Origin of the sequence: Pseudoduganella violaceinigra DSM 15887, assembly GCF_000425385.1 — a bacterium.
GTDB classification, from domain to species: Bacteria; Pseudomonadota; Gammaproteobacteria; order Burkholderiales; family Burkholderiaceae_D; genus Rugamonas; species Rugamonas violaceinigra.
The window spans coordinates 392,229-507,571 of the sequence record NZ_AUDI01000004.1; the positions used below are offsets into that span (position 1 = coordinate 392,229).

71 protein-coding genes and 1 pseudogene (2 of these 72 cut by a window edge) are annotated in these 115,343 nt (G+C 61.5%); 63 read left to right on the forward strand and 9 right to left on the reverse strand.

All coding sequences use genetic code 11. The features are described from left to right. From rseP to H597_RS0105630, 10 genes are all read left to right on the forward strand, one after another. Positions 1 to 238, forward strand: the 3' portion of a protein-coding gene (rseP, locus tag H597_RS0105585; RefSeq protein ID WP_028101267.1) for an RIP metalloprotease RseP. 1,127 nt of this gene lie to the left of the window's left edge; 238 of the gene's 1,365 nt are visible here — the last part of the coding sequence; the start codon falls outside the window, past its left edge; its stop codon occupies positions 236 to 238. 17 nt (positions 239 to 255) lie between these two features. After that, positions 256 to 2,589 (forward strand): outer membrane protein assembly factor BamA, encoded by a 2,334-nt coding sequence (gene bamA / locus H597_RS0105590; protein ID WP_028101268.1) that lies wholly within the window; start codon positions 256 to 258, stop codon positions 2,587 to 2,589. Between the two features lie 43 nt (positions 2,590 to 2,632). Then, positions 2,633 to 3,145, forward strand: a complete 513-nt coding sequence (locus H597_RS0105595) for an OmpH/Skp family outer membrane protein (RefSeq protein ID WP_028101269.1) — start codon at positions 2,633 to 2,635, stop codon at positions 3,143 to 3,145. A gap of 20 nt (positions 3,146 to 3,165) precedes the next feature. After that, the gene (gene lpxD / locus H597_RS0105600; protein ID WP_028101270.1) at positions 3,166 to 4,221 is read left to right on the forward strand and encodes a UDP-3-O-(3-hydroxymyristoyl)glucosamine N-acyltransferase; all 1,056 of its coding nucleotides are present in this window, start codon (positions 3,166 to 3,168) and stop codon (positions 4,219 to 4,221) included. Then, positions 4,218 to 4,679 carry a 3-hydroxyacyl-ACP dehydratase FabZ gene (gene fabZ / locus H597_RS0105605; RefSeq protein ID WP_035373147.1) on the forward strand — a complete coding sequence of 154 codons (462 nt, stop codon included), beginning with the start codon at positions 4,218 to 4,220 and terminating at the stop codon, positions 4,677 to 4,679. The genes lpxD and fabZ overlap by 4 nt, the downstream gene beginning before the upstream one ends. 4 nt (positions 4,680 to 4,683) lie before the next feature. Then, the gene (gene lpxA / locus H597_RS0105610) at positions 4,684 to 5,475 is read left to right on the forward strand and encodes an acyl-ACP--UDP-N-acetylglucosamine O-acyltransferase (RefSeq protein ID WP_028101272.1); all 792 of its coding nucleotides are present in this window, start codon (positions 4,684 to 4,686) and stop codon (positions 5,473 to 5,475) included. Beyond that, positions 5,459 to 6,613, forward strand: a complete 1,155-nt coding sequence (gene lpxB / locus H597_RS0105615; protein WP_028101273.1) for a lipid-A-disaccharide synthase — start codon at positions 5,459 to 5,461, stop codon at positions 6,611 to 6,613. The genes lpxA and lpxB overlap by 17 nt, the downstream gene beginning before the upstream one ends. A gap of 65 nt (positions 6,614 to 6,678) precedes the next feature. Then, positions 6,679 to 7,296, forward strand: a complete 618-nt coding sequence (gene rnhB, locus H597_RS0105620) for a ribonuclease HII (protein ID WP_035373149.1) — start codon at positions 6,679 to 6,681, stop codon at positions 7,294 to 7,296. After that, positions 7,293 to 8,078 (forward strand): TrmH family RNA methyltransferase, encoded by a 786-nt coding sequence (locus tag H597_RS0105625; protein ID WP_028101275.1) that lies wholly within the window; start codon positions 7,293 to 7,295, stop codon positions 8,076 to 8,078. Before rnhB ends, H597_RS0105625 begins: the two co-directional genes overlap by 4 nt. A 28-nt stretch (positions 8,079 to 8,106) precedes the next feature. Further along, entirely contained in the window at positions 8,107 to 9,306 is a 1,200-nt protein-coding gene (locus H597_RS0105630; RefSeq protein ID WP_028101276.1) for an EAL domain-containing response regulator, read from the forward strand. A gap of 107 nt (positions 9,307 to 9,413) precedes the next feature. Here H597_RS0105630 and ppsR read toward each other — a convergent pair whose 3' ends face one another. Next, positions 9,414 to 10,259 (reverse strand): posphoenolpyruvate synthetase regulatory kinase/phosphorylase PpsR, encoded by an 846-nt coding sequence (gene ppsR, locus H597_RS0105635; protein ID WP_028101277.1) that lies wholly within the window; start codon positions 10,257 to 10,259, stop codon positions 9,414 to 9,416. A 153-nt stretch (positions 10,260 to 10,412) separates the two neighbouring features. Here ppsR and ppsA point away from each other — a divergent pair, with 153 nt between their 5' ends. The 7 genes from ppsA to H597_RS0105675 all read left to right on the forward strand — a co-directional run bounded on the left by ppsA (position 10,413) and on the right by H597_RS0105675 (position 16,985). Then, positions 10,413 to 12,839 (forward strand): phosphoenolpyruvate synthase, encoded by a 2,427-nt coding sequence (ppsA, locus tag H597_RS0105645; RefSeq protein WP_083940955.1) that lies wholly within the window; start codon positions 10,413 to 10,415, stop codon positions 12,837 to 12,839. A 75-nt stretch (positions 12,840 to 12,914) separates the two neighbouring features. Beyond that, on the forward strand, positions 12,915 to 13,334 hold the full coding sequence (locus H597_RS0105650; RefSeq protein WP_028101279.1) for an NfeD family protein: 420 nt from the start codon (positions 12,915 to 12,917) through the stop codon (positions 13,332 to 13,334). A 13-nt stretch (positions 13,335 to 13,347) separates the two neighbouring features. Next, positions 13,348 to 14,268 carry an SPFH domain-containing protein gene (locus tag H597_RS0105655; RefSeq protein ID WP_028101280.1) on the forward strand — a complete coding sequence of 307 codons (921 nt, stop codon included), beginning with the start codon at positions 13,348 to 13,350 and terminating at the stop codon, positions 14,266 to 14,268. Between the two features lie 136 nt (positions 14,269 to 14,404). Next, positions 14,405 to 14,827: a DUF4259 domain-containing protein gene (locus tag H597_RS0105660; RefSeq protein WP_028101281.1), complete on the forward strand. Its 423-nt coding sequence runs from the start codon at positions 14,405 to 14,407 to the stop codon at positions 14,825 to 14,827. Beyond that, positions 14,824 to 15,903: a hypothetical protein gene (locus H597_RS0105665; RefSeq protein WP_028101282.1), complete on the forward strand. Its 1,080-nt coding sequence runs from the start codon at positions 14,824 to 14,826 to the stop codon at positions 15,901 to 15,903. The genes H597_RS0105660 and H597_RS0105665 overlap by 4 nt, the downstream gene beginning before the upstream one ends. 10 nt (positions 15,904 to 15,913) lie before the next feature. Beyond that, positions 15,914 to 16,162: a DUF1272 domain-containing protein gene (locus H597_RS0105670; RefSeq protein WP_028101283.1), complete on the forward strand. Its 249-nt coding sequence runs from the start codon at positions 15,914 to 15,916 to the stop codon at positions 16,160 to 16,162. Then, complete coding sequence (locus H597_RS0105675; protein WP_028101284.1) at positions 16,140 to 16,985, forward strand: NAD-dependent protein deacetylase; 846 nt, start codon at positions 16,140 to 16,142, stop codon at positions 16,983 to 16,985. The genes H597_RS0105670 and H597_RS0105675 overlap by 23 nt, the downstream gene beginning before the upstream one ends. Here the strand turns inward: H597_RS0105675 and H597_RS0105680 are convergent. The 3 genes from H597_RS0105680 to smpB all read right to left on the reverse strand — a co-directional run bounded on the left by H597_RS0105680 (position 16,966) and on the right by smpB (position 18,725). Then, a complete protein-coding gene (locus tag H597_RS0105680; RefSeq protein WP_028101285.1) occupies positions 16,966 to 17,505 on the reverse strand; it encodes a FlgO family outer membrane protein in 540 nt (179 codons plus the stop codon). The two genes, H597_RS0105675 and H597_RS0105680, sit on opposite strands and share 20 nt — an antisense overlap. Further along, positions 17,505 to 18,173 (reverse strand): hypothetical protein, encoded by a 669-nt coding sequence (locus H597_RS33105; protein WP_028101286.1) that lies wholly within the window; start codon positions 18,171 to 18,173, stop codon positions 17,505 to 17,507. Before H597_RS33105 ends, H597_RS0105680 begins: the two co-directional genes overlap by 1 nt. Positions 18,174 to 18,275: 102 nt before the next feature. After that, a complete protein-coding gene (gene smpB / locus H597_RS0105690) occupies positions 18,276 to 18,725 on the reverse strand; it encodes an SsrA-binding protein SmpB (RefSeq protein ID WP_028101287.1) in 450 nt (149 codons plus the stop codon). A 67-nt stretch (positions 18,726 to 18,792) separates the two neighbouring features. Between smpB and H597_RS0105695 the strand changes: the two genes are divergently transcribed. After that, on the forward strand, positions 18,793 to 19,224 hold the full coding sequence (locus H597_RS0105695; RefSeq protein ID WP_028101288.1) for a type II toxin-antitoxin system RatA family toxin: 432 nt from the start codon (positions 18,793 to 18,795) through the stop codon (positions 19,222 to 19,224). Next, positions 19,217 to 19,498 (forward strand): RnfH family protein, encoded by a 282-nt coding sequence (locus tag H597_RS0105700; RefSeq protein ID WP_028101289.1) that lies wholly within the window; start codon positions 19,217 to 19,219, stop codon positions 19,496 to 19,498. Before H597_RS0105695 ends, H597_RS0105700 begins: the two co-directional genes overlap by 8 nt. Before the next feature lie 68 nt (positions 19,499 to 19,566). Here the strand turns inward: H597_RS0105700 and H597_RS0105705 are convergent, their stop codons facing one another. Further along, a complete protein-coding gene (locus H597_RS0105705; RefSeq protein ID WP_161630576.1) occupies positions 19,567 to 20,082 on the reverse strand; it encodes a DUF4124 domain-containing protein in 516 nt (171 codons plus the stop codon). A 175-nt stretch (positions 20,083 to 20,257) separates the two neighbouring features. Between H597_RS0105705 and guaB the strand changes: the two genes are divergently transcribed. The 7 genes from guaB (at position 20,258) to H597_RS0105740 (ending at position 29,479) form a co-directional block, all read left to right on the forward strand. Continuing rightward, positions 20,258 to 21,718, forward strand: a complete 1,461-nt coding sequence (gene guaB / locus H597_RS0105710) for an IMP dehydrogenase (RefSeq protein WP_028101291.1) — start codon at positions 20,258 to 20,260, stop codon at positions 21,716 to 21,718. A gap of 53 nt (positions 21,719 to 21,771) precedes the next feature. Then, on the forward strand, positions 21,772 to 23,373 hold the full coding sequence (gene guaA / locus H597_RS0105715) for a glutamine-hydrolyzing GMP synthase (RefSeq protein WP_028101292.1): 1,602 nt from the start codon (positions 21,772 to 21,774) through the stop codon (positions 23,371 to 23,373). 190 nt (positions 23,374 to 23,563) lie between these two features. After that, the gene (locus H597_RS0105720; protein WP_028101293.1) at positions 23,564 to 24,358 is read left to right on the forward strand and encodes an SMI1/KNR4 family protein; all 795 of its coding nucleotides are present in this window, start codon (positions 23,564 to 23,566) and stop codon (positions 24,356 to 24,358) included. 41 nt (positions 24,359 to 24,399) lie between these two features. Next, entirely contained in the window at positions 24,400 to 24,996 is a 597-nt protein-coding gene (locus H597_RS0105725; RefSeq protein WP_028101294.1) for a hypothetical protein, read from the forward strand. Positions 24,997 to 25,508: 512 nt separating this feature from the next. Further along, the gene (locus H597_RS0105730) at positions 25,509 to 26,402 is read left to right on the forward strand and encodes a c-type cytochrome (RefSeq protein WP_035373151.1); all 894 of its coding nucleotides are present in this window, start codon (positions 25,509 to 25,511) and stop codon (positions 26,400 to 26,402) included. Between the two features lie 64 nt (positions 26,403 to 26,466). Next, complete coding sequence (locus H597_RS33815; protein WP_083940956.1) at positions 26,467 to 28,590, forward strand: DNRLRE domain-containing protein; 2,124 nt, start codon at positions 26,467 to 26,469, stop codon at positions 28,588 to 28,590. Positions 28,591 to 28,654: 64 nt separating this feature from the next. Beyond that, the gene (locus H597_RS0105740; protein ID WP_028101296.1) at positions 28,655 to 29,479 is read left to right on the forward strand and encodes a tetratricopeptide repeat protein; all 825 of its coding nucleotides are present in this window, start codon (positions 28,655 to 28,657) and stop codon (positions 29,477 to 29,479) included. An 82-nt stretch (positions 29,480 to 29,561) separates the two neighbouring features. Here H597_RS0105740 and H597_RS33820 read toward each other — a convergent pair whose 3' ends face one another. Then, on the reverse strand, positions 29,562 to 30,713 hold the full coding sequence (locus tag H597_RS33820) for an extracellular catalytic domain type 1 short-chain-length polyhydroxyalkanoate depolymerase (protein ID WP_028101297.1): 1,152 nt from the start codon (positions 30,711 to 30,713) through the stop codon (positions 29,562 to 29,564). A 160-nt stretch (positions 30,714 to 30,873) separates the two neighbouring features. On the opposite strand from H597_RS33820, the gene H597_RS0105750 reads away from it, so the two are divergent. The 5 genes from H597_RS0105750 (at position 30,874) to H597_RS29850 (ending at position 34,347) form a co-directional block, all read left to right on the forward strand. Further along, positions 30,874 to 31,143 carry a hypothetical protein gene (locus H597_RS0105750; RefSeq protein ID WP_028101298.1) on the forward strand — a complete coding sequence of 90 codons (270 nt, stop codon included), beginning with the start codon at positions 30,874 to 30,876 and terminating at the stop codon, positions 31,141 to 31,143. Positions 31,144 to 31,161: 18 nt separating this feature from the next. Then, positions 31,162 to 31,791, forward strand: a complete 630-nt coding sequence (locus H597_RS0105755) for a hypothetical protein (RefSeq protein ID WP_028101299.1) — start codon at positions 31,162 to 31,164, stop codon at positions 31,789 to 31,791. Positions 31,792 to 31,937: 146 nt separating this feature from the next. Further along, positions 31,938 to 32,252, forward strand: a complete 315-nt coding sequence (groES, locus tag H597_RS0105760; RefSeq protein ID WP_028101300.1) for a co-chaperone GroES — start codon at positions 31,938 to 31,940, stop codon at positions 32,250 to 32,252. Between the two features lie 27 nt (positions 32,253 to 32,279). Then, on the forward strand, positions 32,280 to 33,884 hold the full coding sequence (gene groL / locus H597_RS0105765) for a chaperonin GroEL (RefSeq protein WP_028101301.1): 1,605 nt from the start codon (positions 32,280 to 32,282) through the stop codon (positions 33,882 to 33,884). A gap of 172 nt (positions 33,885 to 34,056) precedes the next feature. After that, on the forward strand, positions 34,057 to 34,347 hold the full coding sequence (locus tag H597_RS29850; protein ID WP_154667971.1) for a hypothetical protein: 291 nt from the start codon (positions 34,057 to 34,059) through the stop codon (positions 34,345 to 34,347). A 29-nt stretch (positions 34,348 to 34,376) separates the two neighbouring features. Here H597_RS29850 and H597_RS29855 read toward each other — a convergent pair whose 3' ends face one another. Continuing rightward, on the reverse strand, positions 34,377 to 34,814 hold the full coding sequence (locus H597_RS29855; protein ID WP_035373155.1) for a DUF3761 domain-containing protein: 438 nt from the start codon (positions 34,812 to 34,814) through the stop codon (positions 34,377 to 34,379). 319 nt (positions 34,815 to 35,133) lie between these two features. Here H597_RS29855 and H597_RS33110 point away from each other — a divergent pair, with 319 nt between their 5' ends. The 7 genes from H597_RS33110 (at position 35,134) to H597_RS29870 (ending at position 42,113) form a co-directional block, all read left to right on the forward strand. Further along, positions 35,134 to 36,573 (forward strand): ArnT family glycosyltransferase, encoded by a 1,440-nt coding sequence (locus H597_RS33110; protein WP_051293554.1) that lies wholly within the window; start codon positions 35,134 to 35,136, stop codon positions 36,571 to 36,573. Continuing rightward, entirely contained in the window at positions 36,570 to 37,553 is a 984-nt protein-coding gene (locus H597_RS29865; RefSeq protein ID WP_035373157.1) for a glycosyltransferase family 2 protein, read from the forward strand. Before H597_RS33110 ends, H597_RS29865 begins: the two co-directional genes overlap by 4 nt. Then, complete coding sequence (locus H597_RS0105795) at positions 37,550 to 37,936, forward strand: GtrA family protein (RefSeq protein ID WP_028101302.1); 387 nt, start codon at positions 37,550 to 37,552, stop codon at positions 37,934 to 37,936. The genes H597_RS29865 and H597_RS0105795 overlap by 4 nt, the downstream gene beginning before the upstream one ends. Continuing rightward, positions 37,933 to 38,763: a ChbG/HpnK family deacetylase gene (locus H597_RS0105800; protein WP_028101303.1), complete on the forward strand. Its 831-nt coding sequence runs from the start codon at positions 37,933 to 37,935 to the stop codon at positions 38,761 to 38,763. Before H597_RS0105795 ends, H597_RS0105800 begins: the two co-directional genes overlap by 4 nt. Then, entirely contained in the window at positions 38,756 to 39,379 is a 624-nt protein-coding gene (locus H597_RS0105805) for a VTT domain-containing protein (RefSeq protein WP_051293555.1), read from the forward strand. The genes H597_RS0105800 and H597_RS0105805 overlap by 8 nt, the downstream gene beginning before the upstream one ends. Before the next feature lie 345 nt (positions 39,380 to 39,724). After that, positions 39,725 to 41,359, forward strand: coding sequence for a phosphoethanolamine transferase (locus H597_RS0105810; protein ID WP_035373160.1), 1,635 nt, complete (start codon positions 39,725 to 39,727; stop codon positions 41,357 to 41,359). Beyond that, positions 41,337 to 42,113 (forward strand): phosphatase PAP2 family protein, encoded by a 777-nt coding sequence (locus H597_RS29870; protein WP_154667972.1) that lies wholly within the window; start codon positions 41,337 to 41,339, stop codon positions 42,111 to 42,113. The genes H597_RS0105810 and H597_RS29870 overlap by 23 nt, the downstream gene beginning before the upstream one ends. A gap of 224 nt (positions 42,114 to 42,337) precedes the next feature. On the opposite strand, the gene H597_RS0105820 is transcribed toward H597_RS29870, so the two are convergent. Then, positions 42,338 to 42,772, reverse strand: a complete 435-nt coding sequence (locus H597_RS0105820) for an EamA family transporter (protein WP_028101306.1) — start codon at positions 42,770 to 42,772, stop codon at positions 42,338 to 42,340. 204 nt (positions 42,773 to 42,976) lie between these two features. On the opposite strand from H597_RS0105820, the gene H597_RS0105825 reads away from it, so the two are divergent. From H597_RS0105825 to H597_RS36310, 22 genes and pseudogenes are all read left to right on the forward strand, one after another. Then, positions 42,977 to 43,156, forward strand: coding sequence for a hypothetical protein (locus H597_RS0105825; protein WP_028101307.1), 180 nt, complete (start codon positions 42,977 to 42,979; stop codon positions 43,154 to 43,156). Between the two features lie 70 nt (positions 43,157 to 43,226). Next, a complete protein-coding gene (locus H597_RS29875) occupies positions 43,227 to 43,676 on the forward strand; it encodes a DUF6328 family protein (RefSeq protein WP_035373162.1) in 450 nt (149 codons plus the stop codon). Positions 43,677 to 43,744: 68 nt separating this feature from the next. Further along, entirely contained in the window at positions 43,745 to 44,245 is a 501-nt protein-coding gene (locus H597_RS29880; RefSeq protein ID WP_035373164.1) for a hemerythrin domain-containing protein, read from the forward strand. A 410-nt stretch (positions 44,246 to 44,655) separates the two neighbouring features. Continuing rightward, positions 44,656 to 46,410, forward strand: a complete 1,755-nt coding sequence (locus H597_RS0105840; protein ID WP_028101308.1) for a glycoside hydrolase family 2 protein — start codon at positions 44,656 to 44,658, stop codon at positions 46,408 to 46,410. A 7-nt stretch (positions 46,411 to 46,417) separates the two neighbouring features. After that, the gene (locus tag H597_RS0105845) at positions 46,418 to 50,197 is read left to right on the forward strand and encodes an NAD(P)-binding protein (RefSeq protein ID WP_028101309.1); all 3,780 of its coding nucleotides are present in this window, start codon (positions 46,418 to 46,420) and stop codon (positions 50,195 to 50,197) included. 10 nt (positions 50,198 to 50,207) lie between these two features. After that, positions 50,208 to 50,978 carry an SDR family NAD(P)-dependent oxidoreductase gene (locus H597_RS0105850; RefSeq protein ID WP_028101310.1) on the forward strand — a complete coding sequence of 257 codons (771 nt, stop codon included), beginning with the start codon at positions 50,208 to 50,210 and terminating at the stop codon, positions 50,976 to 50,978. Next, positions 50,975 to 52,123, forward strand: coding sequence for a galactonate dehydratase (gene dgoD, locus H597_RS0105855; RefSeq protein WP_028101311.1), 1,149 nt, complete (start codon positions 50,975 to 50,977; stop codon positions 52,121 to 52,123). Before H597_RS0105850 ends, dgoD begins: the two co-directional genes overlap by 4 nt. Positions 52,124 to 52,134: 11 nt before the next feature. Further along, complete coding sequence (locus H597_RS0105860; protein ID WP_229632097.1) at positions 52,135 to 53,019, forward strand: 2-dehydro-3-deoxygalactonokinase; 885 nt, start codon at positions 52,135 to 52,137, stop codon at positions 53,017 to 53,019. After that, complete coding sequence (locus tag H597_RS0105865; RefSeq protein WP_035373165.1) at positions 53,010 to 53,630, forward strand: 2-dehydro-3-deoxy-6-phosphogalactonate aldolase; 621 nt, start codon at positions 53,010 to 53,012, stop codon at positions 53,628 to 53,630. Before H597_RS0105860 ends, H597_RS0105865 begins: the two co-directional genes overlap by 10 nt. After that, complete coding sequence (locus H597_RS33825; protein ID WP_083940957.1) at positions 53,627 to 54,664, forward strand: aldose epimerase family protein; 1,038 nt, start codon at positions 53,627 to 53,629, stop codon at positions 54,662 to 54,664. Before H597_RS0105865 ends, H597_RS33825 begins: the two co-directional genes overlap by 4 nt. Then, positions 54,648 to 55,502, forward strand: a complete 855-nt coding sequence (locus H597_RS0105875; protein ID WP_028101383.1) for an SMP-30/gluconolactonase/LRE family protein — start codon at positions 54,648 to 54,650, stop codon at positions 55,500 to 55,502. The genes H597_RS33825 and H597_RS0105875 overlap by 17 nt, the downstream gene beginning before the upstream one ends. A gap of 14 nt (positions 55,503 to 55,516) precedes the next feature. Next, positions 55,517 to 56,677 (forward strand): zinc-dependent alcohol dehydrogenase, encoded by a 1,161-nt coding sequence (locus tag H597_RS0105880; protein ID WP_028101314.1) that lies wholly within the window; start codon positions 55,517 to 55,519, stop codon positions 56,675 to 56,677. A gap of 630 nt (positions 56,678 to 57,307) precedes the next feature. Then, on the forward strand, positions 57,308 to 58,612 hold the full coding sequence (vioA, locus tag H597_RS0105885; RefSeq protein ID WP_028101315.1) for a flavin-dependent violacein biosynthesis tryptophan-2 monooxygenase VioA: 1,305 nt from the start codon (positions 57,308 to 57,310) through the stop codon (positions 58,610 to 58,612). Beyond that, positions 58,609 to 61,635 (forward strand): iminophenyl-pyruvate dimer synthase VioB, encoded by a 3,027-nt coding sequence (gene vioB, locus H597_RS0105890; protein ID WP_028101316.1) that lies wholly within the window; start codon positions 58,609 to 58,611, stop codon positions 61,633 to 61,635. The genes vioA and vioB overlap by 4 nt, the downstream gene beginning before the upstream one ends. Position 61,636: 1 nt before the next feature. Continuing rightward, the gene (vioC, locus tag H597_RS0105895; RefSeq protein ID WP_028101317.1) at positions 61,637 to 62,926 is read left to right on the forward strand and encodes an NADP-dependent violacein biosynthesis oxygenase VioC; all 1,290 of its coding nucleotides are present in this window, start codon (positions 61,637 to 61,639) and stop codon (positions 62,924 to 62,926) included. Continuing rightward, positions 62,926 to 64,044: a flavin-dependent violacein biosynthesis monooxygenase VioD gene (vioD, locus tag H597_RS0105900; protein WP_028101318.1), complete on the forward strand. Its 1,119-nt coding sequence runs from the start codon at positions 62,926 to 62,928 to the stop codon at positions 64,042 to 64,044. Before vioC ends, vioD begins: the two co-directional genes overlap by 1 nt. 10 nt (positions 64,045 to 64,054) lie before the next feature. Further along, positions 64,055 to 64,636 carry a violacein biosynthesis enzyme VioE gene (gene vioE / locus H597_RS0105905; protein WP_028101319.1) on the forward strand — a complete coding sequence of 194 codons (582 nt, stop codon included), beginning with the start codon at positions 64,055 to 64,057 and terminating at the stop codon, positions 64,634 to 64,636. Between the two features lie 133 nt (positions 64,637 to 64,769). Further along, a complete protein-coding gene (locus H597_RS0105910; RefSeq protein WP_028101320.1) occupies positions 64,770 to 65,948 on the forward strand; it encodes an MFS transporter in 1,179 nt (392 codons plus the stop codon). Positions 65,949 to 65,980: 32 nt separating this feature from the next. After that, the gene (locus tag H597_RS0105915; RefSeq protein ID WP_028101321.1) at positions 65,981 to 66,370 is read left to right on the forward strand and encodes a hypothetical protein; all 390 of its coding nucleotides are present in this window, start codon (positions 65,981 to 65,983) and stop codon (positions 66,368 to 66,370) included. Positions 66,371 to 66,713: 343 nt separating this feature from the next. Beyond that, complete coding sequence (locus H597_RS0105920; protein ID WP_028101322.1) at positions 66,714 to 66,932, forward strand: MbtH family protein; 219 nt, start codon at positions 66,714 to 66,716, stop codon at positions 66,930 to 66,932. 208 nt (positions 66,933 to 67,140) lie between these two features. Then, positions 67,141 to 70,416, forward strand: coding sequence for an ACP S-malonyltransferase (gene fabD / locus H597_RS0105925; RefSeq protein ID WP_035373287.1), 3,276 nt, complete (start codon positions 67,141 to 67,143; stop codon positions 70,414 to 70,416). Between the two features lie 72 nt (positions 70,417 to 70,488). Then, positions 70,489 to 73,116, forward strand: a pseudogene (locus H597_RS36310) (type I polyketide synthase); the annotation flags it as partial. Here H597_RS36310 and H597_RS36315 read toward each other — a convergent pair. Next, a complete protein-coding gene (locus H597_RS36315) occupies positions 73,105 to 73,446 on the reverse strand; it encodes a hypothetical protein (RefSeq protein WP_229632112.1) in 342 nt (113 codons plus the stop codon). The pseudogene H597_RS36310 and the gene H597_RS36315 overlap by 12 nt on opposite strands. Positions 73,447 to 73,506: 60 nt before the next feature. Here H597_RS36315 and H597_RS34700 point away from each other — a divergent pair, with 60 nt between their 5' ends. The 3 genes in view from H597_RS34700 to H597_RS0105940 are tightly spaced (at most 20 nt apart) and all read left to right on the forward strand, a layout consistent with a single transcriptional unit that may run on beyond the window. Next, positions 73,507 to 98,778, forward strand: coding sequence for an SDR family NAD(P)-dependent oxidoreductase (locus tag H597_RS34700; protein WP_229632108.1), 25,272 nt, complete (start codon positions 73,507 to 73,509; stop codon positions 98,776 to 98,778). 11 nt (positions 98,779 to 98,789) lie between these two features. Further along, positions 98,790 to 114,869, forward strand: a complete 16,080-nt coding sequence (locus tag H597_RS29900; protein ID WP_035373166.1) for a non-ribosomal peptide synthetase — start codon at positions 98,790 to 98,792, stop codon at positions 114,867 to 114,869. 20 nt (positions 114,870 to 114,889) lie between these two features. Further along, a protein-coding gene (locus H597_RS0105940; protein ID WP_211232011.1) for a cytochrome P450 crosses the window boundary here: on the forward strand, positions 114,890 to 115,343 show its 5' portion. 1,010 nt of this gene lie beyond the right edge of the window; the window shows 454 of its 1,464 coding nt (coding positions 1-454); it begins with the start codon at positions 114,890 to 114,892; its stop codon lies beyond the right edge, outside the window.

A 115,343-nucleotide genomic window follows, 5' to 3' on the forward strand; every position in this document is an offset into this window, starting at 1 on the left:
AATGGGCGCCGAGCAGTTTATCGGCTTCGTCGCCTTTATCAGCGTGAGCCTTGGCTTAATGAATTTGCTGCCAATTCCTGTTCTGGATGGGGGGCATTTGCTGTATTATTCGCTGGAAGTTTTGACAGGGCGCCCTATATCCGAACGCTTCGCCGAAATAGCGCAACGTATTGGACTGGGATTGCTGGCGTCGTTAATGGCGCTGGCAATATTCAATGACCTGGCCCGGAAGCTTTAATTTTTTTCGATTTGCCGATGAAATTACACACTGATCGTATCGCCCCTCAATTCCGCCGCACCCTGGTTGGCGCAGCTGTCCTGGCAATCTGCTCCGGCAGCGCACTGGCCGCCGAGTCGTTCGTCGTCAAGGATATCCGCGTCGAAGGCATCCAGCGTACCGAAGCAGGTACCGTATTCAGCTACCTCCCGGTGCGCGTTGGCGAAACCTTCAGTGACGACAAGAGCGTCGCCACCATCAAGGCCCTGTACGCGACCGGCATCTTCAAGGACGTCAAGCTCGAGCGCGACGGCAATGTGCTGGTGGTGATTGTCGAAGAACGCCCGGCCATCGCCAAGGTGGACTTCAAGGGCACCCACGAATTCGAGAAGGATATGCTGGTCAAGGCGCTGAAGGACATCGGCGTCGGCGAAGCCAAGACCTTCGACAAGGCGTCGGTCGACCGCGCCGAACAGGAATTGAAGCGCCAGTATCTGTCGCGCGGCCTGTATGGCGTGAAGATCACCACCACCGTGACGCCGATGGAGCGCAACCGCGTCAGCATCAACTTCGAGGTTGATGAAGGCGACGTGGCGCGCATCAAGCAGATCAACATCGTCGGCAACAAGGTGTTCAGCGACAAGGAACTCAAAGATCAGCTGGCCCTGAATACCGGCGGCTGGTTCAGCTGGTACACCAAGGCCGACCAGTACTCGAAGACCAAGCTGAATGGCGATATCGAAACCCTGAAGTCCTTCTATCTGGACCAGGGCTATATCGAGATGAATGTGGATTCCACCCAGGTGTCGATCACCCCGGACAAGAAGGACATCTACATCACCATCAACATCACCGAAGGCGAGAAATACACCGTCTCGGACATCAAGTTCGAAGGCGAGATGTTCGGCCGCGAGGACGAACTGCGCCAGCTGGTGCTGCTGGAGAAGGGCAAGCTGTACTCCGGCAAGAAGCTGACCGCGACCAATAAGCTGATCACCGACCGCCTGGGCACCTTCGGCTTTGCCTTCGCCAATGTGAACGCCAATCCGGAAATCGACCAGGCCAAGCGCGAAGTGGCGTTTACCTTCTTCATCGATCCGGGCAAGCGCGCCTATGTGCGCCACATCAATGTGCAGGGCAATACCTCCACGCGCGACGAGGTGATCCGCCGCGAGTTCCGCCAGTTCGAATCGAGCTGGTACGATGCTTCCAAGATCAAGGCCTCGCGCGACCGCGTCGACCGCACCGGCTACTTCAAGGAAGTGACGGTGGACACGCCGGAAGCGCAAGGCACCTCCGACCAGGTGGACATCAACCTGACCGTGGTGGAACGCCCGACCGGCAACTTCCAGATCGGCGGCGCCTTCTCGCAGGCCGAGAAATTCACCTTCAACGCGGCGATCCAGCAGGCCAACTTCGCCGGCTCCGGCAACACCGTGGGCCTGGAGCTGAACACCTCGAAGTACCAGCGCACCATCGCGTTCTCGCACTTGAATCCTTACTTCACGCCGGACGGCGTGTCGCGCAGCTACGAGCTTTACCTGCGGACTTTCCGCCCGCCGGCAGTGAACCAGGGCTTGTACACGATCAAGCAGACCGGCGGCCGCGTCAACTTCGGCGTGCCGTTCTCCGAGCTCGATACCGTATTCTTCGGCATCGGCCTCGAGAAGTCGAACGTCAAGACGGACGAGACCTCGCCGACCTTCTACAAACAGTATGTGACCGATCTGGGCGGCCCGGCGTCGGGCGTCGGTTCGGTCAACGCCTACTCGGTGCCGCTGACCGTGGCCTGGGCGCGCGACAGCCGCGACTCCGCCATGACGCCGACCATCGGCTTCATGCAGCGTATTAACCTGGAACTGGACGCGATCGGCGAATCGAAGTACTGGCGCACCGTCTATGAGACCCAGTGGTACAAGCCGGTCACCCACAAGATCACGCTGGCCCTGAAGGGCGAGTTCGACTACGGCCGCGGCTTCGGCGGCAAGAACTACCCGGTATTCAAGAACTTCTACGCCGGCGGCATCGGCTCCGTGCGTGGCTACCAGAGCTCGTCGCTGGGCTCGGTCGACCCGCGCTACGGCGACTCGCTGGGCGGCGCGTCGCGCCTGATCGGCAACGCCGAACTGCAGCTGCCGTTCCCTGGCCAGGGCCAGGACCGCTCGCTGCGCTGGTTCGGTTTCCTGGACGGCGGCCAGGTGTATGCCGAACGCCAGAAAATGCGCCTGTCCGAGCTGCGCTTCTCGGCCGGCCTGGGCCTGAGCTGGATTTCGCCGGTCGGTCCGCTGAAGTTGAGTTATGCTTTGCCTCTGAACGACAAGCTCGGCGACCGCCTGGAACGCTTCCAGTTCCAGATGGGTACCGGTTTCTAAGCCCTGTCATGCCGAAGAGCAACGTTTTGGACGGAGAATCAAGTTGAAGACTGCAACCGCTACGCTAAGCAAACTCGCTGCCGTACTGGCGCTGGGCATCATGGCCGCGGCGCCGGCACAGGCGCAGTCCTCGCGCATCGCCTGGCTGAGCGCCGAGCGCATCTACAATGAATCGAAGATGGCCAAGCTGGCCGACAGCAAGCTGCGCGACGAGTTTTCCAGCCGCGAAAAAGCGCTGCAGGAACTGGCCATGCGTTCCAAGGCCGCCGCCGAGAAGTGGGAAAAGGAGGGCGCGGCCAAACCGGAGCCCGAGCGCAGCAGGCTGCAGCGCGAAGCCTACGAGGCGGATTTGAACTTCCAGCGCCGCCAGCGCGAATTCCGTGAAGACCTGAACCAGCGCACCAACGAAGAGCGCGCAGCCATCGCGGAAAAGGCGACCAAGATCATCAAACAGCTGGCCACCACCGAGGGCTACGACATCGTGTTCCAGGACGCGGTGTGGGCCAGCCCGCGCATCGACATCACCAACAAGGTGCTGGAAGCGCTCGACAAATAAACAGACAGATTGGATTACAGATGGGCTTTCGACTAGCGGAATTGGTCGAACGCCTGGGCGGCCAACTGGTGGGAGACCCGGAACTTTTCGTTACCGGGATCGCGCCGTTGACCGATGCAGGCGCTTCGCATATCAGCTTCCTCAGTAACAGCAAATTCCGCGAGCAGGCGGGGCAAAGCCAGGCGGCGGCCCTGATTGTCAGCGCCAATGACGATGCCGCGGTGGCGGAAACCTATCGAGGCGCCCGCATCGTCGTCAAAAACCCGTACGCGTACTTTGCACGCGCCGCGCAGATGTTCGAGGCGCAGACGGCCTACGTGCGCCCGGCGGGCGTGCACCCGACGGCCTGGGTCGACCCGGCCGCCAAGGTGGACCCCAGCGCCCACATCGGCCCGAAAGTGGTGGTGGAAGCGGGAGCCGTGATCGGCCCGGGCGCCGTGATCGACGCCGGCTGCTACATCGGCCGCGAGGCGGAAATCGGCGAGGGCACGCACTTCTTCGCCAACGTGACCTTCCACGCCCGGTGCGTGATCGGCAAGCGCGGCATCATCCACTCCGGCGCGGTGATCGGCACCGACGGCTTCGGCTTTGCCAACGAGGGCGGCGTCTATGTGCGCATCCCCCAGGTGGGGCGCGTGGTGATGGGCGACGACGTCGATATCGGCTCCAATACCTGCGTGGACCGCGGCGCGCTGGCCGACACCATCATCGAAGACGGCGTGAAGCTCGACAACCTGATCCAGATCGCCCACAACATCCAGATCGGGGCGCACACCGCCATGGCAGCCTGCGTGGGCATTGCCGGCAGCACAAAGATCGGCAAGTACTGCACGTTCGGCGGCGCGGCGATGGTCGTGGGCCACATCAATATTGGCGACAAGGTGAATATTTCGGGCGGCGCCCTGGTGTCGCGTTCGATTTCCGAACCGGGGGTGTACTCGGGTTCCTACCCGATTGCCAAGCACAGCGACTGGGAGAAGTCGGCTGTCATTGTCCGCAACCTGCCGACCATGCGCGAGAAATTGCGGACGCTGGAAAAAACCATTAAAACTAAAACCGAAGACGAAGAATCATGACCACTACCGAAAACAAGACGATGGACATTTGCGAGATCAAGCAATACCTGCCGCACCGCTACCCGCTGCTGCTGGTTGATCGCGTCATCTCGTATGAAGAGAACAAGTCCATCACCGCGATCAAGAACGTGACCGTGAACGAAGAGTTTTTCAACGGCCACTTCCCGCACAAACCGGTCATGCCGGGCGTGCTGATGATCGAAGCAATGGCGCAGACCGCGGCCCTGCTGTCGTTCAAGTCCATCGGTCTGAAACCGGACGAAAATTCGGTGGTCTACTTCGTCGGCATCGACAACGCGCGCTTCAAGCGCCCGGTCGGTCCCGGCGACCAGCTGAAAATGGATGTGGAAATCCTGCGCAACGCGCGCGGCATCTGGAAATACAAGGCGGTCGGCTCGGTCGACGGCCAGATCGCCCTGGAAGCCGAACTCATGTGCACCATCCGCTCCGTGGAGTAATACCATGGCGATCATCCACCCAAGCGCGATCGTCGATCCCAAGGCGGAACTGGCCGCGGGCGTCGAGATCGGCCCCTACACGATCATTGGCCCGAACGTGGTGATTGGCGAGAACACCGTGGTGGGCCCGCACGTCGTGATCGAGGGCCATACCACGATCGGCAGGAACAACAAGTTCTTCCAGTTCTCCTCCATCGGCGCCGCGCCGCAGGACAAGAAATGGAACGGCGAACCGACCCGCCTGGAAATCGGCGACGACAACACCATCCGCGAATTCTGCACCTTCAACCTCGGTACGGTGCAGGACAAGGGCGTGACCAGACTTGGCAACAACAACTGGATCTCGGCCTACGTCCACCTGGCGCATGACTGCGTGGTCGGTAACAACACCATCTTTTCCAACAACGCCCAGATGGCGGGGCACGTGGAGATCGGCGACTGGGTGATCATGTCCGGCTTCGCCAACGTGCACCAGTTCTGCAAGATCGGCGCCCACGCCTTCGTCGGCATGAGCACCAGCCTGACCCAGGATGTGCCGCCCTATGTGCTCCTGAACGGCAACCCGGCAGCCGCGCACGGCGTCAACATCGAAGGCCTGAAACGGCGCGGCTTCAGCCGCGAACAGATCAACGCCATCCGCAACGCCTACAAGATCCTGTACCGTTCCGGCCTGACGCTGGACGAAGCGAAGGCCGCCATGCTGGCCGCCGAAGCCGAGGTGCCGGAAGACTGCGCAGCCGCGGCGCGCGCGATGCGCGAATTCCTCGATACGACCAGCCGTGGCATCGTCCGCTGAGGTATCGATCGCGGTAGTCGCCGGCGAACCGTCCGGCGACCTGCTGGCGGGCCGCCTGCTGGGCGGCCTGCGCCCGCACCTGCCGGCAGCGCGCTTCCATGGCATCGGCGGCCCCGCCATGCAGGAGCACGGCTTCGAGTCGCACTGGCCGCTGGAAAAGATGACGGTGCGCGGCCTGTTCGAAATCATTCCTCGCTACCGTGAGCTGAAAGGCATCCAGAACACCCTGCGCGACCAGCTGCTGGCCGAACGGCCGGCCTGTTACATCGGCGCCGACTACCCGGGCTTCAACCTGGGGCTGGAAGCGCAGCTGCGCGAAGCCGGCATCCCTACCGTACACTACATCGGCCCGCAGATCTGGGCCTGGCGCGGCGGACGGATCAAGAAAATCATCAAATCGGTCTCGCACATGCTGGTGATCTTCCCGTTCGAGGAAGCGATCTACCGGGCGGCCGGCGTGCCGGTGACCTATGTCGGCCACCCGCTGGCCGAAGTGATCCCGCTGCAGCCGGACGAAGCGGCGGCGCGCCGCCAGCTGGGCATCGCGGAAGACGCCAATGTCGTCACGGTGATGCCGGGCAGCCGCATGTCCGAACTGAAGTACAACACGGCCGCCTTCATCGGCGCCTGCAAGCTGCTGCTGCAGCGCGACCGCTCGCTGAAATTCGTGGTGCCGATGGCGGGGCCGAAGCAGCGCGAGTATTTCCAGGCGCTGGTGGCGCAAGCCGGGCTGCAGGACATCGAACTGCTGCTGCTGGACGGGCAGTCGCACACCGCCATCTGCGCCGCCGACGCCGTGCTGGTCGCCTCCGGCACCGCCTCGCTGGAAGTGGCGCTGTTCAAGAAGCCCATGGTGATCGCCTACAAGATCCTGGCGGCGTCCTACCATATCATGAAGCACATGGCCTACCAGCCGTGGATCGGCCTGCCGAACATCCTGGCGCGGGAAAGCCTGGTGCCGGAACTGATCCAGCACGCGGCCACCGCCGAAACGCTGGCCGACGCCATGTGGAAACAGCTGAGTGACGTGCCGCACCGCCTGCAACTGGTGCAGCGCTTCACCGACATGCATCACAGCTTGCTGCGAAACAGCGCCGAAGAAGGCGCTGCCGCCGTGCTGAAGGTCATCAACAGTTAAGCCCGCGGCAACCTTGGGGTCAGGCCCCGCGGTTGCCACGAGGTCAGCCATAGAAAGAAGAGGTTATGGCCCAACAATCCGGTCTGTTCGACGACCTGCCGTATTCGCTCGATGAAATTATTTGCGGCGTCGACGAGGCGGGCCGCGGCCCGCTGGCCGGCCCCGTCTACGCGGCCGCCGTGATCCTGGACCGCAACCGTCCGATTCCGGGCCTGCGCGACTCGAAAAAGCTCAATGAAGCGCGCCGCGACGAACTGGCGCCGCTGATCCGCGAACACGCCATCGCCTGGGCCGTGGCCAAGGCGTCCGAGGCCGAAATCGACAAGCTGAACATCCTGCAGGCCAGCCTGCTGGCGATGAAGCGCGCGGTCTACGCCCTGTCCACCGTGCCGACCCTGGCCCTCATCGACGGCAATAAATGCCCGGTGATGCGCGTCCAAAGCATCGCCATCGTGGAAGGCGACGACAAGATCGAATCGATTTCCGCCGCCTCCATCCTGGCCAAGACCGCGCGCGACGCGGCCCTGGTCCAGCTGCACAAGAAATACCCGCAATACGGATTCGACCAGCACAAGGGCTACGGCACGGCGCTGCACCTGGAACGCCTGCGCGAGCATGGCGCCTCGCCGGTGCACCGCCGCAGCTTCGCCCCGGTGCGCGCAGTCCTGGAGCGCGAACTATGAAAAACATCTCCTCGCGCGACAACGCGCAATACAAGGAGCTGGCCAAGCTGGCCACCAATTCCCAGGCGCGCCGCAAGGCCGGCCGCAGCCTGCTGGACGGCGTGCACCTGTGCGAAACCTGGCTGGAACTGCGCGGCCACCCCGAGCAGGCAGTGGTCGCCGAAAGCGCGCTGCGGAACCCGGAGGTGGCGGCCATCATCGCCCGCCTGGAAGCCGAACACGCCCACATCCTGTGCCTTGGCGACCAGCTGTACCACGCGGTCAGCCAGGTGGAAAACGGCGTCGGCCTGATGTTCCTGATCGCGACCCCTCACAAGGATGTGCCGCCCGCGCTGAACGCCAACGCCGTCCTGCTGGACAATGTGCAGGACCCGGGCAATGTCGGCTCCATCCTGCGCAGCGCCGCGGCGGCGGGCGTCAAGGAAGTGTATTGCGCCCCGGGCACCGCTTTTTGCTGGTCGCCCAAGGTGCTGCGCGCGGCGATGGGCGCCCATTTCGTGCTCGATATCTTTGAAAATGTCGATTTGCCGCAACTGGTGCAGGGTGCCCGCGTCGCCACCCTGGCCACCAGCGGCTACGCCGCCGAACCGCTGTACCAGCTGGACCTGAAACGCCCCGTGGCCTGGATTTTCGGGCACGAAGGGCAGGGCGTGTCCGATACGCTGCTCAACGCCGCTACCCATCGGGTGATGGTGCCGCACCTGGGCAAGGTCGAGTCGCTGAACGTCGCCGCCTGCGCGGCAGTATGCTTTTTCGAGCAAGTAAGGCAGAATCTGGCTTAACAATATTAACCGGAATGGATTGGGTCTTATGGAAATTGCAAGTATGCATTTCCTGGTCGCGGAAAGCGAACCTGTCCAGCGCGAGCTCCTGGCGGGCATGCTGCGCCACCTGGGCGCGCAACACCTGACCCTGGCCTCGGATGGCCTGAGCGCCCTGCGGCTGCTCGAAGCGGGCCTGAACCCGCCCGTCAACGTGGTGTTGATGGACATCCGCCTGGGCGGCATGGACGGCCTGGAAGTGATCCGCAGGCTGGCGGAAATCGACTGCCGGGCCGGCATCATCATCCTTGGCTCGCACGGGGCCGACGTGTTGTTCTCGGTCGAGACCATGGCCGAAGCCTACGGCGTCGAGATGCTGGGCAGCTCGGCCCTGCCGGTCACTTCGGCGCGCCTGCAGGAACTGATCGAACACTATATCGCGCCCGCGGCCGAACCGGAACCGGAGCCGCAGCAGCCGGAATTCACCTTTGCCGAAGTCGGGCGCGGCCTGCAGGGCCGCGAGTTCGACCCCTTCTTCCAGCCCAAGATCGAACTGGAAACCGGCGCCGTCAAGGGCCTGGAAATGTTTGCGCGCTGGCGCCATCCGGAATACGGGGTGCTGGGGCCGGCCGCCTTCATGCCGGTGCTGGAAGCCGAGCGGCGTATCGATTTCCTCGACTGGTGCATGATCGAAAGGTCGGTCGCCGCCTGCCGCACCCTGCACGACCAGGGCATCCCGATCTCGTTCTCGATCAACGTCGACCCGAACACCCTGTCGCACCCGCAATTCATCGCCCAGATCATGGCTTGCCTTGAGCGGCACCGTATTCTGGCCGATTACATCACGTTCGAAATCATCGAATCGACGGTGCTGAACACCAACCCGCACTTCCTCGAACGCCTGTTGCGCCTGCGAATGATGGGGTTCGGCCTGGCCATCGACCATTACGGCACCGGGCGCTCCAACCTGCAGCTGCTGGCCGCGATTCCGTTCTCGGAACTGAAGATCGACCCCAGCTTCGTCGACGGCGCATCGCGCAAGCGCGCCATCAGCACGGTGCTCAAGTCCTACCTGGGGCTGGCGCGCAGCCTGTCGCGCCACGCCTGCGCCGTCGGCGTCGAGAACAAGCGCGATTGGGACTTCCTGCAGAAACTTGGGTGCACCTACGCCCAGGGCTTCTATATCGCCAGCCCCATGCCGGTGGAGGACATCCCCGGCTGGCTGCACGACTGGAAAGACTTCTTCTGACGCTTAGAGGCCGTTTCAAAACGGCCATTGCGTTGTTGCAGCGCCTTGCCGTGCAGGCGCACTGCCTTCGTCGCTGCACCTAGCCACGCCCATTTTGAAACAACCTCTTAGTAAACCGAGCGGTTAGGCTTGATTTCCTGCAGGATGGTGGTGGAAATCTCTTCGATCGACTTGGTGGTGGAGGACAGCCAGCGGATGCCTTCGCGGCGCATCATGGCTTCGGCCTCGTTTACTTCATAGCGGCAGTTTTCCAGCGAAGCGTATTTGGAACCGGCGCGGCGCTCATTGCGGATTTCCGACAGGCGCTGCGGCTCGATGCTAAGGCCGAAGATCTTCGATTTGAAGGCGTACAGCGCCGACGGCAGCTTGCCGCGTTCGAAATCGTCGGGAATGAGCGGGTAGTTGGCCGCCTTCACGCCGTACTGCATGGCCAGGTACAGCGAAGTAGGGGTCTTGCCGGAGCGCGAAACGCCGACCAGGATCACGTCCGCCGAGGACAGGTTCTTGTTGGATTGACCATCATCATGGGCCAGCGAGAAATTGATCGCCTCGATGCGGTTCTTATATTCCTCGCTATCAACCACATTGTGCGAGCGGCCGATGGTATGGGTCGACTTCACGCCCAATTCCTGCTCGAGCGGCGCCACGAAGGTCTGGATCAAGTCCATGTGCATGGCGTTGGCGCGCTGAATCACGTCGGACAGCTCCGCCTTGACCAGGGTCGAGAAGACGATCGGCTTGGCGCCGTCCTCGCTCCCGATCTCGTTAATTTTGCGCACTGCATCATAAGCCTTGTCGCAGGTATCGATGAAGGGCAGGCGGATCTGGCGGAAGCGCAGGTCGAACTGCGTCAGCACCGAATGGCCGAAAGTTTCGGCGGTAATGCCCGTGCCGTCAGAGACAAAAAAGACGGTGCGGCTCGAAGCCGGCAATAAACGTTGATCTTGTGGCATCAAAAGAGCTTTTCAGATGGATGAATCGTCAATTTGCGTCGCAGGCTGTAAAATGCCTGCCAACGGTAAGATTGTGCTGCACGGCGCCAAGAATGACAAGAACGATGCCGCGCGCACCTGCGTAAAGATTTTTATCATCAAAAAGGTGTCTTTATGACTAACGCAGCATTGAAGGAGCAATCCGACGGGGTGTATGTCGCCTCGTTCGAGAATTTGCGCATGACGGATGTCGAATCCGTCGGCGGCAAGAACGCATCCCTGGGGGAGATGATCTCCCAATTGGCCGGCGCCGGCGTGCGCGTGCCGGGCGGTTTTGCCACCACTGCACAAGCCTTCCGCGACTTCCTGTCGCACAGCGTCGACGGCGGCCCATCCCTGGCCAAGCGCATCGCCGACCGCCTTGAAAACCTGGACGTCGACGACGTGCGCGCCCTGGCCGCATCGGGCGCCGAGATCCGTCAATGGATCGTCGCCACCCCGTTCCAGCCGCGCCTGGAAGCCGAAATCCGCGCCTTCTACGACAAGCTGGTCGCCGACTCGAGCACCGAAGTGTCCTTCGCCGTGCGCTCCTCCGCCACCGCGGAAGACCTGCCTGACGCATCCTTCGCGGGCCAGCAGGAATCCTTCCTGAACGTGGTCGGCATCGACAACGTGCTGGAAGCGATGAAGCACGTGTTCGCATCGCTGTACAACGACCGCGCGATTTCCTACCGCGTGCACAAGGGCTTCACCCATGCCGAAGTGGCGCTGTCGGCCGGTGTGCAGCGCATGGTGCGTTCCGACACGGGCGCGTCGGGCGTGATGTTTACCATCGATACCGAATCGGGCTTCAAGGACGTGGTCTTCATCACCTCCAGCTATGGCCTGGGCGAGACCGTGGTGCAGGGCGCCGTGAACCCGGACGAATTCTATGTCCACAAGCCGATGCTGGAGCAGGGCAAGTCCGCCGTGATCCGCCGCAATATCGGCTCCAAGCTGATCAAGATGGAATTCACCAACGAAGCCAAGGCTGGCCGTTCCGTGAAAACCGTCGATGTGCCGATCGAGATGCGCAACCGCTACTCGCTGGTCGACGCGGAAATCGTCGAACTGGCCAAGTACGCCATGATCATCGAGAAGCACTACGGCCGCCCGATGGATATCGAGTGGGGCAAGGACGGCCGCGACGGCAAGCTGTACATCCTGCAGGCGCGTCCTGAAACCGTGAAATCGCAGCAGAAAGCCACCGACTCGCAGCAGCGCTTCAAGCTGAAGTCGACCGGCACCGTGCTGACCTCCGGCCGCGCCATCGGCCAGAAGATCGGCGCCGGCCCGGTGCGCGTGATCCATGACCCGAGCGAAATGGAACGCGTGCAGCCGGGCGACGTGCTGGTCGCCGACATGACCGACCCGAACTGGGAACCGGTGATGAAGCGCGCCTCGGCCATCGTCACCAACCGCGGCGGCCGTACCTGCCACGCAGCGATCATCGCCCGTGAACTGGGCGTGCCGGCGGTGGTCGGCTGCGGCGACGCCACCGACGTGCTGAAGGACGGTAACTTCGTGACCGTGTCTTGCGCCGAAGGCGACGAAGGCAAGATCTACGACGGCCTGCTGGAAACCGAGGTATCCGAAGTCCAGCGCGGCGAACTGCCGCCGTTGAAGACCAAGATCATGCTCAACGTGGGCAACCCGCAATTGGCCTTCGACTTCCAGTCGGTGCCGAACAACGGCGTGGGCCTGGCCCGCCTGGAGTTCATCATCAATAACAATATTGGTGTGCACCCGAAAGCGATCCTGGAATACCCGAACATCGACGCCGACCTGAAAAAGGCGGTGGAATCGGTGGCCCGCGGCCACGCTTCGCCGAAGCAGTTCTACATCGACAAGCTGGCCGAAGGCATCGCCACCATCGCCGCCGCCTTCTGGCCGAAGAAGGTGATCGTACGCCTGTCGGACTTCAAGTCCAACGAGTACAAGAAGCTGATCGGCGGTTCGCGCTACGAGCCGGACGAGGAAAATCCGATGCTGGGCTTCCGCGGCGCCGCGCGCTACCTGTCCGAAGACTTCGCCGCCGCCTTCGAAATGGAATGCGTGGCAATGAAGCGCGTGCGCGAAGAAATGGGCCTGACCAACGTCGAAATCATGGTGCCGTTCGTGCGCACCCTGGGCCAGGCGGAAAAGGTGGTCGGCCTGCTGGCCAAGAACGGCCTGAAACGCGGCGAGAACGGCCTGCGCGTCATCATGATGTGCGAAGTGCCTTCCAACGCCGTGCTGGCCGAGCAGTTCCTGCAGCACTTCGACGGCTTCTCGATCGGCTCCAACGACCTGACCCAGCTGACCCTGGGCCTGGACCGCGACTCCGGCATGGAACTGCTGGCGGCCGACTTCGACGAACGCGATCCTGCGGTACAGGCGCTGCTGGGCATGGCCATCTCCGCCTGCATCAAGCTGAACAAGTACATCGGCATCTGCGGCCAGGGTCCTTCCGATCACCCCGAGCTGGCCGTATGGTTGATGCAGCAGGGGATTGAGACCATGTCCCTGAATCCGGACTCGGTCATCGACACTTGGCAGAAACTGGCAGAAATGCAACAATAAAGCAACGATAAGCCTCGTTGCACGGACCCTCGCGGCCTTGTCGGCGGCGGGGGTTTTTTACTTTTGGAGGTTGCGATGTCTGACTGGATGTTGTGGGCGACCGGCGCTGGCCTGCTGGTCATCCTGGAACTGTTTAGCGGTACCTTTTACCTGCTGATGATCGCCATCGGCATGGGCGCGGGAGCGCTGACATCGTTTGCGCGCGTCGACATGCCGGGCCAGATGCTGGTGGCCGCCCTCGTCGCCGCGATTGCGACGCTGCTGCTGCGGCGCAGCCGCTTCGGCAAGACGGCCCAGCCGCCGGCATCGGCTAACCCCGACGTCAACCTGGACATCGGCCAGACCGTCAACGTGCCCGCCTGGCAGGGCGGTGCGGCGCGCGTGATGTACCGGGGCGCATTGTGGGATGTGGAACTGGCGCCGGGCGAAGCGGCCGCGCCGGGGGTATTCAGGATTCGCGAAATTCGCGGCAGCCGGCTGATCGTCGGCGCATAACAAGGAGAAGTGCATGGAAATCAGTTTCGGCAGCGTCACACTGGTTATTTTCGTAGTGGCCCTGGTGTTTGTCTTCAAGACCATCAATGTGGTGCCGCAGCAGCACGCCTGGGTGGTCGAACGCCTGGGCAAATACCACGCGACGCTGGGCCCCGGCCTGAATATCGTGGTGCCGTTCATCGACCGCATCGCCTATAAACACGTGCTCAAGGAAATCCCGCTCGACGTGCCATCCCAGGTCTGCATCACCAAGGACAATACGCAGCTGCAGGTGGACGGCATCTTGTATTTCCAGGTCACCGATGCGATGCGCGCCTCGTATGGTTCCTCGAACTATATCGCAGCGATCACGCAGCTGGCGCAAACGACGCTGCGCTCGGTGATCGGCCGCATGGAGCTGGACAAGACTTTCGAGGAACGCGACCACATCAACTCCACGGTGGTGAACGCGATCGACGAATCGGCCGCCAACTGGGGCGTAAAAGTGCTGCGCTACGAGATCAAGGACTTGACGCCGCCCCAGGAGATCCTGCACGCGATGCAGGCGCAGATCACGGCGGAGCGGGGCAAGCGCGCCCTGATCGCCGCATCCGAAGGGCGCAAGCAGGAGCAGATCAATATCGCCACCGGCGAGCGGGAAGCGGCGATTGCCCGCTCCGAAGGCGACAAGCAGGCCGCCATCAATCGCGCGCAGGGCGAAGCCGCCGCCATCCTGGCCATCGCCGAGGCCACATCGGGCGCGCTGAAGCAGGTGGGGCAGGCGATCCAGCAGCCGGGCGGCGAGGCCGCGATGAACCTGAGGGTCGCGGAACAATACGTCGACGCCTTCGGCCAGCTGGCCAAGACCGGCAACAGCCTGATCGTCCCCGCCAACGTCGGCGAAATGAGCAGCCTGATCGCCACCGCCCTGCAAGTGGTCAAGACACAGAAATGACAGCCGGGCCCGTGGCAACCTTGGGGTCAGGCTCTTTGCTTGCCACGCGTGGCAAGCAAAGAGCCTGACCCCAAGGTTGCCACGAGCCCTACCGTAATTGCGTACAATGCTGCCTTATATTGAAACGGAGGCGCATGTGGGAACCTGGGCTGTTGGTCCATACGGAAATGATTTTGCGCAGGATTGGGCGCAGGATTTGCAGGAGTCGAAGGACCTCTATTTTATCGAGGACACGCTGAATAACGTGCTGAAGGCCGAAACCACCGAGTATCTGGAGGCGCCGTTCGGTGCCGAGGCGCTGGCGGCCGTGGAAGCCTGGGCGCGCTTGCAAGGCAAGGGCGGCGCGCAGGACGAGGATTCCGCAGCCGTCGATGAATGGGTGGCCGCGGTTCAGGCGAAATTGAGCAAGCCGCGCGCGGATATTGCCGATAAGGCGCAGCGCGTTCTGGCGCTGGTGCTGTCCGACGCTTCCGAATTGCGCGAGCTGTGGGAAGACAGCGAACATTTTGATGAATGGCGCGCTAGCGTGACCGACCTGCAGCGCAGGCTGTCGGCATGATGCGTTTGATCGCAGCGGCGCTGGCATCGGCCGCATTGGCTTCTTCCGCGCTGGCCACCGATGCCGCCACCGATGCCGCCATCAGCGCCCGCATTGCCCAGATCCGCGCCTTGCCTGCTGCGGCCAACGCGGCGACCGCCGGCGCACAGCGCCGCGAACTCGACTCCGCATGGCGCTTCTTTGGCGATGTCCGCGAGGACGCCATCCCTTTGCTGCGCCGCGAATTGGCAGCGGAGTTGCGCGCCGCACGCCCGAGCCAGCAGTTGCTGCTGGATGCGGCCTGCTTCCTGCTTGCCTATGGCGCCGATTCCGATAGGCCGTTGGCGCTGCAGGCGGCGCTGGCCATCAACCCGGACGCGCTGTTGGACCGTCCGCAGCTGTTCCGCCTGATGCACGCCGCAGCGGCCAGCCGCGATGTGCGCCTGCTGCCCCTGATCGATCGTGCATTCCTGCGCCATGACGTCTCCATCCCTTTGCCCCAGCAGGGCAGCAGCATCGATGAAACCGGCGTGCGCGCGCTGCTGTATGGCCGATTCGGCCTGGCCGGCGAGCGCCATCTTGCGGCCCAGTTGCGCGATGGTGCCTTGACCAAGCCGGTGCTGGATGTGCTGCAGTTGCTCGGTTCTCCCGATAGCACGCCGGCCGTTGCGCCGCTGTTGCAAAACCAGGACATGGACGTATTGACCCGGGCCGCCGGCTTCCTGATGCATAACGGCGGTCCGCAAGGCAGGCAGGCCCTGCTTGCCCTCAAATTGCAAGGACTGCCGAAGGCGGCCGTCGAATTCCTGGCGCCGATGCGCCAGCAGCTGATGCAATCGCCGGCGCCGCAGGTTGGGCAGGGCGCTTTGCCTGACGCCGAAGTCCGGCGCCAGCTCGATGCGCTGGAGGCCGCCAACGGCTCCTATGATGGCGTGGATCCAGCGGCGATTGCGCGTTCGCGCTTGCCCAAGCAGGAATTGCTGGAGCGCCTTGGGCGCATCCGCGAGCGTAGTTTTGCGCGCCCGACTAATGAGGCGCTGGCGGATATCGAGACCACCAGTGCCTTGCTGAACGCGGTAAGTTACCGCGACCATTAAAGGAGCCCCCATGCTGCAAATGCGACCCAACTGTGAGTGCTGCAACAAGGACCTGCCGCCCGGCGCACAGGACGCCTTGATCTGCTCATTTGAATGTACATTCTGCGCGGACTGCGTGAACGACAAGCTGCACGGCAAATGCCCGAATTGCGGCGGCGATTTCGCGCCACGCCCCACCCGCGCGGCGGAGAAGCTGGACAAATACCCGGCGTCCATCGAACGGATCTTCAAGCCGAATGGATGCGCTACCGCCGACTGAGGAAGGACTGGCGCGTTTCCTGATGCGCCACAGCCGCGTCCTGGCCCTGACCGGGGCGGGCCTGAGCACCGCGTCCGGCATCCCCGGCTATCGCGATGAGGAGGGTGTGCGGCGCGGCCGTGCGCCGATCCAGGGACCGGAGTTCCGCCGCAACGATGCGGTGCGCCGCCGCTACTGGGCGCGCAGCATGGTGGGCTGGGCGACGATCTCGCGCGCCGAGCCGAATGCGGGTCACCGTGCAATGGCGGCGCTGGAGGCTGGCGGACACCTGCATAGCGTCATTACCCAAAACGTGGATGGCCTGCACCAGCGCGCCGGCAGCCGGCGCCTGATTGAATTGCATGGCAACCTGCACCACGTAAGCTGCCTGGCGTGCCAGGCGCGTTATTCGCGCGCCAGCCTGCAGCCGCAGCTGGAGCGCGACAACCCGGAATTGGCCAATATGCTGGCCCGGCCGCTGCCCGACGGCGATGCCGCGGTGGAGCCCGATGCGCTGCAGGACTTTCGCGCGCCCGTGTGCGCGGCCTGCGGCGGCGTGCTGATGCCCGACGTTGTCTTCTTCGGCGATAACGTGCCGGCGCAGCGCACCGCGCAGGCGCTGGCCGAGATGGAGGCGGCGGATGCGCTGCTCGTGGTCGGTTCGTCGCTGATGGTGTTTTCGGGCTACCGCTTCTGCCGCATGGCGGCTGCGGCAGGCAAGCCGATTGCGGCCATCAACGCCGGCAAGACCCGGGCCGACGATCTGATTGCGCTCAAGCTCGCGTTGCCCGCGCAGGAGGTCCTGCCAAGGCTGGTGGATCTGCTTAGCGCGCCATCAGCATAGAACGTACCACGCCGTCCTTGGCCAGTACGAAATCGTTGGCCGCGAGCACCTGGTTGGTTTGCGGATGCACCACTTTGATGTTGACGAAGACCGCCTCGCTGGTCTCGGCGTAGGAGCCGACCACTACCGCCTGCGCATTGTGGTTGTGCGCCACTTCGCCCACTTCGCGTGTCAGCATCATTTCGCCTTGCTGGCGTTTCATGTAGACCGAGGTGCGCAGTTTCATCTCCAGCATGCGCAGGCCGCCTTGCGCCAGGCGCGTCGAAATCTGCTCCGATACCAGGCGTCCCAGCGTGGAACTCTGGTCCAGCGCATCGATATTCACCACGGTTGCCATGATCAGGGGCTTGTCGGCCACCAGGCGTCCGCCCAGCTGGGCGAGCAGCGCGTCCGCGGCCTGGTAGTTCGCCGCCACGAATTGATTGGACGTGGTCTCGGCGTATTTGTTGGCCGGTGGTTCCTGGAACAGGGAGCAGCCGGCCAGGGGCAGCAAGAAGGCAGTCAGGGCAAGGGCGCGCATCAGCGGTCTCCCTTCACAAGGAAGCCGGTGCTGGCCTGCGGCGACCCGGCGGCGGCCTCCGCGGGTGTCAGCGCCTCCTTGATGCCGTACAGGCCACGGTCGTCGTCGGAAACGTAATAGGCATTGGTGGAGCGTGCGAAATAGCGGTATTGGTCGCTGACCGAAACGGTAATGATCAATTCAGTGCGCGGTGTCTCGCCGGGCGCATAGGCGCTGCGGTCCTTCTTCGCCGGATTCTCCTTGGCCTCGGACCAGACGCCGCTGGCCAGCAGGCTGCCGGTGAACCAGGGACGGTACTGGGTGCGGTCGGGGCCGAAGGTCAGCGCCTGCACGTCCAGGTCGATGCGCAGGGCGCCGGCCGGTGCGCGTGACACGACATAGCCGTCATTTACCAGCGAGGAAATGATCTGGGTGGTCAGGGCGCGCTGGAACGGCGTTGCCTGGGGATTCTCATGGATGAAGAAGGGCTGCTGCGGCGCTTTCTTCATGTCTTCCACCAGGCGCTGCTCAAGATGCCTGGCGATGGCGCCCCAGTGGGCCGCGGCCAGCAGCTTGTTTTGTTCGGCGGAGGGGAAGTTGGTTGCCAGCGGCGCCGGCGTGTAGGGCGCCGCGGTGCAGCCGGCCAGCAAGGCCGCTGCCAGGATAGCGCTTGTCGTTTTGCTCAGCATGGTCAGCCCCTCCGGCGTCAGGCAATCAACGCCAAAGTGTAGCACGCGCATTTCTGGATAGAAACAAAACGCCTGCACCGTGGCGCAGGCGCGACGCCCCGCTTAGCGGCTGTGCTGCTTCATGGCTTGCTGGACTTCGCGGCTGGCATCGCGATCTTTCTCCGATGCACGCTTATCATGCTGTTTCTTGCCCTTGGCCAGGCCGATCTCGCATTTGATGCGGCCGCCTTTGAAGTGCAGGTTGAGCGGCACCAGGGTGTAGCCGGAGCGTTCCACTTTACCGACCAGCTTATCGATTTCCTGGCGGTGCAGCAGCAGCTTGCGGGTGCGCACGGCTTGCGGGCTGATATGGGTGGATGCGGTCGGCAGGGCGCTGATGTGCGCGCCAAACAGGTACAGTTCGTTATCGCGGATGGTAACGTACGCTTCCTTGATCTGAACGCGCCCATCGCGGATCGCCTTGACTTCCCAGCCTTCGAGCGCGATTCCTGCTTCATATTTGTCTTCAATGAAGTAGTCGTGGAAGGCTTTGCGATTATCGGCAATGGACATGGGTAAAAATGCGTGGGTCGGTTAAACTACGGGTTCTTTGGACAACATCATAGCAAACGGTTACTCAATGGCAGTAGTGCACAAGTCGGTATTCCTGGGATACAGCGCCGAGCAAATGTTTGATTTAGTGGCAAAGGTCGAGGATTATCCCAAATTTTTGCCCTGGTGTGGCGGCGTTGATGTCCGCGAGCGGGGAGAGAACCATGTTGTGGCCAGTGTTGGGATCAATTTTCATGGTGTGAAGCAGCATTTCACGACGTCCAACGCGAATACCCCATTCAGTGAAATCCGCATGAAGCTGGTCGATGGCCCGTTCAAGACCCTCGACGGGACCTGGACTTTCAAGGCATTGCGCGACGATGCCTGCAAGGTCGAGCTGGACCTGCATTACGAGTTTTCCAGTAAGCTGCTGGAGCAGGTGATCGGCTCCGTATTCAGCATGATCGCCAACAGCATGGTCGACTCTTTCTGCAAGCGCGCCGAGACCGTCTATGGCTGAACGCATCAAAATCACCGTGTGCTATGCGCCGGCAGCGCAGCCCATCCTGTATGCGCTGGAGGTGGATGCGGGGACGACCATCGGCCAGGCCATCGAAATCAGCGGCATCCTGCAGGAAGCGCCGGAAATCAACCTGGTGACCATGCCGGTCGGGATTTACGGCAAGAAGAAAACACTCGATACCGTGCTGCGGGCCCGCGACCGGATTGAAATCTATCGCGCCTTGATCGCTGACCCGAAAGACGCCCGCCGCCGGCGCGCCAGGAAGGCTTGATGTAAAACGCCATCGAGCGCGCTGTCAAGCGCCGTCTCGATGGCGTGGCCCGGAATCCGGGGTCCCGCTTACTTGCAGGTCTTGTTGTAGGCGTCGCGGCTTTCCTGCAGCTTCCTGGAACGTCCTTCGTCGGACATGAAGCCGCGCTCGCCGTTCGCACCCATTTCGGAAACGCGCATACCGCTTTCGAGCATCCCGATATTGGTCTTAGCTTCAGAGCAATATTTGGCTTTCTCTTTCTCGCGCTTGGCTTCTTCGTCCGCCTTGGCGGTCTTCTCGGCCGAATCCTTCTGGCGCTTGTTGTAGTCGGCGTTGCGCTCGGCCAAAGTCGCTTTCTGCGGGGCCTTGCCTTCCGCTTGCGCGGCGTCGTCGCCGCTGGCGGCCGGCGCATCGCTTTGCGCGTCGGGAATGACTTGACCGCGCGGAGCCTTCAGGATCCGTTTGGACGGAGTGCCCGGCGGCGGCGGCTGGTCCGAGAACTGTTTCACGCCTTTTTCATTTACCCACATCCATTGGGCCTGGGCGAGGGAAGTGCAGGCGATCAGCGCAGTTGCCAGCACAAATCGGGTAATTCGTTGATTCATTGGGACAATTCCTTGGATGAGAATGCACATTTCACCGCGAAATCCAGTTGTTGTCAAATTTATTTCCCAAGAGAATTGTTGAGTCTGAGGGCCGGCGCGCCTGTGCGTAGAAGAATTGCCATGACGAAAGCGCCTGTTTTCTGTATAATCTACTTTTGCGCCTATAGGAAATACTATGCGTCTGCTCCAAAAAGCACTCACCTTCGATGACGTGCTCCTCGTCCCCGCGTATTCCAACATCCTGCCTGCGGATACGTCCCTCAAGACTCGCCTGACCCGTAATATCTCGTTGAATATTCCTCTGCTGTCCGCAGCAATGGATACCGTCACCGAAAGCCGTCTGGCGATCGCCATGGCGCAAGAGGGCGGCATTGGCATCATCCACAAGAACCTGAAGCCGAAAGACCAGGCGCGCGAAGTGTCCCGCGTCAAGCGTTTCGAGGCCGGCGTTCTGCGCGACCCGATCACCATTCCGCCGGACATGAAGATCCGCGAAGTGATCAAACTGACCGAGCAATATGGTATCTCCGGTTTCCCGGTGGTGCAGGGCAAGGAAGTGGTCGGCATCATCACCAACCGCGACCTGCGCTTCGAAAAGGAACTGGACGCCGAAGTGCGCGCCAAGATGACCCCGCGCGAAAAGCTGGTGACCGTGACTGAAGACGCCAGCACGGAAGAAGCCAAGCGCCTGATGAACAAGCACCGCCTGGAGCGCGTGCTGGTGGTGAACGAAGCGTTTGAACTGCGCGGCCTGATCACCGTGAAGGACATCCAGAAGTCCACCGAGCACCCGAACGCATCGAAAGACCAGCACGGCAAGCTGCTGGTTGGCGCGGCCGTCGGCGTCGGCGCGAAAGACGAAGAACGCATCGACCTGCTGGTCGCGGCAGGCGTGGACGTGCTGGTGGTGGACACCGCCCACGGCCATTCCCAGGGCATCCTGGACCGCGTGAAGTACATCAAGACCAAGTACCCGCACGTTGACGTCATCGGCGGCAATATCGCCACGGCCGCCGCGGCGAAGGCGCTGGTTGAATACGGCGCGGACGCGGTCAAGGTCGGCATCGGCCCCGGCTCCATCTGCACCACCCGTATCGTGGCAGGCGTGGGCGTGCCGCAGATCACCGCGATCTCCAACGTCGCCGAAGCACTGGCTGGCACCGGCGTGCCATGTATCGCCGACGGCGGCATCCGCTTCTCGGGCGATATTTCGAAAGCACTGGCGGCCGGCGCCTCCACCGTGATGATGGGCTCCATGTTCGCCGGCACCGAAGAAGCGCCGGGCGAAGTGATCCTGTACCAGGGCCGCTCCTACAAGTCCTACCGCGGCATGGGTTCCCTGGGCGCGATGGCCGACGGTTCGGCCGACCGCTACTTCCAGGACGCCAGCGCCAAGCAGGACAAGTTCGTACCGGAAGGCATTGAAGGCCGCGTGGCCTACAAGGGCTCCGTGCTGGCGATCCTGTTCCAGCTGGTGGGCGGCGTGCGCCAGTCCATGGGCTACTGCGGTTGCGCCACCATCGACGAGCTGAAAGAGAAGGCGGAATTCGTCGAGATCACGTCGGCCGGCATGCGCGAATCGCACGTACACGACGTCCAGATCACCAAAGAAGCGCCGAACTACCGCTCGGAATAAGTCACTCCGCAAAGCGGCGACCAAGGTCGCCGCAATTTTTTTTTGCCCCCGCTATGCACTCAAAAATCCTCATTCTTGATTTCGGTTCCCAGGTGACCCAGCTGATCGCACGCCGCGTGCGCGACGCGGGCGTGTTTTCCGAGGTGTACCCGTACGATGTAGACGACGAATTCATCCGTAACTACGGCGCCTCGGGCATCATCCTGTCCGGTTCCCACAACTCCACGCTGGAAGGCGATTCCCCGCGCGCACCGCAAGCCGTCTTTGAAATCGGCGTGCCGGTACTTGGCATCTGCTACGGCATGCAGACCATGGCCGCGCAGCTGGGCGGCAAAGTGGAAAACGGCTTGGTGCGCGAATTCGGCTACGCTGAAGTCCGCGCCCGCAACCACACCGCGCTGCTGAACGGCATCAACGACTTCGTCACCGACGAAGGCCACGGCATGCTGAAGGTCTGGATGAGCCATGGCGACAAGGTGCTGGACATGCCGCCTGGCTTCAAGCTGATGGCCTCCACCGACTCCTGCCCGATCGCTGGCATGGCCGACGAAGACCGCAAGTTCTACGCGGTGCAGTGGCACCCGGAAGTGACCCACACGGTGCAGGGCAAGGCCATGCTGGGCCGCTTCGTGCACGAGATCTGCGGCTGCAAGGCCGACTGGAATATGCCGGACTACATCTCCGAAGCCGTGGAAAAGATCCGCGCGCAAGTCGGCACCGATGACGTGATCCTGGGCCTGTCGGGCGGGGTCGACTCCTCGGTGGCTGCGGCGCTGATCCACCGCGCCATCGGCGACCAGCTGACCTGCGTCTTCGTCGACCACGGCCTGCTGCGCCTGAACGAAGGCAAGATGGTGATGGACATGTTCGCCAAGAACCTGGGTGTGAAAGTGATCCAGATCGACGCGACCGAACAATTCATGGGCCACCTGGCCGGTGTCACCGATCCTGAGCAAAAGCGCAAGATCATCGGCCGCGAGTTCGTGGAAGTGTTCCAGGCGGAATCGGGCAAGCTGGTGAACGCCAAGTGGCTGGCGCAAGGCACCATTTACCCTGACGTGATCGAATCCGCAGGCAAGGGCAAGAAAGGCCAGACCATCAAGTCGCACCACAATGTGGGCGGCCTGCCGGAAACCATGAAGCTGCAGCTGCTCGAGCCGCTGCGCGAATTGTTCAAGGATGAAGTGCGCAAGCTGGGCGTGGCCCTGGGCCTGCCGCACGAGATGGTGTACCGCCATCCGTTCCCTGGCCCGGGCCTGGGTGTGCGTATCCTGGGCGAAGTGAAGAAGGAATATGCCGACCTGCTGCGCCGCGCCGACGCCATCTTCATCGAAGAACTGCGCAATACGCCTTACGAGGGCGCATCGATGCCTGGCGAAGAAGCACCGAAGAACTGGTACGATGCGACGTCCCAGGCTTTCGCCGTGTTCCTGCCGGTGAAGTCGGTGGGCGTGATGGGCGATGGCCGTACCTACGATTACGTCGTGGCGCTGCGTGCTGTGCAGACCCAGGACTTCATGACCGCGCACTGGGCGCACTTGCCGCACGAGCTGCTGGGCAAGGTCTCCAATCGCATCATTAATGAAGTCCGGGGGCTGAACCGCGTGGTGTATGACATCAGCGGTAAACCGCCGGCGACCATTGAGTGGGAATGATTCCTTGACTGGCAGAGGCAGGCGACTGCCGGTTCTTGGATGAGACTAGGCCCCTGATTATCAGGGGCTTTTTCTTTTTCGTCGCGGCTAAAGAATTGCAATCCAAATACAGCGGTTTTCGTACGAACTTCCGGAAGGGATGCCGACTCCAACATCCCTGAGGTAACCTTGAGAATTTAGATTAAATTATATGGAACAGCTCAACAGCGTCATACGCACCCAACTGCAACGCGACCTGATTCGTGATGAAGCTTTGCCGTTCATGCAGGAATTCTGTCGAACGACCAACTTAGAACGATCAATTCTCGACCAATTCGGTCGACCCGGCGCTGAGTTCATCGTCAGCTTAAATAATCTCGTCCCGGCATTCGATGCCACTTGCCCGTGGCAGATTGAAGGTCTAGACGCCCTTGACGTTGTAGGCAAGGTGCTGGCGCCATTGCGCAGGTTGCTTCCGAACTTTGTATCCACGCTTCAAGAACGTGTCCGTTGGGTCATACCTGCACGCAGCGGGGATGAATGGAAGCTTGTCTATCTTGTTGATCGGGCGCTTTACGATGGCAGGCCATACTACGAGCTGATAGTGGGAGGCGCTCCAAATGCCACGCCGAGACTCTCGGATAGGGCGAAGTCCTTGGGATGGACGGTACCGCAGTCGATGCAAGAACTTTGTCTTGTGCATGATGGCTTCGGTGCGCATGATGGCGGAATACTTGCTAGTCGTCTTATTGTGGATTTGGGCGAAGTCATGGATCCGATCGCGAAGGAGCAAGGATTCGTTCCGGACGATTACGAGTTTCAAGATCTGCTTGAGTTTTGCCCGGACGGTGCGGGTAATTGCCAAGCGTTTCATCGTCAGAGTAGGGATGATGCGGATCCGCTCACGGTCGACTGGGATCACGAAACACGTGAGATTTCTGGCGGGATGCCTTTTTTTGAATTTGCTGATGAAAGGTTATTGGCCCAGATTCTGGACGAAGAGTGATCTCATGCCAAAGAAGCGGCCATATCCTTATAGGAAAAACGATGCTCCAATTCGCTAAAACACTGCACGGCTATCCGCTGTTAGCCGTGGCGGCACTCGCTCTGCTGACTGCGACAGGTGCTGCAAGCGCTTCAACAACGCAAGAGATAAATGCCGCATTGAGGAAATATGGCTTTGAATACCGCGAAGCCGAACGGCCATACGGTTTGCCGATAAAGGCCAACCTGTCCCGGGTGAACATTGGCGACGAGACCTATGAACTGGACTTAGCCAGCCCTCTTACTAGGCAGGGCGTAGATAGCGCGATCAACTACTATTTGTTGCGGCATGCGGCCAATGAACTGCACGTGATTAGCATGCTGGTGGGCGAACCGACGGGAAATATCAAAGTCGACCCGAAAAAGGCTTTGGTGGATGAACTGCGTTCGGATCTCATCAAGCCCCCCTTTGAATCATGGCGCGCCCAACTTGAGCCCTTCAAATACAAAGGCGTCACCATCGAAGTGGACTGCGACTTCCACTTTGTGCAACTGAAAGGAAAATACTACCAGCTGTACTTCAAGGACAGCGGTTTGTACAAAACAAGCTACGAGCCAAGTTGCGACGTCCGACGTAGTGACTACCGTCATACCAACTGAGACTGTGCGCCCGCCAGATCAGCCGCGCGCGAGATCAATCGGGGCAAGGGATAGCAAAATTATCATTGAGCTTTGATTATGGCCGTGCGTTTGGTTGCCGAATTCCCCCACCTCATCGACCTGCTATGGTCGCTGATTCTCAAGGATCAAACTTACGCAGTTGCTAAAGCGATTAGCGGTCGAAAGTAGACATTTCGCGGCGGAGACGGGCAGGGCGAAGCTTGATTCGTTCGCGAGCTACGTGGGGCGCGCCTTGCGGCGCGTCACGGCGTGGGTGCCTACGGCCGCGAGCTGCCGTCAGTCAGTATGAACGTCACATCAACTTCAGCCCCAAGGCTGCATGCGGTGGAAGGGGGAAAACCGCCTTGGACTGCATGATCAAGGGTATTTGATCCGGGCCGTCAAGGCCCGACGTCCCCCTAGTCCAGTATCAAACTCCTCCTCGAGCTGTAATTGAGGTGTCATTTTGGTTCGGTACTGTTCGTGGTTTCCCCCTTTTTCCAACCATTTCTATGATCGACAAAAAATCGGTTGCAGCCGGGCGCAAATATCCATTCCAAGGCACAGTGCTTTCCGCACTCGCGTCCATGGCGATCGCTGCATCGCTGCTTTATCTAAGCGCGTTGCAAGACACATCGGCACAGGAAGGTATTCGACCCGCATACACAGCCGATTTTGTTGCGAAGATGCTTGACTATGTCTCGCGTGACTATGCTCTCGCCGTATCGAACGGAAAGATTATCGATAACGATGAATACATCGAACAACTCGTCGTTAGCCGTTCCGCACTGGAAGTTAGTGACCAGATCAAAGCGATCAGGTCACAGCCGGCCATTCGTGGAGACATTTCCAGGCTCATCGAGCTGATCAATGAAAAAGCGCCGACCGAAGCGATTAAGAAGCAGGCGTTGAAAGCGCGTGATGCCATCTATGTGGCAGCCGGAACGGCTACCGCACCGCGCAATTGGCCGAGCCTGATCCATGGCAGGCAGGTCTTCGCGGCGAACTGCGCTTCCTGCCACGGCGCCTCGGGCGACGGCCGAGGCATCGCAGCGCAGACGCTGCCTTCGACTCCCATGAACTTCCTCGACTCCGCGCGCATGGCGTCCATGTCGCCATTATCCGTCTTCAGCTCAGTCAAATTGGGCGTTCAAAACACTGCAATGCCGAGCTTCTCTTCCTTGTCCGAAGACGAGTTGTGGGCTGTGTCTTTTTACGTGCTTTCGCTCAGGCCACGTATGGATTTGCCCGTCACAGCCAAGCTTGACCCGACGGCCGCAGATCTTTGGCTGAAGGCAGCTGCCACGCTTCCTGATGAGGATTTGATGCAAACGCTGCCTGGGTCTTCCAGTGAGCGCCTGAAGTCGCTGGCGCTGCTCAGAACCCATTCCGCAGACCGCAACTGACCCGCACGTACCGAAACTGTTCTACAACCCCAAGATATGGAGGGAACACATGCTAAATAGTAGAATGCGCCGCCTTTTGCAGTCCTGCATCTTACCCCTTATTCTGCTTTCGCCATCGCTTACATTGGCTGCGACGGTAGTACGCGGGCCTTACCTGCAAAGTGCGACCACCGATAGCATCACGGTGCGATGGCGTACGGATACTGCTACCGATAGCCGTGTCCAGTTTGGCACCAGTTCCGGTAGCTTGACATCGCTCGCGTCCAATGCCGCGTCCACCACTGAACACGTCGTCAAACTGACCGGCCTCACCGCGGGCACGAAATACTTCTACAACGTCGGCTCTAGCAGCGCCACGCAAGCTGGCGATGCCACGTACTATTTCAAAACGTCGCCGACGACTGGTTCCTCGCTGCCCACTCGTATCTGGGTGATCGGCGATGCGGGCACAGGCAGCACCGGGCAGGCCGCTGTGTACAACGCCTACCGCAACTACACCGGAAGCACCTACACGGACTTCTGGATGATGCTCGGCGATAACGCCTACAGTAGCGGTACCGATGCAGAATACCAGACCAAGATGTTCAATATGTACCCGGAGATGATGCGCCAATCGCCATTGTGGGCCACGATCGGCAACCACGACGGCGTCAGCGCCGACTCGGCGACGCAGACCGGACCATACTATGACTGGGTCACTTTCCCGAAAAACGGCGAGGCTGGCGGCGTCGCTTCCGGCACCGAGGCCTATTACTCGTTTAACTATGGGAATATCCACGTCGTCGTGCTCGACTCGCTCCAGAGCAGCCGTTCCACCACCGGCGCGATGATGAACTGGATGAAAAACGATCTGGCGAATGTCACCGCCACCTGGCTGATCGCCATCTGGCACCATCCTCCCTACACCAAGGGATCGCACGATTCGGACACCGAGACCAACCTGATTGAAATGCGCAAGAACTTCCTGCCGGTGCTGGAGAACTATGGCGTCGACCTGGTTCTCACCGGGCATAGCCATTCGTACGAACGCTCGAAATTCATCGACGGGCACTATGGCCTCTCGAGCACCTACAACAGCTCTTATGAAAAAAACGGCGGTAGCGGCCGCGTCGATGGGACGGGCGCGTACACCAAAGCGGGCAGCCTGCCGCATTCCGGCGCAGTCTATTCCGTCGTCGGTGCGTCCGGCCAGGTCAGTGGGGGCACCTTAAACCATCCAGCCATGTTCTTGTCGCTGAATGAAATGGGGTCGATGATCCTTGATGTTTCCGGCCCAACCATGGAGATCAAGTATCTCAATAACAATGGCACCGTGCGTGATTATTTCACCATCAGCAAAGGCAACACATCGCCTACCGTTCCTGCGGCGCCTGGTGGTTTGGCGGCAACTGCCGCCTCGCAGTCCGCCATTAATCTGGCCTGGACCGACAATTCCAACAACGAAACCGGCTTTGATATCGAGCGTTCGAGCGACAGTATCACCTGGGCAGCGCTGGCCTCGGTCGGCAGCAATATCCAGTCTTACGCCAATACCGGGCTGTCCGCCAGCACAAAGTACTACTACCGTGTACGCGCCAAGAACAGCGCCGGCAACTCGGCCTATTCCAATGTAGCCAACGCGACGACGTTGGCTGCGGGTAGCACTACTGTGACGGTGGATCTGCGCGATGGCTTGAATGGTTACGCCGGCACCCAGGATACCTATGTTGCCAGTGGCGTGACCGGTGCTAACTTCGGCACCTCTGCCGCCGTGCTGGCCGATGGGTCGGACGGCAGCAACGGGGAACTGGTCTCCCTGCTCAAATGGAGCTTGACAGGCATCCCAAGCACCGCTGCCGTCAATTCCGTTCGTGTGAATTTGCAGGTCTTCAACCCGACCGCCGGCACTTACCGGCTCTATGCTCGAAACGCGGCCTGGAGCGAAAGCACCGCCACCTGGGCCAACGCAAACATCGCCGGCAACCAGGGGACCGAGATCGGCAGCTTTGCGCCGAATGCCAACGGGCTTTACACGATTACGCTCAACTCGGCAGGCGTCGCCCTGGTGCAGGGCTGGTTGAACGGCACGGTAGCCAATCATGGCCTGACCATCCGCTCCAGCGGCACTGCTGACGGCATCGACTTGCGCTCGCGCGAATATGGCACTGTCTCGCAGCGTCCGACCTTGAGCATTACCTATCAAAATTAATCGGTAGTGATGTGTTCGAATTTGGCGGGGGAAGAATCCCGCCGTTTCTTTTGTTGAGGATCCCATGATGCAGTTCAAACACCTGTTATTCGCTCTGTTCTTTTTCTGTGGACAGGCGCTGGCGCATGGCTCCTTGCACAGCCAGATTCAGGAGCTCACCAGAACGATGCAGAGGGAAGGGAAAAGCGCGAAGCTGCTCGTCCAGCGTGGAAGGCTTCAAATGGAGCATGGCGCTGACAAATCCGCTACCCAGGATTTCCTATTGGCCCTGAAGCTGGACCCCAACGAGCGGTCCGCCCACTATTACTTGGCTGAACAGGCCTTCAATCAGAAGAAACTGCACGATGCGCGGCGGCATGCCGAAAAATTCCTGGCGATGTTGAATGGGGAGCCAGGCGCGGTAGAACGTGGCCAGAGCCTGTATGGGCAGATTCTCTTCGAGCAGAGGCAGTACCGTGCGGCGGCGGCGGCGTTCCGCCTCGCAGTCGAGCAGGCAGCGGAACCGTCGCCTGAGCATTACTTGCTCCTTGCCGAAGCGCAGAGCAGCGCGGGCGCAAATGTGGAAGCGCTTTCCAGCCTGGATGATGGAATGCAAAAACTTGGGATGTTGAACGTGCTGCAAGACAAAGCCATCAGCCTGAACATCGAATCAAAAGCGTGGGACGAAGCTTTGAATCGCCTGGATGCCTTGATAGTGCGAGGCCAAGGTCTGCCTGAGCTTTATCTTCGCAAGGCAAGGATACTGCTCGCCGCGGGACGCCAGCCGTCGGCGCAAGAGGCGGTGCAAGTGGGGTTGGCCTCACTTGACCAGATCACGGTTGCGCGACGTGAGACCCCGGCAATGAGGCAGTTGCACGCAGAGTTAATTGCACTTCAAACCGAGCGCTGATCGCCTGGGTGCTCAATGAGAGGAACTACCGGACCTCGGACCGGTCGTAGGGCAATCGCACACTGATTGCTAATGCTCGCATTTAACGCCGGTGCTTGCCGAAGAAGCTGACGACCATGAGGCTGGCATCGGGCCCCGTCGCGGCATGGAAGCGCTCCGACGGATCGCCGCCGCTCCATTCATGGCCAAGCCCGGTGATGCGGACAACGCGCACAATTGGTTTGCTGCCGGCCAGGTAATCGTGGGTTTCGCAGGCATTTCGAGTTCCACCGCGGCCGGGCGGTTTGCGGGTGATGCGCTGATCAGGGCCACGGGTCGGCATATTGTTGATCCTGAGCCATTGTCGCGTCAGTTGATCCTGGTTGACCGGGTGTACTGCCATGTCGTGATCGCCATGGATGAGCATGGCTGGCATAACAGGGAACATGGAGGCGCCCGCAAGTGGCGAGCGCATAGCGTGACGTTCGATTACCTTGTCGATAGCGGCATCATGGCTCGATCCAGAGCCGTGACGCATGACGCGCAAGCCATCGATAGCATTGCGGCCGGCACCGAACACCGGACCGGAATGCAGGCCGACAGCCGCAAACAGCGTCGGGTGGTTGAGTGCCAAGATTGCCGCCATCCCGGCACCGGCGGAAATGCCGGAAGCATAGATGCGGCGACGGTCGATTCTGTGCTGGGCACAGATCATTTCTATCAGCGCGACCAGCGCACCGGCTTCGCCGCCTCCTTCTTGAACTGTCGGGCTGTACCAACGCCAACAGCGGTGTGCCTGAACACTCAGGGATTGCTGCGGGTAGAGGACGGCGTATCCCTTGCTCTCCGCAAGATGATTCATGCGGGTGCCTTTGGCGAACTGGGTGGCGCTCTGGTGGCACCCATGGAGCATCACAATCAGCGGCCAGCCATGGCGCGTGACGGCGGCTGGGATACGATCGGGGATATAGAGCCAATAGTTCAACCGCAACGGATGCCCTTCAGGAGACTGTTGGGAATCGGCGTAGTCGCTAGCGGTCCATTTGCCCGGTGCGGAGGTGACATCAGGGCGCTTGTTTGGGCGGACCTCGAGAATCTGCTTACGCTGCCGGGATTTCTTTTGCCCCGGAGTCGCCGCGCGTTTCGCGCTTCCTGGTGCCGTGGCTGCGGCAAGGCTGGAAATGAGTTTGTGCTGCGCTTTTCCTGCTCGCAGGAGATTACGCAAGAATCGCGACACTGAGCCTGCTTTTGCCATGGAGAACTCCGCTCGGATATGCTGCACTGCGGAATGGTATCTGGTACCCGGTTGTCTCCGCGCGCGATTGTTCAGCGCGAAATGAGCATGTGGAGATCTTGATTTTCGCGCATGGGGTCCCTAGATAATTGGCCCTGTTATGTATTCATGAGGTGTAACTATGGAACATGAAGAGGCGTTATTCGAAAGTTTGGCGACCCTACGGGCCGCCCATGACAAAGCCAGCAGGTTGATGGCGGAAATCGCCCTATTAGGGGCGCGTGCATTGAAAGGACGCGGCAATGCACCGTCACTGCTTCAGCTGCAAAACTATATGCAGGCACTGGAGCTGGCGCAGCGGCAGGCCGCCCATTGCGAGGAACTGTTGCTGGGCGGTGCTGCCCAAACCACGCCGGACGCGGCGGCAGGCGGCAGGCTCCACGTGCATTGAGCGAGCGGAGGACTTGTCATGCAGATTTTTGATGCAGTCTCTGCGCAAATTTCCGCCATGGGCTTACCGCTCTTTGCTGTCAGTGCTACGCGCGCCGAGTGGCCCGACACCCCATTGCTGCTCTTTCTGCACTGGCATGGATTCCGCCGCGCGACGCCTTTGCAGTTGGAGGGCGTGCCGATGCCGGCACGCGCGGTGCCCAGTTCGGCATTGAAATTCGAGGGTCCCGGGCTGAGCACCGCGGCGGCAGATGCAGCCTTGTTGGACACTGCATGGCGGCTGGGGGCGTGGCAACTTGAGCGACAGCAACTGCGTGCTTGCAGTACCGCGGGCGCGCCAGAGGGGGAAGCGTTTGCCTGCCGGCTCGCGTTCGGTGACAACGCCGCCGGCTACCCGGATGAGCACATGTTGGGCGAGCATCTGGATGTGCGCCGGGCGCAGATGGAGCTGGCGGCGCGGCGCGGCTACCTGCAGTGGTTGTTCCAGCCTGTCAAAGGCGGTGTCTGGGCCGGTATCGGCCCTCTCGACGACAGCCTGGGAGCGGACGGCGGACGGCCGTCCGATTGCCCGGTGCGACCGTTGCCGTCAGCGCCCGGCAAGCGTGTGGTGTACAAGCTCGGCCATCACAATCAACTGATCCTGCCATGAAACATTTTGTTACAAACTGCCTGCCGCAGCGTCTTGAAAACGAACTATCGAAAACATATTTCCAGAAACGCTGAAGTCTGGCTCCAGCATTGTTCTGGACCGATTCACTTTTTAGATGATCTGACCACCATTTGGAGATTGAAGAGATGAATATTCGTCCCCTCTATGACCGGGTTATTGTGAAGCGAATTGAAAAGCAACGCCAAACAGCCTCCGGTATCGTCATTCCCGATTCTGCCACCGAGAAACCCGAGCAGGGCGAGGTGATAGCGGCGGGCCAGGGCCGCGTCTTGCCGGATGGCACCCTGCGTCCGCTGGCCGTCAAAGTCGGCGACTCTGTCCTGTTCGGCAAGTACGCCGGCCAAGCCGTCAAGCTCGACGGTGATGAATTGCTGGTGCTGCGCGAGGAAGACATCCTCGGCGTGATCGAACACGCCGCAGCCAACGCCAAAGCCGCCTGAGTCCAATTCGTTTTAGGGAGTAAGAACATGACTGCAAAAGACGTTCAATTCAATGAGGACGCCCGCACCCGCATCGTGAAGGGCGTCAATGTGTTGGCCAACGCCGTCAAGGTCACGCTGGGCCCGAAAGGCCGCAACGTGGTGATTGAGCGCAGCTTCGGCGCCCCGACAATTACCAAGGATGGTGTTTCGGTCGCCAAGGAAATCGAGTTGAAAGACCGGCTGGAAAACATGGGGGCGCAAGTGGTAAAGCAGGTCGCCTCCAAGACCGCCGATGTGGCGGGCGACGGCACCACCACCGCCACGGTACTGGCCCAGGCCATTGTCCAGGAAGGGATGAAATACGTAGCGGCCGGCATGAACCCGATGGACCTCAAGCGTGGCATCGACCAGGCGGTCGCGGCAGCGATTGCGGAGCTGAAGGCGATCTCGCGCCCCATTGCCACCGGCAAGGAGATCGCGCAGGTTGGCGCCATCTCGGCGAACTCCGACAGCGCCATCGGCGACATCATCGCGCAGGCCATGGAGAAGGTCGGCAAGGAAGGCGTCATCACGGTTGAAGACGGCAAGTCGCTGGAAAACGAGCTGGATGTGGTGGAAGGCATGCAGTTTGATCGCGGCTACCTGAGCCCGTACTTCATCAACGATCCGGACAAACAGTTGGTGCGCCTGGACGATCCGCTGATCCTGCTGTGCGACAAGAAGATCAGCAATATCCGGGAACTGCTGCCTGTGCTCGAGCAGTCGGCCAAGGCGGGCAAGCCGCTGTTCATTGTCGCGGAAGACGTGGAAGGCGAAGCGCTGGCGACGCTGGTGGTGAACTCGGTGCGCGGCATCCTGAAAGTTGCCGCCGTCAAGGCGCCGGGCTTCGGCGACCGGCGTAAGGCCATGTTGGAAGATATCGCCGTGCTGACCGGCGCCACCGTCATTTCGGAAGAGATGGGGCACACGCTGGAGAAAGCCGGCATGGAACACCTGGGCAGCGCGAAGCGTATCGACGTGCAGAAGGACGCTACCACCATCATTGACGGCGCCGGTGAGCGGCATCGGATCGATGCGCGGGTGGCCGCCATCCAGGCCCAGATCGAGCAAGCCACCAGCGACTACGACAAGGAAAAGCTGAAAGAGCGTATCGCCAAGCTGGCTGGCGGCGTCGCTGTGATCAAGGTCGGTGCCGCCACCGAAGTGGAAATGAAGGAGAAGCGTGACCGTGTGGACGATGCACTGCACGCTACCCGGGCTGCGGTGGAGGAGGGCATCGTTCCCGGTGGTGGCGTGGCCCTGCTACGCTCGCGTGCCGCGATCACCCAGCTGAAAGGCGCCAATGCCGACCAGCATGCCGGCGTGCAGATCGTGCTGCGCGCATTGGAGGCGCCATTGCGCGTGATCGTCTCGAATGCCGGTGAAGAACCGTCCGTGGTCGTGGCCAAGGTGGCCGAGGGCAAGGGCAACTTTGGTTACAACGCCGCCACCGGCGAGTATGTCGACATGGTGGAAAACGGCGTGATCGACCCGACCAAGGTCACCCGCACCGCGCTCCAGAACGCTGCCTCCATCGCCGGCCTACTACTGACGACGGAAGCGACGATCGCCGACGCTTCTCCTGAAGTGACGGCTGCCCAGGCTGCCTGATCGGGCTTGGCAAACGGGGTCATGTCGGGCGCCAGTCATGACCCCGCTGCGCTGCTGTACATCCAGCTTGAAATTGCTGCCGAAATCAGAAGCAAGCGGTAAAAAACTGAGCTAGGGCCCCGATTTTTCAGGGGCCTTTTGCTGTTACATATTGCATCGATGTAGCAGCCTCATGTTCTGCATGCTGAGTCACGCGGTTGACGTGACTCATGTCCATGTGGAAGATCAAGCAAGCCCCTCAGTGGCGCATACCGGCCGAAACTTCTTCGCGGCATTTGCTGCGGGAATGGTGCGGGGAGATGGATTCTTCCATTCGCTGCTGGAAGGCGGTGAAGGCATCCTCACCGGCAAGGTAACGGCCGCCTTGGCCGAGCGCGTGGGCGTCGACACTTCGACGGCATCGACCATGGCTGCGGCGGCAACCCCTTATATCGCGGCCTTTCTAAAAGAAAAGCTCGCCTGAGCGAGCTTTTTCCTGATGGCCGTTCCGCCTTACTTGGCGCAGGCTTTGCCGTGCGAGCCGTGGAAGCCCTTTGCTTTGGCATCGGCTTCGGTCATGTACTCGCCGGCCTTGGTCTTGCCGTAGTAGCGGTCGCCTTCACAGTGGTACACCTTGGTCGAGGCGTTAGCCCACACTTTGCCACCACCTCCTCCCGCAGCTGCCTGGGCCGGAGGGGAGGACTTTGCGGCCGGGGCGGCAGCTGGTGGTGCGGCGGCTGGAGCCTCAGCCGGTGCAGTCGAAGCGGCAGAAGCCTTTTTATCGACACCGCCATGACCACGGCAAGCGCCTTTCATGGTGGCGCCGCTAAATGGCGTGCCATCCTTGCAGGTTGCGGTGACTGTACCCGTTGCATGAGCCTCTTCGGCTTGTGCAACGGCGGCGAAAGAGAAGGAAGACGCGATTGCCAGCGTAAGCAGAATTTTTTTCATAACTGACTCTCCAACAGACACGAACATACGTGTGTGATTCGATAGTATTTTAATTTCGAAACTATTGAAAGCCTTCATGTTTGCACGCGCGACCTTGGTCGCCAACTGGTGATAGCAAGGCCTGCACTGGTACCGCAACGAATCCAATCGGTCGCGTAGTTCTTGCTAGGCAGGCCGCCCTCAATGCTCGCTCCAAACACGTCGTCGTCTTCAACCAGTAATAATTTCATTGCACAATAACGTGGCGGTGTCCTGTCTCCAGAACATGCCTGACTTGTCGTTAACATTGCCTTAATGTGAGTCCTGATAGCCTGAATACATGATCTCAAATTATTCTGTACAAGCGACTCGGAAAGTTTCCGAGCCCGCAGCCATTCCCGATGTTTTCGCAGTAACCCGGTGGTGGTTCTTGGCCGCCGTGGCAATCCTGGTATTGGCCAGACTCCTGCTTATGGCATTGGGGCCACTCGCCGATACGACGGAAGCGCGCTATGGTGAACTGGCGCGGCAGACGGTGGCCGCGGGATACTGGCTGATGCCCCATATGGATGCGCAGACGCCGTTCTTTGCCAAACCCCCGCTGTCGACCTGGAGCAGTGCGGTGGGGATGGTGCTGTTCGGTGTGAATGAATTCGGCGCGCGATTGCCAGCCTTGCTGTTCTCGGCGTTATCCGCCTGGCTATGCAGTGCGTTTGCCGCGCTGTACGGCGTGCACCGGCGTTGGCTGGTCGTCGCAGTGCTCGCCGCCACGCCAGTGTTTTTTGTCAGCGCTGGTGCCGTCATGACAGATGCTGTTCAAATGCTCTTGGTCTGTGCTGCACAGTATTTCGCGTGGCAAGTAATCGTTGCGGAAAAGCGCAGTGCCGTTCGTTGGCAGCGCTGGGGATTTTGGGCGTGCATCGGACTTGGTGCAATCGCGAAAGGCTTGGCTACCTGGGCACTGATCGGCATGCCTTTGCTGGTGTACGCCTTGCTTCCAGGCCGGAGGTTGGCGCTGTTGCTGCGCCTTTGGGACTGGGCAGGCGTGGCGTTGGCGGCGGCCCTCTTTCTACCGTGGTATATCGCTGCCGAACGCTCCTATCCCGGTTTCATCAATTACTTCATCGTCGGTGAACACTTCTCGCGTTTCCTTGTGCCGGGCTGGACTGGCGACCGCTACGGTACCGCGCACAGGCAGCCGTTCGGCGCGATCTGGGTTTTTTGGATCGCCGGTGTGCTGCCATGGATCTGGTTGTTTGCCGCGCGCGTGACGAGGTTGCTGCGCACCCGGGAAGCGGCGCCGATTGAGGCCTATTTATGGTGCGCGACCCTGGTGCCGCTGGTGTTCTTTACCTTCAGCCGCAATATCATCGGAACCTATACATTGACGGCGGTGCCACCGTTCGCGATTCTGGTTGCGGGCTGGCTAAACCAGATGTCGCCGAGAGGCCTAAGAAAGGCGGGCGTCATGCTGGCCGGCTTTGCGATGATTGCATTGCTTGCCGTGCCGCTGCTGTTAAAGCAGCAGGACGGGCATTCCGATCGCGGCTTGCTGCGCGCGTATGCCGCGCATGCGGCACCTGGCACGCCCCTGATTTACTTAACGCCCCCCGCGTTCTCGTCGGCTTTCTACGGCCATGATGTCGTGCACTATCAGGATAAGGGGGGCCTACCGACTGCACCGGCGTTTGTTGTGGTGGACAGTGCCGATATTGCCCGCGTCCGTGGCAACATCATTTACCGCGGTCCGCAGCGCACTCTGATCGAGGTGGCGCCATGAAGCAGCGAAACACGCTCTCTGTCGTGATTCCTGTGCTGAACGAGGCGGATGCGATGGCGCTGTTGTTGCCCCAATTGGCGCAACAGTTGCATCGGTGCCGGCTCGAATGGGAAATCGTCGTGGTGGACGACGGTGGCACCGATGCGCTGGCCGATGTCGTCCACGCTTTCGAACATCGCCACGGCCACTGCAATGTGCAGTTGTTGCGCCTGTCACGCAATTTCGGCAAGGAGGCGGCGCTCAGTGCCGGACTGGCGGCCGCGCGCGGCGAAGGCGTGGTTTGCATGGACGGGGACGGCCAGCATCCTGCGGCCATCCTGCCTGCCTTGATCGCACAATGGCAGGCAGGCAATGACATGGTCGTGGCGACCTTGGCCTCGCGCGAACATGAGAGCCCGCTCCTGGCGTGGACAAAGCGCTGCTTTTACGCCTTCCTGCAAAGCAGCGAGCGCTTCCGCATCCCTCCGGACGCGGGAGATTTCCGTTTGCTCGACCGGCGTGTGGTCAATGCCCTGTTGCAGCTGCCGGAACGCAGCCGTTTCATGAAGGGCCTCTTTGCCTGGCTCGGTTACCGGACTGCTACTGTCAAGTTTGAAGCGGCCCCGCGCTCCGCCGGACGCAGTAAATTCCGGTTGCGGCAGCTGTTTGGCCTGGCAACGCTGGGCATTACGGCGTTCTCGTTGCGCCCATTGCGCATGGTGTCGGGGGCTGGCGCTCTAATATCGCTGGCAGCGGTGGCGTATGGGGCCTACATCGCGATTGAAACGCTGGTGGAGGGCAACCATGTCTCCGGCTGGGCCACGCTGGCGTCCGGTATGATGCTGCTCTCTGGCATCCAGCTCCTATGCCTGGGGGTCATAGCAGAATATCTGGGGCGCATCTACGAGGAAGCGAAGCAGCGTCCGCTGTATTTGCTCGATGAAGTCACCGACCATAGCGTGATCGGCGCGGGCGCGCGCGGGAAACAGGTGCATGGATGAAATCCACGCAAGCGTTCGCATTCCTGCTGGTCGGCGCTCTGGCCGCTTTGGTTCACATGGCCGCAGTGTATCTGATGGTCGAGCACGCCGCTTGTTTGCCGCAGCAAGCAAATTTTGGCGGATTTGCGGTCGCTTTTCTGGTCAGCTACCTCGGCCAGCGGCGATTTACGTTTGGCGGCACGGTGCTGTGGCGGCATAGCATGTGGCGCTGGGGCGTTGTCTCGCTGCTGGGATTTTTCCTGAACCAAGCGTTGTTCACTCTGGCGCTGCTACGGCTGCCAGCCCTGCCTTACCTGCTTTCTTTGGGAATGGTGACATTGTTCGTGGCCGGGGTCACCTTTGTACTTGGCAAAGCGTGGGCATTTGCGGAGCTGCGGCGATGAAACGGCTGATCATCAACGCCGACGACATTGGCATGCATCCTGCCGTCGATGATGGCGTGGCCGAACTGGTGGACAACGGAGTGGTCAGAGCCGCAAGCGTCATGGTATTGGGGCGGCCGAATCGCGATACATTGACTGGGATCGCGCGACGGGGGGCGAGCCTGGGACTGCATCTGGACTTCACAAGTGCTCTGGCGCATAGTGCATATCAAGACACGACCAGCTTGCCGTCGCTGATGATGTCCGCCTGGGGAGGCATGCTCAACCCGACCCGCGTTCTCGCCGCTGTCGACGGGCAGATCCAGCGCTTTGGTGAGTTGACGGGGCGCGCGCCTGATTTCATCGACGGCCATGAGCACGTTCATCAGTTTCCGGTGATTCGCGACACATTGGCGCAGGTGCTCGCGGCGCGGCAGATGCAAGGGACCCACATCCGGATTACCGCTCCACGTCAGTGGCGCGGCACGAAAGCGGCGCTGATCGGCGCGCTGGGCAGCGCTGCGTTGGCAAAGCGCGTGCTTAAATTGGGATGCCGCATCAACGGTGATTTCGCCGGTGTCTACGATCTGACGGCCACAGCCGACCTGCCGGCACTCTGGCGACAATGGCTGGCCGGCGCCCCTCAGATGGGTGGTCTGATGATGTGCCACCCAGCGTGCCAGGACTTGGGAAGGGAGGCGTTCCGCGTGCGCGAGTTTCAATTTCTGATGGGCGCCCAGTTTCGCGATCTGTGCACCGAGTTCGGCGTGCAGGTCGTGAACTGGGACGAAATGGCAGGCGGCGAGGGGAGCCTGGATACGGCAGGAGAGGGCGTAGGCCATGGTTGAGGTATTGCACCTGCTGGCAGCCTGGTTTCTGCACCTGGACGTCCATCTTGCGGGTCTGGTACAGCAATATGGCGCCTGGGTCTACGCATTACTGTTCGTCGTAGTATTCATTGAAACCGGAGTAGTGGTGTTCCCATTTCTTCCGGGTGACTCGCTGCTGTTCGCCGCCGGCGCCATGTCTGCGCAAGGCTGGTTTAGCCCGTGGCTACTACTGTTCCTGCTGTGCCTCGCAGCGGTCGCCGGAGACGGGGTGAACTTCTTCTTCGGTGCACTGGCGCGCCGCAAGGCGCTCGATATGCGGCGCTTTATCAAGCAGGATCACTTGCAGAAGACACAGAAGTTTTTTGCCCTCCACGGCGGGAAGACCATTGTGCTGGCGCGCTTTATGCCGATTGTGCGTACGCTGGCGCCTTTCGTCGCGGGCATTGGGGCAATGCCCGCCCATGTCTTTTTGCGGTACAACGTGGTGGGCGGCACCTTGTGGGTCGGATCGCTGCTGCTGGTGGGCTATTCGTTGGGAACGCTGCCATGGCTGCAGCAGCATCTGACGGTTGCGATTCTGGGCATCGTCTTCCTATCGATCATGCCTGCGATCTGGGGCGCGCTGCGCAAGTGAGTTGGCCTTACCAGCCAGGTGGCGGGAAAAATCTGCGCCGTTGAGATTTCTGGCACAACAGTTTCACGATGGCTAAACGTCGTTCCCGCTACATTTGCTGGGCCTGATGGCGCATGGCGTTCTGGTCGGCTATCGCACGAAATGGTAGGCTGCCTGCGAGCAGAAGGGTGAAGAAGCCTGTCGAGGGCCTCAAGAAGTCGTGATGCGTTCGGGGTGGCCGGCCGCTGCGGGGAAGGAGATGGTGGAGCAGAAAAGACATGGTTTCACAGAAAACTGACACCATCTTAACGATCCGCTGACCGGTGATGGGGTAATTTCCCGCTGTTCTCATTTCACAGAGCTCCCGTGCACCTCGCTTACCGACCGCGTTTGCGCGCTTACTATGTGCCTTTCCTGCTATCGCTGTTCCTGGTTGCCGTGTGCAACCGGGGCTTCTGGCACCGTCTCGCCATCGCTGTCGGTGGCGTTTCCAAATGGCCGGTGCTGCTTGCCGCGTTTGTCCTGTTGGTGTTGGCGTGTGGAGCGGCGTTGAGCCTGGTGAACCTGCCGGGTCTATTCAAGCCGCTTGGTGTGGGACTGTTGGTGTTGGCTGCTGCAGCAAGCTATGTGGTGGATACCTACGGCGTGCAGATCGATCAGCCCGTGATGCAAAACGTGATGGCGCTGCATCTGCACGATGCGTGGCGTCTGCTGGAACCGGAGGCAATAGCGAGCGTCCTGCTGCTCGGTGTACTGCCTGCGATCGTGCTGCTGCGCGCCGACCTGGACTATGAGGGCATGGCACGCCATGGTTTAATCACCGGCGCTATCGTGCTTGGCTCACTAGGCGTTGCCGTTGGCATTTTGCTGGTCTTTTCGAAGACCCTGGCGCCGGCTTTGCGCGAACACCGTGAATTGCGCTTCTTCCTGACCCCGACCAATTGTATTCAGGCTGTCGTCGGCTTGGTGAACGAAAAGCTGGCGCAACCGGTTGTACTTGCGCCGCTAGGGCGTGACGCCGTCAAGGGGAATACCTGGAATGGACCGCGTCGCCGCGTGGTTGCCGTGGTTGTGGTTGGCGAAGCCGCACGGGCCATGAACTTTTCGCTCAACGGCTACGAGCGCAACACTAATCCGGAACTGTCCCGGCAAGGTGGTCTGGTCAACTTTAGCAATGTGACGTCGTGCGGTACGGCCACGGCTGTATCGCTGCCGTGCATATTCTCGGCGCTGCCGCGTTCCGCGTTCACCGACGCCAAGGCACGCAGCAGTGAAAACCTGCTTGATGTGCTATCGCACGCCGGAATCGACGTGCTGTGGCGGGATAACAATTCAGGCTGCAAAGGGGTCTGTGATCGCGTCTCGTTCCAGGACCTTACGCATGCCACAGCCGGAGATACCCTGTGCAGCAATGGTGCGTGCCTCGACGAACGCTTGCTCGAGGGGCTGCCGGACCTCATCCATAAGACGGCGCACGACATGGTCATTGTGCTGCATCAAATCGGCAGTCATGGGCCGGACTACGGGCAGCATGTCCCACCGGCATTCAGGCGCTTCCAGCCGGCCTGTACAACGGCTGAGGTCGAACGCTGTTCGCGAGAGGAGATCGTGGCGGCCTATGACAATACCATCCTCTACACGGACCATGTGCTGGCGCAGCTGATCCAGATCCTGGAACAGGTGGGGGTATCGGACGGTATCGACACGTCGATGATGTACTTCTCCAGTCATGGCGAATCGCTCGGCGAAAGGAACTTGTATCTTCACGGTGCTCCTTACATAGTGGCGCCTGTCGAACAGCGTCAGGTGCCTTGGCTGATGTGGTTTTCCAAGGGCTTCGAGCATCGCTTTCATGTCGACCGGCACTGCCTTGCGGCACGGGCCGGCGAGCCGCTTTCTCACGACAACATCTTTCATTCCGTTCTGGGGTGGCTGGATATCGCCACCTTCGCACACCAACCTAGACTGGACATCTTCAATGATTGCATCCCCGCCACCTGACCATCATGCGCGCTCCACAGGAAGACAGCTGGTTTCGCCGCGCGCGCTTCTGGTGTGTATCGTAGCGCTGCTGGCTGCCGCGACGGGCATCCTGTGGATTGGGGCCCGTACAGATCTTGACCTGCGCCTGGCCGATCTGACATTCGACGCCAAGCTTCGCGTTTTTCCCTGGCGGCACTCCTGGCTGGCGGAATCGTTTGGCCATGGCATCCTGAAAATCGCGCTGACGATCCTGGGTGTGGCCGTGGTCGTGGTAGGCGTGGGCGCGCCGTTCTTGCGCCGGAAGGTAATCACCAATTGGTGGCAGATGCGTTTGCGCTTTCTTGCCGCATGCGCAGTGTTGATCCCGCTGCTGACATCGTTGCTGAAGCAATCGAGCAAATCGCACTGCCCATGGGATTTGACGCGCTATGGAGGGACCGAAACGTACTTCCGCTTGCTCGAAACCGTGCCCGACTGGGTCAGCCGCGGAAAGTGTTTGCCAGCCGGCCATGCCTCGACGGGACTATGGTTGCTCGGCATTGTAGTCTTCTGCCTGCCGCATCGACCACGGGTCGCACTGTTGCTGGGGGCGGCGGCGCTTGCCTTGGGCGGGGCGCTGGGTTGGCTGCAGCAGTTGCGCGGTGCGCATTTCCTCACGCATACGCTCTGGAGCTTATGGATCGCCGCAGCGGTCACCGTATTGCTGCTGTGGGTGGTCGGTCTGCCGCGCTTTCAGCGCAATGAGTGCGCACTGGCGAACGCGACAAACTGACCCGGCCGGCGACTGCAGCCTCCGTTAGCGCGCACGCGGGTCGGTTTTGTCGAACGCATAGATCGCTGCGGGTCGCCAGATGCGACAGCCAACAACGGTTTCACGTCGCGTGAACGGCCCATCGCACAAGCTCCACGGGCCGCGGATCGTCTCGCCCCAATGGAGTCTATGTGCGATGCTTGTGCGTAAAGAACAGTCGTCAAAATCGGGCGCTGCGCAAGCTGTTAGCGAGCCAGCGCCAGTGTCAGTACGCCCGCCGCAACCAGGGTGATGCCGAGCCATTGCTGCGTCGTTAGGTGTTCGCCGAGGAAGAGCACCGCGAACACGGCGACCAACACCAGGCTGAATTTGTCGACCGGCGCGACCTGGGATGCATTGCCCAGTTGCAGCGCCCTGAAATAACATAGCCACGATGCGCCGGTGGCGACAGCCGAGAGTGTCAGGAAGATCCAGGTCTTGCGCGGCAGACTAGCCGGATTCTGCCATTTACCTGCCGCGACGATCAGGACGCCCAATAGGACGAAGACGATGGCGGTGCGCAGCAATGTTGCCAGATCGGGATCGACTTCTTCGATACCCACCTTCGCGAAGATCGCGGTCAAGGCGGCGAAGAACGCCGAGAGGATTGCCCAGAAAAGCCAGGTGACGTTAGCGGTCATGAATTGCTCCTTCCAAAGATTGACCTTCAGATATTGTCACCCAGTATGACGGATACGCGCGCCGTTGGCACGCGCCACCGCGTCTGCCCGTTGCGACCAGGAGCAAGGGATTCCATTCTCGCCGCCGCACCCGTTTGCTGACGCACAGACTGGCCTCGAACGGGCGGGCAAAGTGGCGGCTCCATTACTAAAAAGGAGGCCGTCATGGCTCAGAGCAAACAGCAGGGTAAGCAAAATCGCCAATCGGTACAGAACGTTGAGTCTGACCATCCCGGCAATAAAGACACGGCTAAGGGCAGCACGAGGAATGAGCAGTCACGCACCAAGGCCGGCAAAGATGAAGGCGCAGGCGGCGGGGCAAAGCAGAAGGCCAAGCGCGGTTAGCTTATCGACTCGCTCGACGCGGGTGATGGGAGCGATGCCAACTCCGGAACATGTTTCGTTGACGGATCAAATGCGCAACATCCTGGACGAGGCCAGGATGATTTTGCCGGGTATTCAAGCGCTGTTTGGGTTTCAAACAATTGCCGTTTTCAATCAGCGCTTCGAACATCTCAGTGTCCTAACAAGAACCGTGCATTTGGCGGCACTGGCGCTGGTCGTCGTGTCCATCGGATTGGTGATGGCGCCAGCAGCCTGGCATCGAATCGTCTCACCGGATCGCGTTAGCGTCGCTTTGGTACACCGCTCATCGCAGTACATCTGCGGTGCGCTATTGCCATTGTCGCTGGCGCTGGCCCTCGATGTCGGCGTCGTGATTCAGTTGGCGACGGACTTGGCTCTGGCAAGTGTCGGATGCGGCATGGTGACACTGATCATTCTGTTGGTGTTATGGTTTGTGGCCCCATTCAGGCGACGTGCGCGCGGCCAGCCCGAGCCTGCGGAGACATCGTCACGCACGTGAGGATCCGCACATACGGGCGATCGGGTTTCGGGTCATGCTGGCACGGCATTCAACCCGAGGAGAAAATGATGGACGCTCTTAAGCTACTCAAGCAGGATCATGCCGACGTCAAGGCGCTGTTCAAAGACTACGAAAATCTGGGAGGCCGTGCCTTCGCGGGAAAGAAGAAACTTGTGGACAAGATCTGTCTCGAGCTGACGAAGCACGCGACCATTGAAGAAGAGATCTTCTATCCGGCGCTGCGGGCTGCGGCGCCGGATAGCGAAGACCAGTTGGACGAAGCCGAAGTCGAGCACGCGTCGGTAAAGGCGCTGGTGTCGCAACTGACACAGATGGATCCCCATGACGACCTGTATGACGCGAAGGTAAAGGTGCTCGGCGAATATGTGAATCATCATGTCAAAGAGGAAGAAAGCGAAATGTTCACGAAGGCGCGCCAGTCCGGCCTGGATTTGACGGCCATCGGACAGCAGATGGGCGCAAGGAAGGACGAAGTGGAAGTCGTACCGGTTGATGGATCCATGATGAGTGGCGGGAGTGCGACAGACCAGCGCTCCGCAGGACGCTAACGGAATATCGGACCCGGATGACGTTGGCAATCACCCTCCGTCGATGTACTATCCGGCTCAAAAGGGGAGGCGCTATGTCAACCTGGTCCAGGGCCAATCTTCGCAACGATGTGCTGACAGCAGCAGTCATTGACCACGGCTTAGCGATGCAGGGTATCGCTGGGCCCGCAGTCGCCTACCGCTTCTTCCTACAAAAGCGCGTTCCGATCGGGATCATTCGTCGCGTCATGGCAAGCCCGAGCGAGCGACGCCAGGCGGGCGTCGTTGGAGTCGCCCCAGCGTCGCGTTAGCCCATATGCTACAGGCGCGCTGAGAATTTCGAAATTTTTTCCCGTTCGTATCGTGAGCGCACTGAGGTAGGTGCGCTGTTACGATGGCCCATCGAAAAATAGAAATCGGGCGGGGAGAAAATGGGCCATTTCGAATATCCGAGGCCGCAGCTGGTGCGCAAGCAATGGCAGTCGCTGAATGGCGTATGGGATTTTGAATTTGATGACGAGCATGCATTCGGCTTGCCATCCGATCCGATTCCTTGGTCGCGCCAAATACAGGTCCCGTTTGCGCCCGAATCGGCGGCGAGCGGAATCGGCGATACGGATTTCCACTCGGCGTGCTGGTATCGCTGCCGCTTCATGGTTGAAGAACGAGGACGCCGCACTTTGCTTCACTTTGGCGCTGTCGATTACCAGGCGCGCGTGTGGATCAACAATCATATGGTTGCCGAGCATGAGGGCGGCCATACTTCCTTTACTGCCGACATTACCGACGAATTGGTCGATGGCGAGCAGACTCTGGTGGTGTATGTCGAAGACGATCCTGCCGACCTCGCCAAGCCGCGCGGGAAACAGGATTGGCAGCGCGAGCCGCATTCGATCTGGTATCCGCGCACAACCGGGATCTGGCAATCCGTCTGGCTGGAGAATGTCGCCGCAACCTATATTCGCCGATTGCGCTGGACCCCAATTTTCGACGGTTATGAATTGGGGTGCGAAGTGCTGGCCGGCGGAGACGCCTGTCCGGGCCTGGCTGTTGAGGTCAGAATATGGCGCGGCGATAAGCTGCTCGCCGCTGACAGCTACTTGCTGGTCGGGCAGGAGGCCAACCGCAAGATTGCGTTGTCCGACCCTGGTATTGACGATTCCCGCAACGAGATCCTTTGGAGCCCTGAACGGCCGACCTTGCTTGATGCCGAGTTGACCCTGTACAGCGGCGACCAGGTCTTTGACCGTGTCCGCTCCTATACCGCGATGCGCTCGGTGTCGATCAACCGCGACCGGTTCATGCTCAATGGCCGCCCCTATCATCTGCGCCTGGTGCTCGACCAGGGCTATTGGGCCGACAGCCTGATGACTGCACCGTCGGATGACCATTTGCGCAGGGATGTCGAACTGGCGAAGGCCATGGGCTTTAACGGGGTCCGTAAGCACCAGAAGATCGAGGATCCGCGCTACCTGTACTGGGCAGATCGCCTGGGTCTGCTGGTGTGGGAGGAAATGCCATCGGCCTACGCTTTCACGGCGCGCGCCATGACGCGTTTGCTGCATGAATGGACCGAGGCGATTGAGCGCGACTATAGCCATCCCAGCCTGATTGTCTGGGTGCCGTTCAACGAATCGTGGGGCGTGCCCAATCTCACGGCCGTGCAGGCGCATCGGAATGCCGTCGAGGCGCTCTACCATCTGACGCGCATGCTGGACCCGACCAGACCAGTGATCGGCAACGATGGCTGGGAAGCCTCGGCCACCGACATTCTCGGCATTCACGATTACGATCCGGATCCCGACAAAGTCCGCCAGCGCTACGAAGTCACCGACCCGGTGCGCACTCTGTTCGACCAGCGTCGTCCCGGCGGCCGCATTTTGACGCTCGATGGTTTTCCGCATCGCGGTCAGCCCATTGTGCTGACGGAATTTGGTGGTATCGCTTTCGACCCGAAGGCGCCGTCCCACCATACCTGGGGGTATTCACGGCAAAAGACAGCTGAGGGTTTTCTCGAGCATTACCGGGCCTTGCTGAAGGTCGTGAACGAAACGCCCATGTTCAGCGGCTTCTGCTACACCCAGTTTGCCGACACGTTTCAGGAGGCCAATGGCCTGTTGAACGCGGATCGTACCCCCAAGATCCCCTTGGAACAAATCAGCGCAGCAACGCGCAACGCCGGTTAGGTGCCCTGTGCTGAAGCCGCCTTGCCATCCATTCGAGACCTTCTGGCAGGCCGGCTATGAAGGCGCGGACCATGTTAACCGCGCGGGCCAGCCGCAGGACATGAACCTGGTGACCGGCCACCTGCAACGTGCCCGGGACGACTATGCGCTCCTCGCGCAATTTGGCATTCGGACCGTTCGCGAGTCGATTGGCTGGCGCCTGGTGGAGCACGATGGCCAATTCGATTTCTCGCCCTTGCTTCCACGGCTGGAGGCGGCGCGTGACCTGGGCCTGCAGAGTTGCTGGACCTTCTGTCATTACGGCTGGCCCGACGACGTTGACATATACAGTGATGACTTCGTTCCGAGATTCGTCCGATTTTGCCAAGCCAGTGCACGCTTCCTGGCGCCTTGGCTCGGTGATGAACCGGTCTATTCGCCGGTGAACGAGTTGTCGTTCACCGCCTGGGGGCTGTCGGTACACATGTTCCATTGCCTGAACATGCACCACGAACATGCAGGCGAACTGGGCAAGCGGCAACTGATTCGCGCCTCGGTGGCCGCCATCGATGCCATTCGAGAAATCGCGCCGGGGGCACGCTTTTTCCAATGCGATCCCTTGATCCACGTGATTGCGCCCAGCGATCGGCCGGATTGGGCGGCGCAAGCGGCAGGCTGGAGTGCGTCCCAGTTCGAAGCGCTGGACATGCTGTGCGGCCGCATTGAGCCTGAGCTGGGCGGCCATCCGCGCTACCTTGATCTGGTCGGCGGCAACTATTACCACAGCAACCAATGGGAGAGCGGCACCAATATGCGCTTATGGTGGCACCTTGACGATCCGCGCCGGCGCCCACTGCATGACATCCTGGTGGAATTACATCGGCGATACGGCCGCCCAGTCCTGTTGGCGGAAACCAGTCACGTCGGCAGTGGCCGCGGGGACTGGATCCGTGAAATGGCGGAGCAAGTTGCGATGGCGCACGAGCAAGGGGCCGAGATGTGTGGAATCTGCCTGTACCCCGCCATTGATCGCCCTGACTGGGAGAAGGCCGACCACTGGCATCGCAGCGGCTTGTGGGATCTGGACCGGGAAGGTCCGGACCCGCTGGCCCGGGTGCTTGTCGCTCCCTATGCCTATGCGCTGCGCCAATCCATTCGGCTCACTGACAGCCTTTGCCTATCCGAGGAGAATACTATGAAAACCTTGATCGTCTTCTGCCACCTGCGCTGGGATTTCGTGTTTCAGCGTCCGCAGCAACTGCTTACCCGCCTGGCCAAGCATTACAAGGTAATGTTTGTCGAAGAGCCTATGCACGACGAAGGTGCTGCACACATGGTGTTCTCCCATCCGGCGCCCAATCTGACCGTCTGCCAGCCCCATACGCCATCGCAGGCGCATGGCTTCCACGACGACCAGATCCCGCTATTGCAACCGCTGGTTGCTGACTTGGCGCCTGACGGTGAAGAGGTGCTGGTGTGGTTTTACACGCCAATGGCGCTTCCCCTGTTGCAAGGGCTGCGTCCCGCGCTGGTGGTCTATGACTGCATGGACGAGCTGAGCGCATTCAAGAACCCGCCCAAGCAGCTGCTGCAGCGTGAAAGTGCCTTGCTCAATATCGCCGACCTGGTGTTTACCGGCGGCCCAAGCCTGTATGAAGCGAAGCGCATACGGCACGGCAATGCGCACTGCTTCCCGAGCAGTGTCGACGCAGTGCATTTCGAGCAGGCGCTTGATCGTAGCAACGGGCACCCGCTGCATACCGGGATTGCGCGCCCCCGATTGGGATTCTTCGGCGTCATTGACGAGCGTTTCGACGCCGCGCTGATTGCCGACATTGCCGATGCGCACCCCGAATGGCAGGTGGTGCTGGTTGGGCCGATCGTGAAGATCGATCCAGCTTCGCTGCCGCAGCGCCAGAATGTGCATTACCTGGGCCAGCAGTCCTACAAGGCGCTACCGCAATTCCTGGCCGGCTGGGACGTATGCCTGCTGCCATTTGCCTTGAACGATGCGACGCGCTTCATTAGTCCAACCAAAGTTCTTGAATATATGGCGGCGGAACTGCCCATTGTCAGCACAGCGATCCGCGATGTGGAACAACCGTACGGCGACATTGTCGCGATCGGCCATGACCACGGAGAATTCATCGCGCACTGCGAAACCGCCCTGGCGCAAACGCCGGAACAGACAGTCGCCATGGCGCGCACGATGAGGGAGGTGGTGGCGAACACATCGTGGGATGCCACTGCTGACAGGATGCAGGAATTGATGGCGCAGACACCGCCTGGCGGCAAGGCCGCGCGGCTTGTGGGGAAGGGGGCGGATGGCGGGGCGACAGCACCCAGCGATGCGCCGGGTAAGGTCAATTCCTTGCGCACGTCGCCCGGCAACCAGCTATATGGCAGCATTGTGATCGGTGGAGGTCCTACCGGGCTGTCCGCTGCTTACCATATAGGCAAGGATAACCTGCTGTTGGAACGCAATCCGAGTATAGGCGGTTGGTGCCGTTCGATTCAGGACGGTGGCTTTACCTTCGACCACGCCGGTCACATCATGTTTTCCAACGATCCGTATGTGCTGGATCTATACGATAAGCTGCTTGGCGATAACCAGCATTGGCAAATGCGTGAAGCCTGGGTGTATAGCAAGGAGGTCTACACGCGCTATCCGTTCCAGGCGTCTCTGAACGGGCTGCCACCCGAGGTCATCAAGGAATGCATACTCGGCGCCATCGAGGCACGGTATGGCGGCGCTTCCGGCGCGCCGTCTTGCCCAAGCCCGGCGGCAGAGGATTGCTGTGCAGACGGCGGTACCGAGGCGGCGCGTGCCAGCGGCACCGCGCGCAAGGAGGAAACGCAAAGCTTTGAAGACTTCATCTACAAAGTATGGGGCAGCGGCATTGCGAAGCATTTCGCCATCCCTTACAACCGGAAACTGTGGACCGTTCCGCTGAGCGAAATGGAAACCTCATGGTTGGGCGGCCGCGTTCCCTTGCCCAATCTGGCCGAAATTGTCGAGGGGGCACTGCGGCCGGTTCCGCGTCCGATGGGGCCGAATGCCCGCTTCGGCTATCCCAAACGCGGGGGCTTCCAATCATTGATGAACGGCTTCTTGCCGCTGATACGCGGAAAAATCGAACTGAATGCTGAAGCGGCCCAGGTGCTGCCGGAGGAACACAGGGTCACCCTCGCCGACGGCCGCCGCTTCCAATATGAGAAGCTGATTAGCACCATGCCGCTGCCGGAACTGGTGAGGCTTATCGGGAACGCCGCGCCGAAGCCGGTGCGCGAAGCAGCGGGTGGGTTAAGGCATATTTCGATCCGGTGCGTGAACATCGGCGTCGCTCGCAGTGACGTGTCGGATAAACACTGGATCTACTATCCGGAAGACACCATTTTCCATCGCATTTTCGTCCAGGGCAATGCAAGTCCCGAATGCAATGCCCCGGGAGGATTTGGGTTCACTTGCGAGATTTCGTACTCGCCACTGAAGCCCTTGCCCCTGGATGGGGAAGCGCTTATCCAGCGTTGTATTGAAGACGCCATCAAGGTGGGCTTTATTCGCGCCGACGATCAAATCCTCGTCGCGAACCAGGTCGACATGCCTGTGGCCTATGTCGTGTATGACCACCAGCGCGCGCACAACGTGGCGGTCGTACGGGACTGGCTTGCGCAGCATGACATCCATCTTGCGGGCCGCTACAGCGAGTGGGAATACTACAATTCGGACCATGCCTTCCTTGCTGGCAAGCGTGCCGCCGAGCAGGTCCTGCGCGAGCGTGGCCGGGTGGCTCCGCGCGCTTCGTAAGGAGCTGCGCATGGAACGCCAATGGGCCAATTACCCCAGCCTCGCGGGCAAGCGGGTACTGATCACCGGGGGCGCCACAGGGATCGGCGCGGCGCTGGTGGCAGCCTTCTCCCGCCAGCGAGCGCAAGTCGCCTTTCTCGATATCGCGGGGGATGATGCGGAGGCGCTGTGTGCGCGCATGAAGGCGGGCGGCTTGCCGATGCCTTTGTTCCGCCATTGCGATCTGGTGGACCTGATCGCGCTCGAAGCGAGCATCAACTTCATCGTGGCGCAGATGGGCGATATTGACGTCCTGGTCAATAACGCCGCCAACGATCAGCGCCACGAACTGGAAACACTACAACCGGCCGAATGGGACCGCCTCGCCGCAGTCAACCAGCGGCCGATGTTCTTCACTTGCCAGGCTGTGGTCCCTTCAATGCGGCGGCGCGGCGGCGGTGTGATCGTCAACATGGGATCGATCGGCTGGCATATCAAGAGTCCGGGTTATCCCGCCTATGCGATGGCCAAGGCGGCAGCCAGTGGATTGACGCGCGGACTCGCGCGGGACCTGGGGCGGGACGGTATCCGCGTGAATACCGTGGCGCCGGGATGGGTGATGACGGAGCGCCAGCTTGCCCTGTGGGTCGATGCCGCGGCAGAAGACGACATACGCCGTAACCAGTGCCTGCCCGGCAGGTTGGCCCCGGTGGATGTGGCGGCCATGGTGATGTTCCTTGCGGCGGACGATGGTGCAATGTGTACGGGGCAGGAATACATTGTCGACGCGGGGTGGTCGTGAAAATTACGAAACTAAGCACCTACCGCGTGCCTCCGCGCTGGATGTTTCTCAAAATCGACACGGACGAGGGTATCTGCGGCTGGGGCGAGCCCGTCATCGAGGGTCGCGCGCGGACGGTGGAAACGGCCGTGCAGGAGTTGGCGGAATTGCTCCTTGGGCGCGACCCTGCCCGAATCAACGACCTGTGGCAAGTCATGTATCGCGGCGGCTTCTATCGGGGCGGGGCGGTGCTGATGAGCGCGATCGCCGGCATCGACCAGGCCCTGTGGGATATCAAGGGCAAGGCGCTCGGCGTGCCGGTTTATCAACTGCTGGGCGGCTTGGTGCGCGACCGCATGAAGATTTACAGCTGGGTGGGGGGGGACCGCCCGGCCGATATCGTCGCCGGCATCCAGACCTTGCAGGCGCTCGGCCTGAACACCTTCAAGATGAACGGCACCGAAGAACTGGCGATGTTGGACAGCGCGAAGGCGGTCGATGCGGCCGTGGAGCGGATTGCCGGTATGCGCTCGGCGTTCGGGCATGACATCGAGTTCGGTATCGACTTCCATGGACGGGTGGCCTGGCCGATGGCCAAACCCCTGCTGCGCGAACTGGAAACTTTCCGGCCGTTGTTTGTGGAGGAACCGGTCCTGTCCGAACAGTCGGAGTATTACCGCAGGCTGAGCGACATGACGAGCATTCCCCTGGCGGCCGGGGAGCGCATGTATTCCCGCTTCGAATTCAAGCGCGTCCTGGCGGAGGGGGGATTGGCCATCTTGCAACCGGACCTGTCGCACGCCGGAGGGATCACCGAGTGCATGCGCATCGCCTCCATGGCCGAAGCGTACGACGTGACGCTTGCCCCGCATTGTCCACTTGGCCCGGTTGCTCTCGCGGCCTGCCTGCAAGTGGACTTTGCTTCGTACAACGCGGTATTGCAGGAACAGAGCATGGGTATCCACTACAACCAAGGGGCGGAACTGCTCGACTATGTGCGTAATGCCGCCGATTTCGCCATGGATGGCGGCTATATCGAACCCCTGCCTTTGCCAGGCTTGGGCGTGGACGTCAACGAAGAGCGGGTCATCGAAGCAAGCCAAGCGGCGCCGGACTGGCGCAATCCGCTCTGGCGGCATACCGATGGCAGTGTGGCCGAATGGTAGGAACGGCGCGATTGCTGGGGATCGACTGGGGCACCAGTAACCGGCGGGCCTATGTCATCAGCGCCGAGGGAAAGTGCTTGCTCCGGCACGATGACGCCCAGGGCGCCTTGGCGGTGGACGGCCACTTTCCCGAGTCGCTGCATGCGTTGCGCGGCATGCTTGGCATTGATGCGTTGGTGCCGGTCGTCATGTCGGGGATGGTGGGCAGCGCCATGGGTTGGCAGGAAGTCGCGTACCTCGACAGCAGTGTGGCGCTTGGGCGCCTGCCCGAAACGCTGGTTCCTGTTTCGGGGACGCCAGGCTGCTATATCGTGCCGGGATATTGCCACCGCAGTCATGGCGGAGTCGATGTGATGCGCGGCGAGGAAACCCAGCTGCTTGGCGCGGTGGCCCTGCAGCACGGGGATGGTTGGTACGTATTGCCAGGTACGCATAGCAAATGGGTTGAGCTAAGCGGCGGCGTGATCAAACGCCTGTCGACCTATATCACCGGTGAATTGTTCGCCTCCTTGCGTCGCGGTGGCACTCTGGCGCCGTTGATGAATGGTGGTGACGATGACGATGACGCTGCGCTGAGGGAAGGGGCCGGCCGTGCGCAAGACGGAGAGGCACTCTCCCACACGTTGTTCGAGGCGAGGGCGCGCGTGGTGGCGGGCGATGCGCCAGCGTCGGGCACGCGCTCATATGTCAGCGGCCTGCTGATTGGAACGGAATTCGCAGGGCGGCGAGAAAGCAGCGAGGATGAAATGCCAGCCTTGCACCTGCTGGCGGCAGAAGGGTTGGAGGCGCCTTACCTGCAAGTGGCACAAATGCTTGGCTACTCCACGCAGTTGATCAATCCCGACCAGGCCTATTGCGCAGCGATGGCGCGTTTCGTGGAGGAGCTATGGCCTTGAATATCGATGATTTCCAGCCACCGATGGTGGCAATCCTGCGCGGCTTGACCGCAGTTGAAGCCCCGGGCGTCGCCGACGTGCTGTTCGCATGCGGCTTCCGCCTGCTGGAGGTGCCTTTGAACCGGCCCGGAGCTCTTGAATGCATTGCAATCATCAACAGCCGTAAGCCCGCCAATGCATTGGTCGGTGGCGGAACCATGCTGACGCTAGGCGACGTGGAACTGGTAAGCCAGCATGGGGGCGGCATTATGATTGCCCCCAATTTCAATGTTGACGTCGTGCGCCGCGCAAAGGAGCTCGGCATGTTCGCGGTGCCGGGCGTCGCCACGCCTACGGAGGCACTCGCGGCGCTCGCCGCCGGCGCAGACGTGGTGAAATGGTTCCCGGCTGAAGCGTTGGGTATCGGCGGCCTGCGCAGCGTGAAAACGATCCTTCCCACTGGTGCCCGTGTCTGGCCTGTAGGCGGAGTCAGTGCCGGCAATCTTCGCGACTGGCGACTCGCGGGCGCCGATGGCTTTGGGGTCGGCGCAAGACTGTACGAGCCCGGCATATCGCTTTCGGTTCTTGAAGGACGTGCGAACGAGCTGATCGCCGCCTGGAGGGCGGGATGAATCCGTCCGTTTCCGAAACGCCGTTTGGCACGCTGTCGGATGGACGGCCGATCACGGAGTTTTGCCTGGATAACGGCGCGGGAATGGTGCTGCGAGTGCTCGATTACGGCTGCATCATCCGGCGCTGGATGCTGGCGACCCCTGACGCATACAAAGTCGACCTGGTATTGGGATTCGACACGGGGGAGGAGTACGAACGCGACACAAGCTATATGGGCGCACTGGTTGGCCGATTCGCGAATCGGATCGCGGGCGGCCAATTCGAGCTCGATGGAAAGACATTCCAGCTCGGCCAGAACGAAGGGCCACATCATCTGCATGGAGGCGAAGCGGGATTTCACAAACAAATGTGGCAGGCGAGTGCCAGCGTCGAGGACGATCGGGCGCGCCTCAATTTGTACCGGCTCAGTCCCGCTGGCGAAGAAGGCTACCCAGGAAGCCTGCTCGTGATGGTCACTTACGAGCTGTTGGCCTTCGGCGCATTGCGTTGTTTGTATCAAGCGGTTTCGGATCAGGCGACACTATTCAATATCAGCCAGCACAGCTATTTCAACCTGGCGGGCACAGGTAAAGTGCTTGACCATGAACTGTATATCGATGCCGAAAATTACCTGCCTGTTCGCGATGATCTCATTCCGGTCGGCGGCGTTGCGCCGGTTGCCGGTGGCCCATTTGACTTCCGCCAGCCGCGCAGCATAAGAGACCGCTTACTTGTCGACGACGCTCAGTTGAAGCTGGCCGGCGGATTCGATCATAACTTCGTCCTGGACGGGATTCCCGGACCGCAGGCCGTTCTGGCGGCGCCCGAGTCAGGGCGCAGGCTGGAGATATACACCGACTGTCCTGGCTTGCAGTTCTACAGCGGTCAATACATGGACAGGCCGCACGCTGGCCTTTGCCTGGAGCCGCAGCAGTTTCCCGACGCGCCGAATCATGCGTCGTTCCCCATGCTGATTTGCCGGCCTGGCGAACCATGTTCCATGTCGACTCTTTATGTTGTGAGCCAGGGAGGGCGCCGTGGACCTGGTGATTGATGCTCAAAACGTGTTGGGTGAATGTGCGGTCTGGTGCGACAGGAAGCAATGCCTTTGGTGGACGGACATCCTGGGCAGGGCGTTGTGGCGCTTCACTCCGTCCAACGGCACGAGCCAGATGTGGGAAATGCCGGAGCGGCTTGCCTCCTTTGCACTGACCCACAACGATGACCGTCTTTTGCTGGGTTTGGAAAGCCGCCTGGCCTGGTTCAACCTTACTGACAAGCAAATCCTGACAATCACCGAAGTGGAGGCTGACAAGCCCGATGTGAGACTCAATGACGGCCGTTGCGACCGGCAAGGCCGATTTGTATTCGGGACGATGAATGAAGCACTGGGGCGCGCCCCGATCGGCAGCTTCTTCCGGCTTGGCCATGAGCTGCAGCTGGAACAGCTCCCTCTAAGTCCGGTAGCCATCGCCAACAGCATCTGTTTCAGTCCAGACGGACAGATCATGTATTTCTGCGATTCGCTGTCGGGTGCTATCCGCTGCTGCGACTATGGCGAGCAAATATCCGGCGAAAGGGAATTCGCGCTGTTGCCTCCTGGCTGCGGAGAACCGGATGGCTCATTGGTCGACGCCGACGGTTTCCTTTGGAATGCGGAGTGGGGCGCAGGACGTATCGTGCGCTATCGCCCCGATGGAACAATCGAGCGCGCGATCGCGGTACCGGTCAGCCAGCCTACTTGCCCTGCGTTTGGTGGGGCGAAGCTCGATGAATTGTTTGTCACCAGCGCGCTCATTGACTTGTTGGTCACAGAGCCACATGCGGGTGGCGTTTTTTCAACGCGCGTGACGGACGCAGTTGGCTTGCCCGAATCGCGTTTTGGCAGCTAATTCAGGAGTCGATTATGCGCGCACTTGTCTACCATTCAGCACATGATGTGAAAGTTGATACCGTACCGGACCCTGTCATCCAGGAACCCGACGACATCATTATTAAGGTTACGGCAACGGCCATCTGTGGCTCCGATCTGCACCTCTATCGTGGCAAGGTGCCGGGGATGAAGGAAGGCGACATCCTTGGTCATGAGTTCATGGGGGTCGTGGTGGATGCCGGGCCTGCGGTGACAAAATTGAGCAAGGGCGATCGTGTGGTGGTGCCTTTCGTCATCGCCTGCGGCAACTGCTTTTTCTGTGACCAGCACTTGTACGCCGCGTGTGAGACCACGAACCCCGACCGCGGCACCATCATGAATAAAAAGTCGCTTCGTTCGGGCGCCGCTTTGTTTGGGTTCAGCCATATGTACGGCGGCGTTCCCGGAGGACAGGCCGAGTATGTTCGCGTTCCCAAGGCGAATGTCGGCCCGATCAAGATCCCGGATTCGCTGGAAGACGAAAAGGTGCTATTCCTAAGCGACATCCTTCCGACGGGATACCAGGCCGTGCTGAACGCCGGAGTGGGGAAGGGCTCATCAATTGCAATTCTTGGAGCCGGTCCTGTCGGGCAGATGGCTGCGGCTTGCGCTCGGATGCTGGGTGTCGAAACCATCTTCATGGTGGACCATCATCCTTATCGCTTGGAATTTGCGCGTACGACTTACGACGTGACTCCGATTAACTTCGATGAAGTGGATGCGGCGGAAGTCATCATCGAGGGCACAAACCGTCGCGGTGTCGATGCCGCCATTGATGCAGTTGGCTTCGAGGCGAAGGGGAGCGGACTGGAAACCGCCCTGGCGACCTTAAAACTGGAGGGCAGCAGCGGTAAAGCCCTGCGCCAATGTATCGCGGCAGTGAGACGCGGGGGGACCATTAGCGTTCCCGGCGTGTACGCTGGCTTCATTCATGGCTTTTTGTTTGGCGATGTCTTTGAAAAGGGCATCGGATTCAAAACCGGCCAGACCCATGTCCAGCGATTCATGCCGGAGCTGCTGTCGTTGATCGAAGAAGGGAGGTTACACCCTGACGTGATCATCTCGCACCGATTGCGACTGGAGCAAGCTGTTACGGGCTATAAGATGTTCGATGAAAAAGTCGACAGCTGTCGTAAAGTCATTTTACGACCGTGAACTCGGTGATCAGCGCTTCACTCGGGCCGCGATGACAACTTGAAGGAGCCGGGATTGGCCGGCTTCTGCGGCCAGGGTCTTGCGCGGTCGAATTGTTGGTACCCTCCGCACGAAATGGCCGAAAAGACATCTTTGTTCAGAAGGAAATTCGGTTTTCCCCCATCTTTATTGACTTGTGAATCATTCAGCAATTAGTTTGATTTTTGTCAAACTCCGGTCACTGACATCAGATATCGTCTAGACAATTTTGATCCGGATCAAATACCCGTTCAGAGATGCCAGCGCTGACGGGGCTGAGCACCGCAATGCCATAGTTTTCAAGTAGTTAGACCCCGGGCAGTCAATGCCAGCGGCAGTTTTTCATGCCGAGACGGGGCGCCGTTACGCTTGGGTGAATTTGCAGTCGTTGGGCAGTACCCGCTTGCCACGCAAGCACGGGCCCTTGGGCCTGGTTACCGAAAAGCTTTACCTAAAGTCAATCATTTTTGCTTCGCGTCAGTATTTGACGGGCGGTTTGCTCCCTTGCGGCCAAAGCATTGCAAGCGCTTGGGGAGCTTGCGCGCCTGTCTTCTGTCGGAAAACGACGGGGGCAATTTGGTTAACGGTCTTGACTAGCTAAAAGGATTCTAGATGACAAACTATTCCGACATTTGCATCATTGGCGCTGGCATTGGTGGTTTGACCTGTGCGACCCGTTTGATCAACGCCGGCCTCGGCCGGCACTTGCGCATACGGGTGTTCGACGTGAATGGATTCGTGGGCGGGCGCATCCAGTCGCGCAAAATCGATGAGGAAGTCGCCGAACTCGGCGCTGCCCGCTATTCACCGCAGCTGCATCCGCATTTCCAGGAGCTCATGCAGGACAGCGGGCTGCCGCACGCAGTCTACCCTTTCACTGACGTGGTATCCCAGGAGCGCGAGCAGCAAGAGTTGAAGGAAACCCTGCTGAGCTTGCAGCCTATGGTGAAAGAGCATCCGCAAGAATCCTTCCTTGATTTCCTCAGCCATTATCTGGGCGCCGACGAAGCGATCCGCATCCTCGAGGCCACAGGTTACGACGCCCTGCAGCTGCCGATCGTCACGGCCGCCATGGCGTACGACATCATTAAAAAGCATCCGGAAACGCAAAACTGCACCGAGAACGCCGGCAATGAATGGCGCTATGCCACCGATGGCTATGGCGAGCTGCTGGAGCAGCTGAAACGGCAGGCCCAGGCTGCCGGGGTCGAGTTCCGCCTCGAACACCGCTTGCTGTCGCTGGAGAAGTCCGGTGCCGACCATCTGCTTGCCTTCAGCCATCAGGGCGAGATCCAGATGCAGCGTGCGCACCATGTGATCCTGGCCATTCCCCCGTCCGCCATGATGGGTCTGAACATGGATTTCCCAGCCACCTGGAGCCCTTTCCAGTACGACTCCCTGCCTTTGTTCAAGGGCTTCCTGACGTTCGAGAAAAAATGGTTCGAGTGCATGGGGCTGGGCGACAAAATGCTGATGGCCAATAATCCCCTGCGCAAGATCTACTTCAAGAGCGATAAATACCTGCTCTTTTATACCGACAGCAAAAGCGCGACCTATTGGCGCGACAGTGTGGAGCAGGGCGAAGAGATTTACCTGGAGCGCGTGCGCAGCCACCTGGAGCAAGCGCTACCGCTCAACGGCCAGCCGCTGCCGCCGATCCAATCGCATTTCTACAAGCACTGGCCGCACGGCGTCGAGTTCTATCTGGAACCCGAAGCCAAGCATCCGACGGCCCTGGTGCATCCGAGCGGCATCATTTCCTGCTCGGACGCGTACACCTCGCACTGCGGCTGGATGGAGGGCAGCCTGATCAGCGCGCACCACGCCTGCGAGCTCTTGCTGGAACGCTTCAAGCCGCTGCCCGATGAACCCGGCTGTGACGATACGCTTGCTGCCCCGGCGGCGGAGAGCGCATGAGCATTCTGGATCTCCCCCGTTTGCATTTTCGCGGCTTTGCCCGCGCCAATGTGCCCACCGCGAACCGCAACACGCACGGGCATATCGATATCGCCACCAATGTGGTATCGATGGCGGGCGAGCCGTTCGATCTGAGCCGTTCGCCGTCGGAATTCCATGCGCATTTGAAACAGCTGCCGCCGCGCTTCAATGCTGCCGGCAAGCCCGATCCGGAGGGCGTTTTCAGCCAGGCCGCCGGCTACAATGCCTGCGGCAATAACCACTTTTCCTGGGAAAATACCAGGATCACCGGCGTCCAGCTCGAGGAGGGGAGCGTGGATACCGGAGATGCCCTGGTCGGCGCCAAGCTGGCCTTGTGGGGCCACTACAATGACTATCTGCGCACCACGTTCAACCGCGCCCGCTGGGTGGACAATAATCCAGCCGAGCCTGATACCACGCTGATTTACGCCGGCCAGTTTACGCTGAGCGGCGAGCAAGCTGGGCCTAACACCCCCAGCCTGTTCAGCGCGGAGATCGAGCAGGCACACTCGGTGCGCTGGCTGGGCAACGGCCACATCACCGAGCGCAGCGGCCATTTTCTGGACGAGGAATTCGGCCGCTCGCGGCTGTTCCAGTTTTCGCTCGCCAAGCAGGCTGCGCATTTCCTGTTCAACCCGGAGGTGCCGCTGCCGGCCAGCCTGTGCGCCTTGCAGCAAGCCTTAGCGGCGGAGGATGTGCTGGGATTGACGGTCCAGTACGCCGTGTTCAATATGTCGACGCCGCTGAAACCCGATACGCCGGTGTTTTACGACCTGGTCGGCAGCATCGGGCTGTGGCGCCGCGACGAGCTGGCCACTTATCCTGCGGGCCGCTTGCTGTTGCCGCGCCAGGCCAGCCTGGGGCCTGTGATGGTGAAAGTGCATGCGGACCGGGTTTCGCTGAATATGCCGACCGCCATTCCATTTACCACGCGTGCGGCCAGCGCCGTTTCCGAGCAGCACCCGACGCATGCGCTGGGCGGCCAGCAAGCGCTGGGCGATCTGCGGCTGGAGGATGATGCGGGCAGGCTGATTGCCCGCATCCCCGAAGCGCTGTATCTCGATTACTGGCGCCATCATGGGGTGGTCGACGTGCCGTTGCAGCATGCGGACGCTGCCGCCGGGACGCTGCGACTGGTCAGTGCGTTGGGGCAGTGGGCGGAAGCCGACTGGGTGCTGCAGTCCGACAGCAACCAGCTGTACCTCGAGGCGCCCAACCGCGCGAAGGGGCTGGACTATCCCCAGACGATTACCCTGCAAAGCCGTTTCCGCGGCGCCTTGGCGGCCCATCCCGCGCTGGCGCCACGGGCCGAAGACGGCGAGATGCTGGCCCTGGACTTGGAACCTTCGGCGCGCGGCGAAGGTTATGCCGAACTGCGCGTCACGGGGCGCCGGCCGGGCGCCACCCGCATCGTGCTTGGCGATGGCCTGGAACGCCAGCATATTGGCGTGCGCGTGTTGCCGGACGATTGGCACTTGGACGATGTACCGGCCGAACAGGTCGACTACGCCTTCCTCTACCGGCATGTGATGAGCTATTACGAGCTGATCTATCCCTTCATGGCGGACAAGGTGTTCAGCCTGGCGGACCAGTGCAAGTGCGAGACTTATTCGCGCTTGATGTGGCAGATGTGCGATCCGCAAAACCGGGACAAGAGCTATTACATGCCGAGCACGCGCGAACTGTCGCAGCCGAAAGCGCGCCTGTTCCTGAAATACCTGACCCAGGTCGAAGCCGCCGCCAAGACCGGGCTGGGGACGGCGCCAGGATCCGCGCCGGTGCCTGCCATCGGCAGCAAGGCCGAGCTGGTCGAGGAGCTGAAAACGGCCATCGACCTCGAGTTGTCGCTCATGCTGCAGTACCTGTATGCCGCTTATTCCATCCCCAACTATGAGCAAGGCATGCAGCTGGTCGCCGCCGGCCGCTGGCAAGCCGGCGAGCTGGAGTTGGCCTGCGGCGGGGCGGACCGGCGCCGCAACAGTGGCGCGCGCGGGACCCTGCTGGAAATCGCCCACGAGGAAATGATCCACTATCTGCTGGTCAATAATGTGCTGATGGCGCTCGGCGAGCCGTTCTACGCCGGCCGCCCGCTGCTGGGCGAGCAGGCGCGCCAGCGCTTCGGCCTGGACACGGAATTTGCCTTGGAACCGTTTTCCGAGCATGTGCTGGCCCGCTTCGTGCGTTTCGAGTGGCCCGATTACCTGCCGACGCCGGGCAAATCGGTGGCGACCTTCTACGCGGCGATTCGGCGCGCCCTGGCCGATCTGCCCCAGCTGTTCGCAACTGGGGGCGGCAAGAGCGGCGGTGAGCACCATCTGTTTTTGAAGGAGCTGACCAACCGCGCTTTTCCCGCCTACCAGCTGGAGGTGAGCGACCGCGACAGTGCGCTATTCGCGATCGACTTCGTCACCGGGCAGGGGGAGGGCGTGGCGCTCGATTCGCCGCATTTCGCCACCTCGCATTTCCAGCGGCTGCGCGCCCTGGCCGGCCAGTTTGCGGCGCGCGATAAGCCCTTCGAACCAGCCTTGCCGGCGTTGAAAAATCCGCGGATCGAGCCGGGTGCGGAGGGCAGCCAGGTGAACGATGCCAAGGCGCTCGCCTTGATGCGGCTGTACCAGGGCGGCTACGAATTGACCTTCCTGATGATGGCCCACCATTTCGCGCAAAAGCCAGCCGGCAGCCTGCGCCGCTCGCGCCTGATGAACGCCTCGATCGACATCATGACCGGGGTGCTGCGGCCGTTATCGGCGGCGTTGATGAATATGCCGTCCGGACTGCCGGGGCGCAACGCCGGCCCGCCGCTGCCGGCGCCGCCCGCTGCCACCGTCAGCGCCGACTACAGCGAGGGTTGCGCGCAGCTGGCGCAGAAATGCCTGGAACTGGCCAGCTACGGGCGCAGCCTGGAAGCCGGCGTGGTCGGCCTGGCGCCGATCGAGATGCTGGAGTTTTTCAATCAGCAATTGACCGATTTATCTCAGGGAAAGATGTCTAGAGAGGCTTGATATGCATAAAATCATCATCGTAGGCGGCGGCCTGGCAGGCAGCTTGGCCGCCATCTATCTGGCACGGCGTGGACACGATGTCCATGTGGTTGAAAAGCGCGCCGATCCGCTGCAGCCCCCTCCGGCGAACGCCGACCCGGTCAGCTCACGCGCCATCGGCGTCAGTATGACCGTGCGCGGCATCAAGGCAGTGCTGGGTGCCGGCATCAGCCTGGAGGAGCTAAACCAGTGCGGCGAACCCGTGGTCGGCATGGCCTTCTCCATCCGCGGCCAATACAAGGTGCGCGAGTTGCATCCGCTGGAAGGCTTGTTCCCGCTGTCCTTGAACCGCAATGCCTTCCAGCGCCTGCTCAATCAATACGCGGCGCGGCACCAGGTGAAATACTCGTTCGAGCATAAATGCCTGGATGTCGACCTGGAGCGCAAGACCGTGCTGGTCCAGGGGCCGGACGGCGTGGTGCAGCATCTGCATGGCGACCTGATCATCGGTGCCGACGGTGCTCACTCGGCGGTGCGGCGCGCCATGCAGAGCGGCATGCGGCGCTTCGAATTCAAGCAGAGCTTTTTCCGCCACGGCTACAAGACGATGGTGCTGCCGAATGCCGAAGCGCTGGGCTTCCGCAAGGACCTGCTGTACTTCTTCGGCATGGATTCCGGCGGCGTCTTCGCCGGCCGCGCCGCGACCATCCCGGATGGCAGCATCAGCTTCGCGATCTGCCTGCCGTATACCGGCGCGCCCAGCCTGCACACGCAAGACCGCGCAGTCATGGCCGGGTTTTTCGGCCGTTACTTCGGCAATCTGCCGCAGGCCAGCCGCGAAGAACTGCTGGACCAGTTCCTCGCGCTGCCCAGCAATGACCTCATCAACGTGCGCTCCAGCACCTTCCACTATAAGGGCCATGTGCTGCTGATCGGCGACTCGGCCCATGCCACCGCGCCTTTCCTCGGGCAGGGCATGAATATGGCGCTGGAAGACGTGCAGGTCTTCGTTGGCCTGCTGGACAAGCATGGCAATGCCCTGGAGCTGGCTTTGCCCGAGTTCACCCGCCAGCGCAAGGTGCAGGCCGACGCCATGCAGGAGATGGCGATCGCCAATTACGAGGTGCTGAGCAATCCGAACTTTCTTTTCTTCCTGCAGGCGCGCTACACCCGCTATATGCACCAGAAATTCCCGCGGGTGTATCCGCCCGATATGGCCGAAAAACTGTATTTCACCTCGGTTCCTTACGCTGAATTGCAGCAAATCCAGAAGAAGCAAAACGTGTGGTACAAACTTGGAAGGGTAAATTAATGAAGATTCTCGTTATCGGCGCCGGCCCTGCAGGATTGATCTTTGCCAGCCAAATGAAGCAAGCCCAGCCAGGCTGGGACATCCGTATCGCGGAAAAAAACACCGAAGAAGAAGTGCTGGGCTGGGGCGTGGTGCTGCCGGGGCGGCCACCGCGCCATCCTGCCAATCCATTGTCCTATCTGGAGCAGCCGGAGCGGCTCAACCCGCAGTATCTGGAAGAATTCAAGCTGGTGCACCACGACCAGGCCAATCTGATGAGCACCGGCATCACCTTGTGCGGCGTGGAGCGGCGCGCCCTGGTGCAGGCGCTGCGCGCCAAATGCGTGGCGGCCGGCATCGCCATCAGCTACGAAACGCCGCTGGCCAGCCAGGCCCAGCTCGAAGCCGAGTACGACCTGGTGGTGGTCGCCAATGGCGTCAACCACAAAACGCTGGAGTTGCCGCCGGCGCTGGCGCCGCAGATCGATTTCGGGCGCAATAAATACATCTGGTACGGCACCAGCCAGCTGTTCGACCAGATGAACCTGGTGTTCCGCGGCAATGCGCAAGGCATGTTTATCGGCCATGCCTACCGCTATTCGGACACGATGAGCACGTTTGTGGTCGAATGCGATGAGCAGGCGTATGCCCGGGCCGAGCTGGACATGCGTTCCGAGCGCGATGCCGCCGCCTATATCGCCAAGGTCTTCCAGGCAGAACTGGGCGGCCATGCCCTGGTCAGCCAGCCAGGCCAGGGCTGGCGCAATTTCATGACCCTCAGTCATGACCGCGCCTGCGAGGGCAAGTTCGTCCTGATCGGCGATGCGCTGCAATCGGGCCACTTCTCGATCGGCCACGGCACGACCATGGCGGTGGTGCTCGCCCTGCTGCTGGTGAAAACCCTCAGCGCCGATACCGACCCGGCGGCTGCCCTGGCCAACTTCAACGCCCGCGCGCTACCCTTGGCGCATCTGTTCAAGGAGCATGCCAACAGCAGCCGCCTGTGGTTTGAAAGCGTGGCCGAACGCATGGGTCTGAGCAACGAGGAATTGACCGCCAGCTTCGATGCCCGGCGCAAGGACTTGCCGCCGTTGCCGGATGCACTGATGGTCAGCCTGGGCTACGCCCTGGGCCGCTGAGGAGACGCCGATGCCCGTCCCCATCACGCCGCCGCTGCTGCCGCAGCAATGGAGCAGTGCCTATATCTCGTATTGGCTGCCGATGCGGGAGGAAGACCAGATCACCTCCGGCTATTGCTGGTTCGATTATGGCCGCAATATCTGCCGCATCGACGGCTTGTTCAATCCCTGGTCGGAAAGGGAGACCGGGCATCGGCTGTGGATGTCGGAAATCGGCGATGCCCGGCGCGGCCAGAGCCGCAAGCAAAAAGTGGCGTATGCCAGGGAAACGGCGGCGTCCGGCGTCCGGCTGTACGAGACGTCCCTACCCGATACCGTGACGCCGTTCCAGGAATTGTTCCTGCCGCAGGCCATTCTGCTGGATGGCGCGGCGCGGCATGACGGCTGCCACACCGTGCTGGGCCAGCCCGCCGACGCCTGGGTGGTGGAGCAGGCCGGCATGGCGCCGTCGGTGTTCTACCTCCAGGCTGGCAGCAACCGCCTGCTGCGCATGGTCACGGGCAAGGACGCGCAGCATCGTTCGGTGCGCGATTTCCCCAACTTCTTTGCTGGGGATATTCCGGACAGCGTGTTCATGGCGTCGCCCGGCTGAGCCCGTCCCGTTTACGGGAGCCCAGTCAGGCGCAAGGATCTGCCGTGTCGGCATCCTTGCGCCTGGCCCTCACGATTTTTGCCCATCTTTGCCGCTCATGCGCGCGTGAGCCCGGCTTTTGCAGGAGAACTGTATGCCTTTGCTTGTCTATATTCTGGGATTGACGGTGTTCTCGCTGAGCACCTCCGAATTCATGGTGGCGGGGATGATGCCGTCGCTGGCCCATGCCTTGGGCGAGCCGGTGGCGCGCATCGGCTATCTGATTTCCCTCTATGCCCTGGGCATGGTGATCGGCGGGCCCCTGGTCACCCTCGGCATGCTGAAGCTGCGCATCCCGAACAAACAGGGCTTGCTTTGCCTGTTGGGCCTGTATGCCATTGCCCAATCGGCCGCCGCCTCGGCCGACAGCTATGCGCTCATGGCCGTCGCCCGGCTGCTCACGGGCGTGGCCGGCGCCGCCTGTTTCGGGGTGTCCCTGGCCATCTGCGCGGAATCCGTCAGCCCGCCGGTACGCGGCCGCGCCGCTGCAGTCGTGATCGGCGGCCTCATGCTGGCGTCGGTCCTGGGCATGCCGCTGACAACGCTCATCGATCAGCAGCTGGGATGGCGAGCGAGCTTCTGGCTGGTGGTGGTGCTGGCGTTGCTGTGCATGGTCCTGGTCGCCTTGCTCGTGCCCCGCTCCAAGCCGTCCGTGGTTACCAGCCTTGGGCGGGAACTGGGCGCGTTCCGCAAGCGCGAACTGTGGGCGGCCTATGCCACCAGTGCCCTGGTCATCAGCGCGATTTTTGCGGCATTCAGCTATTTCACGGCCATCCTGACCACGGTCAGCGGTTTCCCTGCCAGCTCGATTCCCTGGCTGCTGGGTGTGTACGGCATCGCCAACGTGGTCGGCAATGGCGTGGTGGGGCGCTATGCGGACCGTTACACCATCCCGATCCTGGCCGGCGGCATGGTGCTCCTGAGCATCGCCTTGGCGCTGTTCGCCGTCTTTGCCCACCAGCGGAGCGCCAGTCTGGTGTTGCTGGTCGTGATCGGCCTGGTCGGCATGTCCATGAACCCGGCCATCATTGCGCGCGTGATGCGCATTGCCCACCCCGGGCCGCTGGTCAACACCGTGCACACCTCCGTCATCAATATCGGCCTGAGTGCCGGCGCCTGGATTGGCGGGCTGGGCATCGCCGCCGGCCACGGCTTGCTCTCGCCGCTGTGGGTCGGCGTGGCGCTGGCCATTCTCGGCCTGCTCAGCCTGTTGCCCTACCTCGGTCAGGAACCGGGCGGGGCCAACGCCGCCTTCACGGCCCGTGCCGATTGACAACGGCTCGCCTTAACAAAGGAGCAGACAGCATGGACGTTTTCGCTTCGCTTGCCGGGTTCCTCGGCATTAGTTATCCGGCCGCGCTCTTGCTTGCGGACGCCGGACGTCGCCCAGAGCAGGCGCTGGTCATCCATTTGCAGTACGGAGCGTGTGATCCGAACCGGGTGTTTGAGCTGGAGGACTGGATACGGCAAGCCCTGGCCAAGGCCGGGGGCGGCGAATATGTCGGCCATGAGGTCGTACCGGACCGCAGTGGTGTCTTCCTCCATCTCTATGGCCGGGATGCCGATCACATATTCCGGGTCATTGAACCGATATTGGGCAATTTCCCGTTCCTGCGGGTGGTCGAGGTGAACAAGCGCGTCGGCCCGCCCGTGGGCGCTGACGTGGAAGCGATGCCCCGTACCGGGAGGAAATAGGCGCTGGCGCTCGACGGATTGTGCAATGTGGTGGAAGGCGCGTGTTCAGGATTAATTTCAGCTAGTTATATTCTTTCGATAGAGAAAGTTTGTTCATTTTTCGCTGAATAAAATTCCGTGAAATGGGAAATGGGTATTGCCAGGTTCAAAAAAAAGCGCAATGTTGCAAATATTGTATGAATTTGACTAGTGTGTTGCATGTTGAGAGAAAGTCAACTTCCACACTGTATAATGCCATGCGTTGCCATAAAAGAATGTAAAAATGGCAAACAGTGCAATATTGGCAAGTACCCGTTTCACCATTTTTAGCAATGAGCACCACTGATCACGCATTGGAGCAAGCATGTCTGACTTGGAAAACCCGGCTGCAGAGTTGTACGAAGTAGTGGTAAACGAAGAAGAGCAGTACTCGATCTGGCCGGCCAGCAAAGAGCTTCCCCTCGGGTGGAAGAAAGCGGGCAAACACGGCGCCAAGGACGTCTGCCTTGCCTATATCAATGAAGTGTGGACCGACATGCGCCCACTTTCCCTGCGCCGAGCGATGAGCTCATCACAGCAGTAGCCCAGCCTTTTCCAACAGGCTTTTGCCGGGAGCGGCCGCTGGCCCCTCCCGCGTGCGGCAGATTCACCATGTAAAGAAAGTGCGTTGAACCGCTGGCGGCGGTTCGCGTGCTCCTGCATTGAACGGAGCGGTAGCGCGGCTCCTTTGTAGCGAGTAGCGATGAATCGAACTGTTTTATCCCCTAGCGAGGCTAGCCATGGGGCATGCGATGAGTAAAACCGTCTTCATGTTTTCCGGGCAGGGCTCGCAGTACCGGCAGATGGGCCTTGAACTGTATCGGCGCGAGCCGGTGTTTCGCAGCGTGATGCAGCGTCTCGATCCTTTGGTCAGGAGCCGCTGCGGCGTGTCGGTGCTGTCGGCCTTGTACGAAGATGCGAACAGCGAGCAACTGCTAAAGCGCGTTCGTGTCAGCCATCCTGCCATCTTCATGGTCGAATATGCGCTGGCCCAGACTTTGATTGCCGCCGATGTGCGGCCAGACATGGTCTTGGGTTCCAGTCTCGGCTCCTATGCTGCGGCGGCTGTCGCAGCTTGCGTTAGCGCTGAAACGGCTCTGGAAGCCGTGATCGAAAAGGCGCTGCTGCTGGAGCGGCATTGTGCGCCCGGCTGCATGCTCGCTGTCATGGGAGATCCCGAGTCGTACCTGACGCCGGCGATACGGGAAATCTGCGAGCTGGCAGCCCGCAACTTCAGCGGGCATTCGGTATTGGCCTTGCCGCTGGATCAACTGGCCCGCGTTGAAGGCCACCTGCGCCAGCTTGGCCTGGCTTTTCAGCGGCTGGACGTGGAATTCGCTTTTCATTCGCGCTGGATCGACGCGGCGCGCCAACCCTATATCGAATATCTGCAGGCGCTGCAAGCGCAGACAGCGGCCATTCCATTGGCATGCTGTGCCGGCGCGAATGTGCTGCGTACTTTGCCCGCTGACTTTTTCTGGACCGTGGCGCGTGAAACCATCCGATTCCAGGACACGGTGCAAGCACTGGAAGGGCAAGGCAGCTACCGCTATATCGATGTTGGTCCGGCGGGTACGCTCGCCACATTTCTCAAATATGGATTGCCGGCCGGATCGTCGTCGCAAATCCACACGCTGATGTCGCCGTTCGGTAGCGACAGCGGCAATCTGGCGGCCGTGATAAGCCAATGCCGCCAGCCCGCAGGTAGGACAGAGCAGCATCAACCCATTAAGGAGAGCAGGGCTATGAAGGCAGTGATTTTTCCGGGGCAGGGCGCGCAGTTCAAGGGAATGGGCAAGGACGTCTTTCCCCTTTACCCCGATCTGGTGCGGCGCGCGTCCGAGATTCTTGGCTACTCCCTGCAAGAGCTCTGCCTCAGCGACAGCCAGAACCTGCTTTCGCAAACCCGGTATACGCAGCCGGCCCTGTTCGTGGTCAATGCGCTCAATTACTACCGCCACCAGGCGCAGCACGGCGGAGCCGCGCCGGATTTCTTTGCCGGCCATAGCCTGGGCGAATACAACGCGCTGCATGCCGCGGGCGCATTTTCCTTCGAGACGGGCGTGCGCCTGGTGAAGAAGCGCGGTGAGCTGATGGGGGCTGCGCGCGACGGGGCCATGGCCGCCGTGCTGGGCGCTTCGGCCAGCGAAGTGCAGTCCATTCTCGACCAGCACAAGCTCGATCAGATCGATATCGCGAACTACAACTCGCCGACGCAGATTGTGATCGCGGGCAGCAAGGATGCCATCGCCGCTGCGGAGCAGGTTTTTGCCAGCCGCAATCTGCGCTATGTGACGCTGAACGTCAGCGCCGCTTTCCACTCGCGCTATATGCGCCCGGCGCAGGCCGAATTTGCGCGCTTCCTGAGCGAGTTCTCCTTTGTTGCGCCAACAGTGCCGGTGATCGCCAATGCCAGCGGCCGCCCATACGAGGCGGAGCGGATCGCGGAAACGCTGGCGGCGCAGATTGCCGGTCCGGTGCGCTGGGTCGACTCGGTACGTTATCTGATGGGGCGCGAGGTGGATGAGTTCCAGGAAATCGGCGCAGCGGTGCTGAGCAAGATGGTGCAGGAAATCCGCAGCAAGGAAACGCCGATTGTGGAGGACAAACCGATGGCGCCAGCTGCTACCGCGGCTGCCACCCCGGCGCCGGCGGCAAGCGGCGCGCCGGGCATTCAGTCGACCCGTCTCGGCAGCGCCTTGTTCCGCCAGCGTTTTGGATTGCAGTATGCCTACATGGCGGGTGCCATGTATCGCGGGGTGGCCTCGGCCGAGCTGGTGATCCGCATGGGCAAGGCTGGCTTTCTGTCTTTCTTTGGTGCGGGCGGCCTGCCGCCGGCGCGCATTGAAGCCGGCATCCAGCGTATTCAGTCCGAACTGAAGGACGGCCAGCCATATGGCATGAACCTGCTGGCGAACTACGAATATCCGGCCGACGAAGAAGCGGTGGTCGAACTGTATCTGAAATACGGCGTGACCAATGTCGAAGCGGCGGCTTTTATGCAGATGACGCCTGCGCTGGTGCGTTTCCGCCTGTCCGGCTTGCGCACCGATGCGCGCGGGGCGGTCGTGTGCGATCACCGTATCGTCGCCAAGATTTCCCGGCCCGAGGTGGCGAAAGCCTTCATGAGTCCAGCGCCTGCGGCCATCGTCGCCAAGCTGCTGGAGCAGGGCAAGATCACGGTGTTGCAGGCCGAGCTCGCGCAGCGCGTGCCGGTGGCCCATGATATTTGTGTGGAAGCCGATTCCGGCGGCCACACCGATGGCGGCATCGCGGCTGTGATGCTGCCGCCCATGCTGCACATGCGCGACGAGCTGCAGGCCAGCCACCGCTACGCGGAACCCATCTGCATGGGTCTTGCGGGCGGTATTGGTGGGCCTGAAGCGGCGGCTGCGGCCTTCCTGCTGGGCGCGGATTTCATCATGACCGGCTCCATCAACCAGTGCACGGTGGAAGCCGGAATGAGCGATAACGGCAAGGCGATGCTGCAGGAAATCGATATCCACGATACGGAGTATGCGCCGGCCGGCGATATGTTCGAGATCGGCGCGCAGGTGCAGGTGCTGAAGAAATCCGTTTTCTTCCCGGCGCGCGCCAACAAGTTGCTGTCGCTCTATCGCCATCACAACAGCCTGGACGAAATCCCCGAGCGCACGCGCCGCCAGCTCGAAGGCACGTATTTCAAGAAGACCTTCGCTGAAATCTGGAACGAGACCGCCGCCTGGTTCAAAGCCCAGGGCAAGGACCATGAAGTGGTCAAGGCCGAGGCGAACCCGAAGCACAAGATGGCCCTGGTATTCCGTTGGTACTTCGCCTATTGCACGCGCATTGCGATGGAGGGGCGCAATGAGGATCAAGTCAATTACCAGATCCAGACCGGGCCGGCCCTCGGTTCCTTCAACCGCTGGGTGAAAGGCACGGCGCTGGAATCCTGGCGCAACCGGCATGTGGACGAAATAGCCCTCAAGCTGCTGGCCGCCACCGCCGAGCATTTGAACCGTTCGTACACCCGTTTCCATCAGGCTTAAAAGGTCCGCTGCGCTATGAATAAAGAAAATCATAAAAATCAGGGTGAAACCGGCGCTATCGCCATCGTCGGCATGGCTTGCCGTTTTCCCGGCGCGGCGAATTACGATGAATTCTGGAAGAACCTCAGTGCCGGTCTGTCCAGCGTCGGCGAGGTCCCGGCGAACCGCTGGGATAAGGAGGCGTTTTACTCCAGCGACAGCCAGGCGAAGAACAAGGCTGTCAGCAAGTGGGGCGGCTTTATGGATGGTGTGGAGTACTTCGACGCGGACTTCTTCGGTATTTCGGGACGCGAAGCGGTGGCGATGGATCCGCAGCAGCGCATCATGCTGGAACTGTCCTGGGCCTGTATGGAGGACGCTGGTTACGATCCTTCCGCCTTCAACGGCAGCCGTACCGGCGTGTATGTCGGCGTATTCAACTTCGACTATCAGGAGCATCTGCTGCGCACGCTCGATTCGATCGAAGCGCATGTTTCAACCGGCACGCACACGGCGTTGATCCCGAACCGCATTTCGCACTATTTCAACCTGCATGGTCCAAGCCTGCCGATCGACACTGCTTGCTCAAGCTCGCTGGTGGCGCTGCACGAGGCAGTGCATGCGATCCGCCGCGGGGAATGCGAGCAGGCGCTGGTGGGCGGTGTCAGCGTCCTGTGCAGCCCGACCCATTTCATTTCCTTCTCGAAGACCGGCATGCTGTCGCCGGACGGCAGCTGCAAAACGTTCGACGAGCGCGCCAACGGCTATGTACGCGGCGAAGGGGCGGCCATGGTGCTGCTCAAACCTCTCGCCAAGGCGCTGGAGGATAAGGATAACGTTCTGGCGGTAGTGCGTGGCACGGCGCGCAACCATGGCGGACGGGCGCGCACGGTGACTTATCCCAACTCGCAAGCCCAGTCGAAGGTGGTGGCGGAAGCGCTGAGCGAGGCGGATTTCCCCGTCAGCACCCTGACTTATATCGAGGCCCACGGCACCGGCACGCCCAAAGGCGACCCAATCGAGATCGAGGGCTTGAAGCTGGCCTTCGCACGCGTGGCGCAGCAGCGCGGCGAGGCGCTGCCCGAGCATATCTGCGGCGTGGGCAGCGTAAAGACCAATGTGGGCCACCTGGAGTCGGTGGCCGGTCTGGCTGGCGTGATCAAGGTCATTCTGTCGATGCGCGAGCAAACCTTGCCGGGCCTGGTGCACTTCCAGAAGCTGAATCCCCGCATCGATCTCGATGCCGGTCCTTTCTACATTGTCGACCGGCAGCGCGACTGGCCGGCTTTGCGCGATGAGCAAGGCCAGGCAGTGCCACGCCGCGCGGGCGTCAGTTCCTTCGGCTTCGGCGGCGTGAATTCGCATGTGGTGATCGAGGAGTATCTTCCGGTGGGGCCGCAGGACGCCGAGCAAGCATCGGGCGACGCGCCTGCGCTGATTGTTTTGTCGGCCAAGACGGCGGCTGGCTTGCGCGACCAAGCTCGAAGCCTGCTCTCCGCCCTGGATACCGCGCAGATTCAGGATGCCGGTATCGGTGCACTGGCCTACACGCTGCAAGTAGGGCGCCAGGCGATGGCCGAGCGCCTGACTTTGCTGACCGGCTCTCTTCCCGACCTGAAGGAGCAGTTGCAAGCCTGGCTGGATGCACCATCCGGATCGCGCCACGCGCGCAGCGCCCGCGTCACCGCCGAGATGCTGACGGCGATTCAAAATGAGCCGGATAGCCTGCAAGCCGTGGCTGCGGCGCTGGCCAAGAGCAATCTTCCGGAGCTGGCGCAGTTTTGGCTGCATGGACATGCCATTGACTGGGCAAGCCTGTATGGCGGGACGAAACGGTCACGTGTCGCGCTGCCTTCCTATCCATTCGCCAAGGTGAAATACTGGGCCGAGGCGGAAAGCGGCGCCGTTCCCTTGGCGCGCGCCGAGCTGCATCCTTTGCTGCATCAGAACACCTCCGACCTGAATGGGCTGCGCTTCAGCAGCCAGTTCAGCGGCAAGGAGTTTTTCTTTGCCGACCACGTGGTGCAAGGCGCCAAGACCCTGCCGGGTGTGGCCCAGCTGGAGATGGCCTTGCGCGCTGCGCAGACTGTCAATGGCCGCGCTGGTAAGTTGCGAGTTAAGGACGTGGTCTGGGCGCGTCCCGTTGTCGTTGGTGACCAGCCGCTGGACTTGCACCTGGCCTTGTTCCAGGAATCCGAAGCCGAAATCGGCTACGAAATCTATCGCGAATCGGACGATGGCGAGATCGTTTATGGCAAGGGTTCTTTGCTACCGGCTAGCCCTGAAGTGCGACTCGCCAGGCACGATCTGCAGTTATTGCAGTCCCAATGCAGCGCGGCGCGCCTCAGCGCCGAGCAATGCTATGCCGCCTTCGACAAGGCGGGGCTGAGCTATGGGCCTGCGCATCGCGGTCTGGTCGATATCCAGGTTGGCGCCGATCTGGCCCTGGCACAAATCCGCCTGCCGGAGTCAGTGCAAGCGGCATTCGGGAGCTTCGAGCTGCATCCAAGCTTGCTCGATGCCGCCCTGCAGGCGGTTATTGGCTTCCAGGCCAATGCCCAGGGCGGACTGGCCGCAATGGGCTTGATGCTGCCGTTTGCGCTTGGGTCCCTGGAAGTATTGGCGCCATGCGCGCCGTCGATGTGGGCGCTGGTGCGCCGCAGCGCAGGCAGTTCCGCAGGCGACGTGGTGCAAAAGTTCGATGTCGAGCTATGCGACGACGACGGCGTGGTGTGCATGTCCCTTGGCGGATTCTGTCTGCGTGCCGCTGGTGCCGTTGCCACTGCGGACGGGGAATCGATCCGCACGGCGCTGTTCCAACCTGAGTGGACGCCGCAAGCTCCGGCGGCTGCACAGGTACCGGCTTTGGCTCGCCATCTGGTGATGCTGTTTGGCGGCGTGGCGGCCGCCCCTGCCCAAATCTCGGCGCGGATGCAGGGCGTGGAGTGCCTGTCCGGCGCCGATGACGCCGATATTGCCGTAGCGTTTGAGGCGGATGCCTGCATGCTGCTTGAGCGTATCCAGGCCCTGGGCGCGCAGCCGGGGCAGCATTTGATTCAGGCTCTGATTCCGGCCGATGGCGTGGGGCAGCTTTGGTCCGGCCTGGGCGGAATGCTGCGCTGCGCCAGCCTTGAGAATCCCCGCATTGCGGTGCAGCTTATCAGTGTCGAACAGGGGCAGGACGTTGCTCAGGTGCTGGCCGAGAATATAGGCAGCGATGCCCAGCTGCTGCGCTACCAGGACGGCCTGCGCCTGGTCTACGGCTGGAGCGAACTGCCGTCAAGCGAGGCAAACCGCCCGTGGAAAGACCGCGGCGTCTACCTGATCACCGGTGGTGTGGGAGGCCTCGGGCTGATCTTCGCTCACGACATCGCCGCTTCGGTACGCAACGCATCGCTTATCCTGACCGGCCGCTCCGCCATCAGCGATGCCGTGCAGGCGGAGGTCCGCGCACTGGAGGCAATGGGCGCCGTGGTGCAGTACCGCCAACTCGATGTCGGCGATGCGCAGGCAGTAAACCAGCTGGTGCAAAGCATTCCCGAGGAATTCGAGAGCCTCGATGGCATCATCCATAGCGCGGGTGTTCTGCGCGACGGCTTGATTCACGGGAAGAGCGCGCAGCAGGTGAGGGAGGTACTGCGCGCAAAGGTCGCTGGCCTGCTTAATCTCGACCAGGCCAGCCGCGATATGGCGCTGGACTGCTTTATCTGCTTCTCCTCGACCTCCGGCGCGCTTGGTAATGTGGGGCAGGCCGATTACGCTGCCGCCAATTCCTTCATGGATGCCTATGCCCAATACCGCAACGGACTGGCAGCGCAGGGACAAAGACATGGCCGCACGCTGGCGGTGAATTGGCCCCTGTGGGAGGAAGGCGGCATGCGCGTCGACGCGGCGACTATCCAGGAAGCGCGGCAACGAACCGGTCTGCGGCCCTTGCAAACCTCCAGCGGCCGTGCCGCCCTGGCGCAGGCCGTGGCGTCGACGGCATCGCAGGTCTTGGTTGCGGAAGGCGAGATCGCCCGCTTCAAGGCCAGCTTGTCGCAGCGGCGCAAGACTGTTTCCGCCGGCTCTATGCCAGCCATCGCGGCGGGTGGGCAGGAGAAAGCAGTGCGATATTTCGTGCGCCTTCTGGCCGGAACGCTGCGGCGACAGGCCGATAGCATCGATCCGCATACGCAGATGGAGGCGTATGGCATCGATTCGATTCTAGTCGTGGAGCTGACCCGCAAGCTTGAGCAGGTATTTGGCACGCTTTCCAAGACCTTGTTCTTCGAGTATCAAACCATTGCCGCTTTGGCTGCCTACTTTGTGGAAAATCACGGCGAAGCGCTGGCCGCGCAGCTTGGCGAAACTCCGGCGCAAGCGGCAGCGCCGGTAATCAATACGGTTATCGATGAAGCCCCCGCCAGCAGAGCCCTGGCGAGCCGCCGTTCGGGTTTCGCACGCCGCTCGGTTCCTGCTGCATCGACGGCAACGGAGTCAAGCGCTGCCGCCGATGTCGGCGACATCGCCATCATCGGCTTGGCTGGCCGCTATCCGCAAGCCCGTAATGTGGATGAATTCTGGGCCAACTTGAGTCAAGGCAAAGACTGCATCGGAGAGATTCCGAGCGAGCGCTGGGACTACAAGCTGTACTTCGACGCCAACCGTGATGCGAACGGCAAGACTTACAGCAAATGGGGCGGATTTATCGATGGCGTCGACCTGTTCGATCCGCTGTTCTTCAACATCTCGCCCCGCGAAGCCGAACGCATGGACCCTCAGGAGCGCCTATTCCTGGAATGCGTGCATGCCGCGTTGGAGGATGCCGGTTATACCCGCGAGAACATTGGACGGCAGGGCCAGACCGGCGCAGACGGCAGCGTAGGCGTCTTCGTCGGGGTGATGTATTCCGAATACCAGCTGTATGGCGCGCAGGAGCAGGCGCGCGGCCGCAACCTGGCGATGCTTAACAGCCCAGCATCCATCGCCAACCGCATCTCGTACTTCTGCAACTTTAGTGGCCCCAGCATGGCACTGGACACGATGTGCTCCTCCTCGCTGACGGCCATCCATCTTGCTGTGCAAAGTTTGCAGCGCGGCGACTGCCGTGTGGCGGTGGCGGGCGGCGTGAATGTCTCTATCCATCCGAACAAATACCTGATGCTGGCGCAGGGCAAGTTCATCTCAGGCAAAGGGCGCTGCGAGAGCTTCGGCGAGGGCGGAGAAGGCTATGTTCCCGGAGAAGGCGTGGGAGCCTTGCTGCTTAAGCCGAAGGCGCAGGCTATCGCCGATGGCGACCATATCTACGGCATCATCAAAGCCACCGCGATCAACCACGGAGGGAAAACCAACGGCTATACCGTGCCCAATCCGAATGCGCAGGCCAAGGTGATTGAATCAGCGCTGCGCGGTGCGGGCATCGATGCCCGCAATATCAGCTATATTGAGGCGCACGGAACCGGAACGAGCCTGGGCGATCCGATTGAGATTGCCGGTTTGTCCAAGGCCTTCCGTAGTTGGACGAAGGACAATCAGTTCTGCTCCATCGGTTCGGCCAAATCGAATATCGGTCATTGCGAAAGCGCTGCCGGTGTGGCCGGCGTGACCAAGGTACTGCTGCAGCTGAAACATCGGCAGCTCGTCCCTAGCCTGCATTCGCGCTCCTTGAATCCGAATATCGACTTCGGTAATACGCCTTTCGTAGTGCAGCAGGAGCTGGCGCCATGGCCGCGTCCCGTGGCGGAGGATGACGGCATCAAGCGCGAATTGCCGCGCGTGGCGGGCATTTCCTCATTTGGCGCCGGCGGCGCGAATGCCCATGTGGTGATCGAAGAATATGCGGATGCGCGTCCGGCGGCGGCAATGTCCGGTCCCGCCCTGGTGCTGCTTTCGGCTCGCGATGGCGAGCGACTGCAGGAACAGGTACGCCAGCTGCTGGCGGTCGTGGCGCAACAAGACCAAATCGCCTTGGCCGATCTGGCCTATACGCTGCAGGTTGGCCGCGAAGCGATGGATGAGCGCCTGGCGTTGCAGGTGACTTCGATGGATGACCTGCGCGGCAAACTGGAAGCGATTCTGGCAGGCGAGACGCAGTTGGAAGATGTCTATCGCGGACAGGTAAAACGTACGGCGGAAGCGCTGGGCGGCCTGGCCGGTGACGACGATATGGCTGCGGCAGTCGATGCCTGGGTCGAAAAAGGGAAATTCGGCAAGCTGCTCGACCTGTGGGTGAAAGGCCTGGCTTTCGACTGGCAACGCCTGTACCGCAATGGTGCCACGCGCCCACGCCGCATCAGTTTGCCGACTTATCCCTTCGCCCGTGAGCGCTATTGGGTGCAAACGGGCACCGGCATTGAAGGCGGTGAGAGCGGCAGTGAATACGGCGGCAACGCCGCTTTGCATCCGCTGGTTCAGCGCAATACCTCCGATCTGGCGGGGCTACGTTTCAGCAGCCGCCTGAGCGGCGAGGAATTCTTCCTGTCGCAGCACATTGTCAATGGCAACCGCGTCCTGCCCGGTGTGGCGCAGCTTGAAATGGCGCGTAGCGCCGTGGCCCTGGCTGCGGGCGGTGACTGCCGCATCACGGTGAGCGATGTGGTGTGGGCGCGTCCGGTGATTGTCGGCGAGGATGGACTACTGCTGCATATTGCGCTTTATCCCGTGGACGAATCGGCCATCCGCTTTGAAATTTATGCGGATGCGGCCGATGGCGAGGCTTCGCCGTTCAGCCAGGGCCTTGCCATCGTTGAAGACGCGGAAGAAACGCAAGCCGAAACCTACGATATCACGTCGATTCGCGAGCAATGCCAGCGCGCCTATCTGGGCGCGACGGACTTTTACCCGCTTTGCGAACGCGCCGGCCTGGAATACGGCGCGGCATTCCAGGGTGTTGCTGAACTCTTCCTCGGCGAGCAGCAGGTGTTGGCGCGTATCGTACTGCCCGACGCTGTCCGTACGGAAGCAGATTACACTTGGCATCCCAGCCTGCTGGATGCGGCTTTGCAGGCTACGCTGGCGGTGCAGGCCGATGCGGATGGTCTGCCACCTTTGATGCTTCCGTTCGCACTGGAGGCGGTGCAGGAACTTGCTCCCTGCAGCGAAAACATGTGGGCGCTGGTGCGCTATAGCGCGGGCAGCTCGGCCAGCCAGCGCGTGCCGAAGCTGGACATCGACTTGTGCGATGAAGAGGGGCGTGTCTGTCTGCGCTTCCATGCATTCAGCTTGCGTGCCGCCGCCGCGAATCAGTCGAATGCCATGGCAGGCAATGCCGCGCCCAAAGAAGAAGCGCTGCTGCTTGCCCCGGTATGGGAAGTTGCCGGCGCAGCCGTTGCGGATGCGGCTCCTGCGCCGGAAATGCGCCTGGTGCTGGTTGGCGGAACGCCTGCCCAGCATCGCGAGGTCGCGGCTCTGCATCCTCAGGCGCAAGTGCTTTCCTTGTCCGCAGGGGCGTCAACAGACGTCATTGAGGCAGCCTTGCGCGCCACCGGTCCATTCGACCATCTGGTGTGGATCGTCGAAGCCGGCGAAAAAAATGATGACGAGCAGTTGATCGCGGCACAGGAAGAGGGGGTGATCACCGGCTTCCGCCTGGTGAAAGCGCTGCTCGCAATCGGCATGGCGGATAGGCCACTCGGCTGGACCGTGCTGACTTGCCAAAGCCAGTGCGTACATACATGCGATGCCATTGCGCCGGCCCACGCCAGCGTGCATGGCTTTATCGCTTCCATGGCCAAGGAGTTTCGCCGTTGGCAAGTGCGCCTGCTGGATATGCAGGCCGGTGCCGCCTGGCCTTGGCAGCATATTTTCGGGCTGCCGTTCAACGCTGCGGGGGACGCGCTGGCATGGCGCTCCGGCCAATGGTTCCGGCAACAGCTGCAGGAAGTGCGGATGGCCGCGCCGGCAGGGACTGAGACAACCTACCGCCAAGGCGGCGTGTACCTCATTATCGGCGGAGCGGGCGGCATCGGGCAGGCATTGAGCGAGCACCTGATCCGTCATTACCAGGCCAAGGTATTCTGGGTCGGCCGACGCGCCATGGATGGCGAGATTGAGCAGGCGATTGCCCGCCTCGGCGCACTCGGGCCTGCGCCAAGCTATATTTCGGCCGATGCGACCGACCTGAATGCGATGGAGGCAGTGCGCAAGGCGATTTCGGCGCGCTTCCCGCGCCTCAATGGCGTTGTGCACGCGGCTATCGCCTTGCTCGACAGGAGCCTGGCTCTGATGGACGAAGAGCGGCTTCGCGCGGGGCTGGCGGCGAAAGTCGATATCAGCGTGCGGATGGCGCAAGTGTTTGGTCAACTGCCGCTGGACTTCATGCTGTTCTGTTCATCGCTCCTGAGTTTCATCAAGGCGGCGGGGCAAAGCAATTACGCGGCCGGCAGCACATTTAAGGACGCCTACAGCCTGCAGCTGGCCAAGCGCCTGCCTTATCCTGTGAAGACGATGAACTGGGGTTATTGGGGCAGCGTGGGCGTGGTCGCTTCGCCGGCTTACCGGGAACGTATGGCCCAGCAAGGCATAGGCTCGATCGAATCGCAGGAAGGCATGCTGGCCATCGATGCGCTGATGGCGTCGCCATTGCCGCAACTGGGATTCCTGAAAGTGACAGCGGCAATGCCCCGAGGCGGCAGCCAGGATCTGATCGGTGCGAACCGCCTCGATATCCATCCCAATGGATACCCCTCGCTGGCTGCGGCCTTGAGCGAGCAGGATGCGTTGCCCTTACCGGCCGGAGCAGCCCAATTGGCCGCTCATCGCCAGGAAATGGACCGGCTGTCGCTTGCCGTTCTTTGGGGCGAGCTGCGCGCCATCGGCATGTTTGCCACGGCAGGCTCGTTCGGATTGAGCGATGCGATGGCTTCGTCGGGCATTCGGCCAGGCTATGCCCGCTGGCTGGCGCATAGCCTGCTATGCCTGGCCCAGGCGGGCTTCTTGCAACAGGAGAGCACCGATTCCTGGCATGTGGCGACGCAAGACCCGCTCCTCGAACATGCCTGGAGCGAATGGGAGCAACGCAAGCACGCTTGGTTGGCCGATGCGAACCTGCGTGCCCAGACGGTGCTGGTGGAAACCATGCTGCGCGCTTTGCAGGCAATGCTCAAAGGCCATACGCCCGCCACCTCGATCATGTTCCCGAATTCCTCGATGGAGCTGGTGGAGGGCGTTTATCGCGGCAGCCCGCTTGCGGACTACTATAACGATGTGCTGGCGGCGAGCGTTCTGGCCTTTATCGCGGCGCGCCTGCGCCAGGATCCCTCGGCCCGCATCCGCATTCTGGAGATCGGCGCGGGAACGGGCGGCACCAGCGCGCGCGTGCTGGCGAAACTCAAACCCTATGCCGGCGATATCGACCAGTACTGCTACACCGATCTGTCGCGCGCTTTCCTGCTGCACGCGGAGCAGCAGTATGGCCCGCATTACCCATATCTGGCCTACAGGTTGTTCGACGCGAGCAAGCCGCTGGCCGGGCAGGATATCGTGGCTGGCAGCTACGACCTGGTGATCGCCACCAACGTTCTGCATGCCACGAGGGATATCCGCGAAAGCCTGCGCAATGCAAAGGCGGCGTTGCGCGGCAGCGGTGTGTTGCTGCTGAATGAGTTGAGCAGCTGCGAATTGTGGGCGCACCTGACGTTCGGCATGCTGGACGGATGGTGGCTTTACGAAGATGAAGCCTTGCGCATTCCTGGTTGCCCAAGCCTGGCGCCGGCTGTGTGGAAGACTGTACTGCGCGAGGAAGGCTACCGCCATGTGAGCTTCCCGGCCGATGGCGCACACGCTCTCGGGCAGCAGGTGGTCGTGGCGGAAAGCGACGGTATCACGCCGCAGCGCAACGTCAAGCCAGTAGCGGTGTCCACTGCACCGGTCGTGCGCCCCGTCGCTGCAGGCGGAGGTGCTGTGGTCCCCGTTCGCGCTGCCGTCAAGTCGGCTCCGGTCACCCAGTCCCAGCCCACATCGGCGCTGCGGGATGGCTGTGTTCTGCGCTTGAAAAAACTGGTTGGGCAAGTCTTGAAAATGCCGGTGGAGAAAATCGACGCCGCCAGCAACCTTGACCAATACGGCATTGACTCGATCCTGGTGCTGGAGCTGACCAATGGCTTGCGCGCGGCGCTGGCCGATGCAGGCATGACGGGCAGCTTGAGCACGTCGTTGTTCTTTGAGCACCAGTCCATCGATGCGCTGGCCGATCACTTTGTGCAGACCGAAAGCGCTGCGATGAGGCGATGGACCGGACTGGATGCAACGCAGTCCGTGGCCGCATCCGAGGCGATCTCTCAACCAATATCCCGGCCGGTGCATGCTTTGCCGCCATCCGGCGGGCGCCGCGCCCGCGCTTCCCAGGTATGGCGTGCCAAGGCGTCGGGCAAGTCCGTAGAGCCGGTCGGTCAGTTCGACGTCGCCATCATCGGCCTGTCGGGCCGCTATCCAATGGCGGAGAACGTGGAGCAGTTCTGGGAGAACCTGAAAGTTGGCCGCAATTGCATAAGCGAGATTCCCGCCGGCCGCTGGGATCACAGCCTCTATTTCGATCCGGCCAAGGGCAGTTCCGGAAAAACCTATACCAAATGGGGCGGCTTCCTCAGCGACATCGACTGCTTCGATGCGCGCTTCTTCCATATTTCGCCACGCGAGGCCGAGGCGATGAGCCCGCAGGAACGCCTTTTCCTGCAGGAGGCATACAGCAGCATCGAGGATGCGGGGTACACGCCGGCCGGTTTGAGCGCAAGCCGCAAGGTAGGCGTGTTTGTCGGGGCGATGAACGAGTACTACGGCGCTGGCAGCCGCTTCTGGTCCATCGCGAACCGCATTTCCTGGTTGTTCAACTTCCAGGGTCCGAGCATGGCGGTTGATACCGCCTGCTCCTCATCGCTGACGGCGGTGCACCTGGCGCTGGAAAGCTTGCGCAGCGGTGCGAGCGAAGTTGCCGTGGCCGGCGGTGTCAACCTGATTGTCGCGCCGGAGCAGTTGGTGGAACTGTCGGCAATGACCATGCTGTCAAGCGGCGATCAATGCAAGTCCTTCGCCGCCGATGGCGACGGCTTTGTCGATGGCGAAGCCGTTGGCGCTATCGTGCTCAAGCCGCTGCAGCGCGCGATCGAGGACGGCGACCATATTTACGGCGTCATCAAAGGCAGCGCGGTCAATGCCGGCGGGAAGACCAACGGCTTTATGGTTCCAAACCCGAATCAGCAGGCGCAATTGGTGACGGATGCGCTGGAGCGGGCCGGCGTCAATGCCCGCAGCATCAGCTACCTGGAAGCCCAAGGCACGGGCAGCAGCCTGGGCGACCCGATCGAGGTTGCTGGTTTAAGCAAGGCTTTCCGCAATTGGACGGAGGACAAGCAGTTCTGCGCTTTGGGCAGTGCGAAGTCCAACGTCGGTCATTGCGAAAGCGCCAGCGGCATGGTCGGAATCAGCAAAGTGTTGATGCAGATGAAGCATGGGACCCTAGTTCCCAGCTTGCACGCAGCCGTGCTCAATCCGGATATCGACTTTACCAATTCACCCTTCGCGGTGCAGCGCACGCTTGCCACCTGGGAGCGCGGCGAACAGCCCCGCATCGCGGGCATCTCTTCATTCGGTGCCGGCGGCGCCAATGCCCACCTGGTTATCGAGGAGTTCATTGCTTCGCCGGTCGACCAGGCATCCTCCGGACCGGCGCTGGTCGTGTTGTCGGCCCGTACGGAAGAGGGCCTGCAGCAGCGTGTCACGCGCCTTCTCGCGGCCATTGGCCCGGACCGTATCGAGCCGCAAATGACTCTGGCGAATATCGCCTACACATTGCAAACCGGCCGTGAAGCGATGGAGGAGCGCCTTGCCGTCCTGGCGGACTCGCTCGACACGTTGCGCCGGAAGCTGGCGGCAATTGCTGTAGGCGAAAGTGAAGTCGATGGCGTGTATCGTGGCCAGGCCAAGAAGAATAAGGAAGCTTTCAGCCTGTTCGCCGGCGACGAAGATATGGACGGTATCGTTGCCACATGGTTCGCCAAGGCCAAACTGGATAAGTTGGGCGAGCTTTGGAGCAGAGGCTTCGCGCTCGACTGGAACGCCTTGTACGTAGCGGGTGGTGTACCACGTCCATCGCGTATTAGCCTGCCATCCTATCCATTCGCGAAGGAACGGTATTGGAAAGAGAAGACCGCAGCTGCGCCGCCAGCTATCGCCGGGCCGGCACCTGTGGTCCTGGCAACAGCGCCGGCTCCGTCCAGTGCTCTTGATCTGCCGGTCCAGATAGGCCAGCTTCTGAAGGCCGGTGTTTCGGCGATTCTGAAGGTCGCAGAGCAGGAGATCGACGGCGATACCCAGTGGAGCGAATACGGCTTCGATTCGATTACGCTGACAAGCTTCTGCAACGCGCTTAACGAGCAATATGGCGTTGGCCTGGCGCCGACCATCTTCTTCGAGTATCCGACGCTGGATGGGTTGGCATCGTTCCTGGCCCGGGAACGGCGCTCGCTGTTCGCGACGGATGCTCCAGAGCCGGTGCCAGTGCAACGCGCGATCCACGAGCCCGCGCAGCCGCTGTACAGGGAAAGCAGCGAAGCGGTTGCCATTATCGGCATGAGCGGTCAATTCCCGGCGGCGCCCGATATGGATGCATTCTGGCGCGTGCTGGACGAGGGCCGTGATTGTATTGGCGAGATTCCCAAAGACCGCTGGGATTGGGAAGCCATCTATGGCGATCCGAATCTGGAGGCGAACAAGTGCAATAACAAATGGGGTGGTTTCGTCGATGGCATCGCCGACTTCGATCCGCTGTTCTTCGGCATCTCGCCGAAGGAAGCGGAGCTGATGGACCCCCAGCAGCGGCTGATGATGATGCACGTCTGGAAGGCGCTGGAAGATGCCGGGTACGCGGGCTCCGCCTTGTCCGGCAGCGACACGGCGCTCTTTATCGGCACGATCGCCAGTGGTTACGCGGACCGCGTGCGGCGTGCGGGGATGACCATCGAGGGCTATTCCTCGACCGGATCGGTAGCTTCGGTCGGACCTAACCGGATGAGCTACTTCCTTGATTTCCACGGACCGAGCGAGCCCGTGGAAACCGCCTGCTCCAGCTCACTGGTGGCTTTGCGGCGCGGCGTTCAAGCCATCCGCAGCGGCGCATCTGGCGTGGCGGTGGTCGGCGGCGTGAACGTCATCGTCAACCCTGACCTGCATATCAGCTTTAACAAGGCGGGTATGCTGGCCGAAGATGGGCGCTGCAAGACCTTCTCCAGCGCGGCAAACGGCTATGTGCGCGGGGAGGGTGCCGGTATGCTGGTGCTCAAGCGTTTGAGCGACGCGGAGCGCGACGGGGATCATATCTATGGCTTGATACGCGGCACGGCAGAAAATCATGGTGGCCGCGCTAACTCGCTAACCGCGCCGAATCCGAAGGCACAGGCCGCCGTGGTCAGCAAGGCATATGAGGACGCCGGTATCGACCCGCGTACGGTGACATACATCGAGGCGCACGGCACGGGGACCAGCCTTGGCGATCCGGTCGAAATCAACGGGCTGAAAGCAGCATTCAAGAATTTGTACGATGCGGCCGGTGCGCGTGTCGAATCTCGCCACTGCGGCCTGGGCTCGGCCAAAACGAATTTTGGACATCTGGAGCTGGCAGCCGGCGTTGTCGGTGTGATGAAGGTGCTGCTGCAGATGCGGCATAAGAAGCTGGTGCGTAGCCTGCATAGCGCTGAGCTGAATCCGTACATCGATCTGGAAGCGAGCCCCTTCTATGTGGTTCAGGATGCGCGCGAATGGACTGCTTTGCGGGATGCCGACGGCAAGGAGATCCCGCGCCGCGCCGGGGTTAGCTCATTCGGCTTCGGTGGCGTCAATGCACACGTGGTGCTGGAAGAATATATCGCTCCGGCGCGCCTGGGTCCTGCACCGGCCGGCGCGGTGGGCATTGTACTGTCGGCGCGGGATGAGGACCGTTTGCTGGCCCAGGCACGCCAGTTGCTGGATTTCGTCAGCATTTCGCAAGTTCAAAAAGATGTCGCGCTGGCCGATTTGGCTTATACCTTGCAGGTCGGCAGGGAAGCGATGGAGGAACGTCTGGCCTTCTCGGCGGCTTCGTTCGGCGAGCTGTGCGAGAAGCTGGCGCGCTTTGTAAGCGGAAAGTCACAGGATTACGCAATCCTGCGTGGACAGGCCAAACGTGCCAAGGATTCCGCCAGCCATGGGGCCTATCCATCTTCTGGTCTCGAAGCCTTGCTCGCCGAGTGGGTCAAGGGGGGGAGCGTCGATTGGTCGTCGCGGTATGCCGGCAGCAAGCCGCGCAGGATCAGCCTGCCGACCTATCCGTTTGCGCAAGAACGCTACTGGATCGATATAGGCCATGGAAAGCAAACGAGCGTATCAGGCGCGAGGCTTCATCCCTTGGTGCAACAGAACTCCTCAAACGTTTCGGGACTGCGATTCAGCAGCCATTTCGACGGCGGCGAATTCTTCCTTGCCGACCATGTGGTGCGTGGCGAACGTGTGATGCCTGGTGCGGCGCAGCTTGAAATGGCGCTGCATGCGGGTAAGCTGGCGACAGAAGGCGCCTGCCGCCTGCGGCTCAGGAATGTCGCCTGGGTACGCCCTGCCATCGCGTCGGCGAATGGCCTGCAGCTGGATATTGCGCTTCGTCCTGCGGAAGGACAGGCCTTGTCCTTCGAGATCCAAGGTGCAGGCCAAAGCGGCAAAGGTTCTGTATTCAGCCAAGGGCTGTTGGAGCCGGCTGATGCATCCATATCGGCTGCCGCTCATGATATTCAGGCTTTGCGTGCGCATTGCACGCGTCGGCGAATGGATGGTGCCGAATGCTATACGCTGTTCGAGCGCATGGGACTGTGCTATGGAAGCAGTTTCCAGGGTCTCAGCGAGCTGCTGGCCGGTGATGAGTTTGCGCTGGCCCGCATTGATCTGGCACCCGCCATGCTGGAGAGCCTGCAGGACTTCACGCTGCATCCCGCTTTGATCGATGCTGCCTTGCAGGCATCTATCGGTCTGCTCGATGGTAGTGAATTGATGCTGCCGTTCGCGCTTGGATCACTGGAGATCATGCAACAGCCTGGCGGCCGTATGTGGGCGGTGGCTCAGCGCAGCGCCGGGTGCGCTGCGGGCGACGCGGTGCAAAAATTCGATATCGATTTGTGCGGCGACGATGGCCTGGCCTGCATCCAGATCAGGGAGTTCAGCCTGCGCGCGGTGACTGGCGGCGGCCAACGTGCTTCCGAAGCCTCTACCTTGCTGCAAGCTATTTGGCGCGCGCAGCCGGCGCCGGTGGAAAGTACCGGTACCGCCTATGCCCGCCATATCGTTTTACTGTACGGCCTCACGGAACTGGATGCGGCTGCGATCCGCGCCCGCTTGCCGGATGCGGACTGCCGGATCCTGACAGCGGAGCCGGATCTTGCGGTTTCCTTTGAATCCGCAGCGCAGGCACTCCTTGAGCGATTGCAAGCTCTGACTGGCGGAACTGGAATGTCGCTGATACAGCTGGCTATCCCGGCGGGGGGGCCATCTCAGGCCCTGAGCGGGCTGGGCGCAATGCTGCAAACCGCGCAACAGGAAAATCCGTGCCTCATCGGCCAGGTTATCGAGTTCGATCAAGGCCGGGACTTGCCATCGGTCCTGTTGGAGAATCGGAGCAGCACAGAAAGGCAGATCCGTTATCGCCATGGCGAACGCCTGGTCCGCGACTGGAGCGAGCTGGCGACAAGCGGCGCGGCGCAATGGAAGGATCACGGGGTTTATCTCGTTACTGGCGGTGCTGGTGGCCTGGGTTTGATCTTCGCACGCGATATCGCCAGTGCGGCGAATGGCGTCACGCTGATCCTGGCTGGGCGTTCGCCGATGAATGACGCTATACGCGCCAGTATCCGCGAACTGGAGGCCTTGGGCGCGGTAGTGCAGTACCGCCAGTTGGATGTCGGCGATGCGCAGGCTGTCAACCAGCTCGTGCAGGGCATCCAGGAAGAGCACGAAGGACTCGATGGGATCATTCACAGCGCTGGCGTGGTTCGCGACAGCTTCATTTTCAGGAAAACTCCTCAGCAACTTAGTGAAGTCCTGCGCGCCAAAGTTGCCGGTACGTTGAATCTGGATCGGGCCAGCAGTGACGTCGGCCTGGACTGCTTCATCTGCTTCTCCTCGCTCTCGGGCGCGGTCGGCAACGTCGGACAGGCGGACTACGCGGCGGCAAACGCCTTTATGGACGGCTTCGCCCATTATCGCAACGAGCTGACAGCACAAGGCAAGCGCCATGGGCGCACCCTGTCGATCAACTGGCCGCTGTGGCAGGAGGGCGGCATGCAGGTCGATGCCGCCACGCGCCAGCATCTGCTTGAACATTTCGGCATGGCGCCTCTGAGCACGGCCGATGGCAGCGCGGCTTTGGCCGCGGCACTGGGCAGCGCTGCACCGCAGGTGCTGGTGGTGCAAGGCGATGCCGGCCGCATGAAATCCATTCTACAAGGCCGTCCGCCGGAACGGACCGAAAATCAAAGAGAGCAAGCCATGCCGATATCCGAGAACCTAGAAGAAAAAGCAAGCCGCTATTTTGTTCGCCTGCTGTCCGCCGCGCTCAAGCTGCCGGCGCAGCGCATCAATCCGCAAGCGCAGATGGAGTCTTACGGCATTGATTCCATCCTCGTACTCGATCTGACCCGCGCGCTGGAAAAGGTGTTTGGCTCCTTGCCGAAGACGCTGTTCTTCGAATATCAGACCATCGACGCGCTGAGTAAATACTTCCTGCAGCAGCATGCCGCCGTGCTGGTGCCGCTGCTGGCCGAAAGCCGCAGCGTGGCACCAAACGCAGCGCCAGTCTCCGCGCCGGCAGTTATCGAAACACAGGATAGCCTGCGGGTTCCGCTCGCGCCCTCGGCTGCTGCCATGAGCGATGAAATCGCCATTATCGGCTTGGCGGGGCGCTATCCACAGGCCCGCAATATCGAGGAATTCTGGACTAATCTGAGCCAGGGCAGGGACTGCATCGGTGAGATTCCGGCTGACCGCTGGGACCACACGCTGTATTTCGATGCCGACCGCAATGCCCCTGGTAAGACTTACAGCAAATGGGGCGGTTTTATGGATGGCGTCGATCTGTTCGATCCGCTGTTCTTCAATATCTCGCCTCGCGAGGCTGAGCGGATGGACCCGCAAGAACGGCTCTTCCTGGAGTGCGTGCATGCCACCTTGGAGGATGCGGGCTATACACGGGGGAATGTCGCGGGCGAAGGTGAGGTCGGGGTGTTCGTCGGCGTGATGTATGAGGAATACCAGCTTTACGGAGCGCAGGAGCAGGCGCGTGGCAACAATATCGGTCTGTTCAATAGTCCGGCGTCGATAGCCAACCGCGTATCCTATTACTGCAATTTCAGTGGCCCAAGCATGGCGCTGGATACGATGTGTTCTTCGTCGCTGACCGCCATTCACCTGGCTGTACAGAGCCTGCAACGCGGCGATTGCAGCGTTGCGGTTGCCGGCGGCGTGAATGTATCGATTCATCCGAATAAATACCTGATGCTGGCCGAGGGCAAGTTCGTATCGGCCAAAGGGCGATGCGAGAGCTTTGGTGAAGGCGGCGAGGGCTATGTTCCTGGCGAGGGCGTGGGCGCGGTACTGCTCAAGCCTAAGGCGCAGGCCATTGCCGATGGCGATCATATTTACGGTGTGATCAAGGCCACAGCGGTTAATCATGGCGGCAAAACCAACGGCTATACGGTACCCAACCCGAATGCGCAAGCCAAAGTGATCGAGAAGGCCCTGCGTTCAGGCGGGGTAAATGCGCGCGACGTCAGTTACATTGAAGCCCACGGGACCGGAACCAGCCTCGGTGATCCAATTGAGATTGCAGGCCTTTCAAAGGCGTTCCAGAATTGGACCGGGGACAGGCAATTCTGCGCCATCGGTTCGGCCAAATCGAATATTGGCCACTGCGAAAGCGCGGCCGGTATCGCCGGCGTGAGCAAAGTTCTACTGCAGATGAAGCATCGGCAGCTTGCTCCAAGCCTGCATTCGCGCTCGCTGAATCCGAATATCGATTTTTCTGCAACGCCGTTTATGGTTCAGCAGGACCTTGCTCCATGGCCTGGCACGCAAAAAGATGGCGTCGAGCGTCCCCGTATCGCCGGCATTTCCTCTTTTGGGGCCGGCGGTGCCAATGCCCATGTGGTGATTGAAGAATATGTCGCGCCTGCAATGGAGCGCTCGCTGGCGGGTGCCCCGGCCCTGGTTCTGCTTTCCGCACGCGACAAGACTCGGCTGCATGAACAGGTGCGGTTGTTACTGGCCGCTGTCGCCACGCCAGCCGATATCGATCTGGCCGATCTGGCATATACGCTGCAGCTCGGAAGGGAGGCGCTGGAAGAGCGCCTTGCCCTGGTGGTCCATTCCGTTGACGAGCTGAGGGAAAAGCTGCAAGCTTTCGCAGCGGACGAAACATGGGCGGACGATGTCTATCAAGGACGGGCGCAGCGCGACGAAGACGGCGTGGGTAGCCTGTCCGGTGATGACGATATGTCCAGTACTGTTGATGCATGGCTGGCGAAAGGAAAGTTTGGCAAGCTGCTGGAATTGTGGGTGAAGGGATTCGTCTTCGACTGGCGCCGTTTGCATGCACGTTCCGCCCGCAAGCCGCGGCGTATCAGCCTGCCGACTTATCCATTTTCCCGCGAGCGGTACTGGATCGAGACCAGTGCCGCGGTGGCCTCGGGGCAGACTGCCTCGGCACTGCATCCCATGGTCCACACCAATACGTCGAACCTTGCCGTGCAACGGTTCAGCAGCCATTTCAGTGGAACTGAGTTCTTCTTCAGCGATCACATGGTACATGGCCGGGCCGTGTTGCCCGGCGTCGCCCAGCTGGAAATGGCGCTGTTCGCAGCACGCAAGGCGGCCCCGCTCCAGCATGCGTTCCGTTTGCAGGACGTAAGGTGGTCCCGTCCCGCCACAATGGACGGAGAAGGCCTGGATCTGCACATTGCGCTGATTCCGCATGGACGGGATGAAATCGGTTTCGAAATCTATAGCGAAGAAGGAGACGATACGCTGGTTTACAGCGAGGGCATGCTGTCTCCAGTAGACCAGCCGGACGCTTCCCTCGACTTGGCAGCGTTGCGGGAGCTCTGTTCGCTGAATCGTATGAGCCGGGAACAATGCTACGCGCTGTTTGACAGCCTGGGCATCCATTACGGTTCCAGTTTCCAGAGCCTGGCCGAAATTTTGGTCGGAGAGGAGCTGGCAATTGCGCGCATTTCGGCGCGCGATCTGAGTGGCGCGGAGAACTTCATCCTGCACCCGGGTATTCTGGACGCTGCGCTGCAAGCGACGGCGGGCCTTGCGTTGGCGCCCCAGGCTCAGACGGCAATGCTGCCATCCAGTCTGGCGTCGTTGACAGTTCTTGCTCCTTGCAGCAGCGGCACATGGGCCGTTGTGAGGCGTCAGGCTGGCACCGCCGGCGAGCCGGTCCAGCAGTTCAATATTGACCTGTGCGATGACGATGGGCAGGTTTGTGTGCGAATTGTCGGACTCGAGCTGCGCGCCGCTGCGGCCCAGTCCAGGCATCAGGAAACCAGCACGCCTGTGGCCGAGGCTTCGGTGGCAGTCGCCGAGGATTTGCAGGAGAAGACGCAGCGCTACCTTGCGCGCCTGCTCGCCGCGGTTCTCAAGCTCCCGGCCGAGAAGATCGATGTGAAGGCGCAGCTCGAAGCATACGGCATCGACTCGGTGATGGTGATGGACTTGACCCGCAGCCTGGAAAAGGTCTTCGGCCCGCTTTCCACCACATTGTTCTATGAGTACCGCAGCATTGCGGCATTGAGCGGCTATTTCCTCAAAAAACATGAGGAGACGCTGCTTAAACTGCTGGACGGTCCGAAAGCAATCGCCGCTCCGCTGATCAAGAGCCCCGCCGCAAAGACGTCGCATGCCGTCAAACGCCGCTTCGAAGCGGGCAACGCAAGCAATGACGAGGAGATCGCCATCATCGGCCTGGCTGGGCGCTACCCGAAGGCTCGCAATATCGAAGAATTCTGGGCCAATCTCAGCCAGGGCAAGGACTGCATTGGCGAGATCCCCGCTGATCGCTGGAACCATGAGCTGTATTTCGACGCCGACCGCAATGCCGCCGGCAAGACGTACAGCAAATGGGGCGGCTTTATCGATGGAGTGGACAACTTCGATCCATTGTTCTTCAATATTTCGCCACGCGAGGCGGAGCTGATGGACCCGCAGGAGCGTCTGTTCCTCGAATGCGTTCACGCTACGCTGGAGGATGCGGGTTACACGCGCGAGACGGTGGCGGGCCGCAGCGGTAAGGCCGGTGTGTTCGTCGGCGTGATGTATGGCGAATACCAGCTCTATGGCGCCCAGGAGCAGGCGCTGGGACGGCAGATCGCCGTCTCCAGCAGCCCCGCGTCGATCGCCAATCGTGTTTCCTATTTCTGCAACTTCAATGGCCCCAGCATGGCCGTCGACACCATGTGCTCGTCTTCGCTGACGGCCATCCATCTGGCCGTACAGAGCCTGCAGCGAGGCGATTGCTTGGTGGCTGTGGCGGGCGGGGTGAATGTGTCGGTGCATCCGAATAAATACCTGCTGCTTGCGCAAGGGAAGTTCATTTCGGCGAAAGGGCGCTGCGAAAGCTTTGGCGAAGGCGGCGAAGGTTATGTGCCGGGCGAGGGCGTTGGCGCGCTGCTGCTGAAATCGAAGGCGCAGGCCATTGCGGATGGCGATCACATTTACGGTGTGATCAAGGCCAGTGCCGTCAATCATGGCGGCAAGACGAACGGCTATACCGTGCCAAACCCCGGCGCGCAGGCTGAAGTAATCGAAAGCGCCTTGCGCGACGCGCGTATCGATGCGCGCAGTATCAGCTACATCGAGGCGCACGGCACCGGGACCAGCTTGGGCGATCCGATCGAGATTGCAGGCTTGTCCCGGGCTTTCGAACACTGGACACAGGACAAGCAGTTCTGCGCCATTGGCTCGGCCAAATCGAATATCGGCCATTGCGAAAGCGCCGCTGGCATCGCCGGCGTAACCAAGGTCCTGCTGCAGTTGAAACACCGGAAACTGGTTCCCAGCTTGCATTCGCTTTCGCTCAATCCCAACATCGATTTTTCGGATACGCCGTTCGTCGTCCAGCAGCAACTGGCGGATTGGCCGCGCCCTGTGAGCGGTAAAGATGCCGAACGGCGCGAGCTGCCGCGCCGCGCGGGTGTTTCATCCTTCGGCGCTGGAGGCGCGAACGCGCATATTGTGATCGAGGAGTATGTGGCGCCCCAGGGCGAGGCCATTGAGGACGGCGCACCGGCCCTGATTGTACTGTCGGCGCGTAGCGAGGAACGGTTGCAGGAGCGGGTTCTGCAGTTGCTGGCTGTCGGCGAAGTTGGGCTGGCGGATCTGGCCTACACCCTGCAAGTCGGCAGGGAGGCGATGGAGGTACGGTTGGCGCTCGTCGTCCACTCCCTGAACGAGCTGCGAGAAAAGCTGCAAGCCGTTGCCGAAGGCCGTAGTCTCCCGGAAGGCGCATATCGCGGCCAGGTCAAACGTGGCCCGGATGCCCTGGACGTTCTGGCCAGCGACGACGATATGTCGGCAGCCATCGGCGCCTGGATTGAGAAAGGCAAGTTCGGCAAGTTGCTGGAGTTGTGGGTGAAAGGCCTGGCCTTCGATTGGCAGCAGCTATATCCGCGCAATGCGCCGGCTCCTCGCCGTATCAGTCTTCCAACCTATCCTTTTGCGCGTGAACGGTATTGGATTGATGCCGGTGCGGCAGGCCGTCATGCTCCGGCCGCGGCGAGGCTGCATCCACTGCTGCACCGGAATACTTCGCGGCTTTCCCTGCAACGATTCAGCAGCCGCTTTAGCGGTGCGGAATTCTTCCTGGCAGATCATCGCGTCCAAGGAAGCGCTGTGCTGCCGGGTGTGGCGCAGCTGGAAATGGCGCTGTTCGCGGCCCAGGAATCCATGGATCACGGGATGGCACTGCGCTTGCGCAATGTTGTCTGGTCTCGTCCAGTGCAGGTAGGCGCGGATGGCCCGGAAATTCATCTGGCCTTGTATCCGGGTGAACAGGGCGAGATCGGATTCGAAATTTATAGCGATGGCGATGGCGGCAGTCCTTTGATCTACAGTGAAGGGACCATCGTGCCGGCGACGAACGTCACCGCCAGCCATGACTTGGACGCCTTGCGCGCGGAGTGCACGCTTGGCCGCCTGAGCGAAGAACAGTGTTATCAAATCTTCGCCAAGCTTGGCATTCAATATGGCGCCAGCTTGCGCGGTTTGAAAGAGGTATTCATCGGCGAGCAGCTCGCGGTCGCGAGTATCGGCTTGCCTGCCGGCGCATCGCTGGGGGGCTTTGCCTTGCATCCCGCCTTGCTGGATGCTGCGCTGCAAGCGATTGTCGGCCTGGTGGCGGCGCCGGAAACTGGGCTCATGCTGCCATACGCGCTTGGCTCGCTGGACGTTCTTGCGCCTTGCTCCAGCAGTATGTGGGCCGTGGTGCGCCGTACCGGCGGTGAGGCAGGCGACGCCGTGCAGCAGCTCGATATCGATCTGTGCGACCAATCCGGGCGGCTTTGCTTGCGATTCGGCCAGCTCGAACTGCGTTCGGTTCCAGGAGCATCGTTCGTGCCGCTGGCAGAACAGGCGCAAGTTCGCGCACCAGTACTGTTGCTGCGTCCTGAATGGCGCATGCAGGCGACTGCGCCGGCCGTTGCAGATGCTGCGTTTTCCCGCCGCCTGGTGCTCTTATGCGGCATCGCTGAGGAAGAACTGGCGGCGGCGCAGCAGCGCTTGCCATCGACCGAATTCGGCATCGTTGGCTCCGGCCATGACCTTGCCGAAGCATTCGGCGCTGCGGCGGAGCAGTTGCTGCAGCATCTCCAGGCGTTGAATGCTGAGGGCGGGAACGCGCTGGTTCAGATCGTGCTGGCTCGCAAGGGCGAGAACCAGATGATGCGTGGGCTGTCCGGCATGCTGCGCAGCGCACAGCTGGAGAATCCGCGTGTCCGCGGCCAACTGATCGAAGTGGAAGTGGGCCAGGACTGGCTACAGGCTTTGGCAGCTAATGCAGACGGCAGCGCGCAGCACGTGCGCTATCAGGGCGGCGAACGCATGGTTCAGGAATGGACGGGACTGGATGCCGACGGCGTTGCCGCATCCTGGAAAGACCACGGCGTCTATCTGATTACCGGCGGCGCCGGAGGCCTGGGCCTGATCTTTGCGCGCGATATTGCAGCATCGGCGAGCAAGACCACGCTGATTCTGACCGGCCGTTCCCGAGCGAATGAGGCAGTCCTCGTCGCAATGCGGGAACTTGAGATGCTGGGTGCTGCTGTCGACTACCGCCAGGCGGATGTCGGCGATGCGGTCGCGGTGCAGCAACTGATAGACGATATCGTGCAGCAGCATGGACGCCTGACAGGGATCATCCACAGTGCCGGCGTGACGCGCGACAGTCTGCTGATCCGCAAAACACCGGAGCAGCTGCGTGAAGTACTACGAGCCAAGGTGGCGGGCGCCATTAACCTGGACCGCGCCAGCTTGGCACTTTCGCTGGACTGCATGATCCTGTTCTCGTCCATTTCGGGAGCATTGGGGAATGTTGGACAGGCCGACTATGCCGCCGCGAATGGCTTCATGGATGCCTTTGCCCAGCGTCGCAATGAGCAAGTGGCAAATGGTGAACGTCATGGCCGTACACTGTCGTTGAACTGGCCGTTATGGGAAGAGGGCGGCATGCAGTTGGACGCCAAAGCGCGCCAATATCTGACCGAGAAGACCGGCCTGACGCCACTGGCGACAGCCGATGGCCGCATGGCGCTCCTGTGTTCTCTCGCCAGCGGCGAAGACCAGGTCCTGGTGCTGCAAGGCGATATGGCGCGCATCAAGGCGACACTGCTGCATGGCGCTGTTAGCGAAGCCGCGGCTGTCGCCCCAACCCCAACCCCGACTGCCACCCCGGCCCAGGTCGCGCACCTTGCGGAAAATCTGCAGGAGAAAGCCACACGTTATCTCGTGCATCTGTTGTCGGCTGCGCTCAAACTGCCTGCTGCGCGTATCGACGCGCAGGCGCCAATGGAGTCCTACGGGATTGATTCCGTTCTTGTGCTTGAATTGACGCGCACGCTGGAAAAGAGCTTCGGCAGCCTTCCCAAGACGCTGTTCTACGAATATCAGACGATTGCCAGCCTGACGGACTACTTCCTGCGCAACCATCATGCGGCATTGGCGGAGCTTCTGGGTGGTCAGCGCGTCGTGTCGGCGCAGCCGGTGCAGCCTTCCGCTGCAGGCCTGCCAATCCCCCTTATGAAGTCCCGCCAGGCGCGCCTGCCTGCGCGCATCGCCGCATCCGAGGTCGACGAAATAGCTATTATCGGACTGGCGGGGCGCTACCCCAAGGCCGCCAATGTTCAAGAGTTCTGGGCGAACCTGAGCCAGGGCAAGGATTGCATCGGCGAGATTCCATTCGAACGTTGGGACTATAAGCAGCATTTCGACCCTGACCGTAACGCCAGCGGGAAGACCTATAGCAAGTGGGGCGGTTTCATCGATGGCGTCGATCATTTCGATCCGCTGTTCTTCAATATTTCGCCGCGCGAAGCTGAGTTGATGGATCCGCAGGAGCGGCTGTTCCTCGAATGCGTGCACGCCACGCTGGAAGATGCCGGCTATACCCGAGACACCGTCGCCGGGAAAAATGGCAACGCTGGGGTATTCGTCGGCGTCATGTATGGTGAATACCAGCTCTACGGGGCGCAGCAACAGGCGCTGGGGCAGCAACTGGCCTTGTCCAGCAGTTTTGCCTCGATCGCCAACCGTGTTTCCTACTTCTGTAACTTCATTGGCCCGAGCATGGCACTCGACACCATGTGCTCGTCTTCGCTGACGGCCATTCATTTGGCGGTGCAAAGCCTGCAGCGTGGCGATTGTGCGGTTGCGGTAGCGGGCGGTGTGAACGTTTCCATCCATCCGAATAAATACCTGGCGCTGGCCCAGGGCAAATTCATTTCGGCCAAGGGCCGTTGCGAGAGCTTCGGCGAGGGCGGAGAAGGCTATGTGCCAGGAGAAGGTGTCGGTGCTCTGCTGCTGAAGCCCAAAGCCCAGGCCATTGCCGACGGCGACCATATTTACGGCGTGATCAAAGCTTCGGCGGTTAATCATGGCGGCAAGACGAATGGCTACACCGTGCCCAATCCGAATGCGCAGGCCGACGTGATCGGGCGCGCGTTGCGCGAGGCCGGGGTGGACGCGCGCAGCATCAGCTATATCGAGGCGCATGGCACGGGCACCAGTCTGGGCGATCCGATTGAGATTGCCGGCTTGTCCAAGGCCTTTGCCAGCTGGACCGCAGATAAGCAGTTCTGTTCCATCGGCTCGGCCAAGTCGAATATTGGGCATTGCGAAAGCGCCGCGGGCATCGCCGGGATCACGAAAGTGCTATTGCAGCTGAAACACGGGCAGCTTGCGTCCAGCCTGCATTCCAGTACGCTGAATCCGAATATCGATTTCGCGGATACGCCATTCATCGTCCAGCAGGAATTGGCCGACTGGCCGTGTGCTGTGGTTGAGGAGGACGGCGCACAGCGTGAATTGCCGCGCCGTGCGGGCGTATCGTCCTTTGGCGCAGGCGGTTCCAATGCCCATGTGGTGATCGAGGAATACCGCAGCGCGGCCATGCAGCCTGCTGTTCTCAATGGCCCGGCCTTGGTTGTTCTTTCCGCGCGCAATGAGGAACGCTTGAAGGAACACGCGGCCCAATTGCTGGCGGCAATCGAAGCGGACCAGCGTCTGGCTCTGGCGGAACTTGCCTACACCCTGCAGGTAGGCCGCGAGGCAATGGAGGAGCGCCTGGCGTTTGCCGCCGTTTCGCTGGACGATCTGAGCGCCAAGCTGCGTGCCTTCGTCGGCGGCGAGAGTCAGTTCGATGAAGTCTATCGTGGCCAAGCCAAGCGCAATAAGGAAGCCTACGCGGCGCTTAACGATGACGAAGAGCTGGCCTTGATGGTTGATGGTTGGCTCGCCAAAGGCAAGAGCGGCAAGGTGCTCGATTTGTGGGTGAAAGGCCTGGCCCTGGATTGGGATCGCCTCTATCAGAAGGGGCAACTGGCAAGCCGCCGGCCGTCCCGTATCAGCCTGCCGACGTATCCTTTCGCCAAGCAGCGTTATTGGGTTCCCGCCGGTGCGCCAGGGCTTGCGGCCGTCAGCGCGAACCTGCATCCGCTGCTGCACCGGAACACATCGGACATCTTTGGCCTTCAATTCAGCACCCGCTTCAGCGGCAATGAATACTTCCTGAAGGATCATCAGGTGCAAGGCGCCTGCGTGTTGCCTGGTTCTGCCCAGCTGGAAATGGCGTATCAGGCGGCTTGCGAGGGTCTGCGCATGAACGGCGGCCTGGTACTCAGGAATGTCGTGTGGACAAGGCCAGTCACCGTGGATGGGGCGGGACTGGAGATTCATATCGCCTTGACTCCAGAGGCCGATGGTTCGGTCGGTTATGAAATTTTTGATGATGCCGACACGGTATTCAGCCAAGGCAAGGTGCTGGCCAGCCGGCAGGACCCTGGCGTCACGGTACCGAGCCACGACCTGCCGGCGCTGCACCAGCAATGCGGCGCGGTGCGGGTAGGCGGCAAGGAGTGTCGCGCGATTTTCGAACAGGCTGGCCTGCAATACGGTCCGTCCTTCCAGGCGCTGGGAGAATTGTTGATCGGAGGGCAGCAGGTCATGGCCCATATCTCGCTGCCCCCGATGCTTGCGGAGACTGCCGCGAATTACGTCCTGCATCCAAGCCTGCTGGACGCAGCCTTGCAGGCATCGATCGGCATGCAGCTGCAAGTGGAGGGCGAACAGGCCATGCGCCTGATGCTGCCTTTTGCCCTTGGCGAGCTGGAAGTATTCGCTCCTTGCGAAGCCGAGATGTGGGCGCTGCTGCGTTTCTCTCCCGGCAGCGGCCCGCGCGACGCGGTTCAGAAGCTGGACATCGATCTATGCTCAGCGTCCGGTGCGGTACTGGCGCGCCTGCGCGAGTTCTCTCTGCGCGCGGTGGCCAGCGCTCCGGACCCGGTTCGGACGGAGCAAAAGCCGAAATTGGAGACGGTGGCACCTGGCGGCCGGGCTGAAACCCTGCTTCTGACTCCTGAATGGAGTACGCCGGTGGTGAGCGGCGCTGCACCGGACTTTTCCGGTCATGTCGTGCTCTCATGCGGTGCGGGCGGCATCGATATCGGCGAACTTGAGCCACATCTTGCCGGGCGCTTGGTGTCGCAAACCGGAGACTACGCGGATGCGGCCACCACCTTGCTGGAAGAGCTGCGGCAGCTTCAGCGCCAACCCGGACCGCAAATGCTCCAGCTGCTGCTGCCGGCACGCGCCGACGCTCACACCCTGTGCGGATTGGAAGGCATGTTGCGCAGCGCTAGGCTGGAAAGCCCGCGCCTGACTTGGCAAACCATTTGTACAAATGATCTGAGCGAAGCTTTGGCGGCGTTGGCCGATGGCCGTCGCCGGGGTATTCCCGAACTGCGTTACACGCATGGCCAGGCGCACATCCGCAACTGGAAAGAGTTGCACCCGGCCGGCAATACAGCTCCTTTCTGGAAGCCGCACGGTGTCTATCTGATTACCGGTGGTGCGGGTGGGCTAGGGCTGATCGTGGCGCGTGATATCGCCCGTCAAGCGCAGCATCCCGTTCTGATCCTGACCGGTCGTTCCGCGCTGCAGGCGCCGGTGCAGCAGGCTATGCGCGAGCTGGAGGCGTTGGGCGCCGTGATTCATTACCGCCAGTTGGACGTGGCGGACGCCGATGCGGTCACGCTGCTGGTGCAGCAAATCCCCGAGGAATTTGAAAGCCTGGACGGCATTATCCACAGCGCGGGCATTGTGCGCGACGGCCTGATCGCCCGCAAGACACCGGAACAACTGCTTGAGGTGCTTAGCGCCAAAGTCGCGGGGACGGTCAATCTGGACCAGGCCAGCCGCGACATCGATCTGGATTGCTTCATCTGCTTCTCCTCGCTGGCGGGAGCGCTGGGCAATGTGGGACAGGCTGACTATGCGGCTGCCAATGCCTTCATGGATGCCTTTATCCACGCCCGCTCGGCGTTGGCCGCGCAGGGGCAGCGCCATGGCCGCAGCTTGTCGGTCAACTGGCCTTTGTGGGAGCAGGGCGGCATGCAGGTCGATGCGCGCCAGCGGCAGGCCATGCTGAAGAACTTCGGCATGCAGCCGCTGGAAACGGAAGCGGGATTGCGCGCCTTGCATCAAGCGCTAGCGAGCGGGCTTGATCAGGTGCTGGTACTGGCCGGGGACGGCGTCAGGCTGCGGAAAAGCGTGTTGGGAATGGCGGATCCTGAAGGGACATCGCCGAACAGCCACATCGCAGCGATTGCGGCTGCCGATTCGAATTAATGGAGAGAATTGTGCAAGAACAACTGAAAAAACTGCTGGTCAGCTGGGTTTCCGCGCAAATGAAGGTCAATGCACAGGATATCGACGGCGACACGACCTTGAGCGAATACGGCTTCGACTCTGTGGCCCTGACCGGGCTGGCCAACACCATTGGCCAGCGTCTGGACATCGAGATCACCCCCTCGGTATTCTTTGAACATCCCACGCTGGACGGCCTCTCCGCTTACCTTGCGCGCGAATACGCGGTGCAGTTGGCCCCGAAATTCACGGCAGCCGTGCAGGTCGCGACGCCGGAAAATGTACGCGAAGAGCCGCGTGACATCGCGCCCGCGCGCCGTCGCGGCGGTTACGCAAGACAAGGGCAGGCTTTCGCTACGCTCGCACCGCAGACAGGTGTTGAGCCGGTGGCGATTATCGGCATCAGCGGCCAGTTCCCGATGGCGCGCGATGTGAATGAGTTCTGGCGCAACCTGTCCGAAGGCAAGGACTGCATCAGCGAGATTCCTTCCGCCCGCTGGGATGCCAGCAAGACCGATATCAAATGGGGCGGCTTTATCGATGGCGTCGACCAATTCGATCCGAAGTTCTTCGGCATTTCTCCCAAAGAGGCGGAGCTGATGGATCCGCAGCAGCGCCTCGCGATGATGCATGTATGGAAGGCGCTGGAAGACGCCGGCTATAGCGGCCACGCGCTGGCTGGGAGCGATACGGCCATCTTCATTGGCACCGGCCCGACAGGCTACGGCAATCTGCTGAATCAGGCGGGGTTGGGCGGCGAAGCCTATACGTCCACGGGCAGCGTACCTTCGGTAGGCGCCAACCGCCTGAGTTATATGTTTGACTGGCATGGCCCAAGCGAGCCGGTGGAAACGGCGTGTTCCAGCTCGCTGGTCGCGATACGGCGCGGCGTACTGGCGATCCAGAGCGGCGAATCCTGCGTGGCGGTGGTGGGTGGCGTCAACACCATCGTGACGCCGGAAGCCCACATCAGTTTCAGCAAGGCGGGCATGCTGTGTAAGGACGGCCGCTGCAAGACGTTCTCGGACCAGGCCAACGGCTATGTGCGCGCGGAGGGCGCCGGCATGCTGGTACTGAAAAAACTGTCGGCCGCCGAACGCGATGGCGACCATATCTACGCCGTGGTACGGGGCACGGCCGAGAATCACGGCGGCCGCGCCAACTCGCTGACTGCCCCAAACTCCCGGGCCCAGGCGGAGCTGCTCATTGCGGCATACCGTCAGGCCGGCATTGACCCGCGCACGGTCGGCTACATTGAGGCGCATGGCACAGGTACGGCGCTAGGCGATCCGGTGGAGGTGACGGCGCTGAAATCGGCCTTCAAGGCGTTGTACGCCGGCAGCGGTAGCGGCGACACCGCGGCGCACTGCGGGCTGGGATCGGTGAAATCGAATATCGGACATCTGGAACTCGCGGCTGGCGTGGCCGGCGTGATCAAGGTCCTGCTGCAAATGAAGCACAAAACCCTGGCCAAAAGCCTGCATTGCGAAACGCTGAATCCCTATATTGATCTCAGCGCGAGCCCATTCTACGTGGTGCAGCAGGCGGCGCCGTGGAACGCCTTGCAGGATGCGTCAGGACGCGACTTGCCGCGTCGGGCCGGCGTCAGTTCCTTCGGCTTTGGCGGCGTGAATGCCCACGTGGTACTGGAAGAGTACATTGCCCCTGCGCCGGCCGTGCCACCAGCCGGCCCCGCTATGGTGGTGCTCTCGGCGCGCAACCCCGAGCGCCTGCAGGAACAGGTACAACTGCTGCTGGAAGCGCTCCAGCCGGGCCGGATAGACCCGACCATGCGCCTGGCCGACCTGGCCTTTACGCTACAGACGGGGCGTGAACCGATGGAGGAGCGCCTGGCGATGGTGGCCGATTCATTGGACGATCTACGCTCCCGGCTCGCGGCTTACCTGCGCGGCGACACGAACGCCATCTATCGCGGCCAGCATAAACGCGGCAAGGATGCCATCGCCTCCTTTGGCGCGGATGAAGACCTGGCGCAGACCATCGAGGCGTGGCTGAACAAAGGTAAATTCGATAAGGTGCTCGAGCTGTGGGTCAAAGGCCTGGCTTTCGACTGGAAGACGCTTTACCAGCATGGCGCGAAGCCGCGGCGTGTCAGCCTTCCATCTTATCCGTTTGCGCGCGAGCGTTACTGGGTGCCGGATCAGGCGCGCCAAGCCTTGCCGGCGTCCTTGCTGCATCCTCTGCTGCACCGCAATACTTCCGACTTCTCGGCGCAGCGTTTCAGCAGCCGGTTCTCTGGAAAGGAGTTCTTCTTGGCCGATCACATGGTCCACGGCGTACCGATGCTTCCCGGTGTGGCCCAGCTGGAGATGGCATATAGTGCCGCTGCGGCGGCTTTGGGTAGCAGTGGCAGCCTCGTTTTGCGCCGCATAAACTGGGCGCGGCCGGCCAAGGTTTCCGAAGGGGGGCTTGATCTGCACATCGCGCTGCTGCCTCAAAACGATGGTTCGATCGCCTTTGAAATCTATAGCGAAGCGGGTGAGGCGATGCTGGTCCATAGCCAGGGCGAGGTTCTGCCGCTACCGGAAGCCGGTGCGCACGCCCGGCACAATCTGGCGGAACTGCGGGAACAGTGCGGCAAGGCGCAGTTGGACGCGGAACAATGCTATGCCGCATTTGCCGAGATGGGGCTGCAATACGGCGTGAGTTTCCGTGGCCTGACCTTGCTGCTGGCAGGGCAGGATATCGCGCTGGCGCAGATTCAGCTGCCTTCAGCCGCGCCAGCCGGTGACTTTGTCCTGCATCCGGCGCTGCTGGATGCGGCATTGCAGGCGACGCTGGGCTTGCAGGTTTCGCAGGATGGCGCCGCCCTTGGCACTGGGCTCCTCCTGCCTTTCGGACTGGAAGCCCTGGAGGTCTGCGCTCCGCTTGCCCCGACCATGTGGGCGCTGGTGCGTCGCAGCGCCGGCAGCAGCGCAGACGACGCTGTGCAGAAAATCGATATCGATCTGTGCGATGAGGATGGCACGGTTTGCCTGCGCTTCAAGCAGTTCAGCGTGCGCGCCGTGGGTGCCCCAGCTGCGCGACCGGTTGTTGCACCGCGCCCGGCGGCGGTCCAACCCGCATCGGATGCGCTGCGTGAACAGAGCATCCTGCAGTTCAAAAAATTGATTGGCGGGGCGATCAAGGTTGCCGTCGCCGATATCGACGCCACCGTCAGTTTCGACCAATACGGAATCGACTCCATCCTGGTGATGGAACTGACCGGCGCCTTGCGCGAGGTCTTCGGCAACGACAGCGATATCAGCACCACGATTTTCTTCGAATACCAAAGCATTGAAGAACTGGTGGACCATTTCCTGCGTACCGATCGTGCGGCGCTGGTGCGCTGGACAGGCCTCGGCAGCGCTCCGGCGCACATTCCTGCAGCCCCGCAGGAGGCATCGCCGGAGCGGGCGGATGAGCCCAAGCTGATCGCCAAAATCGCCAGCGCGCGCCGCTTCCTGGCTACAGCCGTTCCCGCGCCATCGCAAGCGTCGGTCAATAGCGCACCCTTCGACGTGGCCATCATCGGCCTGTCGGGACGCTACCCGCAGGCAGACGATGTCAATCAGTTCTGGGAAAACCTGCTGGACGGGCGCAACTGCATATCCGAGATTCCGGCTGAACGCTGGGATAGCGCAAAGGTCTACGACGCGCGTCGTAATCAGCCCGGCAAGAGCTACAGCAAATGGGCGGGCCTGCTGAACGATGTGGCCGGCTTCGACCATTTGTTCTTCAACATAACGCCGCGCGAGGCCCAGATGATCAGTCCACAGGAACGCTTGTTCCTGCAGGAGGCCTATGCATCGATCGAAGACGCGGGCTATACGCCAGCCGGCCTTTGCCCAAGCAGGAAGGTCGGCGTGTTCGTTGGCGTCACCCATGAATACTATGCGACCGGCAGCCGCTTCTGGTCCATCGCCAACCGCGCCTCCTACCTGTTCAACTTCCAGGGGCCGAGCATGGCGGTCGATACCGCTTGTTCGTCCTCGTTGACCGCCGTGCACATGGCGATCGAAAGCCTGCGCTGCGGCAGCAGCGATGTTGCCGTGGCCGGTGGCGTCAACTTGATCCTGGCGCCGGGCCATATGGCCGACCTGTCCGAACTGACGCTGCTCTCCGGCGGCGACAAGTGCAAGGCTTTTGCCGCCGACGGCGACGGTTTCGTGGATGGCGAAGCGGTGGGTGCGCTCGTCCTGAAACCTCTGCAAAAAGCGATTGCCGATGGCGACCATATTTATGGCGTCATCAAGGGCAGCGCAGTGAATTCCGGCGGGAAGACCAATGGATTTTTGGTTCCCGGCCCGAATGCGCAAGCGCGGGTGGTGCAGGACGCACTGGAGCGCGCAGGCGTCGATGCGCGCTGCGTCAGCTATCTGGAGGCGCAAGGCACGGGCAGCAATCTGGGCGATCCTATCGAGATCGCCGGTTTGAACAAAGCTTTCCGCAACTGGACCGGCGACCAGCAGTTCTGCGCCATTGGTACGGCAAAATCCAATGTCGGTCATTGCGAAAGCGCCAGCGGCTTCGTCGGCATCAGCAAGGTACTGATGCAGATGAAGCACGCCACACTGGTTCCCAGCCTGCACGCAGCCAAACTCAATCCGCAGATCGATTTCGCCGCTTCGCCCTTTGTGGTGCAGCAGGCGGCAAGCCCATGGGCGCGTCCTGTGCTGGAGATCGGCGGGCGGCAGCGCGAGTACCCGCGTATCGCCGGGGTGTCGTCTTTCGGTGCCGGCGGCAGCAACGCCCATGTCGTGATCGAAGAGTATATCGCTCCTGTTCGGGAGAGCTCACTCGTGGGACCGGCCCTGATAGTGCTGTCCGCACGCGATGAAGAAGGCCTGCAGCGCCAGGCTGATCGCCTGCTGGATGCCATTGCGCCGGAACGCGGCGCTGCGCTTCCCGCACTGGGCGACCTTGCCTTTACCTTGCAGACCGGCCGTGAGGCGATGGAAGAACGCCTGGCATTGCTGGCCGATTCCATCGGAGACCTGCGCCAGATATTGCAGGCGTTTGCCAACGGCCAGTCGGCCCCGGACGGCGTCTATCGCGGCCAGGCCAAACGCAGTGCTCTAGCGGCGCTGGCCGACGATGAGGACATGAGCCTTACCGTGCAGGCCTGGATTACGAAGGGCAAGTACGGCAAGCTGCTCGATCTTTGGGTGAAGGGATTCACCTTTGACTGGCATGCACTTTATAGCGCGGACGGGGCGAGCAAACCGCGCCGTATCAGCCTGCCAACTTATCCATTCTCCCGCCATCGTTTCTGGACCGATGTGCGCTATCCTGAACAGCCGGAGCTTGCCGCGGCCCTGCGCGGCAACCAGGTGCTGGCGTCGCCGCAAGATAGCGTTGCGGTTGCGCCAGCCGGCACCGCGTTGGACGGCGAGCAAGCCATGCTGGCTGTATGGCGTGCCTTCTTCGGCCGACCCACCCTGCAGGCGGACGACAACTACTTCGACCTGGGCGGCGACTCCCTTCTGGCGACCCAGCTGGTTACCCGGATCGGTCTCGATCTGGGCCTGGAATTGCCGGTCAACGCGGTATTCGAAGCGCCCACGGCCGCGTCCCTGCAAGCCTGGGCCGTGGCGCGCGGCCTGGTTAGCACCATCTCCGCACCTGCGCGCAGCGTGATTCCGCGTTCCCCGCGTACGGCCGGGACGCCGCTCTCATTCGCCCAGCAACGCCTGTGGTTCCTGGACCAAATGGGCAGCCACAATGCGCTGTACAACGTCGCCGGTGCAGTGCGCATGTGTGGAACGCTCGATCATGCGGCGCTGCTGCGTACACTGAATACGGTGGTGCAGCGCCACGAAGCGCTGCGCACCACGTTCGTCATGGCGGATGGAAAACCAGTGCAGGCGATCGCAGCGCAGCTCGATCTGTCGCTGGCCGTGACGGACCTGAGCGGCCTGCCGCCATCGGAGCGCGAAGCCCGCGCCAAATGGCTGCTGCAGGACGAGGCCCAGGCGCCGTTCGACCTTGCGACCGGACCGCTGATCCGCGCGGGCCTGCTGCGCCTCGGCGCGCAAGAGCATATCCTGCTGGTGACCATCCACCACATCGTGTCTGATGGCTGGTCGATGGGGGTACTGGTGCGCGAAGTCGGCGTGCTGTATGCCGCCTATGTGCAGGGCGGATCGTCGCCATTGCCGCCACTGCCTATCCAGTATGCCGACTTCGCGGAATGGCAGCGCCACTGGCTGAGTGGTGCTGTGCTGGGACGGCAACTGGATTACTGGCGCGAGCGCCTGGCAGGCAGTGTGGAATTGCTGAATCTTCCGACTGACCGTCCGCGTCCCGCCGCGGCAACCCATGTCGGCGCCAGCATGCCATTCTCGATTCCCGCCGCATTGACGGCCAAGCTGCGGAAGCTGAGCCGCGGCAAAGACGCCAGCTTGTTCATGACGCTGTGCGCCGCCTTCAATGTGCTGTTGGCCCGCTATTCCGGCCAGAATGACGTTTGCATCGGTACGCCGATCGCCAACCGCAACCATGCCGGGCTCGAAGGCCTGATCGGCTTCTTCGTCAACACCCTGGTGCTGCGTACGCAAGTGGACCTGGAACAAAGCTTCAATGCGCTGCTGGAGCAGGTGCGCGGACATACGCTGGAAGCCTATGCCCATCAGGACGTACCTTTCGAACACCTGGTCGAGACGCTGCAACCGAAACGTCACGCCAGTTATACGCCGCTGTTCCAGGTCATGCTGGTTCTGCACAACACGCCGATGGGGGAACTGGTTCTGCCGGGCCTGGCCATGACACAACTGGAGAGCGAAGGCGTATCGTCGAAGTTCGACTTGAGCCTGGTGCTACGCGAAGGCGAGGGTGCACTGGCGGGCTGTATCGAATATGCCACCGACCTGTTCGACGCCGCCACCATTGCACGCATGGCCGAACACTTCACCCGTTTGCTGCAAGCCGTTGCGGACGATCCCGCGCGCGCGCTCGACACTCTCCCGCTATTGGGTGAGGCGGAACGCCAACAGCTGATTCACGGTTGGAACGATGGCGCACGCGCTAATCCCGCGCATGCCAGCACCATTTCGCAGCTGTTCGAACAGCGCGCGGAACGCCATCCAGGCAGCCTTGCGCTGACCTGCGGCGGCAGCAGCATGAGCTATGGGGAACTGAACCAGCGTGCCAACCAGCTTGGGCATCAGTTGCGTGCCCTCGGCGTAGGACCGGATGTACTGGTCGGTGTTTGCGCCGAACGCTCGCTGGAAATGGTAGTGGCCTTGCTCGGCGTGCTGAAGGCGGGTGGGGCTTATCTGCCGCTGGACCCTGCCTATCCCGCCGAGCGCCTGGCGCATATGCTATCCGATGCGCAGCCGGCCGTTCTACTGGCCCAGGATCATCTGGTCGGGCGCTTATCCACCGGCGGCATTGATGTCGTCAGCCTGAACCTGCAAAAGACCTCGCTGGCGCGCTACTCCACGCAGAATCCGCAGCAGGCGGCAGGCGCCGAACATCTGGCATACGTCGTCTACACCTCGGGATCGACAGGCCGACCGAAAGGTGTGCCGGCCACGCACCGCAACGTGCTGAGTCTGGTGATTGACGCCAGCTATTGCGCCCTGGACGAAAGCGACAGCGTCCTGCAATTTGCACCGCTGTCGTTCGATGCGGCGACCTTTGAAATCTGGGGCGCGCTGCTGAACGGTGCGCGCCTGGAGATCTTCCCGGCGGCCTTCGAATCGCTGCAGCAGCTGGCGTCTGTGCTGGAGCGCTCGTCCGTCACCACCTTGTGGCTGACGGCGGCGATGTTCAACCAGATGGTCGATCATCATCCGGCCAGCCTGGCGAAACTGCGCCATGTACTGGCCGGCGGCGAAGCGCTGTCGATGGCGCATGTGAAACGATTCGTGCAGGCTAGCGCAGGACAGGTGCGCCTGACGAATGGCTACGGTCCGACCGAGAATACGACCTTCAGCTGCTGCCACGACATTGGTGATGACGCGCTCCGCCTCGGATCCATTCCGATCGGCCGCGCCATCGCCGGCAGGCAAGCCTATGTGCTCGACACCAAGCTGGAACCGGTTCCGGTCGGGGTGGCGGGCGAATTGTATCTGGCGGGTGATGGCCTGGCGCGCGGTTATCTGAACCGCCCGGACCTGACGGCCGAGAAATTCCTGCCTTGCCCGTATGCCGAGCAGGCCGGCGCGCGTATGTACCGCTCGGGCGACCTGGTACGCCGCCTGGCCGACGGCAGCATCGAGTTCCTGGGACGTATCGACCATCAGGTCAAGATTCGCGGCTTCCGTATCGAGCTGGGCGAGGTCGAGGCCGCGCTGACGGAGCTGCCTTATGTACGCGAGGCGGCGGTCCTTGCGCGTGAGGATGATAATGGCGGCAAGCGCCTGGTGGCCTATCTGGTTGGACAACCTGGCCAGGCAATTCCCGATACGGCGGATCTGCGCGCCATCCTGCTGCGTGCACTGCCCGAATATATGGCGCCGCGCCACTTCGTGGTGCTGGAGGCGCTGCCGCTCACGCCTAACGGCAAAATTGATCGCAGCGCCTTGCCCCTGCCGGCCATGGGCGGCGATGCGGAAGGCTATGTTGCGCCACGCACGCCGGATGAAGAGAAAATGGCGCGCATCTGGGCCGAAGTGCTGCAGTTAGGGCAGGTGGGGGTGCACGACAACTTCTTCGACCTGGGCGGCCATTCGCTGCTGGCGACTCAGCTCGTACAGCGCGTGAATGCCGGCTTCCAGGTCGAGGCCACACTGCACGGTGTCTTCGCCGCGCCGACCGTGGCGGAACTGCTGGCGCAGATCCTGCCTGCGCAGGCCGCAGCGGCCAGCCCAGCCCCACAAAGCGCTGCCGCCACAGTATGTGCCGATGGGCCGGGCGATCCGGCAGCGGCGCCGCTTGGCGAAAGCTATCCGGTGTCGTTCTCCCAGCAGCGCCTCTGGCTGGTGGACCAGGTGGGCGGCAGCAGTGCCCTGTATAACATCCCGGTAGCAGTGCGCATGAGCGGTAAGCTCGATCGCGCCGCGCTGCAAGCGGCCTTGAACGATATCGTCCAGCGCCACGATACACTGCGCGTCTGTTTCGACAGCATCGACGGCACCCCGGTCCAGCGTATCCTGCCGCAGCTGAACATCGTGCTGGGAGCCGCCGACTTGCGCGCGCTGCCGCCCCAGGAACGCGAAGAGCGCGCCCATGAGCTGCTGATGGACGAGATCAAGCAGCCCTTCAACCTGCAAACCGGACCGCTGATCCGCGCCAGCCTGGTGCAGAAGGGCGAGCTGGATTACCTGTTGCTGATGACGATGCACCATATCGCATCGGACGGCTGGTCAATGGGGATCCTGGTGCGCGAGATGGGCATGCTGTATGCCGCCCACGCTTATGGCGCGCCTGCTGCACTGGCGCCGCTGCCGATGCGCTATGTCGATTTCGCGCAATGGCAGCGCCAGTGGCTGAGCGGCGACGTTCTGGAGCGCCAGCTGAATTACTGGAAGCGCCAGTTGGCCGACGGTCCTACGTTGCTGACGCTGCCGACCGACCGGCCGCGTCCTGCCGCCCAAAGCCATGCCGGTGCGGCGCAGTCTTACGCGATTCCGGCCAAACTGGTGGCGCGCCTGCAGGCGCTGAGCCGTCAAGCCCACAGTACGCTGTTCATGACGCTGGCCGCCGCCTTCAACGTACTCCTGGCACGCTATGCCAACCAGAGCGATATCTGCATCGGTACCCCAATCGCCAACCGCAATAACGCGGATATCGAAGGCCTGATCGGCTTCTTCGTCAATACCCTGGTGCTGCGTACCCAGGTCGATCTGAAGCAGGACTTCAACAGCCTGCTCAAACAGGTGCGCGACAACACCCTGGATGCGTACTCCCACCAGGATGTACCGTTTGAACAATTGGTTGAAGCCGTGCAGCCGGAACGCCACGCCAGCTATGCGCCGTTGTTCCAGGTGATGCTGGTCTTGCAGAACGCGCCAATGGGCAAGCTGGAAATGCCAGGACTGGAGCTGGAACGCATGCCGAACCAGGGCCTGACGGCAAAGTTCGACCTGACTTTGGCCCTGACAGAGGAAAACAATGCACTGAGCGGCTACTTCGAATACGCGACCGATCTGTTCGACGCGGGCACTATTGAGCGCATGGGCCAGCACCTGACGCATCTGCTGGAAGCGATTGCCGCCAACCCGGCTTGTCCGGTTGGACTGCTGCCGATGCTGGCCGACGCAGAGCGCCACATGCTGTTGCGTGGCTTTAACGATACCGCCACCGTTTATCCGGCTATTCAAGGCGATACGCAGACCCTGCACCAGCTGTTCGAAGCCCAGGTGGCGCGCACGCCGCATCACCAGGCCGTGGTGTACGAGGGCCGCAGTCTGACGTATGCGGAACTGAACGCTCGCGCCAACCAATTGGCGCGCCATCTGCGCCAGTTGGGCGTGGGACCGGATTCCCTGGTCGGCCTGTGCACCGAGCGTTCTCTGGAGATGATTGTCGGCCTGTATGGTATCCACAAGGCCGGCGGCGCTTACGTGCCGTTGGAGCCGAGCTATCCGCAAGACCGCCTCGCCACCATCGCGCAGGATGCCGCCGTCAAAGCCATCCTTACCCAGCAGCACCTGCTGGAGAACGTGCCTACGGTGCCTGGTATCCCGGTCTTCAGCCTTGATAGCGACGCCAGCGAGCTGGCAGCTTACGACAGCACGAACCCGGAAAACTTCACCCAGCCGAATAACCTGGCGTATGTGATCTACACATCGGGCTCCACCGGTAAGCCGAAAGGCGTGGGCATCGACCAGCGCGGCATTGTCAACCGCCTGAAATGGATGCAGGCCGAATACCTGCTGACCCCTGCCGACCGCATCATGCAGAAAACGCCGTTCAGCTTCGACGTCTCGGTGTGGGAATTCTTCTGGCCCCTGATTGAAGGCGCCACCCTGGTAGTCGCCAAGCCGGGCGGTCACCAGGACGTGATGTACCTGGCCAGGTTGATCGACGCGGAACGGATCACCACCATGCACTTCGTGCCGCCTATGCTGGAGGTCTTCCTCAACGAAGCCGAAGGCGATTGCGGCAACACGCTGCGCCAGGTCATGTGCAGTGGCCAGGCCTTGCCGATGGAGCTGCAGCAGCGCTTCTTCTCGAAATGGCAGCACGTGGAACTGCATAACCTGTACGGCCCGACCGAGGCATCGGTGGACGTCACTTACTGGCAGTGTCACGCGCAGAGCATGCTCTCCTGCGTCCCGATCGGAAAGCCGATCGCCAATATCCAGATCCATATCCTGGATGCCGAATTCAATCCGGTGCCGGTCGGCGTGGTCGGCAACCTGTATATCGCCGGTATTGGCCTGGCGCGCGGCTATGTCAACCGGCCGGACCTGACGGCGCAGACCTTTATTCCGAACCCTTATAGTGCAGAACCGGGCGCGCGCATGTATCTGTCGGGCGACCTGGCCCGCTATCTGCCGGACGGGAATATCGAGTATCTGGGCCGCAGCGACCATCAGGTCAAGATCCGTGGCCTGCGCATCGAGCTGGGCGAGATCGAATCGGCCATCGCGGCGCAGGAAGCGGTGCGCGACACCGTGGTGCTGGCGCGGCCGGATGAACGCGGCATTCCGCGTCTGGTCGCCTATCTGGTGGCGCACGGCGGTCAAGCCTTGCCGGACGATGCCGCGCTGCGTGCCGTCCTGCTGCAAAGCCTGCCGGACTACATGGTGCCGGATTATTTCGTCGCGCTGGACCTGATGCCGCTCACGTCGAACGGCAAGGTTGACCGCAAGGCGCTGCCGGCGCCGGATATGAGCCGGGAAGAGGCCGTGTACGTGGCGCCGCGCAACCGCCGCGAGGAAACCATGGCCGGCATCTGGGCCGACATCCTGTCGCTGGAGAAGGTCAGTGTCGAGGATGACTTCTTCGCGCTGGGCGGCCACTCCCTGTTGGCGACCCAGCTGATGTCGCGCATCAAGAAGACCTTCCAGATTGAGCTGCCATTGCGTGATCTGTTCGACGCGCCGACGGTCGCCTTGCTGTGCGCGAAGCTGCCGCCGGACGAAGAGGAGGCCAGTGCCGCCGTCGCGCCGCCGACGCAGCAGCAGCCTGCGCTGCCCCTGTCTTTTGCCCAGCAGCGGCTCTGGTTCCTGAACGAGTTTGAGCCGGGCAGCGCATCCTACAACCTGCCTTCGGTCATGCGCATCAGCGGCATGCTCGATGCGGCGGCCCTGGAACGCGCCCTGAATGAAATCGTGCGCCGCCACGAGGCGCTGCGCACCAGTTTCCGCATGGGTGATGGCGCGCCGGTACAAGTGATCGCGCCACAGCTGCATTTGCCGCTGCCATTGACGGACCTGAGCGCGCTGCCCGCTTCGGAACGGCAGGCCAGGGCACTCTGGCTGACACAGGACGAAGCCCAGGCACCGTTCGACCTGGAGGCCGGGCCCGTGCTGCGCAGCAGTCTGCTGCGCCTGGCGCCGCAGGAGCATCTGCTGCTGCTGACAATTCACCATATCGCTGCCGATGGCTGGTCCCTGGGGGTGCTGATGCGGGAAATGGGGACGCTGTACGCCGCCTTCACGCAGGGGCAGCCTTCGCCGCTGCCCGAGTTGCCCATCCAGTATGCGGAATTCACCCGCCGCCAGCGCGAGTGGCTGAGCGGAGAGGTGCTGGAGCGCCAGCTGGCGTACTGGGCGCGTCGGCTGGACGGCGTTCCCGGCTTGCTGCAACTGCCGACCGACCGTCCGCGTCCGCCGATGCCAAGCCATCGCGGCGCCCAAGTGGCGCTGGCATTCCCGCCTGAATTGAGCGCGCGGCTGCGCGCCTTCAGCCTGCAAAAGCAAAGCACCCCGTTCATGGTCTTGTGCTCCGCCTTCAACGTGCTGCTGGCGCGGTACTCGGGGCAGGACGATATCTGCATCGGTACCCCGATCGCCAACCGCAACCGGGACGATATCGAAGGCCTGATCGGCTGCTTCGTCAACACCCTGGTGCTGCGCACACAGGTCCAGCTGGGGCAAAGTTTCTCGGCCTTGCTGGAGCAGGTCAAGCAGAACACGCTGGATGCCTATGCCAATCAGGACATCCCGTTCGAACAACTGGTGGAACGCCTGCAGCCCGAACGCAATCCCAGCTATTCGCCGCTGTTCCAGGTGATGCTGGTGCTGCAGAACATGCCGTCCGGTCCTTTGGAACTGCCTGGCTTCCGCATCGATACGGTGCCTCCTGAAAGCGCCACCGCCAAGTTCGACCTGACCTTGATCCTGGCGGAAGGAAAAAACGGCTTGGAGGGCAGCCTGGAATATGCCGCCGAGTTGTTTGATGCCGCCACGATCGAACGCATGGGGCGCCATTTCGTCCGCTTGCTGCAAGCGATCGTCACGGATCCGGACCGTCCGCTCGGCGATCTGCCGCTGATGCGCGAGGACGAGCTGCATCGCATGCTGCGGCAATGGAACGAGACCGATCTGCCGTCGCTGCCAGCGCACGGGACCCAGACCATGCACCAGTTAGTGGAAGACCAGGTTGCGCGCACGCCGCAGCGCGTGGCCCTGATGCACGAGGGCCGTGCTGTCAGCTACGCCGAGCTGAATGGGCGAGCCAACCGGCTGGCCCATTATCTGCGCGGCCAGGGTGTGGGGCCGGACGATCTGGTCGGCGTATGCATGGAGCGTTCGGCCGATATGGTGGTCTGCCTGTTGGCCGTGCTGAAGTCCGGCGGTGCATATGTACCGCTGGACCCGGCATATCCCGCAGAGCGGGTCGCCGCCATGCTGGGAGATGCGCAACCCAAGGTGTTGCTGACGCAAGAACAACTGCTGGCCAAGCTGCCCGTGTTGGCGGGGGTGACCGTATTCTGCGTCGACGCACAACAGCAGCAACTGGCTTCCCATAGCGATGAAAACCCGGTCAACCGCACCCTGGGCCAGCATCTGGCCTATGTGATCTACACCTCCGGCTCGACGGGAAGGCCGAAGGGCGTGGCGATCCAGCACTTGAATGCGGCGGTCTTCATCCACTGGGCCCTTGGGCAATTCGACGCCGCCTGGCTGGACAAGATGCTGGCATCGACTTCGATCTGCTTCGATCTGTCGATCTTCGAAATCTTCGTCCCCCTCAGCATGGGCGGATCGGTCTGGGTGGTGCGGAATATCCTGGACTTTGCCGAAAGGGCGGAGCAATTCCCCGTCACCCTGGTGAATAGCGTGCCTTCGGCCATGGCCGAAGTTGCGCGCAGCACGACCTTGCCAGCCTCGGTGAAGGTGGTGAATCTGGCCGGCGAGGCCTTGCCGAACGCCCTGGCGCAGGCGCTCTACCAGCAGGAGCCGGTGCAGCGGGTATTCAACCTGTACGGTCCCTCGGAAGATACGACTTATTCCACCTGCGCCCTGGTGGAGAAGGGCGGCGATGCGGCCATCAGCATCGGCAAGCCGATCGCCAATACCCAGGCCTATATCGTGGATGCCCGCCTCAATCCCGTTCCGCTGGGCGCTGCTGGTGAGCTATGCATCGCCGGCGACGGCCTGGCGCGCGGCTATCTGCACCAGCCGGGCCTGACGGCGGAGAAATTCATCCCCAATCCCTTCGGCAAAACCCGCGGCACCCGCATGTACCGTACCGGAGACCTGGTGCGGCAGCGGGCGGACGGCATGCTCGAATATCTGGGCCGGATCGACCATCAGGTCAAGATCCGCGGCTTCCGCATCGAGCTGGGCGAGGTCGAAACCGCACTGCAGGCACTGGCCGGCGAGGCCGTGGTGCTGGCGCGCGAAGACCACGCTGGCGACAAGCGCCTGGTCGCTTATCTGGCGGCGGGCGAGGGCAGGACGGTACCGGACGCCGAATTGCTGCGCGCCGGCTTGCTGCGTACCCTGCCGGAATACATGGTCCCCAGTCATTTCGTGACACTGGAGCGCATGCCGCTCAATCCGAACGGCAAGATCGACCGCAAAGCCTTGCCTGCGCCGGACATGACGCGCGCGTCGGCCGCGCATGTCGAACCGCGTGGGGCGATGGAAGTACAACTGGCGGCCATCTGGCAGGAAGTTCTCAAGGTCGAGAAGGTCGGTGCGACCGACGATTTCTTCGCCCTCGGCGGACATTCGCTGCTGGCGGTGCACTTGATCTCGGCCATCCGCCGCAAGCTTGACGCGGAAATCGCGGTGCGCGACCTGTTCGTCCACCCAAGCCTCCAAGCGCTGGCCGCTTTCCTTGACACGCACAAGCACGCCGGGCGCCATCCCAACCTGGTGCCGATCCGTCCCGCCGGCAGCCAGGCGCCGCTCTTCCTGATTCATCCAGTTGGCGGCGAGGTGCAGTACGCCTACGATCTGGCGCGCCATCTGGATGCCTCGCTCCCGGTTTACGGCTTGGCCGCCAGCGGCTGGGCGCAAGGCGAAACGCCGCGCGCCAGCATCGAGGCCATGGCTGGTGCCTACCTGGAGGCGATCCGTCAGGTACAGCCGTCCGGGCCCTATTCGCTGGCGGGATGGTCACTGGGCGGCATGGTTGCTTACGAAATCGCCCAGCGCCTGCACGCGGCCGGTGAGCGCGTGCGCTTCCTCGGCATGATCGACAGCGGCAGCAGCGCCAATCTGCGCGCCACAATGACGCTGGCTGCCAATGGCGAGTTTGACCAGGCCTGCGCCTTTTTGCAGTGGGTGAGTGACCTGCATCCAGGCCTCGATATACAGCGCCACACGGCCGTCGCGCAACTGCTGGAGCTCGGGCGCCGCAATGAGCTGGACGCCATGATCGCCTTGTGCAAGCGCGAGCAAATCCTCGATAGCCGTCTGGATGACGATTTCGTGCGGCGCACGGTCGCCATCTACCAAGCTGGTGGGAAGGCGGCGCTGGCCTATGAGGCACCGGCCCCCGCAGGCACGGTCCATCTGTTCAGCGCCGAGCGTGCACCCGGGGTCGACGCCACGCTGGGATGGCGCAAACTGTTGGGCGGCAGCCTGCAACACATCACGATCGGCGGCAGCCACGCCACCATCGTCAAACCGCCGCATATCGAAAAACTGGGCAAAGGCATCAGCGCCGCCCTGAGCAGCGCTGCGCCGGCCGCCAGCACCAACGATAGCCGGGTCGCATAAAAATACCTAAGGAGATGCATATGTCGGATACTTCTACACTTTCCATGAGCCCTGAAGCCGGGGAACCGGTCCAGCTCAAATACTCGCGCACGATAGCCGATCTGCCGGGCCCCAAACCCAGCCCCTTTTTCGGCAACCTGCTGCAGCTTGACCGCAAGCGCATCCACGTCACCGTGGAAAACTGGATTCGCCAGTTCGGCCCGATCTTTCGCTTCAAGATCCTGAACCACAACGTGGTTGTGGTTTCCGACTATGCGGTGGTATCAAGCCTGCTGCGCGACAGGCCGGCCGGCTTCCGCCGCCACCAGGCCGGCGTCACCATCATGAAGGAGCTGAAGATCGACGGCGTGTTCGGCGCGGAAGGCGATGCCTGGCGCCGCCAGCGCAAGCTGGTCATGCGCGGCATGAACGCCGAAGTGGTGCGCAATTTCTTCCCCACCATGGTGAACATGACCGAGCGCTTGATGTTGCGCT

What these genes read in the sequence shown, in the direction of transcription:
- bamA (WP_028101268.1), top strand. Translation starts at nt 256, where the DNA reads ATGAAATTACACACTGATCGTATCGCCCCTCAATTCCGCCGCACCCTG.
- lpxD (WP_028101270.1), top strand. Translation starts at nt 3,166, where the DNA reads ATGGGCTTTCGACTAGCGGAATTGGTCGAACGCCTGGGCGGCCAACTG.
- fabZ (WP_035373147.1), top strand. Translation starts at nt 4,218, where the DNA reads ATGACCACTACCGAAAACAAGACGATGGACATTTGCGAGATCAAGCAA.
- lpxA (WP_028101272.1), top strand. Translation starts at nt 4,684, where the DNA reads ATGGCGATCATCCACCCAAGCGCGATCGTCGATCCCAAGGCGGAACTG.
- rnhB (WP_035373149.1), top strand. Translation starts at nt 6,679, where the DNA reads ATGGCCCAACAATCCGGTCTGTTCGACGACCTGCCGTATTCGCTCGAT.
- H597_RS0105625 (WP_028101275.1), top strand. Translation starts at nt 7,293, where the DNA reads ATGAAAAACATCTCCTCGCGCGACAACGCGCAATACAAGGAGCTGGCC.
- H597_RS0105630 (WP_028101276.1), top strand. Translation starts at nt 8,107, where the DNA reads ATGGAAATTGCAAGTATGCATTTCCTGGTCGCGGAAAGCGAACCTGTC.
- ppsR (WP_028101277.1), bottom strand. Translation starts at nt 10,259, where the DNA reads ATGCCACAAGATCAACGTTTATTGCCGGCTTCGAGCCGCACCGTCTTT.
- ppsA (WP_083940955.1), top strand. Translation starts at nt 10,413, where the DNA reads ATGACTAACGCAGCATTGAAGGAGCAATCCGACGGGGTGTATGTCGCC.
- H597_RS0105650 (WP_028101279.1), top strand. Translation starts at nt 12,915, where the DNA reads ATGTCTGACTGGATGTTGTGGGCGACCGGCGCTGGCCTGCTGGTCATC.
- H597_RS0105655 (WP_028101280.1), top strand. Translation starts at nt 13,348, where the DNA reads ATGGAAATCAGTTTCGGCAGCGTCACACTGGTTATTTTCGTAGTGGCC.
- H597_RS0105665 (WP_028101282.1), top strand. Translation starts at nt 14,824, where the DNA reads ATGATGCGTTTGATCGCAGCGGCGCTGGCATCGGCCGCATTGGCTTCT.
- H597_RS0105670 (WP_028101283.1), top strand. Translation starts at nt 15,914, where the DNA reads ATGCTGCAAATGCGACCCAACTGTGAGTGCTGCAACAAGGACCTGCCG.
- H597_RS0105675 (WP_028101284.1), top strand. Translation starts at nt 16,140, where the DNA reads ATGGATGCGCTACCGCCGACTGAGGAAGGACTGGCGCGTTTCCTGATG.
- H597_RS0105680 (WP_028101285.1), bottom strand. Translation starts at nt 17,505, where the DNA reads ATGCGCGCCCTTGCCCTGACTGCCTTCTTGCTGCCCCTGGCCGGCTGC.
- H597_RS33105 (WP_028101286.1), bottom strand. Translation starts at nt 18,173, where the DNA reads ATGCTGAGCAAAACGACAAGCGCTATCCTGGCAGCGGCCTTGCTGGCC.
- smpB (WP_028101287.1), bottom strand. Translation starts at nt 18,725, where the DNA reads ATGTCCATTGCCGATAATCGCAAAGCCTTCCACGACTACTTCATTGAA.
- H597_RS0105695 (WP_028101288.1), top strand. Translation starts at nt 18,793, where the DNA reads ATGGCAGTAGTGCACAAGTCGGTATTCCTGGGATACAGCGCCGAGCAA.
- H597_RS0105700 (WP_028101289.1), top strand. Translation starts at nt 19,217, where the DNA reads ATGGCTGAACGCATCAAAATCACCGTGTGCTATGCGCCGGCAGCGCAG.
- H597_RS0105705 (WP_161630576.1), bottom strand. Translation starts at nt 20,082, where the DNA reads ATGAATCAACGAATTACCCGATTTGTGCTGGCAACTGCGCTGATCGCC.
- guaB (WP_028101291.1), top strand. Translation starts at nt 20,258, where the DNA reads ATGCGTCTGCTCCAAAAAGCACTCACCTTCGATGACGTGCTCCTCGTC.
- guaA (WP_028101292.1), top strand. Translation starts at nt 21,772, where the DNA reads ATGCACTCAAAAATCCTCATTCTTGATTTCGGTTCCCAGGTGACCCAG.
- H597_RS0105720 (WP_028101293.1), top strand. Translation starts at nt 23,564, where the DNA reads ATGGAACAGCTCAACAGCGTCATACGCACCCAACTGCAACGCGACCTG.
- H597_RS0105725 (WP_028101294.1), top strand. Translation starts at nt 24,400, where the DNA reads ATGCTCCAATTCGCTAAAACACTGCACGGCTATCCGCTGTTAGCCGTG.
- H597_RS0105730 (WP_035373151.1), top strand. Translation starts at nt 25,509, where the DNA reads ATGATCGACAAAAAATCGGTTGCAGCCGGGCGCAAATATCCATTCCAA.
- H597_RS33815 (WP_083940956.1), top strand. Translation starts at nt 26,467, where the DNA reads ATGCGCCGCCTTTTGCAGTCCTGCATCTTACCCCTTATTCTGCTTTCG.
- H597_RS0105740 (WP_028101296.1), top strand. Translation starts at nt 28,655, where the DNA reads ATGATGCAGTTCAAACACCTGTTATTCGCTCTGTTCTTTTTCTGTGGA.
- H597_RS33820 (WP_028101297.1), bottom strand. Translation starts at nt 30,713, where the DNA reads ATGGCAAAAGCAGGCTCAGTGTCGCGATTCTTGCGTAATCTCCTGCGA.
- H597_RS0105750 (WP_028101298.1), top strand. Translation starts at nt 30,874, where the DNA reads ATGGAACATGAAGAGGCGTTATTCGAAAGTTTGGCGACCCTACGGGCC.
- H597_RS0105755 (WP_028101299.1), top strand. Translation starts at nt 31,162, where the DNA reads ATGCAGATTTTTGATGCAGTCTCTGCGCAAATTTCCGCCATGGGCTTA.
- groES (WP_028101300.1), top strand. Translation starts at nt 31,938, where the DNA reads ATGAATATTCGTCCCCTCTATGACCGGGTTATTGTGAAGCGAATTGAA.
- groL (WP_028101301.1), top strand. Translation starts at nt 32,280, where the DNA reads ATGACTGCAAAAGACGTTCAATTCAATGAGGACGCCCGCACCCGCATC.
- H597_RS29850 (WP_154667971.1), top strand. Translation starts at nt 34,057, where the DNA reads ATGTTCTGCATGCTGAGTCACGCGGTTGACGTGACTCATGTCCATGTG.
- H597_RS29855 (WP_035373155.1), bottom strand. Translation starts at nt 34,814, where the DNA reads ATGAAAAAAATTCTGCTTACGCTGGCAATCGCGTCTTCCTTCTCTTTC.
- H597_RS33110 (WP_051293554.1), top strand. Translation starts at nt 35,134, where the DNA reads ATGATCTCAAATTATTCTGTACAAGCGACTCGGAAAGTTTCCGAGCCC.
- H597_RS29865 (WP_035373157.1), top strand. Translation starts at nt 36,570, where the DNA reads ATGAAGCAGCGAAACACGCTCTCTGTCGTGATTCCTGTGCTGAACGAG.
- H597_RS0105795 (WP_028101302.1), top strand. Translation starts at nt 37,550, where the DNA reads ATGAAATCCACGCAAGCGTTCGCATTCCTGCTGGTCGGCGCTCTGGCC.
- H597_RS0105800 (WP_028101303.1), top strand. Translation starts at nt 37,933, where the DNA reads ATGAAACGGCTGATCATCAACGCCGACGACATTGGCATGCATCCTGCC.
- H597_RS0105805 (WP_051293555.1), top strand. Translation starts at nt 38,756, where the DNA reads ATGGTTGAGGTATTGCACCTGCTGGCAGCCTGGTTTCTGCACCTGGAC.
- H597_RS29870 (WP_154667972.1), top strand. Translation starts at nt 41,337, where the DNA reads ATGATTGCATCCCCGCCACCTGACCATCATGCGCGCTCCACAGGAAGA.
- H597_RS0105820 (WP_028101306.1), bottom strand. Translation starts at nt 42,772, where the DNA reads ATGACCGCTAACGTCACCTGGCTTTTCTGGGCAATCCTCTCGGCGTTC.
- H597_RS0105825 (WP_028101307.1), top strand. Translation starts at nt 42,977, where the DNA reads ATGGCTCAGAGCAAACAGCAGGGTAAGCAAAATCGCCAATCGGTACAG.
- H597_RS29875 (WP_035373162.1), top strand. Translation starts at nt 43,227, where the DNA reads ATGCGCAACATCCTGGACGAGGCCAGGATGATTTTGCCGGGTATTCAA.
- H597_RS29880 (WP_035373164.1), top strand. Translation starts at nt 43,745, where the DNA reads ATGGACGCTCTTAAGCTACTCAAGCAGGATCATGCCGACGTCAAGGCG.
- H597_RS0105840 (WP_028101308.1), top strand. Translation starts at nt 44,656, where the DNA reads ATGGGCCATTTCGAATATCCGAGGCCGCAGCTGGTGCGCAAGCAATGG.
- H597_RS0105850 (WP_028101310.1), top strand. Translation starts at nt 50,208, where the DNA reads ATGGAACGCCAATGGGCCAATTACCCCAGCCTCGCGGGCAAGCGGGTA.
- H597_RS0105865 (WP_035373165.1), top strand. Translation starts at nt 53,010, where the DNA reads ATGGCCTTGAATATCGATGATTTCCAGCCACCGATGGTGGCAATCCTG.
- H597_RS33825 (WP_083940957.1), top strand. Translation starts at nt 53,627, where the DNA reads ATGAATCCGTCCGTTTCCGAAACGCCGTTTGGCACGCTGTCGGATGGA.
- H597_RS0105880 (WP_028101314.1), top strand. Translation starts at nt 55,517, where the DNA reads ATGCGCGCACTTGTCTACCATTCAGCACATGATGTGAAAGTTGATACC.
- vioA (WP_028101315.1), top strand. Translation starts at nt 57,308, where the DNA reads ATGACAAACTATTCCGACATTTGCATCATTGGCGCTGGCATTGGTGGT.
- vioB (WP_028101316.1), top strand. Translation starts at nt 58,609, where the DNA reads ATGAGCATTCTGGATCTCCCCCGTTTGCATTTTCGCGGCTTTGCCCGC.
- vioC (WP_028101317.1), top strand. Translation starts at nt 61,637, where the DNA reads ATGCATAAAATCATCATCGTAGGCGGCGGCCTGGCAGGCAGCTTGGCC.
- vioD (WP_028101318.1), top strand. Translation starts at nt 62,926, where the DNA reads ATGAAGATTCTCGTTATCGGCGCCGGCCCTGCAGGATTGATCTTTGCC.
- vioE (WP_028101319.1), top strand. Translation starts at nt 64,055, where the DNA reads ATGCCCGTCCCCATCACGCCGCCGCTGCTGCCGCAGCAATGGAGCAGT.
- H597_RS0105910 (WP_028101320.1), top strand. Translation starts at nt 64,770, where the DNA reads ATGCCTTTGCTTGTCTATATTCTGGGATTGACGGTGTTCTCGCTGAGC.
- H597_RS0105915 (WP_028101321.1), top strand. Translation starts at nt 65,981, where the DNA reads ATGGACGTTTTCGCTTCGCTTGCCGGGTTCCTCGGCATTAGTTATCCG.
- H597_RS0105920 (WP_028101322.1), top strand. Translation starts at nt 66,714, where the DNA reads ATGTCTGACTTGGAAAACCCGGCTGCAGAGTTGTACGAAGTAGTGGTA.
- fabD (WP_035373287.1), top strand. Translation starts at nt 67,141, where the DNA reads ATGAGTAAAACCGTCTTCATGTTTTCCGGGCAGGGCTCGCAGTACCGG.
- H597_RS36315 (WP_229632112.1), bottom strand. Translation starts at nt 73,446, where the DNA reads ATGCTGCCCCGGCTGCGCGCCCAGGGCCTGGATACGCTCAAGCAGCAT.
- H597_RS34700 (WP_229632108.1), top strand. Translation starts at nt 73,507, where the DNA reads ATGCTGCGCTGCGCCAGCCTTGAGAATCCCCGCATTGCGGTGCAGCTT.